At 64.1% G+C, this 91,443-nt stretch carries 88 protein-coding genes and 1 tRNA gene (1 of these 89 only partly in view); 36 read left to right on the top strand and 53 right to left on the bottom strand.

The genetic code is table 11. The annotated features are described in order from the left end of the window. Window positions 1-77: 77 nt before the first annotated feature. Window positions 78-836, top strand: coding sequence for an NAD kinase (locus tag HB634_RS10330; protein ID WP_063572055.1), 759 nt, complete (start codon window positions 78-80; stop codon window positions 834-836). A 156-nt stretch (window positions 837-992) separates the two neighbouring features. Continuing rightward, window positions 993-1,931 (top strand): 5'-nucleotidase, encoded by a 939-nt coding sequence (locus tag HB634_RS10325; protein ID WP_213948507.1) that lies wholly within the window; start codon window positions 993-995, stop codon window positions 1,929-1,931. Window positions 1,932-2,723: 792 nt separating this feature from the next. On the opposite strand, the gene HB634_RS10320 is transcribed toward HB634_RS10325, so the two are convergent. Further along, window positions 2,724-3,599 (bottom strand): DMT family transporter, encoded by an 876-nt coding sequence (locus HB634_RS10320; RefSeq protein ID WP_063573418.1) that lies wholly within the window; start codon window positions 3,597-3,599, stop codon window positions 2,724-2,726. Between the two features lie 137 nt (window positions 3,600-3,736). Here HB634_RS10320 and HB634_RS10315 point away from each other — a divergent pair, with 137 nt between their 5' ends. The 5 genes from HB634_RS10315 to HB634_RS10295 all read left to right on the top strand — a co-directional run bounded on the left by HB634_RS10315 (window position 3,737) and on the right by HB634_RS10295 (window position 10,808). After that, window positions 3,737-5,848, top strand: a complete 2,112-nt coding sequence (locus tag HB634_RS10315; RefSeq protein WP_213948506.1) for a TonB-dependent siderophore receptor — start codon at window positions 3,737-3,739, stop codon at window positions 5,846-5,848. Further along, window positions 5,845-6,690: a molybdate ABC transporter substrate-binding protein gene (gene modA / locus HB634_RS10310; RefSeq protein WP_213948505.1), complete on the top strand. Its 846-nt coding sequence runs from the start codon at window positions 5,845-5,847 to the stop codon at window positions 6,688-6,690. Before HB634_RS10315 ends, modA begins: the two co-directional genes overlap by 4 nt. 80 nt (window positions 6,691-6,770) lie before the next feature. After that, a complete protein-coding gene (locus HB634_RS10305) occupies window positions 6,771-7,940 on the top strand; it encodes an acyl-CoA dehydrogenase family protein (protein ID WP_213948504.1) in 1,170 nt (389 codons plus the stop codon). A 92-nt stretch (window positions 7,941-8,032) separates the two neighbouring features. Next, window positions 8,033-8,494, top strand: a complete 462-nt coding sequence (locus tag HB634_RS10300; protein WP_345777481.1) for a cupin domain-containing protein — start codon at window positions 8,033-8,035, stop codon at window positions 8,492-8,494. A 37-nt stretch (window positions 8,495-8,531) separates the two neighbouring features. Continuing rightward, window positions 8,532-10,808: a thiamine pyrophosphate-dependent enzyme gene (locus HB634_RS10295; protein ID WP_213948503.1), complete on the top strand. Its 2,277-nt coding sequence runs from the start codon at window positions 8,532-8,534 to the stop codon at window positions 10,806-10,808. On the opposite strand, the gene HB634_RS10290 is transcribed toward HB634_RS10295, so the two are convergent. The 6 genes from HB634_RS10290 to HB634_RS10265 form a co-directional block, all read right to left on the bottom strand. Further along, complete coding sequence (locus HB634_RS10290) at window positions 10,795-12,492, bottom strand: diguanylate cyclase (RefSeq protein WP_345777480.1); 1,698 nt, start codon at window positions 12,490-12,492, stop codon at window positions 10,795-10,797. The genes HB634_RS10295 and HB634_RS10290 overlap by 14 nt on opposite strands. Window positions 12,493-12,693: 201 nt before the next feature. Next, window positions 12,694-14,859 carry a polyphosphate kinase 1 gene (ppk1, locus tag HB634_RS10285; protein ID WP_213948502.1) on the bottom strand — a complete coding sequence of 722 codons (2,166 nt, stop codon included), beginning with the start codon at window positions 14,857-14,859 and terminating at the stop codon, window positions 12,694-12,696. 119 nt (window positions 14,860-14,978) lie between these two features. Further along, a complete protein-coding gene (gene murB / locus HB634_RS10280) occupies window positions 14,979-15,998 on the bottom strand; it encodes a UDP-N-acetylmuramate dehydrogenase (protein ID WP_063573508.1) in 1,020 nt (339 codons plus the stop codon). 20 nt (window positions 15,999-16,018) lie between these two features. Further along, window positions 16,019-17,047, bottom strand: a complete 1,029-nt coding sequence (locus HB634_RS10275; protein ID WP_213948501.1) for a quinone-dependent dihydroorotate dehydrogenase — start codon at window positions 17,045-17,047, stop codon at window positions 16,019-16,021. A 10-nt stretch (window positions 17,048-17,057) separates the two neighbouring features. Then, window positions 17,058-17,825: a class I SAM-dependent methyltransferase gene (locus tag HB634_RS10270; protein WP_063573507.1), complete on the bottom strand. Its 768-nt coding sequence runs from the start codon at window positions 17,823-17,825 to the stop codon at window positions 17,058-17,060. A gap of 15 nt (window positions 17,826-17,840) precedes the next feature. Further along, entirely contained in the window at window positions 17,841-19,376 is a 1,536-nt protein-coding gene (locus tag HB634_RS10265; RefSeq protein ID WP_213948500.1) for an aldehyde dehydrogenase family protein, read from the bottom strand. A 181-nt stretch (window positions 19,377-19,557) separates the two neighbouring features. On the opposite strand from HB634_RS10265, the gene HB634_RS10260 reads away from it, so the two are divergent. Then, a complete protein-coding gene (locus HB634_RS10260) occupies window positions 19,558-19,818 on the top strand; it encodes a DUF2188 domain-containing protein (protein ID WP_213948499.1) in 261 nt (86 codons plus the stop codon). Between the two features lie 63 nt (window positions 19,819-19,881). After that, window positions 19,882-20,313 carry a GFA family protein gene (locus tag HB634_RS10255; RefSeq protein WP_255548480.1) on the top strand — a complete coding sequence of 144 codons (432 nt, stop codon included), beginning with the start codon at window positions 19,882-19,884 and terminating at the stop codon, window positions 20,311-20,313. Here the strand turns inward: HB634_RS10255 and HB634_RS10250 are convergent. Next, complete coding sequence (locus HB634_RS10250) at window positions 20,292-20,897, bottom strand: hypothetical protein (RefSeq protein WP_213948497.1); 606 nt, start codon at window positions 20,895-20,897, stop codon at window positions 20,292-20,294. The two genes, HB634_RS10255 and HB634_RS10250, sit on opposite strands and share 22 nt — an antisense overlap. Before the next feature lie 670 nt (window positions 20,898-21,567). Here HB634_RS10250 and HB634_RS10245 point away from each other — a divergent pair. Both HB634_RS10245 and HB634_RS10240 read left to right on the top strand, forming a co-directional pair. Beyond that, window positions 21,568-21,777: a hypothetical protein gene (locus HB634_RS10245; RefSeq protein WP_213948496.1), complete on the top strand. Its 210-nt coding sequence runs from the start codon at window positions 21,568-21,570 to the stop codon at window positions 21,775-21,777. Window positions 21,778-21,829: 52 nt separating this feature from the next. Beyond that, window positions 21,830-22,273: an HIRAN domain-containing protein gene (locus tag HB634_RS10240; protein ID WP_213948495.1), complete on the top strand. Its 444-nt coding sequence runs from the start codon at window positions 21,830-21,832 to the stop codon at window positions 22,271-22,273. Window positions 22,274-22,277: 4 nt separating this feature from the next. Here HB634_RS10240 and HB634_RS10235 read toward each other — a convergent pair whose 3' ends face one another. Continuing rightward, the gene (locus HB634_RS10235) at window positions 22,278-22,511 is read right to left on the bottom strand and encodes a hypothetical protein (RefSeq protein ID WP_213948494.1); all 234 of its coding nucleotides are present in this window, start codon (window positions 22,509-22,511) and stop codon (window positions 22,278-22,280) included. A gap of 167 nt (window positions 22,512-22,678) precedes the next feature. Here HB634_RS10235 and HB634_RS10230 point away from each other — a divergent pair, with 167 nt between their 5' ends. Next, window positions 22,679-23,341, top strand: coding sequence for a hypothetical protein (locus tag HB634_RS10230; protein WP_213948493.1), 663 nt, complete (start codon window positions 22,679-22,681; stop codon window positions 23,339-23,341). A gap of 72 nt (window positions 23,342-23,413) precedes the next feature. Here the strand turns inward: HB634_RS10230 and HB634_RS10225 are convergent, their stop codons facing one another. Beyond that, window positions 23,414-23,941, bottom strand: coding sequence for a hypothetical protein (locus HB634_RS10225; RefSeq protein ID WP_213948492.1), 528 nt, complete (start codon window positions 23,939-23,941; stop codon window positions 23,414-23,416). A gap of 327 nt (window positions 23,942-24,268) precedes the next feature. Between HB634_RS10225 and HB634_RS10220 the strand changes: the two genes are divergently transcribed. Further along, the gene (locus HB634_RS10220; RefSeq protein WP_213948491.1) at window positions 24,269-24,565 is read left to right on the top strand and encodes a hypothetical protein; all 297 of its coding nucleotides are present in this window, start codon (window positions 24,269-24,271) and stop codon (window positions 24,563-24,565) included. A 7-nt stretch (window positions 24,566-24,572) separates the two neighbouring features. On the opposite strand, the gene mauJ is transcribed toward HB634_RS10220, so the two are convergent. From mauJ to HB634_RS10200, 4 genes are all read right to left on the bottom strand, one after another. Further along, complete coding sequence (gene mauJ / locus HB634_RS10215; RefSeq protein WP_213948490.1) at window positions 24,573-25,880, bottom strand: methylamine utilization protein MauJ; 1,308 nt, start codon at window positions 25,878-25,880, stop codon at window positions 24,573-24,575. Window positions 25,881-25,959: 79 nt separating this feature from the next. Continuing rightward, window positions 25,960-26,271, bottom strand: a complete 312-nt coding sequence (locus HB634_RS10210) for a hypothetical protein (protein WP_213948489.1) — start codon at window positions 26,269-26,271, stop codon at window positions 25,960-25,962. Between the two features lie 44 nt (window positions 26,272-26,315). Further along, the gene (locus HB634_RS10205; protein WP_213948488.1) at window positions 26,316-26,675 is read right to left on the bottom strand and encodes a hypothetical protein; all 360 of its coding nucleotides are present in this window, start codon (window positions 26,673-26,675) and stop codon (window positions 26,316-26,318) included. A gap of 72 nt (window positions 26,676-26,747) precedes the next feature. Next, the gene (locus HB634_RS10200) at window positions 26,748-27,344 is read right to left on the bottom strand and encodes a hypothetical protein (RefSeq protein ID WP_213948487.1); all 597 of its coding nucleotides are present in this window, start codon (window positions 27,342-27,344) and stop codon (window positions 26,748-26,750) included. A 145-nt stretch (window positions 27,345-27,489) separates the two neighbouring features. Here HB634_RS10200 and HB634_RS10195 point away from each other — a divergent pair, with 145 nt between their 5' ends. Continuing rightward, entirely contained in the window at window positions 27,490-28,539 is a 1,050-nt protein-coding gene (locus tag HB634_RS10195) for a hypothetical protein (RefSeq protein ID WP_213948486.1), read from the top strand. A gap of 478 nt (window positions 28,540-29,017) precedes the next feature. On the opposite strand, the gene HB634_RS10190 is transcribed toward HB634_RS10195, so the two are convergent. From HB634_RS10190 to HB634_RS10180, 3 genes are all read right to left on the bottom strand, one after another. After that, complete coding sequence (locus tag HB634_RS10190) at window positions 29,018-29,458, bottom strand: hypothetical protein (protein WP_213948485.1); 441 nt, start codon at window positions 29,456-29,458, stop codon at window positions 29,018-29,020. 458 nt (window positions 29,459-29,916) lie between these two features. After that, window positions 29,917-30,474: a hypothetical protein gene (locus tag HB634_RS10185; protein ID WP_213948484.1), complete on the bottom strand. Its 558-nt coding sequence runs from the start codon at window positions 30,472-30,474 to the stop codon at window positions 29,917-29,919. Window positions 30,475-30,530: 56 nt separating this feature from the next. Beyond that, window positions 30,531-31,127, bottom strand: a complete 597-nt coding sequence (locus HB634_RS10180; protein WP_213948483.1) for a hypothetical protein — start codon at window positions 31,125-31,127, stop codon at window positions 30,531-30,533. 449 nt (window positions 31,128-31,576) lie between these two features. On the opposite strand from HB634_RS10180, the gene HB634_RS10175 reads away from it, so the two are divergent. The 6 genes from HB634_RS10175 to HB634_RS10150 all read left to right on the top strand — a co-directional run bounded on the left by HB634_RS10175 (window position 31,577) and on the right by HB634_RS10150 (window position 36,714). Beyond that, on the top strand, window positions 31,577-32,395 hold the full coding sequence (locus HB634_RS10175) for a hypothetical protein (RefSeq protein WP_213948482.1): 819 nt from the start codon (window positions 31,577-31,579) through the stop codon (window positions 32,393-32,395). A gap of 40 nt (window positions 32,396-32,435) precedes the next feature. Beyond that, a complete protein-coding gene (locus HB634_RS10170; protein WP_213948481.1) occupies window positions 32,436-32,930 on the top strand; it encodes a hypothetical protein in 495 nt (164 codons plus the stop codon). Between the two features lie 827 nt (window positions 32,931-33,757). Beyond that, window positions 33,758-34,150: a hypothetical protein gene (locus HB634_RS10165; RefSeq protein WP_213948480.1), complete on the top strand. Its 393-nt coding sequence runs from the start codon at window positions 33,758-33,760 to the stop codon at window positions 34,148-34,150. After that, on the top strand, window positions 34,147-35,097 hold the full coding sequence (locus HB634_RS10160) for a hypothetical protein (protein WP_213948479.1): 951 nt from the start codon (window positions 34,147-34,149) through the stop codon (window positions 35,095-35,097). The genes HB634_RS10165 and HB634_RS10160 overlap by 4 nt, the downstream gene beginning before the upstream one ends. A gap of 150 nt (window positions 35,098-35,247) precedes the next feature. Further along, a complete protein-coding gene (locus HB634_RS10155) occupies window positions 35,248-36,294 on the top strand; it encodes a hypothetical protein (RefSeq protein ID WP_213948478.1) in 1,047 nt (348 codons plus the stop codon). A 15-nt stretch (window positions 36,295-36,309) separates the two neighbouring features. Then, entirely contained in the window at window positions 36,310-36,714 is a 405-nt protein-coding gene (locus HB634_RS10150) for a hypothetical protein (protein ID WP_213948477.1), read from the top strand. Between the two features lie 293 nt (window positions 36,715-37,007). Here HB634_RS10150 and HB634_RS10145 read toward each other — a convergent pair whose 3' ends face one another. The 4 genes from HB634_RS10145 to HB634_RS10130 all read right to left on the bottom strand — a co-directional run bounded on the left by HB634_RS10145 (window position 37,008) and on the right by HB634_RS10130 (window position 40,711). After that, a complete protein-coding gene (locus HB634_RS10145) occupies window positions 37,008-38,312 on the bottom strand; it encodes an XVIPCD domain-containing protein (protein WP_213948476.1) in 1,305 nt (434 codons plus the stop codon). 42 nt (window positions 38,313-38,354) lie between these two features. Continuing rightward, on the bottom strand, window positions 38,355-39,227 hold the full coding sequence (locus tag HB634_RS10140) for a DUF4189 domain-containing protein (RefSeq protein WP_213948475.1): 873 nt from the start codon (window positions 39,225-39,227) through the stop codon (window positions 38,355-38,357). Between the two features lie 260 nt (window positions 39,228-39,487). Then, window positions 39,488-40,300, bottom strand: a complete 813-nt coding sequence (locus HB634_RS10135; protein WP_213948474.1) for a tyrosine-type recombinase/integrase — start codon at window positions 40,298-40,300, stop codon at window positions 39,488-39,490. Between the two features lie 36 nt (window positions 40,301-40,336). Further along, window positions 40,337-40,711 (bottom strand): hypothetical protein, encoded by a 375-nt coding sequence (locus HB634_RS10130; RefSeq protein WP_213948473.1) that lies wholly within the window; start codon window positions 40,709-40,711, stop codon window positions 40,337-40,339. Window positions 40,712-40,733: 22 nt separating this feature from the next. Here HB634_RS10130 and HB634_RS10125 point away from each other — a divergent pair. Further along, a tRNA-Arg gene (locus HB634_RS10125) sits at window positions 40,734-40,810 on the top strand. 79 nt (window positions 40,811-40,889) lie between these two features. After that, the gene (locus HB634_RS10120; protein WP_213948472.1) at window positions 40,890-42,266 is read left to right on the top strand and encodes an FAD-containing oxidoreductase; all 1,377 of its coding nucleotides are present in this window, start codon (window positions 40,890-40,892) and stop codon (window positions 42,264-42,266) included. A gap of 109 nt (window positions 42,267-42,375) precedes the next feature. Here the strand turns inward: HB634_RS10120 and HB634_RS10115 are convergent, their stop codons facing one another. From HB634_RS10115 to HB634_RS10090, 6 genes are all read right to left on the bottom strand, one after another. Continuing rightward, on the bottom strand, window positions 42,376-43,806 hold the full coding sequence (locus tag HB634_RS10115; RefSeq protein WP_213948471.1) for a phospholipase: 1,431 nt from the start codon (window positions 43,804-43,806) through the stop codon (window positions 42,376-42,378). Window positions 43,807-43,866: 60 nt separating this feature from the next. After that, on the bottom strand, window positions 43,867-45,297 hold the full coding sequence (locus HB634_RS10110; RefSeq protein ID WP_213948470.1) for an aldehyde dehydrogenase family protein: 1,431 nt from the start codon (window positions 45,295-45,297) through the stop codon (window positions 43,867-43,869). Window positions 45,298-45,382: 85 nt separating this feature from the next. Further along, window positions 45,383-46,729, bottom strand: coding sequence for an exodeoxyribonuclease VII large subunit (xseA, locus tag HB634_RS10105; protein WP_063571331.1), 1,347 nt, complete (start codon window positions 46,727-46,729; stop codon window positions 45,383-45,385). A gap of 75 nt (window positions 46,730-46,804) precedes the next feature. Continuing rightward, on the bottom strand, window positions 46,805-48,412 hold the full coding sequence (locus HB634_RS10100; protein ID WP_213948469.1) for a carboxyl transferase domain-containing protein: 1,608 nt from the start codon (window positions 48,410-48,412) through the stop codon (window positions 46,805-46,807). 133 nt (window positions 48,413-48,545) lie between these two features. After that, window positions 48,546-48,935 (bottom strand): hypothetical protein, encoded by a 390-nt coding sequence (locus HB634_RS10095; protein WP_213948468.1) that lies wholly within the window; start codon window positions 48,933-48,935, stop codon window positions 48,546-48,548. Window positions 48,936-49,100: 165 nt separating this feature from the next. Next, window positions 49,101-50,276 (bottom strand): acetyl-CoA C-acyltransferase, encoded by a 1,176-nt coding sequence (locus HB634_RS10090; protein ID WP_213948467.1) that lies wholly within the window; start codon window positions 50,274-50,276, stop codon window positions 49,101-49,103. A gap of 208 nt (window positions 50,277-50,484) precedes the next feature. Between HB634_RS10090 and HB634_RS10085 the strand changes: the two genes are divergently transcribed. The 4 genes from HB634_RS10085 to HB634_RS10070 all read left to right on the top strand — a co-directional run bounded on the left by HB634_RS10085 (window position 50,485) and on the right by HB634_RS10070 (window position 56,442). Next, on the top strand, window positions 50,485-53,292 hold the full coding sequence (locus tag HB634_RS10085; RefSeq protein WP_345777479.1) for a S8 family serine peptidase: 2,808 nt from the start codon (window positions 50,485-50,487) through the stop codon (window positions 53,290-53,292). Between the two features lie 552 nt (window positions 53,293-53,844). Beyond that, complete coding sequence (locus tag HB634_RS10080; protein ID WP_213948466.1) at window positions 53,845-54,144, top strand: hypothetical protein; 300 nt, start codon at window positions 53,845-53,847, stop codon at window positions 54,142-54,144. A gap of 94 nt (window positions 54,145-54,238) precedes the next feature. After that, window positions 54,239-55,108: a DUF4189 domain-containing protein gene (locus HB634_RS10075; protein ID WP_213948465.1), complete on the top strand. Its 870-nt coding sequence runs from the start codon at window positions 54,239-54,241 to the stop codon at window positions 55,106-55,108. A gap of 29 nt (window positions 55,109-55,137) precedes the next feature. After that, on the top strand, window positions 55,138-56,442 hold the full coding sequence (locus HB634_RS10070; protein ID WP_213948464.1) for a peptidoglycan-binding protein: 1,305 nt from the start codon (window positions 55,138-55,140) through the stop codon (window positions 56,440-56,442). Between the two features lie 108 nt (window positions 56,443-56,550). On the opposite strand, the gene HB634_RS10065 is transcribed toward HB634_RS10070, so the two are convergent. From HB634_RS10065 to HB634_RS09980, 18 genes are all read right to left on the bottom strand, one after another. After that, a complete protein-coding gene (locus tag HB634_RS10065; RefSeq protein ID WP_063573496.1) occupies window positions 56,551-57,708 on the bottom strand; it encodes an isovaleryl-CoA dehydrogenase in 1,158 nt (385 codons plus the stop codon). Window positions 57,709-57,794: 86 nt separating this feature from the next. Then, on the bottom strand, window positions 57,795-59,906 hold the full coding sequence (gene yccS / locus HB634_RS10060) for a YccS family putative transporter (protein WP_213948463.1): 2,112 nt from the start codon (window positions 59,904-59,906) through the stop codon (window positions 57,795-57,797). Window positions 59,907-59,977: 71 nt separating this feature from the next. Next, window positions 59,978-60,706, bottom strand: a complete 729-nt coding sequence (gene fabG / locus HB634_RS10055; protein ID WP_213948462.1) for a 3-oxoacyl-ACP reductase FabG — start codon at window positions 60,704-60,706, stop codon at window positions 59,978-59,980. Next, window positions 60,703-61,176 carry a hotdog family protein gene (locus tag HB634_RS10050; RefSeq protein WP_063573232.1) on the bottom strand — a complete coding sequence of 158 codons (474 nt, stop codon included), beginning with the start codon at window positions 61,174-61,176 and terminating at the stop codon, window positions 60,703-60,705. The genes fabG and HB634_RS10050 overlap by 4 nt, the downstream gene beginning before the upstream one ends. After that, window positions 61,173-62,351, bottom strand: coding sequence for a beta-ketoacyl-ACP synthase (locus tag HB634_RS10045; RefSeq protein WP_213948461.1), 1,179 nt, complete (start codon window positions 62,349-62,351; stop codon window positions 61,173-61,175). Before HB634_RS10045 ends, HB634_RS10050 begins: the two co-directional genes overlap by 4 nt. A gap of 4 nt (window positions 62,352-62,355) precedes the next feature. Continuing rightward, window positions 62,356-63,084, bottom strand: coding sequence for a class I SAM-dependent methyltransferase (locus tag HB634_RS10040; RefSeq protein ID WP_255548479.1), 729 nt, complete (start codon window positions 63,082-63,084; stop codon window positions 62,356-62,358). 5 nt (window positions 63,085-63,089) lie between these two features. After that, window positions 63,090-63,530 (bottom strand): thioesterase family protein, encoded by a 441-nt coding sequence (locus HB634_RS10035; protein ID WP_213948460.1) that lies wholly within the window; start codon window positions 63,528-63,530, stop codon window positions 63,090-63,092. Further along, on the bottom strand, window positions 63,520-64,476 hold the full coding sequence (locus HB634_RS10030; protein ID WP_213948459.1) for a glycosyl transferase: 957 nt from the start codon (window positions 64,474-64,476) through the stop codon (window positions 63,520-63,522). Before HB634_RS10030 ends, HB634_RS10035 begins: the two co-directional genes overlap by 11 nt. Then, a complete protein-coding gene (locus tag HB634_RS22860) occupies window positions 64,469-65,641 on the bottom strand; it encodes a hypothetical protein (RefSeq protein ID WP_255548478.1) in 1,173 nt (390 codons plus the stop codon). The genes HB634_RS10030 and HB634_RS22860 overlap by 8 nt, the downstream gene beginning before the upstream one ends. After that, on the bottom strand, window positions 65,629-65,898 hold the full coding sequence (locus tag HB634_RS10020) for a phosphopantetheine-binding protein (RefSeq protein ID WP_063572726.1): 270 nt from the start codon (window positions 65,896-65,898) through the stop codon (window positions 65,629-65,631). Before HB634_RS10020 ends, HB634_RS22860 begins: the two co-directional genes overlap by 13 nt. Beyond that, complete coding sequence (locus HB634_RS10015) at window positions 65,895-66,683, bottom strand: lysophospholipid acyltransferase family protein (RefSeq protein ID WP_213948458.1); 789 nt, start codon at window positions 66,681-66,683, stop codon at window positions 65,895-65,897. The genes HB634_RS10020 and HB634_RS10015 overlap by 4 nt, the downstream gene beginning before the upstream one ends. Further along, window positions 66,659-67,393, bottom strand: coding sequence for a beta-ketoacyl synthase chain length factor (locus HB634_RS10010; RefSeq protein ID WP_213948457.1), 735 nt, complete (start codon window positions 67,391-67,393; stop codon window positions 66,659-66,661). Before HB634_RS10010 ends, HB634_RS10015 begins: the two co-directional genes overlap by 25 nt. Next, a complete protein-coding gene (locus HB634_RS10005) occupies window positions 67,390-68,616 on the bottom strand; it encodes a beta-ketoacyl-[acyl-carrier-protein] synthase family protein (RefSeq protein WP_213948456.1) in 1,227 nt (408 codons plus the stop codon). Before HB634_RS10005 ends, HB634_RS10010 begins: the two co-directional genes overlap by 4 nt. After that, window positions 68,616-69,842 (bottom strand): beta-ketoacyl-ACP synthase, encoded by a 1,227-nt coding sequence (locus tag HB634_RS10000; RefSeq protein ID WP_213948524.1) that lies wholly within the window; start codon window positions 69,840-69,842, stop codon window positions 68,616-68,618. Before HB634_RS10000 ends, HB634_RS10005 begins: the two co-directional genes overlap by 1 nt. 32 nt (window positions 69,843-69,874) lie before the next feature. Further along, window positions 69,875-72,229: an MMPL family transporter gene (locus HB634_RS09995; protein WP_213948455.1), complete on the bottom strand. Its 2,355-nt coding sequence runs from the start codon at window positions 72,227-72,229 to the stop codon at window positions 69,875-69,877. Further along, window positions 72,226-72,834 (bottom strand): outer membrane lipoprotein carrier protein LolA, encoded by a 609-nt coding sequence (locus tag HB634_RS09990; protein ID WP_213948454.1) that lies wholly within the window; start codon window positions 72,832-72,834, stop codon window positions 72,226-72,228. Before HB634_RS09990 ends, HB634_RS09995 begins: the two co-directional genes overlap by 4 nt. Beyond that, the gene (locus HB634_RS09985; protein WP_213948453.1) at window positions 72,834-73,619 is read right to left on the bottom strand and encodes a glycosyltransferase family 2 protein; all 786 of its coding nucleotides are present in this window, start codon (window positions 73,617-73,619) and stop codon (window positions 72,834-72,836) included. The genes HB634_RS09990 and HB634_RS09985 overlap by 1 nt, the downstream gene beginning before the upstream one ends. A 7-nt stretch (window positions 73,620-73,626) precedes the next feature. After that, the gene (locus tag HB634_RS09980; RefSeq protein ID WP_063572332.1) at window positions 73,627-73,896 is read right to left on the bottom strand and encodes an acyl carrier protein; all 270 of its coding nucleotides are present in this window, start codon (window positions 73,894-73,896) and stop codon (window positions 73,627-73,629) included. Between the two features lie 394 nt (window positions 73,897-74,290). Here HB634_RS09980 and HB634_RS22855 point away from each other — a divergent pair, with 394 nt between their 5' ends. Further along, window positions 74,291-74,425 (top strand): hypothetical protein, encoded by a 135-nt coding sequence (locus HB634_RS22855; protein ID WP_255548477.1) that lies wholly within the window; start codon window positions 74,291-74,293, stop codon window positions 74,423-74,425. A 19-nt stretch (window positions 74,426-74,444) separates the two neighbouring features. Here HB634_RS22855 and HB634_RS09975 read toward each other — a convergent pair whose 3' ends face one another. The 5 genes from HB634_RS09975 to HB634_RS09955 all read right to left on the bottom strand — a co-directional run bounded on the left by HB634_RS09975 (window position 74,445) and on the right by HB634_RS09955 (window position 77,351). Continuing rightward, window positions 74,445-74,669 carry a hypothetical protein gene (locus HB634_RS09975; RefSeq protein ID WP_157504066.1) on the bottom strand — a complete coding sequence of 75 codons (225 nt, stop codon included), beginning with the start codon at window positions 74,667-74,669 and terminating at the stop codon, window positions 74,445-74,447. Between the two features lie 67 nt (window positions 74,670-74,736). Continuing rightward, entirely contained in the window at window positions 74,737-74,946 is a 210-nt protein-coding gene (locus HB634_RS09970; RefSeq protein ID WP_063572335.1) for a cold-shock protein, read from the bottom strand. Between the two features lie 260 nt (window positions 74,947-75,206). Then, window positions 75,207-75,500: a hypothetical protein gene (locus tag HB634_RS09965; protein ID WP_213948452.1), complete on the bottom strand. Its 294-nt coding sequence runs from the start codon at window positions 75,498-75,500 to the stop codon at window positions 75,207-75,209. A gap of 212 nt (window positions 75,501-75,712) precedes the next feature. Continuing rightward, complete coding sequence (locus tag HB634_RS09960) at window positions 75,713-76,816, bottom strand: Glu/Leu/Phe/Val dehydrogenase dimerization domain-containing protein (protein ID WP_063572337.1); 1,104 nt, start codon at window positions 76,814-76,816, stop codon at window positions 75,713-75,715. 193 nt (window positions 76,817-77,009) lie between these two features. After that, window positions 77,010-77,351, bottom strand: a complete 342-nt coding sequence (locus tag HB634_RS09955) for a YXWGXW repeat-containing protein (RefSeq protein WP_063572338.1) — start codon at window positions 77,349-77,351, stop codon at window positions 77,010-77,012. 145 nt (window positions 77,352-77,496) lie between these two features. On the opposite strand from HB634_RS09955, the gene HB634_RS09950 reads away from it, so the two are divergent. From HB634_RS09950 to HB634_RS09930, 5 genes are all read left to right on the top strand, one after another. Continuing rightward, a complete protein-coding gene (locus HB634_RS09950) occupies window positions 77,497-78,375 on the top strand; it encodes an alpha/beta fold hydrolase (protein ID WP_213948451.1) in 879 nt (292 codons plus the stop codon). 34 nt (window positions 78,376-78,409) lie between these two features. Continuing rightward, window positions 78,410-78,901 (top strand): DUF2199 domain-containing protein, encoded by a 492-nt coding sequence (locus HB634_RS09945; RefSeq protein WP_063574113.1) that lies wholly within the window; start codon window positions 78,410-78,412, stop codon window positions 78,899-78,901. A 104-nt stretch (window positions 78,902-79,005) separates the two neighbouring features. Further along, window positions 79,006-82,458 (top strand): methylmalonyl-CoA mutase family protein, encoded by a 3,453-nt coding sequence (locus HB634_RS09940; RefSeq protein WP_213948450.1) that lies wholly within the window; start codon window positions 79,006-79,008, stop codon window positions 82,456-82,458. 41 nt (window positions 82,459-82,499) lie between these two features. Further along, window positions 82,500-84,038: an alpha/beta hydrolase-fold protein gene (locus tag HB634_RS09935; RefSeq protein ID WP_213948449.1), complete on the top strand. Its 1,539-nt coding sequence runs from the start codon at window positions 82,500-82,502 to the stop codon at window positions 84,036-84,038. Window positions 84,039-84,501: 463 nt separating this feature from the next. Then, entirely contained in the window at window positions 84,502-85,266 is a 765-nt protein-coding gene (locus HB634_RS09930; protein ID WP_213948448.1) for a hypothetical protein, read from the top strand. 10 nt (window positions 85,267-85,276) lie between these two features. Here HB634_RS09930 and HB634_RS09925 read toward each other — a convergent pair whose 3' ends face one another. Beyond that, entirely contained in the window at window positions 85,277-85,678 is a 402-nt protein-coding gene (locus tag HB634_RS09925) for a biopolymer transporter ExbD (protein ID WP_213948447.1), read from the bottom strand. Between the two features lie 144 nt (window positions 85,679-85,822). Between HB634_RS09925 and HB634_RS09920 the strand changes: the two genes are divergently transcribed. Together HB634_RS09920 and HB634_RS09915 are read left to right on the top strand one after the other, a co-directional pair. Continuing rightward, window positions 85,823-86,764 (top strand): RDD family protein, encoded by a 942-nt coding sequence (locus HB634_RS09920; protein WP_213948446.1) that lies wholly within the window; start codon window positions 85,823-85,825, stop codon window positions 86,762-86,764. Between the two features lie 55 nt (window positions 86,765-86,819). Continuing rightward, window positions 86,820-87,647 carry a DUF3014 domain-containing protein gene (locus HB634_RS09915; protein ID WP_213948445.1) on the top strand — a complete coding sequence of 276 codons (828 nt, stop codon included), beginning with the start codon at window positions 86,820-86,822 and terminating at the stop codon, window positions 87,645-87,647. A gap of 29 nt (window positions 87,648-87,676) precedes the next feature. Here HB634_RS09915 and HB634_RS09910 read toward each other — a convergent pair whose 3' ends face one another. After that, window positions 87,677-88,606 carry a peptidylprolyl isomerase gene (locus HB634_RS09910; RefSeq protein WP_063573742.1) on the bottom strand — a complete coding sequence of 310 codons (930 nt, stop codon included), beginning with the start codon at window positions 88,604-88,606 and terminating at the stop codon, window positions 87,677-87,679. Window positions 88,607-88,709: 103 nt separating this feature from the next. On the opposite strand from HB634_RS09910, the gene HB634_RS09905 reads away from it, so the two are divergent. After that, on the top strand, window positions 88,710-89,408 hold the full coding sequence (locus HB634_RS09905) for a GNAT family N-acetyltransferase (RefSeq protein ID WP_213948444.1): 699 nt from the start codon (window positions 88,710-88,712) through the stop codon (window positions 89,406-89,408). A 9-nt stretch (window positions 89,409-89,417) separates the two neighbouring features. Here the strand turns inward: HB634_RS09905 and HB634_RS09900 are convergent, their stop codons facing one another. Next, complete coding sequence (locus HB634_RS09900; RefSeq protein WP_213948443.1) at window positions 89,418-90,842, bottom strand: aldehyde dehydrogenase family protein; 1,425 nt, start codon at window positions 90,840-90,842, stop codon at window positions 89,418-89,420. Window positions 90,843-90,945: 103 nt separating this feature from the next. Here HB634_RS09900 and HB634_RS09895 point away from each other — a divergent pair, with 103 nt between their 5' ends. Then, a protein-coding gene (locus tag HB634_RS09895; protein ID WP_213948442.1) for a LysR family transcriptional regulator crosses the window boundary here: on the top strand, window positions 90,946-91,443 show its 5' portion. Its footprint extends 390 nt past the window's final position; the window shows 498 of its 888 coding nt (coding positions 1-498); its start codon is at window positions 90,946-90,948; the stop codon falls past the right edge of the window.

The following is a 91,443-nucleotide window of genomic DNA, read 5'->3' as shown; positions in this document are numbered from 1 at the left end:
AGCGACACCTCTTGCCACCTAGCCGTTCTCCCGCCCGAAGGACTAAGCTCCCCGCTGGTCCTTTCAAGCCGACATCCATGCGCCTAGCCTTTGTCGCCAGCGAAACCGACGTCGCCCAACGTGCGCGCACCGCCCTGGTGAAGCGTTACGGCAGTGTGGAACCCGGGGACGCCGAGATCATCGTGTCGCTCGGCGGCGACGGCTTCATGCTGCGCACGCTGCACACTTACCGAACGCTTGGCGTGCCGTTTTACGGCATGAAGCTGGGCCGGCTCGGTTTCCTCATGAATCAGCACGATCTCGACGCCCTTGCCGAGCGCATCGAGCGCGCGCATCCCGCTGTCTTGCACCCACTGGAGATGCACAGCACCTGCTGCGACGGCGCCGAACACCGTGCGCTTGCCTTCAACGAAGTAGCCATGTTGCGCCAGAGCAACCAGGCCGCGCACATGCGCGTGAGCCTCAACGGTGAGGTCAAGCTCGACGAGCTGGTCTGCGACGGCATCCTGGTCAGCACTCCCGCCGGTTCCACCGCGTACAACCTGTCCGCCCACGGCCCGATCCTGCCGCTCGACGCGAATGTGCTCGCGCTGACGCCGATCAGTCCCTTCCGCCCGCGCCGCTGGCGTGGCGCCATTCTCCCGCACGCCACTCGGGTAGGTTTCGAAACCAAGGATCCGAACAAGCGTCCGATCAGCGCCACGGCGGACTTCCACGAGGTGCGGGACGTTCGCAAGGTCGAGGTAAAGCAATCCCGCCGCAACGCCGTTCGTCTGCTCTTCGACCCCGAACACAACCTGCAGCAGCGTATCCTCGACGAGCAGTTCGCCCTATAGCCGGATACCCTGCGTTTGTAGGAGCCGATTCTTCGGCGATTGGGTGCTAGCCGTATCCTGGCCCGCTGCCGCGGGATCGCCGATGAATCGGCTCCTACAAGGAGCGGCCCGGTGCATTAGGATGGTGTCCAGACACGCAGCACGGACACCGCCCCGATGAACGCCCCCGACAACGAGACCCAGACCGCCCACGCCGATGCCTCTGTGCACGACAACCGCCTGGTCGTGGCCATTTCGTCGCGAGCGCTGTTCAACATGGAAGACGGCCACGAACTGTTCGAACGCGATGGCCTCGACGCTTATCGCTCATACCAGATTGAACGCGAGAATGAGCTCCTGACTCCCGGGGTGGCTTTCCCGCTGGTGCAGAAGCTGCTCGGTCTGAACGCCTTGTCCGGTGACGTGCCGCCGGTGGAGGTGATCCTGCTGTCGCGGAACTCCGGCGATACCGGTCTGCGCATCTTCAATGCCATCCAGCATTACAAACTCAACATTTCGCGTGCCGCTTTTACCAGCGGTGCGCCGACCTCCGACTACATCGCGCCGTTCCGTGCCGACCTGTTTCTTTCCGCCAACGCGGAAGACGTGGGTCGCGCCCTCCGCGCCGGTGTCGCCGCGGCGACCATCCTGCCGTCCACGGCACCGCAGCGTTCCAGTGAACAGCTGCGCATCGCCTTCGACGGCGACGCGGTGATCTTCGGCGACGAAGGTGAGCGGGTGTCGAAAGAACAGGGGCTCGATGCATTCCATCGCAGCGAATCCGAACTCTGGGCGGAGCCTCTCTCAGGTGGCCCGTTCCGCGGGTTCCTTTCGGCGCTGCACCGTTTGCAGGCGGCATTCCCGGCAGAAACCTCGCCCATCCGCACAGCCCTGGTGACCGCCCGCTCGGCGCCTGCGCATAAGCGCGTCATTCTTACGCTTCGCCGTTGGGGCGTACGCATCGACGAGGCGCTCTTCCTGGGTGGCCGCGACAAGGGCCCGTTCCTGGACGCCTTTGGCGCCGATATCTTCTTCGACGATTCCCCGGCTAACGTGGAGTCGGCGCGGCGGCACGTGGCTACCGGACACGTGCCGCACGGGGTTTCCAACAGCTAGTGTCGTCGTGATATCCTGCGTGGGACGCCACAGCCGGTGGCCTTTGGCCAGCGTCTCCTGCCACACGTGGTTCCGCCCAGCGCGGAGGCAACAGGATCCGGACTACGAAGCCCCGCTTGCGGGGCTTTCGCTTTTTCAAGCGGGCTGTTTTGGTTTGGTTCCCCGAAGCGTATGACCGAGCAGTGCGTTGAAGCCAATGGCTCCGCGTGCTGGCGTTGGCTTTCCGGCGTCAAGGCTGTAAGCGCTCTGGACCACCAAAAGCACTGCCCGATTGCCATGGCGTGTCCATCGCTTCAAATTGAAGAACACCCCGTAACGCACCGACACTCCCTGAGTGGAAAGAACGTCCAAGGTGAGGAAGTTCTCGTCGCGAGCGAATGCGCACCTGCGGCCTTGGAGCGTTCTTGCTATGTCCGGTAGAAGCATGGACAGGGCATGCCGATCGCGGTCGAACGTTCGAGCCTCCCGCTCATCCTCGTACCTGTCGTGGGGGCAGCAGCCGTCCTCGATACGTCGGGTAAAACAATGCATTCCGAAGCCGACGTGGACAGTAATGCACGTTTCAGGACGGCCGGGTTGGTCCGGCAGTGTGAGGTCGTACCGGAATGGATGAAGATGGTGAAGCGGGTACGTTCGGCCGTCCTTGTCCTTATGCGGCTTCCATCGCATAAGACCGGCATTCCAATGGATTCCCACGCGAGCTTCCTGCGATCTGGCCAGACGAACCAGAAGGGTGTCGGCAGATCACCGAAGCGTCATGAGAAAAATGACTGATTACCGAAAACGTTGCTCTTAGACGATATTCGTCCACCGCCACCAATCGGTCTTCTCCTTCTCGCGCACGAAGGTGAACAGGCCAGCACCAAGAATCAGCACGATGCCGATCAGCATGGGCCAATCCAGGTGGTCGTGGAAGATCAGGTAGCCAAACAGGATGGCCCAGAGCATCTGGCTGTACTGGGTGGGCGCGACGCGCGCGGCGGGTGCGTTCTGTGTAGCCAGCATGAGCAAGACGGCACCGGCGGCAGCGAGTAAGCCGTAGCCGAGCAGCAGGAACCACTGGTGGCCATCTGGCCACACGAAGTGCGGCAGCATCATCACGAAGCCAGCGATCATCGGACCGACCACGCCGGCGCCGTAGAGGGTGATCCTCTTCTCATGCGCCCCGGCCATACGCAGGGCGATGATCGACAAGGCGCCGGTGATGCCGCAGATGATCGCCGCCACGTGCCCTGTCGTGAGATGGCGAAAGCCCGGACGAAGGACGACCAGCACGCCGATGAACCCGACAATGACGGCGGACCAGCGTCGCCAGCCCACTTGCTCGCGCAGGAAAATCACCGAGAGGATGGTGACGAAGATCGGCAGCAGGAAGATCAGCGAGAAAGCTTCGGCCATCGGCAGGGCGGTAAAGGCCATCACGGCGGTGACATTGCCGATGGCGCCCGCCATCGCGCGCAATAGCCAAAGGCCCGGCATCTTCGATATGACAATCTCGCTCCAGCGGTCTTCCGGCTTCTTCAGGAAGGGAAAGGCCGTCATTGCCATGACAGCACCGAAGAACACCGCCTCATAAGGCGGTAGCGAGCCCTCGAGGGACTTTACGAAGGCGTCGCTCCACGCGTAAGCGGCGTAGCAAGCGAAGCCGAGAAGGACGCCTTTAAGCATGAGGAATCCAGCAGGCGGGGACAGCCCCATTATGCAAACGTTTGCATCTTCTGGCGCGTCAGGAGGTCACGAACGGTAAAGAATGGTTCGAGACTGCGATATAAAGTAGCGTATATATCGCTTTCTAGGGGTGAGACATGCGTTTCCGGCCGCGCCGCCTACTGTCGCTTTCGTTCCTCTGCGTGGCCTCGCCGGGGTTCGCCCAGGACGCGACGCCGAAAACGGACCTCGAGGGATACACGGTCGAGGCCGGCCAGGCCTCCTACAAGACCGAAAAGGTCGGTATGGGCCCGCTGGGCGACCGCGCTCCGCTGGATACGCCCTATTCGGTGCAGGCGGTGAATAACGACCTGGCCCGCAATCAGCAGTTGCAGAGCGTGCGCGAGGCCTTTCGCTTCCTGCCGACGGTGCAGGGCGAGAACGTGCGGCCTCAGAGCCGCGGGCTTCAGGCTGGCGTCGTCCAGAACACCCGTATCGATGGCCTGAACATCGCCGCCACGACGGATTACCCGATCGAACAGTTTGAGCAGATCGAGGTGCTGAATGGTCTTGCCGGCGCGCTGTACGGTCCCGCCAGTCCGGCAGGCACCTTCAACTACATCTTCAAGCGCCCCACCGACGCGCCCCTGCGAGAGTTCGACGTGCGTTACAACTCGCGCGGATCGGCGCTGGGGCATGCCGACCTAGGCGGCCGTTTCGGAGTGGACGACCGCTTCGGTTACCGGGTGAACGTGCTCGATCAGAACGGACCGGGCTACGTGGAGGGCAGTCGGCTCGCCCGTCGCCTGGGGAGCGTCGGTTTCGACGCCCGTCTCGGTGAGCACACGGTGCTCGAGAACGATGCGAGCTACTACCACTACACCTCGACCGGCTTCCCTGGCACGTTTGCGCTAGGGAAAGGCGTTGTCCTGCCTTCCGCACCAGACCCGAAGCGCGCCGGTTATGGCCAGACCTGGGGCGGTGACGACAACATCACCCGGATCGTCAGTTCGCGTCTGCGCACCGCCTTCAACGATCGCTGGACGTTTCGCGCCGGCGTATTGAAAGAGAGCAACGACCGGCGTTCAACGGTTCCTACCAATACGCTTACGGACAACGCGGGCGATTACACGACCACTGCGGCGACGACCACGTACAGCTACGACATGATCGTCAGCAACATGCTGGCGCTGAATGGTCGCGTGGATACCGGGCCGCTTACCCATGACCTTCTCATCGCGAACAACGGTTTCTACTGGAGCCGCTACACGCCGCTCACGACGGGCCCGGTGACGGTAGGTCGTGCCAGCCTCGACAGCCCGGTGTCTTTCGCGAAGCCCGGATTGCCGGACTTTTCGCAGCGCTACAAGTCGATGAACACGAAGCAGCAATCGGTCTCGATCGGCGACACCGTTGGCTTCAACGAGCACTGGTCGGCCCTGGTTGCCGCCAGCGACAGCTGGCTGTACGTGCGCAACTACAACCGCCAGGGGGCGACCACGAGTTCGTACGATGCCCACGGCATCAGCCCCACCGGCAGCGTGATGTTCAAGCCAGTGCCGACGCAGATGGCGTACGTCACGTATGCGGATAGCCTGCAGCAAGGCGATATCGCGCCCGCCGGTACGGCCAATGTCAATCAAAGCCTTTCGCCCTATCGCAGCAAGGAGTGGGAGGCGGGCTACAAGGCACGTGTCGGACCGATCGACCTGGGCGCGGCGCTGTATCGGATCGAACGCCCTTACGCCTACGTGGGTGCCGACAATGTTTTCGCCCAGCAGGGTCGACAGGTGAACCGTGGTATCGAACTGACGGCGAACGGCGATATCGGGCGCGACGTAACGGTTTTCACGGGTGTCTCGCTGCTTGATCCACGCCTCTATCGCACGGGTTCGACGACCACCAGTGACAAGCAGATCCTTGGTCTGGCGCGCGTCGTCTACAACTCGCTTATCGAGTACAGAATGCCTTGGGTTCCAGGCCTGACACTGACGCTCAACGTGAATCACGCCGGCCGCCGTGCCGGGGACTACCTCAATAGCTATTACGTAAAGGGATACACCGTGGCCGACATCGGCGGACGCTTCCAGACGCGCATCCACACGTACCCCGTGACGTTCCGGCTCGCGCTCGACAACGCGACCGACAGGCGTTACTGGGCCAACGTTACGCCTGCGGGACAGAACGGATACAACGCTGCCGGCAGTGCCACGGCGACGTTGGGCGCGCCGCGCACCGTGCGAGCGTCGGTGCAGGTGGACCTGCTATGAAGACGATGGCCTGGGTCGTCGTCACCTGTCTGGCCGCAGCCTTCCCGGCGCTCGCGGCGCCACCGTCTCCGGTCGCCGCGTCGACGACCTCACCGCTCACCGTCTACGCCGCTGGCAGCCTTACCGGTGCGCTGGCGGACATCGCGAAACAGTACACGGCGGCGACCGGCGAAGCGGTTCGTATCGTCAATGGTCCTGCCGGTCTCCTGCGCGAGCGCATCGAGAAGGGCGAGGCGGCCGATGTCTACATTTCCGCCAACATGGAGCACCCGGAAAAGCTCGCCGCCGAAGGCAAGGCCACCTCGCCTGTGGTCTTCGCGCGTAACGCGCTTTGCGTGCAGACGCTGCCGGATGCGGGTATGACCAGCGCGAACCTGCTCGACCGCCTGCTCGCCCCCGGTGTGCGCATCGGCACGTCCACCCCGGGGGCCGACCCCGGTGGGGACTACGCGTGGCAGTTCTTCGCCCGTGCGGAGACCGTGCGCGCCGGAGCACGCGCCAATCTGGAGGCGAAGGCGAAGAAGCTGGTAGGAGGCCCGGTCGCACCAACCATTCCCGGCAATGTCGGCGCGGCAAAGTATTTCCTGCAGCACCACGTCGTGGATGTGTTCTTCGGCTATTGCAGCTCACACGATGCCACGCCCGATCCGGACCTCAGCAAGGTCGAGGTGCCCGCCAACCTGTCTCTGCCAGTCGATTACGGCATGAGCGTGGTCCTGCGCGAGGGCGATCCCGCACGGCGCGCGGCCTCGTTCCGGTTCGCGCTCTACGCCATGTCGCCGGCGGCGCAGGAACGGCTACCGGCCTATGGGTTCCGCGCCGTGGCGGCGCCGGAACACTGAATGTTGCGGCCCGGCATGACCGGGAGAGGGGGCAGGGCTACAATCGAAGGCTTTCCCGTAGCCGACTTACGAGTACCCGCATGGCCCAGCGTCTCGACCCCCTCGATCTCTACGACGTCCGCTCCCTGCTCACCGATGAGGAGCGCATGGTCCAGGATACCGTCGGCCGTTTCGTGGACGAAAAGGTGCTGCCGATGATCGGCGACGCCTTCGACCAGGCGCGCTTCCCGGCTGAACTGGTGCCCGAGATCGCCTCACTCGGCCTGCTGGGCGCCACGCTACCCGAAGAATATGGTTGCGCCGGCATGAATGCCGTCAGCTATGGCCTGATCTGCCAGGAGCTCGAGCGCGGCGATTCCGGCCTGCGCAGCTTCGCCTCCGTGCAGAGCTCGCTGTGCATGTATCCGATCTTCGCCTACGGCTCGGAAGAACAGAAGCGCGAGTACCTGCCGCGCATGGCGGCCGGCGAAGTGATCGGCTGCTTCGGCCTGACCGAACCGCACGGCGGCTCCGATCCGGCCAACATGAAAACGGTGGCGCGCAAGGACGGCGGCGATTGGGTGATCAACGGCGCCAAGATGTGGATCACCAACGGCAACCTGGCGCACATCGCCATCGTCTGGGCACAGACCGACGACGGCATCCAGGGCTTTGTCGTGCCGACCGACACCAAGGGTTTCGCTGCGCAGGAAGTGCACAAAAAGATGAGCCTGCGCGCCTCGGTCACGTCCGCGCTGTTCTTCGACGACGTGCGCGTTCCCGATAGCGCACGCCTGCCGAACGTGAAGGGCCTGAAGGGCCCGCTCGGCTGCCTCAATCAGGCACGCTACGGCATCACCTGGGGTCCGATCGGCGCCGCGCAGGCCTGCCTGAAGGAAGTGCTCGACTATGCCGAACAGCGCATTCTGTTCGGTCGTCCGCTGGCGGCCAACCAGGCCGTGCAGATTCGTCTGGCCGACATGGCCCGTCGCATCACCACGGCACAGCTGCTGTCGCTTCAGCTCGGTCGCCTGAAGGATGCGGGTAAGCTCCAGCCGACCCAGGTCTCCCTGGCCAAGTGGAACAACGTGCGCATGGCGCTGGACATCGCACGCGACTGCCGCGACATTCTCGGCGGCGCGGGCATCACCACCGAGCATTCGGCTATCCGCCATGCGCTGAACCTGGAATCGGTCATCACCTACGAAGGCACGGAAACCGTGCATCAGCTGGTGGTGGGCCGCGAGCTGACTGGTATCAACGCGTTCTGAGGAGCGTCGTATGTCACCCATGCTGAGGGGTCAGCCTTTTCTCGACCACTTCTCGGACGACGGCAGGGTTTCCGAATCACCCGGACTTCCCCGTGCTCCACTACGTCGCCGTCATTCCCGACATCGACCTGGATGCGCACATGGTGGAAGCCGTGTTCGACATCTGCGAATGGGTCCCCCTCTGGCGGGGTGGCGTCTTCGACTATCACCATTACCATTCGACCGCGCACGAAGCATTGGGCGTCGCATCGGGCACTGCGACGCTGATGCTCGGTGGACCCGGCGGCCGCGAAGTTACCGTGGACAAGGGTGACGTTCTCGTGCTGCCTGCAGGTACGGCGCACTGCTGTCTCAAGGCCAGCGACGATTTCCTTGTCGTGGGTGCCTACCCGCCGGGACAGGAAAACTACGACATTCTTCGGGGCGAGGCGGATGAGCGGCCCGCCGCTCTCGAGCGCATTCTTAACCTGCCGACGCCGACCACCGATCCGGTCGGCGGCGACGATGGCTATCTCATGAACCTCTGGGTCAGGCCGTCAGCGCCGACGCGCTGACCCAGGAACGCTTCTTACCTCTTTTCGAGTCTCCCCCATGTCCGTCCCGCATCCCATCCCCGCCCGCCACAAGGGCTTCAACCGCGCCGAGATCGTCGACCAGAACTTCGTCGAGTTCGTGCAGTTCTGGCAGGGCGATGTGGGCCGGGCACCGGGGGATGACGAACCCGTGCTGCCGGGCAGCGCCCTCGACGCGCGCGGATTCCGCGAACTGTTCGAATCGCAGCTGATCAGCCGCCACCTGGATCTCATGGCGCGCGTGCTTCGCGTGCAGAACAAGGTCTTCTATACGATCGGTTCGTCGGGCCACGAGGGCAACGCCATGGTGGCGCGACTGACGCGCCATACCGATCCCGCCTTCCTGCACTACCGCAGCGGCGGTTTCATGGCCGAGCGCTTCCGCAAGCTACCGGGCATGGATCCGGTGATGGATTCCGCACTCTCGTTCGCTGCAAGCAAGGATGATCCGGCTTCTGGTGGGCGTCACAAAGTGTGGGGTAGTAAGCCGTTATGGGTGCTGCCGCAGACCTCGACGATTGCCTCGCATCTGCCCAAGGCGCTGGGCACGGCCGTCGCCATCGAGCAGGCGCGTCGCATCGCGCACACCCTTCCGATTCCTGCCGATTCGATCGCCATCTGTTCATTCGGCGACGCCTCGTCCAACCATGCCACGGCGCAGACTGCCTTTAACGCAGCCGCATGGACGGCGTACCAGAAGCTACCCGCGCCCGTGCTTTTTGTCTGCGAAGACAACGGCATCGGCATCTCGGTGAAGACGCCGGGCGGCTGGGTGGCGAACAACTTCCGTCACCGCCCGGACCTCGATTATTTCTACGCGGACGGCCTCGACCTCGCCGGCGGCTATGCCGACGTGCAGAAAGCCGTCGAACATTGCCGTCGCACGCGCCGCCCCACCTTCCTGCATCTGGGCACGACGCGCGTGATGGGTCACGCCGGTACCGACTTCGAGATCGAATGGCGTTCGATCGAGGAGCTGGTCGCGCTGGAATCTACCGATCCGCTGCTGCGTAGCGCGGCCATTGCGCTGGCCTCCGGCCTGTACGATCGCGATAGCCTGCTCAATCTTTATAACGACACGCGTAAGCGTTGCTTCGAAGCCGCCGAGGAGGCGGACCGCCGGCCGCGTATCACCACGCTCGCCGAGGTGATGCAACCGCTGGCGCCGTATACACCCGCTGCCGTTCGCGCGGAAGCCGAGCGTCCGGCCCCTGCCACCGAGCGCGAGCGTGTTTTCGGTGGCGTCGACAAGCTGCCCGAGAAGCAGCCGCCGCGGCACCTTGCCATCCAGATCGGTCAGGCACTGCACGACCTCATGGCGAAGTACCCGGAGAGCCTGCTCTTCGGTGAAGACGTCGCACAGAAGGGTGGCGTGTATACGGTGACGAAGGGCCTGCACAAGGCGTTCCGCAACGCGCGCGTCTTCAACACACTGCTCGATGAAACCATGATCCTCGGCCTTGCCCAGGGTTACGCGAACATGGGCATGCTGCCGTTGCCCGAGATCCAGTACCTCGCTTACTTCCACAACGCCTGTGACCAGATTCGTGGCGAAGCGGCATCGCTGCAGTTCTTCTCCAACGACCAGTACCGCAACCCGATGCTTATGCGCGTAGCCTCGCTCGGCTACCAGCGCGGCTTCGGTGGTCACTTCCACAACGACAACTCCATCGCCGCGCTGCGCGACATTCCCGGTCTTGTCGTCGGTTGCCCGAGCCGTGGCGACGATGCGGCGACCATGCTGCGCACGCTGTCGGCACTGGCCAAGGTGGATGGGCGCGTCACTGCGTTCTTCGAGCCGATCGCGCTCTACATGACCAAGGATCTGTACGAGCCTGGCGATGGTCAGTGGCAGTTTGCCTACCCTGCCGAGGGCGAAGCGATGCCGTTGGGCGAGGGACGCGTTTACAACGAAGGCGCCGACGACCTTGTCATTTTCACCTTCGGCAATGGTGTGCCGATGAGCCTGCGTGCAGCGAAGCGCATCGAGGCGGCGCATGGCTGGAAGGTGCGCGTTGTCGACCTGCGCTGGCTGGTGCCGCTTAACGATGGTTTTATCGCTGCGCAGGCGGCAGGTGCGAAGCGCGTCCTCGTTGTCGACGAGGGTCGTAAGAGCGCCGGTGTCGGGGAAGGCGTGATCACCGCCATTGTCGAGGGCGGTCTGGGACACCTGCCGCTGCGACGCGTGGTTGGAGCGGATACCTTTACGCCGCTCGCGGGTGCCGCCTTCCTGGTCCTGCCCGGCGACGACGATATCGCCGCCGCCGCCGCGGAACTGGCGCCTATCGCAACTTGACCTCGTTACGCCGGACCAGGGCGGGCCCTGAGGGCCCCGAGCAGACCACCTGGTTACGTCCGCTCAACTTGGCGGCGTACATCGCCGTGTCCGCCCGTTCGGTCAGCGACTGCACCGTGTCCGCCGGTGAGCGCATCGCCACGCCGATCGATACTGTCAGCAGGTCGTCGGCCTGTGCCTGTCCCGTATGGACGTCCAGACGATGCACGCGCCGGCACAGGCGCGTGGCGATCTGAACCGCATTCTCCTTTTCCACGCCCTGAAGCAAGGCGACGAATTCCTCGCCGCCGAAGCGCCCGAGGAGGTCGGTGGGCCGTAGCTCGTCACGCAGGGCGGCGGCCACCGCGACAAGCGCGCGGTCGCCCGTCGCGTGTCCGTAGCAGTCATTGAGCGACTTGAAGTGGTCGAGGTCGAGGAAGAGCAGGGCGATGGGACGCGACATGCCCTGCTCGAGCACCTGCAAGGCCGCATCGGTCCACGCGCGACGGTTGAGCACGCCGGTGAGAGGGTCACTATCGGCGAGCTGGCGCGCCCGGTCGCGATCGTGCCGAATGGTGAGCGCCCGGTCGGACAAGCCGATGGAGAGAACCACGGCTTCGAACGCACCGATCGCGATGGCCGCGTCCGGCAACCAGGGCGCGCCGGCAAGCATCCCCTGTTGTTGGGCGCCGCACAGCGCGGTGAGGATCAGGAGTGGGGTCCAGCCGATCAGGAAGAACCAGGCATGGCGTGACCCGCGCAGCGCGGCGGTGGCGCCGGTGACCAGCAGCACCAGTGCGCCCAGCAACAGGAGCGGCTGCAGCAGGAGTTGGGAGGTGTCGACCAAGACGCCAATGCCCGTGGCACGTAGCACCGTCAATACCGGCATGCCGATGGCAAAGGCGAGCACGGGAATGCGCATCAAGGGCACGTAGTCGTCGACCTTGGCGAAGCGCAGCATGAACAGCGCGGCGAAGGAGACCGAGAGGGCCGTTGCCGCTGCGCCCAGGGTATCGGCGAGCCCGGCCAGCGACTGGATCTCCAGGGGATGGAACACATACCCGGACTTCAGGCCCTGGATCAGCGCATAGCAGAGCAGGTAGGCCACGTACCAGCCGAAGGTCATGTCGCGAAGGATGAGCGCGAAACACAGTGCCATCAGCGCCATGGTCATCATGACGGCGAAGCAGGCCGTGGCGAAGACCACCCAGCCACCGTCCTCACGCAGGTAGTCGCGCCAGGGCTCGACGGTCATGGTCACTGCGCCCGGTGGCATCGTCGTCGGTTCGAACCGGAGCAGCAGGGGACGCGATGCGGGAGTCGAAGCGGGTATCTCGAAGATCAGCCGCCCGTGGCCATGCAAAGCCGGGCCGAAGTCCTCGAGCGAGGTGCCGGCGACCCGGCCGTGTTCGTCGTACAGCGTGACCGTGCCCAGGCCGGGCGTGCGGATACTCAGCACGCGGTTGCCGCTGGTCCAGGGAGGCAGCGTGCGCAGGATGACCCAGGTGCCGGAGGGCGAGTTCGGGAAGACCTGCATGCGCGACGGATCGAAGGCGGCCAGTGGGCGATTCTCCGCTTCGCGGAGTACCTCGGCGGGAACATCGTCCGGCCGGGCCTCACGCCAGTTGCCGGCGAGGGTGTCGGCGGAGGCCGTACCGGCCAGCAGCAGGCAAAAGAACAGGCTCGCCTTGAGAAGGCGATGCACGAGCGCGCGCTGTCTCCTGGCCGAAAAACCCATGCCGAGTCCCAAGAAAACGTGCTGCACATCGTTGCGGACGCGCGGCATGGATCCGGATGCGTTTCGATGGAAACCCCGTCTCCCCCTTTCCCGCCGCACGTTCGTCACGCCGCGGGTGCGCGAAGTGTGTCGCCTGGGCCGTTTGGGTAAGGTGAAGACGCCGGCGGGTCAGGCCGGCGTGGGCGCCACCACACCGCCGAATCGCTCGAGCAACTGCATCTGGGCGTCCCGGACCGGCTGGCCGGCGCCTGGCTGCGTCAGGACGTAGGTGCCGTCGGGCTGTTGGAGCCAGGCCGAGTGGTTGTCGGTGAGGTAGGCGTCCAGCTCCCGCCGGACGCGCTGCTTCAGCTTCTTGCCTTCGATGGGGAAGCAGGTTTCCACGCGGCGCTCGAGATTGCGCTCCATCAGGTCGGCGCTGGCCAGGAAGAGGTCCGGCTCGCCGTCGTTGTGGAACCAGTAGACGCGGCTGTGCTCCAGGAATCGACCGACCACGGAGCGAACGCGGATGTTCTGCGACACGCCCGGAATGCCCGAGCGCAGGCAGCACATGCCCCGTACGATCAGCTCTACCTTCACCCCGGCCTGGCTGGCCCGGTACAGGGCACGGATCACCTTGGCGTCGGTGATCGCGTTGATCTTGCAGACGATCTCGGCCTTCTTTCCCGCGGCCGCATTCGCCGCTTCCCGGGCGATGAGGTCGAGCAGGCCCTTTTTCAGGGTGAACGGTGCATACAGCATGCGCTTCATCTTCAGCGCCTTGCCCATGCCGGTCAGTAATCGGAACAGACGGTGTACGTCGTCACACAGTGCTTCGTCGGAAGTGAGCAGGCTGTAGTCGGTGTAGAGGCGCGCGTTACCGGAGTGATAGTTGCCCGTACCCAGATGGGCGTAGCTGACCAGCTTGCCGTTCTCACGACGCTGCACGAGCATCAGCTTTGCATGCGTCTTCACGCCGACCACGCCATAGGTGATCACGGCGCCGGCTTGCTGAAGGCGTGAGGCGAGGCTGAGGTTGGACTCCTCGTCAAAGCGCGCACGCAGCTCGACCACGGCGGTGACTTCCTTGCCGGAACGCGCGGCTTCGACCAAGGCATCGACGATTTCCGAGTTCGCGCCGCTGCGATAGAGGGTCTGCTTGATCGTCAGGACCTGGGGATCCTTCGCCGCCTGGCGCAGGAAGTCGACCACGGGCGAGAACGATTCGAACGGGTGGTAGAGCAGGACGTCCTGCTTGCCGATGACCGTGAACATGTCCTCGGCTTCGGCCAGCACCTTGGGCAGTGCAGGCACGAAGGTCGGGAACTGCAGGCGCGCGTACTGCGGCTGCAGGGTCATCTCGAACAGGCGCGCCAGGTTCACCGGGCCGTTCACTTCATAGAGTGCCGCCGGCTCCAGCGCGTACTGCTTCATCAGGTAGTCGACGAGCGGCTTGGGGCAGTTGTCCGCGACTTCCAGTCGAACAGCGTCGCCATACCGGCGCGAGAACAGCTCGCCGCGCAGGGTGCGCGCCAGGTCCTCGACGTCTTCGGGATCGATGGTCAGGTCGGCATTCCGGGTCAGCCGGAACTGGTATGAACCGAGCACGCGCATGCCGGGGAACAGGTCGTCCGCATGTGCATGGATGATCGATGAGAGAAGGACATAGTTATCGCCGCCTTCGCAGATGTCGTCCGGCATGCGGATGAGGCGCGGCAGGATACGCGGCGCCGGGACGATCGCAAGGCCGGAATCACGACCGAAGGCATCGGTGCCTTCGAGTTTCACGATGAAGTTCAGGCTCTTGTTGACCAGGCGCGGGAACGGGTGCGTCGGGTCGAGGCCGATCGGTGTGATCAACGGCGCCACTTCGTGACGGAAATAGCGGCGGATCCACAGCTTCTGCTTGTGCGACCACTGGTTGCGCCGGACGATCCGGATGCCTTCGTCGGCCAGGGCGGGAAGGATCTTTTCGTTGAGGATGGCGTATTGCCGTTCGATCTGCCGGTGGGCGATCTCGGCGATTTCGGCAAGCGCACGGCGCGGCGGAATGCCATCGGCGCCGATCATTTCATGGTCGAAGGCGATCTGCTGCTTCAGGCCGGCAACGCGGATCTCGAAGAACTCGTCCATGTTGGACGAGAAAATCAGCAGGAACTTGAGTCGTTCGATCAGCGGCTTGGATTCGTCCAGTGCCTGGTCGAGCACCCGGATGTTGAACTGCAACTGCGACAACTCGCGGTGGATGTAGAGGCTGCTGTCGTTGAGATCGATGGCAGGCAGCTCCGGCGGCGGCGCGTGGGGCGGCTTCGCGGCGGGCGCTTTGGGCAGGGCAGTCGACTCGTTGGGGGGCGTCATCGTATCCAGGGCGTCGTCCTCATCGCGGATCGCGACGCCTCATGGTACGCCGCCGGGTGAGCATATGACCGCGGTTTGACACGACCGTGACATCGCCGCCCGACCGCCCGAGCAGGCGTTCAGACCACCAGCGGTTCGGGCTCGAGGGTCACGCCGAACTTCGCCTCGACACCAGCAATCACTTTCTGCGCGAAGGCCCACAGCTGCGGGCCGGTGGCCTTGCCGTGGTTGACCAGGACCAGCGCATGGCGATTCGAAATACCGGCATCGCCCTCGCGTTCGCCCTTGAAACCCGCTGCCTCGATGAGCCAGCCGGCGGAGATCTTGGCGGTACCGCCGTCATGCGGCCACACGGGCAGTCCCGGATGGGCGAGCGCAAGCGCATCGGCTTTGTTCGTGCCGATGATGGGATTCTTGAAGAAACTACCGGCGTTACCGATCACGGCCGGGTCGGGCAGCTTACGCGAGCGAAGGCGTACGACGGCCTCGGCAACATGGTAAGGCGTAGCGCGTTCCACGCCCATCTTCGCTACTTCGTCGCGGATGCCGACATAGTCGAGCGACAGGGGACGCTCGCGCGGCAAGGCAAAGGTCACGGCCACGACGATCCAGCGACCGGCCTGCTGCTTGAACGTGGAATCGCGGTAGGAGAAGGCGCATGCCGCCTTGTCCAGCACCACGAATTCGCCCTTGTGCGTATCCCAGGCCTCCACGGTGTCGATGAATTCAGCCACCTCGACACCGTATGCGCCGATGTTCTGGATGGGCGAAGCGCCTACCGTACCCGGGATGAGGATCAGGTTCTCGAGCCCGGCGTAGCCCTGGCCAAGCGACCAGCGCACGAAGTCGTCCCAGCGCTCGCCGGCGGCGACACGGATCAGCACGCGATCGTCGCGCTGAAAGGTCTCGACGCCGCTCGTCGCCATGGCCAGCACGGTGCCGTCGAAGTCGCCTCCGATGAGCATGTTGCTGCCTTCGCCAAGCACCAGGACCTTGCCGCCCCGTATGGCGGGATAGGCGAGGATTTCCGGAAGCTTGGTCGGGTCGCGTACTTCGGCCAACAGCTTCGCCCGCGCATTCACGCGCAAGGTGTTGCGGCCGCCGAGGGGCGCATCGCTGGTCAGCGTGAAGCCGCCCATGTCGATCGGCGCGTTGTTGATCATGCGATCACTCCGCGGCGACGAATTTCGGTGACGGCCTCGGCAATCAGCTTCGGACCGCGGTAGACCAGCCCCGAATAGACCTGCACCAGCGAGGCACCGGCCTCGATCTTTTCCGCCGCCGTGTCGCCATCGAGAATGCCGCCGACACCGACGATCGGCAGTTTGCCGCCGAGCCGCGTCGCCATGCCGCGTAGCACGGTTGTCGACTTCTCGAACAAGGGCCGGCCCGAAAGCCCTCCGGTTTCGTGTGCGTTCGGATCACCTGCCACCGTGTCGCGGTCGATCGTCGTGTTGGTGCAGATCACGCCGTCGATGCTGGAGGCGAGCAGTACGTCGGCGATGGCGTCGAGCTCGGTCTCCGTGAGGTCCGGTGCGATTTTCAGCAGCATCGGCTTGCGCTTGCCATGCTGGCTGGCCAGGCGTTCCTGTGCATCGCGCAGTGTGCCGATGAATCGGCGCAGGGTCTCTTCTTCCTGCAGGTCACGCAGGCCCTGCGTGTTCGGCGAGGAGATGTTCACCGTGATGTACGTGGCCAAGGGATACGCGCGTTCGAGGCAGAACAGGTAGTCGTCGATGGCACGCTCGTTGGGCGTGTCCTTGTTCTTGCCGATGTTGATGCCGAGCACGCCGCGAAATGTAGCCTTTTCCACGTTGCGTACGAGGGCATCGATGCCACCGTTGTTGAAGCCGAGGCGATTGATGACCGCCTCGTGGTTTGGCAGGCGGAACATGCGCGGTTTGTCGTTGCCCGGCTGCGGCCGCGGCGTCACCGTACCGATTTCGACGAAGCCGAACCCGAGCGCGGCGAGGCCGTCGAGGTGTTCGCCATTCTTGTCGAGCCCTGCGGCGAGGCCGACCGGATTCGGGAAATCGATACCGAGCACGCGCACCGGCAAGGGCGCCGGTGGCGTCGCGATAAACCGGGACAAGCCGCTCCGCTGGGCCACGTCGGACGCGTACAGCGTAAGGCCATGCGCGGTCTCGGCGTCAAGGGCGAACAGGAGGGGGCGGAGCAACTCGTACATGGCGTGATCGTCAGGGCGTGGGGTGGCCCGCGAACACGCGGGTGTCGTAATCGTAAGCAACCGTGCCTTCGTCCTGTGTCGCGTTGAACAGCGAGCGCAGTGCGAACAGCAGCGGTTCGTGATTGGGGTGGCCGGCCTTGGGCATATAGGAGGACGACATGGTCCGGCCGAGCAGGCCATCGTAGTCGAGCTTCTGTTCGTGCGGGAACGATGCCATGCCGCGATAGCCATGACCGTACCAGCGTGCCATCGCCTCGTCGTCCGCGTAGCGCTCGGCGACGCTGACGTAGTCGATGCCGTATTCGTGGAGCAGTCGCTCGTAGCCTTCGAGGAATGGCGTGCCCTTCAGGCGACGCGTGTTCCAGAACACCACGGCGAGGCCACGCGGGCTGAGCACGCGGGCGAATTCGCGTTTCACCTTGTCCAGGTCGAACCAGTGAAACGCCTGGGCGACAGTGACAAGGTCCACGCTGCCATCGTCGAGGCCGGTGGCTTCGGCTGTGCCGTCCACGGCGTGAAAACGGCCTTCGCCGCCCAGCCACTGCACCGCTGCCGCGCGCATGGCGGCGTTGGGTTCGACAGCGGTCACGCGGTGACCGCTGTCGAGGAACAGCTTGCTGGAAATGCCTGTCCCGGCACCGATGTCGGCAACGGTCCAGCCTGGGGTCACCCCCAAACCGTGTAACCAGCCGATCAGCGCTTGCGGGTAATCCGGCCGGTAGCGGACATAGTCCTCGACGCGGTCGGAGAAACGATCCGTGGAGCGCAAATCGGTCATGGCTTCACCCGTTCGTCAGAAATCGAACTTGATGCCCTGGGCCAGCGGCAACGCGTCCGAATAGTTGATGGTGTTGGTCTGGCGACGCATGTACACCTTCCAGGCATCCGAGCCCGACTCGCGACCGCCGCCGGTTTCCTTCTCGCCACCGAAGGCGCCGCCAATTTCCGCGCCCGAGGTGCCGATGTTCACGTTGGCGATGCCGCAATCCGAACCGGCTGCCGACAGATACTGCTCGGCGGCCTTGAGATCCTGCGTGAAGATGGCCGAGGACAAACCCTGCGGCACGGCGTTCTGCTGGGTGATGGCGTCATCCAGCGTGTCGAACGGCATCACGTAGAGGATCGGGGCGAAGGTTTCGGTCTGGACCACGGTGTCGGTGTTCTTCAGGCCGGTGACGATCGTCGGCAGCACGAAGTTGCCCTTGCGGTCAGTCAACGCCTTGCCGCCCGTGCGCACGGTGCCGCCGGCGGCCTTGGCCTGCTCGATGGCTGCCAGGAAAGCCGTCACGGCTTCCGGGCTGTTCAACGGGCCCATCAGCGTCGTCGACAGGGTGGGATCGCCGATCTTCTGTTCCACCTGGCCATAGGCTTTGACCAACGTATCGACCACGGCGTCATGGATGGAGGAGTGCACGAGCACGCGGCGCGTGCTGGTGCAGCGCTGGCCGGCCGTACCGACGGCGCCGAAGACGATCGCCGGGATGGCCAGCTTCAGGTCGGCCGACTTGTCCAGGATGATGGCGTTGTTGCCGCCCAGCTCAAGCAGGCTGCGACCCATGCGGCGCGAGACGCGCTCGCCGACCATGCGGCCGACCTTGGTCGAGCCGGTGAAGCTGATCAGCGGGATGCGCTTGTCGTCCACGAAGGTCTGGGCCAGCTCGGTGCCGGCATCGTTGAAGAGGAAGAAGAGATCCGGGAAACCGGCATCCTTCAGGGCTTCGTTGCACATCTTCATGGTGGCGATGGCCGAGAGCGGCGTCTTCGGCGACGGCTTCCACAGGCAGATATCACCGCAGATGGTCGCCAGGAAGGCGTTCCAGGCCCACACGGCCACCGGGAAGTTGAATGCGCTGACGATGCCGACCAGACCGACCGGGTGCCACTGCTCGTACATGCGGTGGCCCGGGCGCTCCGAGTGCATGGTGTAGCCGTAGAGCATGCGGCTTTGGCCCACGGCGAAATCGGCGATGTCGATCATCTCCTGCACTTCGCCGTCGCCTTCCGGCTTGATCTTGCCCATTTCCAGGGCGACCAGTGAACCGAGGGCGTCCTTGTGCTTGCGCAGGGCCTCACCGCACAGGCGGACGGCTTCGCCGCGGCGCGGCGCGGGCGTGGTGCGCCACACCGCATAGGCTTCCTGCGCGCGCTGCACGATCGTCTCGTAATCGGCCGCGCTGGTGGCCTGCACCGTCGCGATCACCTCGCCCGTGGCCGGATTGACCGGGGACAGGGTGCCGGCGCCCGTGGTGGAAGCCCATTCGCTGCGGCCGAGGTACGTACCGGATTCGGTGGTGCTCAGGCCGAGCGCTGCGAGGATCTTGGCGGACATGAAGGTCTCCATGGAAGACGGGTAAAACCGGGATTCTAGCAAACGCACCCTTCACACCCCGTTGTGCGACGCGGGACGGATGTCTGCGAGGCGTCTTTTTCGGGGGAAGTTACGAAGACCGTGCGGTCACCGTCGCAAGTCCATGCTGGATTTGTGTTTCTTTCCAAGGCTGCCCGTGCCCATGTCCCGGATCTATGAGATTCCCTATCAACCCGATGACGGCCCCTCCTGGCCCCTCAGGGTGGAGGGTGAGGTGGTATCCCGGTTTGACAGCCGTTTCGAGGCCCTGCGCTCGGCCGTGAACCGGGCCGCCGCCGAAGGCGGCGATGTCAGTATCGGTATCGAAGGTGCCGACGGTGTCTGGCGGCCGTTCGGCAGCGACGCCAAACGCCCCGCGCGGGTGCCGCCGATGCCGGGGCGGCGATTGAGTGTTGTCCGCTAGCCTGCCGAGCGTCGGACGTCACCACGATTTATGATGCGTCGGCCTCCCCAACCGGCCCTATCGATGCTCCCTGACGTCACCGAGACCCGAGGCGCCTGCCACTGCGGCGCCGTTCGCTTCACCGTGAAGCTGTCCGATGGCCTGCGCACTGCGCGGCGCTGCAACTGCTCGTATTGCCGCATGCGTGGGGCTGTCGCCGTTTCGGCGGAACTCGACGGCATCACGATCGAGCAGGGTGAAGACGCGCTGACCACCTACCAGTTCAACACAGGCACGGCGAAGCACTATTTCTGCTCGGTGTGTGGCATTTACACGTTTCACCAGCGGCGCTCGAAGAACGCGCAGTACGGCGTGAATGTCGCCTGCCTCGAGGGGCTCAGCCCGTTCGACTTCGACGAAGTGCCGGTGCTGGACGGTACGAATCATCCGGCGGATACCGGGCGCAAGACTGGGGAACCGGTGGGCGTTTTGCGTTATGTGCCGCTGAACGTCTGACCGTCGCCTGCGTCGCGCGTTGGCCTGGCTCGCGCCAGCAAAGCCTGGACCAGGGGCGGCGGAACGGCATTCTCGGGAAGCGATTTCAGGTAGTCACATTCGATGTGCTGCATCGGCAAGCCGGCGCGGGGAGGTGTAGCCAGAAGACGCTTCATCGCATGGCTCATGACATCGAACCGGCATGCACGTCGTGCAATTCGGCACAGATGATTCAACGCGTAGATAGTCAGTTCTCCGTCTGACTCGGTCAGCAGCACGGCACGTTGCGCCAGTTCCACCGCAGTCTCGGGCGCCGCGATGTCGTAAGTGAAGAAGTTGCTCGCGTGCAACAGCGTCACGACCGAGTTTGGAAACAGCTCGAGGGACTGGTCGACAGTGGCACGGGCTTCGTCTTTCCTGTCGAGCAGGCTTTGCATCGAGGCGAATTCGCTCATGAGGTGGCCCCTGTCTCCCGGCGAGAGATCGCCGGAGAGATACCCGGTATACAGGGAGACCAGACGGCGATAGGCCTCATCGGGATCCTCCCTGCGCAGCGCAAGCACCTCGCGGGTCTGCTTCCAGACATCCATGACATCGATGTTCACGTCCCGACCCCTGTTCCCCGTCCCACGCGGAATCGTAAGCCTCGCACTCGGCGGTGTCTGTAGGAATGGCCTTACAGCGGGGCGGGCAGACGCGCCTCGCTTCGGTTCGCTATCCCCCCTCGGGTATCCTGGCGAATGTTGGCCCCCGTAGCTCAGCTGGATAGAGCGTCCCCCTCCTAAAGCCTCAAGCCGTTTTTTCGGCGGGGTCGGGAAGACGGGGTCTACAGCGGAAAGCGCGGGAAAAACAGGGGTTTTTGTGCCTCGCTCGACACTCTCGAAAATATCCGGAAACACCCCGATACACCTCCCGTTTGTCGCAGCTTTGTCCCAGCCGCATCCCCACCAAGCGCGAAGGATTGCCGATGTCGCCACGCACTCGAACACGGTTGCAGAAGAAATATCCAGACCAGTGGTGGCTCGGCGTCGACGAGGTTGCGAAGGAGTTGGGGAGGCCAGAAGGGCTGTAAAAATGTTATCCGTCGGCGTATGAAAGACGGCACTTATCCGGGCGCCCAAAAGCATGTGGGGCGCTGCAAACTGCCGATTGAAGAGGTCGCCGAAATCCTTGAACCGAAGCCGTCGGCGAGGCCCCCAGTCATCCCGCACATGTCATTACTGGCGGTGCTGGTAGAAAAAAACACAAGACGCAAACGGGGGGGGGGGGGCTCGCATGGCCGCCATCCGCAGTGCAGGGTTCTGGTCGCGGGTCGCCGAAGCCTTGGGCTGGGAGCAGGAAGCCCAATTGCTCGACAAGGCCGTCCGAGACATGCTGCAAGAGCTCGTTGACGAAGCTGCCCAGGCGCAGGCCGCGTGCTTTGGTTCCGGCTTTGCGCCGGCAACGAAACCAGGCGGTGGCCGGGGCCCGGACAACACGATTTAAGCCGTTCGGCTAGAGTGACCACGGGCGGATGGACCGCCAAGGAGGAGGGGTCATGGCAGGCATCTTTGACGCGTTTTTCAAGGGGCTGTTGAAGGGCGCGACCGGTGGCAAAAAACGGGCAAAGAGCCCAACGGCCAGGGTCAAAAGCGCGATTGGGAGGGCGGCGAAACCCGCGGCCACTGCAAAGCCCAAAGCCAGGGCAAAAGGCCACGGCGAGTACGCGCAGGAAGTCGTGGGGGAGTCGAATTACCAGCCGGCTTTGCGGGCCATCAAAACCAGTGGTGAAAAGCCCTTCCACCGTGCCCGCCTGGTCCCCGAGGACACGAATCCGTACGACGACCAGGCCGTGCGCGTCGACGTCGCAGGACACACGATTGGATACCTCCCGAGGGCCGATGCGCGCCGGTGGCGGCAGCGCCGCACACCCACGACGTGTGATTGCTACCTTGCCGATGCGGGCGGTGGGAAGGACATCGGGGTTTGGTTGAGGTTCTAGAGCCTCAGGCCTTTTTGCCCTTCGCGGCCTTTCGCGTAGCGTCCTTGTTTTCCTGTTCCCGCCGTTTGCCGTCCTTGATGAGGCCGGAAATCGTGGCATTGAGCTCGGCCTGTGCCGCCGCCCGTTTTGCTTCAGCTGCGCGGTGTGCAGCAGCACCGGCAGGGTCGAAGCGCCCGTTGACATAATTTGCCTGGTTCTCTTCTGGGAAGTCTTCGAAATAATCAGACCACTCGCCCATGTTCCTCTCCCTGATTCGTCGGCGGGGTTGTCCCCACGGGGAGAGCGTCTCTCAAGCCCTGTTGCATATCAAGAGCGGACGGGGTGACAACAATTGCGGCCCGCCATTACCCTCGTGAAAGACACGGCGGAATGCGCCTGGCGTCACCGACAAAAGGAAGGACCCCCATGCTGCGCGATGTCATCACCAGTTTGAAATTTGGCCGCGTTTCCAGCCTGTGGATGAAGGTCACCGGCCTCGTGCCGGACGATGGCGGGGCGATTGGACGGCGCGCGGCTCTGTCTGTTTCGAACCTCGGCTTGCCTGCAAATGACGCCTGGTTGTTGTCGCTCCTGTACTGGATAAATGAGCAACCTGAAAGCGAGCAGCTGATTGCTGCTCACGGCGTGGGCCGGTTTCTTCGGGCACACGAAGGGCGCGTTGACCTTCACCCGTCGACGCTCCAGTCGATGCGTGGCGTGGTCGCCGCGTGGTCCTCGCCTACTCCCGTCCAGGCTTCGACAGCTGGCCCGCTCGATGTCAGGTCCATTCCCAATCTTGCCGGCCGTGTCGCTTCCGTCATTGACGATGTTCTCAATACTTCCCGGTCGTACGGCCTGGCGCGCGGCTGTATGCGGCTCAACAAGGAAGGGGCAGTTTCGTTCTGGCCGGAGCAACAGAGCCCGCACGGGAGCATCGTGGCGTCCGTCAATCTTGCCGACATTGCTGCCGTGGCAGCCCTCAACGGCGCGCTCATGGAAGACCGGTACATGCGGGCCACGGCAGTGGACTCCATTGCACTGGAAGTCGTGCGACGGCTCGACAATCAGGTGCGCGTGCTGGGCCGCTGAGGAACGAGGCAGGTCTCAGCCGCTGCGCCGCACGCCAATCGCGTGTGATGTCTATCTTGCTAACGCGGCGCCCTACCAGCCGAAACTCAGACTCAGTTTCCAGATGCTCAGCCCTGCAATGGCGAGCAGAAGGGTGGCAGCGACGCATGCGAGCAGACGTGTCCATCTGTAGAGCGTCCCGCCATTTTGGGATTTTAGTGTGGGGAACGACGTATCCAGGGCTTCGCGTGTTGAAGCCAACCCCAGGACGACGTGTCCACCGACAAGCTCTCCTCGTTCCAGGCATGCCGCCACTTTCAGTGCGGTGTGGGCATGAAGGTCCAGGCGGCTGTAGAGCATGAAAAGGACGCCAATCAAGGCGGCGCCGAACAGCGGGACAAGGAACCGCCACTGCGTCGCGCACCCGAGGGTATGGAAAAGCGTACACGCTCCAGCAAAGGACACCGGGATTGCGCCGATAGCGCTCGCGGAAAGGGTGTCGTAGTGCCGGAACGTCATCATGGCCTCCCGGTGGACGTCCGCCTTGCCCATGAGCTCGGACGGGACCTTTGGTGCCGGAGTGGGTTCGTGTACGGGCTCAGGTGCGGGTTCGGGCGTCATGCCATGGTCCTGTGTCGTGCCAAGGCTGCACGTGGGGCAGGACTTTACCGCGTCACGGCCGCAGTAAGAAGAGCACCCCGATGCAGGCACAAAGCCCGCAAAGGCCGAGGCACACAGTGGCCCGCAGGGGTGCCATGGCACACGGCACGGGAAGCCACCTGGCCGCAGCAAGAAAGCCACTGCCGGCAATCAGCAGAATCCATCCGGCAATCATCATTCCATGGTCCCTTCTTGTCCGTTAAATGCTGGATTGCGCGACAGTCAGGAGGCCCTTTGCCTGCATCTTCTGGACCGTCTTGACCTGCTCGCGAAAAGGGGCACTTTCCCATGGTTGAGCAGATGCGCCATTTCCAGGGCCCGGTGCCCGACCTCGTTCGCACCGGCAATCTTCTGAACGACCAGTTTTCCTACAAGCTCACCATGGACGCGGATGGCGTGGTCATGGTGCTGCAAGTCCTCTTAGGGAAGGCCTTCGGGTTTGTCGTCTTTGCCGAGCCGGGAGCCGAAAAGCTGGAGGCCATGTACCGGTCTTTCGTCGATGGGTCACCCGACAAGCGGGACTTCCTTGAGGTGGTCCAATCCCAGGCGCTACCCCTGACATCGCCGTGGGAAACGACGGGCTGAGCGTTGGCTAGTCCTCGACAGCGTCCTGAAGCAGGGCACTCAGTCGGGCGACGGTCTCCTCATGCCATTGCGGGCTTGCCATGGCATTGACCGGAAAAAATACGGCGGTCTTGCCCAGGAGCTTCCCGGTGTCGGAGTCCCACACTTCGACAACGCCGTTGAGGAGATACGTCCAGACAAATTCATGGACGTGCAAAGCCTGCCCGATACTTGAGCGGCTTGCCGCATTGGTGAGGCATTCGATGTCCTCCGGCCCGAGATCCAATGTCCCATTGACGAGGTCGACCACAAAGGTTGCTTGCACGGTCTCTGTCGCATTCCGGAGCCACAGGGCGATGCCACCCCGCACCTGCTCGAGGCCCGACACTGCAAGGCCCTCCAAAGCAATCGTGGTAGGTCCCCGACGCACGACGATGTCAATGTCATCCGGGGTCTCGACAGTCAGACCCGTTATGTCGACGCCACCAAGGGTCTGCTGCACCACTTCATCGCCGAAGAGGTCCAGAAAGCCTGCGATGGGGGAGGGTTCGTGTCCTGCCCTGGACAACCGGTGGTGGATGCCAAACCGTTCCTGGATTGCCTGACGTGCAAGCGCCTGCATGATGGGAAGGTCGCGGGTAATACGCAGATGGTCAATGCCCCGGTCCGGATTCACAAACGGTCCCCGTTCGGCATGGGCAATGGCGTTTCGCCCTTCGTCCCGGAGATACATGGACGCGTTCGTTCCATCGGCAGCCAGTTCGGCAAGCCTGTCGACGGCCAGCGGGTCGGTCAGTGCAGGCAGGGCAGCATCGAACCACGCGGCACGCCGGTTGCCCTCAGGGTGGATGAAGCCGATGACTTTGTAGAGATTGAGGAACCCATAAAACGGGCTGTGTGCGGAAATGCCCTCCCGGAAAAACGCCAGTGCGGTTGCCGCGTCATCGTCGGTGATGGCAGATAGTTCCTCAACGTCAAAGAAATCCTGCGCCACGCCGCCCTGCATCCGACCGACGCCGAACGGGTGGCTTCCGCTCATCCACATCGTGGTTTCAAATCGCCAGTCCCCAGCCCACGCCATCGAGCTGCCGAAGCGGTGGATGGCATCCCGGGCTTGGTCGGCGGTGAAGCCATGCGCCCGTGCATTGAGGCAGACGGTCGGCGCGCGGTCCGGTGTGCCGGGCCGAAGGATGAAGTCATGGCCGAGGTATGGGACAACCTGGGCAGTGGTGGGCCATGGTGCCGACGTCTCGACACCGACAATCACCCAATTGCCGACTTCCCGTTGAAGAGTTTCCGCATCGGCCCGCAGGTCGCGAAGGTAGGGCTTTGGCATAGGGATGCTCCCTGTCAGACAACCGAACCGTACCACTACCGTCGGGATGTTCAAGGCCACCCGCCGGGCGGCCAGCGCGTCACTTTGCAGGAATGCCCTCACACGCCGAGCGGGCGGTGTTACCCACTTGCTCAGGTGTCAGGTCCCTGCGGGCATAAACCATCTTCACGATGCTCACGACCATTGCACGGTTTTCGTCACTCAAGCCGCCGGGCTTCGGTTCGCTCACTTGGGCCAGTAATACACTTTCGCTGACCCCGGCATCCCTTTTGTTCAAGGCAATGCCCCGGGCGGTGTCGCTCATTGTGTCGCACATGTCCGAAGCAAATGTAGCTGTCGGGCTCGATGCCAGCAGTGCTGCAAGAGCAAACTTTGAGGTATTCCGTTTCATCCGTAATCTCCTTTCCTGTGTCCGGCACAAATATATCGCGCTTCTCAATCCTCGCCGAAGAACCGAACATGCCAGCCCTGGATGCCGAGAGAGGCCAGTTCATCTTGTCCCCGGCGTAGTGCCGACTCGTGCCCGGCGATGGCGTCCATCGGGAACGGCATGCTTTCCAGCGCCTCCCCGGTCGGATTGGTCGAACCGGTTGTAGAACGCACGTACGCATCAGTGAACCGGTCCCGAGCCTCGTTAATCCGTTCGACCTCGGCACGGTAGTGCTGCTTGACGGCAGCGAGCTCGGCGGCTGTAGCCTCGGCTCTGTTTAGCCAAGCGTTCTTTGCCCCGCGTTCCTGCCAGAGCCAGACGGCAAGAAAAGCAATAGCAATCCACGCGAGGTATGGGTCGTTCATCTGTTGTCCCCCGACAAGGTTGGTCGGATGAAAGGTGCCAGGCCAGCGGACGACCCGCCCACGGCAGTTGTTTTACGGCGCTCTGGTGCTGAAGGTTCGGCCCCCGGATATGAAGGCATCGAGTCCCAGCCCGCTGGCTTCTACTTCATTCAAAAACACGACATGGCCGCCTTGTTCTGCCGCCAACTGTAATGGGCCTTTGCCGTTCTTTCGGACCCTCCTTTCATCCGTCAGGATAACCGCGTCGAACGCGCGGGCGCCTTGGGAGGCATCCGCCTGATTCGCTCCGAGGGGGCCTTTCTTGTTCTGGGACTTTGAGAGCATCGCCAGCACGGTGGCTTGTGACAGCCAGGCGCTCTCGTTCTCGGACACCCACGTGCCGACATCGAACCCCCCATAAGGCTGGTAGGGCGACACCGTGCCGTCGGGCTCGTGCATGGCAAAGCCGAACCACGACGAGGTTTTGACCTGTGCCGCCTCCAGCGCGTTGTCGATATAAGGCAGCACGTCGGATTCCGGTTTGGATTTCCGAAAAAGCTCGGTCTCGATTGCCACCTCCTGGGTGATGGCGACCTGATATCGGTCGGCCGGCAACTCAGCCGCGAGGTCGACGCCAAGGGTGTGCAGGCGATTCCACGCGCACGAGTCGATATAAACCCAGGTGACCATCCAGATTCCTTTGACTTTGGGTCAATGCCACGTCCGCGTTCATCATATCGAGGCCGTCGGCAGAGTGCGGTTACCGCAAGCGAGCGCGGCCGGTAGAATCACCAGAAAGTCCCAGTAGACTCGCCCAGAATCAAGGAAGAACCAGATGTTCGGCTCCTTTTTCAAGAGAAAAACCAAGCCTGCCGCGCTCGCACCGCAGGCCAAGGACTACCGGGCTGATTATCCCGGCGCAGTCGAGTTGGCCCGACAGCATCACGAAGCGAAAAGCGCGCCGACGCGATGGTTGGAGGACAAGTCAGTGCCGCCGCCCACAACAGCGGAGCTCGACTCCCTCCATGGCATTGAAGGGCGCCATAAGGCAGAACTGGCCGACGCGATATCCGGGATGTCGGACATGGGTCGGGTTCGGTTCGAGACGGTGTATTACACCGAACACACCCGGCTCATGCATGCCTCGATTGAGAAATCGAAGGCGAACATCGGGGGAGAGCAAATGCTCGCCCTTGAGAAGCTCAGGGCGGCAGCCCAGGCCATCCTGGCCGACCACCAGGCCGGTAATTCCCAGGCGCCTGACATCAAAGAAATCATTTCCAGGGGCATCGCCTACGGCGTCCGGGTTGCGTCGGCATCAGATGTGGCTCAGGCGAGGGCATCGAGGGATGGGATGCGGGAGTTCCGCGCATGGCTCGACGGCAAGGACATTCCGGATGACCTTGCACACGAGCTCTACAACGTCGCCGCAGACGCAGGCATGGACGATTACTACACCCAATTGCAGGTGGGCACACCGACGCAACCGGCACTCCCCACGTGGCTTCCGTTCCTCACCAAAGCCCCCTTTGGGGCCACCCGCGTGCACAAGTTGACCTTCATCGCCGGGCGTTTGGGGTCCGGCACCGGCCATATGCTCGCCAACGGACAGGTCCTGGTGCCCAGTGGTGAGTTCGTGTTTTCTCTCGCTTCCGTCCAGTCTGTCGAGCTCGCCACACAAGAGCGGGTCACAAAGTGGTCCAGCGCCTTGGGCTGGGGAATCGTGGGTGGGGTGTTGCTCGGCCCTGTCGGTGTCGCCGTCGGTGGCGTGCTAGGCGGCCAGAACGACCAGACGACGTTCCTCATTACCTTCAGTGAAGAGCACAGTTGCCTGATTACCGCGCGGACGTCCGTCTACGACCGGTTCCTCGGCGCGACCCTGTGAAGCGCGGGCTTGCTATAGACAATACTCAAGGTCACAGGTGTACCCCGTGGCGTAACCGCAGCCGGAGACGTGAGTGTTTGGGTTGTATACGCATTTCATGTCATACCAAGGGACCTTCGGAAAGGCATAACCGAGGGCTGTGTATAGCGTCACAAAGTCTGGGTATGAAAGGGAGGCCGCGACGTCCGCGTAGTAGGTCCCACAAAGGTGGCCCTCTTTGACTGTAAGTTGGGCTTCCCACGACTTCACCAAATCTGCGGGCAACTTCGCCAGGATTGCCAGTGCAGTCCGCTTGTCCGCATCCGACATTGAAGTCAACTGGTCGAACTTGTTAATGTGGGTGGCCATCATTACCTCCGACTGATGGGAGCGATTGCACGGAAACGCCACGTGCCTTGATGAGCGCGCACCATCACACAGCCCGAGCCTGGTGTCACTATAACGATTGGCCTGTTTCATCTCTGGTGCACCCCCGGGTCTAGGCCGCACCCGCAGTCTCGCTTCCCCTCGCTACTCGCATCAGAACATTCCGCTCCACCAGCGCGCGGGCAAACAAATCAAACGCGCCGGCGTCGACCGACAAGCCGACCCACCGCCGCTCTTGTATTTGCCCTGTCACGTGCGCCACTGACCGGATGACCATGCCCAGCACCCCGGCCGTGTAGGCCCGTTGGAAGCCCATCAGCCCCCTCCCTCCGTCGACATGCGCAACCGTGCGCGGCCATTCCCACCGGGCCCTCAAAACGGCTTCCCGGCCCTCGCGGTTGAACCGAGCGGGCACGGGCTGATTCATCGACCCCGACATGACCCCCTCGCGTCTCTCCAGCAACCGCGCCCTGAATTCCAGCGGCGCCGTCTCGATAAGGGGCAGGGCGTCGAGGTTGCGGGCCTTGTCCGCGCAACCGTGGCAAAGAGACATGGAATTTTCGAAGCCGGCGTGACCGCCAAGGGCAGGGGGAAGGAGCGGGGCGACCTCAAAACTTTACCGGGCCAAGAGCTCACCGCACAGCTCACACCGATTCCCCCGAAGCTTCGAAGCGACCTCTTTTCCGTTCCGCATCCGACTGCCGGCAGTTAGCTGATGGGCTGCACACGCTGCAAAGAAAGTCCGCCATTCGTCCGGCGTGGGTGGGTGGGCTGGAGAGGTCATTGGGGGGCCTTATGGGCTGGGGATGACTTCAGCTTGGCAAGGAAAGGATGGCTGTCAAGAGGGGACGGAAGAGGCGGAGGGGTGGGGGTAAAGGGGCTCGGGGGCAAACTAAAATCCGGAGCAAAAGAAACGGCGGCGAGGCAAAGTCAAAAGCGCGGGCGGCTGGAAGGGCGGGGTCAGCTGATGCGAAAGGCGGCCGGCAGTCGAGGGGGTAGCCTTACACGCGGCTACGTCGGGGCCGGTGACTCGTAACCGCAACCACACGCGCCGCAGTCACACAGTATCCACCCGCAAGCCTTGCACTGAAGGTCCTGCGCGCTGTTGAGGGAGGATTTGCAGGCATAGCAGTGGGTGGCGCGGTGGACGCGGCGTTCGCTGGTGACTGACTCCACGCCTTTGAATTCCTTGCCGAGCGTCTTGAGCCGTTCCGCGTGGCGTTCCTCGATGGACAGCTGCGCGAGTCTCTTCGCTTCCTGCCTGGCTTCTTGGGCTTTTCGCCGTTCCTCGGCACCGCGCGCCTGCTCCTCGTAGAACCGCGTTTCTTCGAGAAGCCAGCGCTCGCCGGTGGCCTCCCGCCATGCTTCGTAGAGCGCCTGGAGGGTGGCCGTCGCTGATTCATCCGGGACGCGCTTGACCTTTGACCGGATGACGTCGGCGAGGTATTTGCCCATGCCGTCCGCCTCAGTCCACAGGAAAAGGTGCGGACAGCCGGGCAGTTGAATGGTTGGGTCGTAAACCACGGTTTTTTGGCCGAGCTTTCCGGTCCACAGTGCGTCTTTGGTCATTCAACGTCTCCTTGCTCGCCGATGCTGGCGGGTGTCCCTCATGAACCCTAGAAGCCTCAATGAGCCTTCGGAAGAAATCCCAGTCCGTCACACGTGTGCGCGCGATGCCACGCGCTGCTTTTTGCATTGCAGCTGTCATTGCAGGTTTGATTCTCGGGCCCAGTCGCGGGACAGGACCGGTTGCACGTGAGGGCATCGATCACGCTTTGGTTGTAGTCCGCCTTGCCCTGGTTGAACGCCTGGGAAAGGGGGCCATTGTCGACATGCTCGCTGCGGGGGCGCATGTAGGCCGCCACACGCTCTTTCCTCGCGGTGCCCTCCTGCACCATCTGCTGGATGACCGCCTTTTCCATCTTCGATGTCTTGGGGTCAGCCATGGCCTTCCGGGAAGAAGGCATGCTGCGGTCGAGTTCGGCGGATATCTCGCTGTAGCAATACACGGATTTGATGAGCGCGCCATCGGGCTGGGGAAGGGCAGGGGCGGCTTCGGTTTGAACGTCCATAGCCGGCGCTTGTGGCTGTTGGACCTGCTGCCTTTGGCGCCTCTCATCTTCGAGCGCTTGCAAGCCGCCCGCGCCGAAGCCGGGCGTTGATGATTTCTGGAAGGAGGGCGCCTGGGGCATCGGAATTTGTGCAGCCCGGTAGTCCGGCATAGGCTGTGAAACCGGAGGGGGAGCAATGGGCTGGGGCCCTTGCGGTTGTGAGCATCGGACCATTCCGTTTGCCACTGTGCAGTTCGTCGACGGTGTCGGCCCCCCGAGGCCCTGGGGCTCAGTGCACCGCACGAGGCCGCCGGGGTAGACCAAACAATTGGTGGTCTGTGCCAGGGCCACAGGCGAGAGCAGGGCAAGCAGCGCCCCGAGCATGATGCGGTGATTCATCGGATTCCCCTTCAAAGTCCCTTTGCCGACGTGAGCATACGCTGGTGGTGTGTGAGGCACGCACAAAACTGGCCCATCAACGTTCTGCCGGCTTTCGAGTTCCGCGCTGCGGCCAGCATGCCACTGGCGTGTACTAGAATTCCGGGCATCGAGCCTGGACGAACGGCCTGCCCCTAGGCGGGACTTCCACCGCACAGGCGAATACACATCGAGGACATGTGATGCTGGAAAAGGATGAGGTCGGGCCGCTGATTGCCGTTGTCGATGACGCGACGGTGCACGCGGGAAAGCAGCCGACTGCGCCGCCGTCCGTCACCGACGACTGGGCGAAGGTCGCGCAAGTCGTGATGCTTGCATCGACCCGAATGAACTTTGTCTATCTTGGGGCAGGGCTGGCGTATGGCGTCTACAAGCATCTGACAAAGGACAAAGAGCTGGGCTCAGGCCTGGTGCCCGTGGGGCTGTCAAGCGCGAAGAAGCTCCTTCGGTTTCCTCCCGGACACCCGCTTGTCCGGGGCGTGTATGCAAGGCATCCCACTGAGGACGCCCTTTACTACCCCGCTGCCATCTTTCACCGCAAGGTGTTTGAGCACAAGCTCGCGGAGGTCTGCCTGCTTCTCGCTTCGCTCGGCGCACGGGAAATTCGTGCAGAGCACACGCGGGGTTGGGGCAAGGATTTCGCGGCGAATCTCTCAGTGCCACTGGAAGCGCCCGGTGCAAATGCGGGAGCGTCATTTTCATCGAAGGACAGCAAGACCGACCGGATTGTCCTCCACGTTCGGCTGAAGGGGCACGACACACCGACGTTGCCCGAAGACATGGTGTGGTACGAGCATGAATTCACGTGGAAGGCGGTCGCAAAGATGCGACTGAATAGTGAGGCGGTGGACTTTGCCCTGTCACTCTCTTATGAAGACGATTTCCAGGTTAATACGTCGCTGAAAGCGTCGGCGAAAGACGCAGGTCTGGACATCGGGGGCACGTTCGTAGACCACGTCTCCACCGTCTGGAACATCACTGGGACCTTCGGCCCCGTCTGAGTTGCCCTGTAAACATCGAGCTGGCTCATGAGGTATCGACGTGCACAAACTGTTCTCGTTTGGACTGAAGGGCAGGACCGCCGAGGTTATTCGGCGTGCCGCTCAGGCCCTTCTTCTCGGGGGCTTCGTCGATAAAACCACCATCGACGAGAGTGACTTGAACGACGAGGCCAAGGCTGGGTTGTATCTCTACGCCGCTGCCAATTGCCTCTACGACCTTTATTTGCAGATGAAGATGTCGACTTCCGGGAACGAGAAATGGGCCACAATAAATTTCTTCATGGAGAATGCTATTGAGGGGATTGACGCTTATGAGAAGTCGTTTTCAATGCCTCCGGGGATGATAGCGAGGCATCTCGTTCCCGTGCTCGCCAAGATTGGCGGCTATGCCACAGAGTCGGGGGCTTATCCCGACCTGATGTCCGCGAAGGAGGTCGAGAAACTCGACATGGAGGTCGATGTGGAAGAGGCGCGCAAGCTCATCGTGGAGGCGCAGGAGAAATTCCGGGCTGCCACTGCTCCTATGTTTCTCTAGGGCTATCGCCGGCGACGGTGCTTCCCGTTCCGTCGCCGGTAGAACGACGTCGGGATTGACGGCTTGTCCGGTTGCGGGTTGTCCCGCCGCTTCTTCTTATCATGTCTCTCAACGAGCTTCGCGATGAGCAAGACGGCAATGACGGCAGCAAAAAACCACGACATCCACGGCTGGTAGTGCCCATAACGGCCCCGGAAAAGCATTGCAATGACTGGCATGGCCTTCCCCTGGTTCCCGGTCCCTGTGTCGAAGAGCATACGCAAAAAAACAGGCTCCCGAATTGACTGACCCCCGCATCGCGGAAATCGAAAAAGCCCAGGATTGACAATCTGAAGTCAACCGCGCAATTGCCGAGGTACGGCAGCCCGTAGAGCCTCTGGCTTCAACGGAAGCCGCCGTCTCTCCTGCGCCTCCTGTGGCTGCGCGCCAGCCGTCAGCCGACGTTCCCACACCGGGCGCCACCCCACCGGTTGGTGCTGGTCCGGCCACACCCAAGCCTGTTGCCGCAGATGATGCGAGCGTTGCAGACGCCGCGCCGCAGGTGGACAACGACCCGGCCACCGGCGCGTGCGTCGATGGTTGGGTCGATGCTTTCCACAGGACGCAGGGCGCTGATACACCCATCGTGGCAGACGAGCTCCAGGAGTGGCAGGAGTGGTGCAAGGCTGGCAAGAAGGCACCCTGAGGTCGCTGGCGCTGCTCGCCCATATTCGGGCGGGCAGACGCCGCCATCACGTCGCCCGGTTAACGGGGCGGGGGCGATGGGCGGCAATTGATTACCCCTCGGTACCCGATGACAATGCCCGCTCTTCACAGGGGCATTGGACATGACCGAAAAAGAGCCGGATTGGGACCGCCTGATGGCGGGCATCACGCTGGGTAAGCTCCACGAGCATGCGCCGGCATTTGGGGCCTTTGAGCGGGTCCCGGTTTTCAGTCCAAAGCGGGAGTGGCTCCTGCTCGCGTCCCTAGACATTGCGGTCCGGACCGGCGACCTCGACGAGCTCAAATCCGTGCTCCCACAGTTGGCTGACAAATACAGTCGCTCTGCCCGGGAAGGTGGGCACCAGTACAAATATGCCTTCCAGGCATGGGTGGAATTCGTCGCTGTGTGCAGCCTTCTGTCCGGGCTCGATATGGACGTCGACGACTACCGCGACCCCGATGAACTCCTGGCGCGGCTGGTCGAGAGCGAACGTGTGCGGCGAGGGGATGCATGACCACCGTTGCCGATTCCGTAGGTCGGGAAGGAGACCGTATTCCGTTATCTGCCCGGGTGTACTTCATCAAACTCGGCGAGGGTGGCGCGTGGGAGAGTCTTTGTCTGGCAGGTGGAACAATCAAGTTTGGTTACCACGCTACACCCCATGACTTGTGCCTGGGCCGGAACTGGGAAGAGGTTAAGGCGTTTTGGACGCGCGAGCGAAAAAATGCCGGAACCGCGAGCAACGACACCCGCCAGATTCGCACCTACTACGAAGCTTCCGAGCAGGACATCTTCATTACGTTTTCGAAGGGTTACTTGTGGTGGTGCCGACCCAAGGGAGCGCCTGCTGTTCTAGCCGACGACGATGCCCGACTTCGAAAGACAGTCGACGGTTGGAGGAATACAAGCCTCGCTGGTGAACCGCTGCTGATTAGTCGCCTCTCAGGGAAGCTCACGAAGACGCAAATGTATCAAGGCACCATCTGCGAAGTTGAGGAGCGCTCTTACCTTCTGCGTCGCCTGAACGATGAGAAGACCCCGGAGCTTGCAGCAGTCGAGGCCACTGAACAGGTCTTGCTGGCACAGGTTCTTGCCATGGTCCGCTTGCTGACCCCGGTCGACTTTGAGTTGATGGTTGAGCTCATCTTTTCCACGAGCGGCTGGCGTCGTCAGGCACGGACGGGTGGGACCCAAAAGACCATCGATTTGGACTTGCTGCTGCCATCGACGCAGGAGCGGGCGTTTGTCCAGGTCAAATCACGGACGACAACCTCGCAATTCGACGGCTACGCCGACGAGTTTGCGGGAACGGATGCCCACGCCCGTATGTTCTACGTCTGGCATACCGGCACCGTCGACCGAACCCCGCCGCCCAGGGTTACGTTCTGGGGCCCCGATATCATCGCCGGCCGAGTGCTCGACGCCGGATTGCTCGGTTGGCTCAAGGACAGAATTTCCTGACGCCGGAGGGAGGTATCTTCAATCCGGGTAAGAACCACGGCTTTGTTTCGACTGGGTCGGTCTAGACGCCTCTCCCCTCGTGCGGAAGTCTCAGTCCGTGAAACAGTCGACCCGCACATTCCCCGCCTTCCCACATTCAGACCAGGCCACATGGAAAGTCCCAACGCCCACATCACCACGAAACTTGAAAGAGAAGTCCTGGAGCTCGTTCGCCCGCTCGAACCGGTGCCGCTTCTCGAAGTCCTGAAGCATGCTGAGCGGTTCGATTCGTGGGGCGTGTACATGCTCATTGAAGGAAAGCCGGACGGGCTCGATGTCGGGGCACTTCCCGTCAACGTCGTCTATATCGGCAAGGGCATCGGCGAAGGAATTGCGCGGCGGTCTGCCAAACACCTTGCGAACATGACCGGTGCCGTCAACGCGCAGGGTAGCTTCAAAATCAGGACAAGCCGTGCAATCCAGGCTTATCGCGAGCGCGTCGGGCACGACCCGCAAAATCTCTGGTTCGTTGCGGCGCCCATGGACGGTGTCAACGGGTCGGTGGTGTCTTTTGCGGAAGAGGTTTTGTTGGAGCAATACGTCCGCGCACACGGCAGGCTTCCGGTTTGCAACACGGCGGGCGGCCACCTCTGGAAACCCGTGGAACCGCGCGCGACGAAGCCGGCGGGCAAGAAGGTGACGAAAGGTCCAAAGCGCGCGCCCGTGGCTGAAGACGCAGTACTGGAAGCCCTGTGCAGGTCGATTGCCGCGGGGCACGGCCTGGCTTGCAACATCATTCCGATGAGCGGCCCGGAGCCGAGAATTGCGCTGGGATGGCAGGGGCGCGGTCGCCTTTCGGAAGTTGTCTTCCGAGCGATGTTCAAGCCCGGCGCGCGGGAAGTAGCGGTTGTGTCCAAGCTCCACCCGGCAGCAGTAAAGCCGTGGGCAGAAGCACAGGCCCATCCCCAGCCGAGCGCGTTGAAGTCCGCATTTCGCCTGCCATGGCCGGTGAATGCGGAAGCATTCGAGGAAATGGTTCTGGCGTCCGTTGAAGAAGCACGGGCCACATCAAACAAAGCCAAACAACGAGGGGCACGGCCGGTGTGCCCGAGGCCGATGGTCCAAACGGCCTTGATGTCCTTGTATGCTACGAACCGTTCACCCTCGACCTTCAGTAGGAAGTTGAAGAGGGCAGGGGACGGAGTTGTGCCTATCTAGGGATTCCTCATTGACATGAAAGTTTTTCTTACTGCGACGCTGATGGCGGTGTGCGGAGCGGCTACGGCGCAGGGCGTCGACCCAAAGAATACGGTGCAGGCCATCTACCCGGACCTCGTGCGCGCGAATGACACGTTTGCCCAAAGGGCTACCGTGCCTAATCCGCTCGCTGACAATCGCGCCATGTATATCGTGGGGTACGTGCGGGGCTCCCTTGCGTCACTTCAGGTCTCTCGCCAAGAAGAGGGGGCAGACGTCTCATGCTCTTTCGTGAGCGCCTCGGCCGTAGTGGCCAAGTTGATACTGACTATCGACGACAAGCCTGGAACACGGGGCATGGAATACGCATCAGTGATTCCGGTCTTGCTCCAGTACACGTATCCGTGTCTAAAACCGGCCGGCTTCAAGCCGCCGCTCTAGCCCTCAACGTGAGCGCCCCTGTTAATTCCAAAGAGGCCCCCCTTGCGGTGATGTCAGGGGTGCTCGCGTATTGCCCTAAGCATCAGGCGTACTACAGGGGCGTGGTGATGCCTCAGGACGCCATGCCCATCTATGACCGGCACCTTGAAGAGGTGAGGAAGTTCTTTCCTTCGCCGGTCGCCTTCTACACCGCGTTGAATTGCGCGCGGTCGATACACCCCGAGCAGTTCTGCCGGGCGTGCACGAGTGCCGTGGGCTTCGTCTAGCCGGCATGTGCGGCACCGGTCCTGTCGTTACCGGGTCATGGCCGGCCCAGCGGCCTGCTGCTGGACAGGGTCGGGCGCCATCTGCTGAACCTGCTGCTGTGCTTGCTGTTGCTGGACGTTGTTTTGCACGTTGACCGCCGCCTCCTGGCTGCTCTGTGCAATCGGAGCCTGGACGGCTTGCATGACATCGACTTCCACATACTTCTTGAACGGGGAGTTGAGGTCGCCCTGGATGGCATAGCCCCGGTTCGCATCGTCCGAGAGGGCCACATGGTCAATTCGGCTGAAGCCGGCAGCCGTGGCGGCTGACGTCAGGGAACCGGCGAAGTTCTGAGTATGCGGGCCGGGAGTACGGCCCTGCTCCTGGTCAATGCGGGCAACACAGCTGTGGGCCTGCTCATAAATGCCGTTGGCGGGATGACGGGCATCGAGCAGGGTAGGGACGCTTTGCTGGCTGGTTACCCGCGCGTGGTTCTTCGCCTCACCGATGGCGGCCATCGTTGCCGGCCCTGCAACACCATCGGCATGGAGTCCGCGCGCCGTCTGGAATGCCTCGACGGCTTCTTTCGTGTGAGGCCCAAAGTGCTGGTCGGGATGGATGGCACTGTCATCGCGCGCTGTCATGCCCAGGGCGGCGAGGTCGCTTTGGAGCGCGCCAACTGCCGCGCCGTGGTCGCCCTGCTTGTAGGCGTGGGTGTGGCCGCCAGCAACGTGAGCGGCTGGGGCACGGTGGGCGACGGGATGCGAAGCCTTGAGGGCTGTGACCTGTTCTTCCGTCATGACCTGCGTCGGCGTGACGGTTCCTGCTTTCCAGTATTCGAAATGGGAGATTCCGTCGAGCAAGGCGCCTTTTTCGGCGACCGTCATATCCCGGACCTTCTTGCCATGCAAGTCCTGGCCTTCGGTCGCAGCGACAGCATGGATGTCCTTTGCCTGCGCATCGTAATGAACGGTGCCGCTGTAGTCAGGCTTCGAGTAATCCTTGATGAGCTCTTCAACGGTATGGTCCGCATGACGAAGCTCGACGTATTTCTGTTGTGCGGCGCGGCCAGCCTCATAACTTTCAAACACGATGTTGCCATGCTGGTCCAGGTCGATGACGCCGTCGTAGCTGTGCTTGGCGCTCTCCAGAGCACGTTCCTTCGTACGGTGCACCGAAGAATTCTGTTCGCTGCCGGCAAACTCCAGCTTGAGATTGCCGGGATTGTTGTGTCGCCATGCTGCTGTACCGTCCTGAGCCGTCACCCACGATTTGTCATCGAGCTCGTAGATGCGCGTCATGCCATACGCGGCGACGAGCCTGTCTACCTTCTTGTCTGAAACAACGTCCATATCCATTCCCTTTCAAAGGCCTCTGAGGCCGACAAAACAGCTTCAAAAAATTCCGGTATTACAGTCCGTGTTGGCTTCCTTGCACATTGTCCCTCCCGCCGCAGTGCATGCGTCCATGGCCTTGGCGAGAGCAGCCTTCTTGTCCTTGGGATTCGGGGTTCCCGCCCCGAACGGGCGGCCCGTCGAATCCCGCACGAGGGAAATGCAGCCGTCCTGCTGCTGCACGAGGACGTCGCAATCTTCCTTGTTGCAGTCGCCCTTGGCGGCTGCCCAGACAGCGTCCGGCGTGCTGTTCTGGTGCATGAACATGAACTTTCCATTGCGCCGGTTGAACAGGACTGTGTTGTAGAAAACCGGAACGGTCCACTTCGCATCCATGTCCTTGGCAAGTCCGGATGGCGGTAACGGGAGGGCAGCGGATGTGTCCGCGCCGTAGCCGGCCACGACCGTTCGACGGGTCGCTTTGGTCACATGCCAGCCGTCTTTTTTCCGGACAAAATCCAGCGCTGTCTCCGACGGTTTTTCGCCCGCGTCGGATTGGTCGATATGGATGTGTCCCGGGGTCACCTTGACGCCACCCGCATAGAACTGGTCATCGTGAAATTGGCTGCACAGCGAGCAGGCGATGACCTTGTCGTTGGAAAAATCCGGCACAAACTTGCCGTCTTTCTTGCCGAAAAGCACAAGCGTGCGATAGCGCACACTGTCTCTGTCGGGCGCAGTTTGAAACACCGCCACTGCGTCCGCATCGGGCTGTTCGCCACTTGCCGAAAATGCGAGAAGGGTCGTTCCGGGCGGAGCAGCTGCCGTGACCTCGGCCGGCGCGGTTGGCAGAGCTTTTGCAGACGGCGCGGCGAATGCGGGTGCCATGGTCAGCATCAAGGTCGCAAGCGCCAATCGGGAGGTCCGTGTCATCGCCAACTCCAGGTGGGAAAGTCCCGAGGATAACCCAGCGCCTGGAGTGCGACCGCGAACCAGCTCTCGCCCCGTGTCTCAGTTCCTGCCTGCCGCCACGCTGAGGGCACCGAGGATTTGCTCCAATGTAAGGCCCTTGAGGGCCTCGAGTGCGTCAGGCGCGAGCGTTGCCGTTCTGGACGCGCCGGACTTCTTCTTCTCTAGCTCTCCCTTCGCCAAGGCCTCGCTGAGCTCTTGGGCGCTGGGGTCGAAGTAGTGGATCAGTGTGCGGTGGTCCTCGTGACCGGTGATGGCAGCAACCTGAAGGGGATTGCCAAGGACGTTGTCGATTTCAGTAATGCGGGTGTGGCGGAGGTCATGCAATCGCGCACCCTTGGCACGGGCTTTTCGCATCCCTTTACCCAGGTGTTTGTCACGGGGTCTAGGGAAATGCGCCGACCGTTCCACTGGAAAACTGCACCCTTCACTGGGACGTGGTTGGCTTCCATCCGGCGCTTCAGCCACGCCAGGCGCCGGACGACCTCAGCCGGGAGGGGAATGGTTCGCGACCGGGCTGTGTGCCCTTTTTTGTTTTTGTTCTTGCTCTTCGTGTCGCGCAGGTGCGCGGTGCCGGCGACGAGGTCGACGTCCTTCCAATCGAGCTTGACGACCTCCGCGCGGCGGGCAGCGGTGAAGCGCCCGGTGTAAATGGCAAGGCGGACAGCCATGGACGTCCGCAGCTGCCTGGACTTGCCCCGTTCGCCAAGGATTGCAGCCCGGACCCACTTCCATTCCGTGTCCGACAAGACACGCTCCCGGCCCGGACTCGCCGGTGGGAGGTCCAGGTCTTTCCAGCGCTGGAGGGGGTCGATGATTTCGATGCGACACTCAGTCCGTGCACGGCCAAACAGAGGGCCGAAAAACATCAGGCGGCGGACGGAACCGCCAAGTGCGGGCCCAACACCCCGGGCAAACAGACGGGAGGCAAGGGAGTGCAGGGCGCCGGAAAAATGCTCCGGTTTGAGCGAGGCCAGAGGACGTGCGTTGAGGTCCGGAAAACCCGCGTGGTTCGCCGTGTCCGTGGGCTTGCTCATGCCGAGCAGCATCCGGCAGATTGCCGCGTTTTTTGGTCAGCCTTGGGGGGCGGGAAGGCCCCTGGCCCTGGCTTCCTCGATGGATGTCACCGCCTCGCCCAGGAGGCGCTCAAGCAACTGGCCGAGCGTCCAGCCGTCGGCCAGCTCGGCATGCGGCTTGTCATAAAAGCGGATGGCGGCCCATTGCTGAATCGCATAGGCATTGGCGTTCGCCAGGGCAGCAGCCTCGCAGGACGGGCCCGATTTGGCCCTGGGGTCGAAGGGGTAAATGACCGTCGGCAGATGCCGTTTGCTTGTCTTTTCGTCACCGCCCCGGCAGGTCCAGCGGATGCGAACCTCATACCCGGGCCTGCCGTCCACGCGCTTGTAGACGCCCGGTTCGGTTCGCTTCTTTGTCTTGGCCTTCGTCATTCCGGTATCCTTTGAGGCTGTTGCCCCTGTAGCTCAGCTGGATAGAGCGCGCCCCTCCTAAGGGCGAGGTCGCCCGTTCGAATCGGGCCGGGGGCACCACTTCAGGTTTTTCGTGCAAGGCGGTTGCCAGCGGCTCGGGGTACCCTCCAAGGGTCATCCACCCGACGGAGCCCCGCCCATGACCCGCACTTTCGACGCCATCATCGTGGGGGCCGGACAGGCCGGCCCGGCGCTCGCCGGGCGATTGACCGGCCTGGGCAAGACGGTCGCCATTATCGAGCGGCATCTGGTGGGCGGCACCTGCGTCAATACCGGCTGCAAACCCACCAAGACCCTTGTGGCCAGCGCGTGCGCCGCCCGCTTCGCGCAGCGCGGGGCCGAGTACGGTATTGGCGTTGGCCCCATCAGCATCGACATGCCGGTCGTCGCGGCGCGGGCCCAGAAGGTCATCCTGGATTCGCGCAAGGGCAACGAGGACTGGCTGGCGTCGATGCCGGGGCTCACGCTCATTCGCGGACACGCGCGGTTTACCGGACCGCGGCAGATCGAGGTGAACGGGGAGATGCTCGAAGCGCCCCAGGTCTTCCTCAATGTGGGCGGCCGCGCCAACATCCCGGACTTTCCGGGCGTCGACGACGTCGACTATCTGACCAACAGCACGATCATTCCGCTGCAGACCGTGCCCGAGCATCTCGTGGTGGTGGGCGGTAGCTACATCGGTCTCGAATTCGCGCAGATGTTCCGGCGCTTCGGTGCCGAGGTGACCGTCGTGGAGAAGAACGCCAGGCTGGTCAGCCACGAAGACGAAGACGTCTCCGCCGAGATCCGTGCATTTCTCGAAGCGGAGGGCATCGCTGTGCGAACGGATGCCTGCTGCATCACCTTGGGCAAGCACGAGCGTGGCGTGAAGGTCGGCGTGGATTGCAACGAGGGCGCGCCCGAAGTCGTCGGAACGCATGTGTTGCTCGCGGTCGGTCGTCGCCCGAATACGGATGACCTTGGCCTGGACAAGGCGGGGGTCGAGATGGACGAGAAGGGCTACATCAAGGTCGACGATCATCTCAAGACCACCGCCGAAGGCGTCTGGGCGATGGGCGATTGCAATGGCAAGGGTGCGTTCACGCACACGGCCTGGAATGACTACGAAATCGTGGCCGCGAACCTGCTCGACGGCGAGGAACGCAAGGTCAGCGATCGCATTCTTGGTTACGCGCTTTATGTGGATCCGCCGCTGGGTCGCGTCGGTATGACTGAAGCACAGGCCCGTAAGTCGGGTCGCTCCCTGCTGGTATCGAAGCGTCCGATGACGCGGGTCGGGCGTGCCGTCGAGAAGGCCGAGACCTGGGGCTTCATGAAGATAGTGGCCGATGCGCAGACGAAGAAGATTCTCGGCGCGGCTATCCTGGGCACGGGTGGTGACGAAGCGATCCACGGCATTCTCGACATGATGAATGCGGACGCATCGATCGGGACGTTGCAGTGGTCGGTGCCGATTCATCCGACGGTGTCGGAACTGATTCCCACGCTGGTCGGCGATCTCGCGCCCGCCAACTGACGGCTGTTTGTGGGAGCCGCTTCAGCGGCGATAGGTGCTCGCGACAATCTGGCCCGCTGCGCGGGATCGCCGATGAATCGGCTCCTACAACAGCGCGTTTCGCAGCGGGCTAGGCCAGGTCGGCGCCGGGGACCGGCTTGTGGAAATCCTCGGCAACGAGATTCTGCGTCAGGCGGAAGACGCCTTCGGCGACGCGGCGGGAAAGAACCACATCGACGATCGTCGTTTCGTGCGGCCCGAGTGCGTCGAGCAGATCGTCGGCGTGTGCGGTGTTGGCCACCACGTGGCGGATCAGGCCCGTCACGTCGATCGGCTCGATGCGCACGCCATAGGGACGGTGCGGCTGCAGCGGATCACGCAGCGTTTTGTGCGGATCGCGCGGATCCAGGATCGCCGCTTCACCGGCGAGCACCGCACGATTAAGGAACATCGCCACCGTCGCCGGGCTACGCGAATTGGCCTGCCGGTCCAGCATGAAACCTTGCGGCAGGTGATCGGTCGATGCGTCGGGACCGGCGGTCAGCTGGAACTGCGCCGTGACCAACGGTTCGCCGCGATCGTCCACGAGGCGAAAGATCATCAGGCTGCGCGGATCGTGGATGTGTACGCGTGGCGAGAACAAGGCAGGCTCGAATTCCACGCGGTTAGCATCGCGCTGAGCGTTCTCGCTGGCGAATGCCTGGCAAAGCGCCGTGTAGGCCGCCGCTGAATTCACGGCAAGACACCGCAGGACGGCGTCGATGGTAAGCGGCGAGGGAGGCTCTGAGCCCATGATGCCCTGCGTGCTCCCCGAGTGCGAAAGCCCCGCGAGCAATTTGAAGGCTGTGCGCGGCGCGCGTGTCAGCGTCATCGACAGCGTGGCCGACGCCCCCGGTTGTGCGAGCACGCAATGCGTGGCATTGAGATTGGCGGCGGCCAGGCGGACGACACCATCCGAACCATCTTCGCCGGTATACGAATTGACCACATCGTAGAGGCGGCGATCGGGCCGGTCGCCGATCAGCGAGAAAAGGTAGGTGCCGCTGAGCGCCGTGTCCTTGCCATGGATGGCGTCGAGATTCTGCGCGATGGACTCGGGGCTACCCAGCTCGAGCCAGTTGAGGATGCGTTGGCCCGGCTCTACGCCGTCGAACCAGGCCTTCAGACGGCCCACGACACTCTTGCCCAACGTCGCCAGCGCGGAGCCGAAGTGCGCAGGCGCGAGCATGACCACTCGCTCCAGATGGATCGGTGCGTATAACGTCGGGTGTTCCCGCTGGGCCCGAAGCCAGGCCATGACGACAGGGCCGCCGGTCGAGTGGGTGATGCAGTCGAAGCGCGCATCCGGGAGGGCGAGTCCGCGTAGGGCATGATCGAACGCGCGGACGATATCGTCCATGCCCACGGCGTCGTCGAAGGTGACGTACTCGGAGAGGTGAATGTCGAGCACCCGAAGAGTCGAGCCCGCTTGTGCGGCGCGATCGCGCAGCGCCTCGGGCAGGCTGCCGTAGGTCGACGTGTTGGTGACGCTCCAGCCGTGCACGAAGACCAGGGTGGACATACGACGTTACCTTGCGCGTGAGTCGGCCGAGCATACGCCGGGCCGGAAGGGCGGGACGTGTCACATGTCGCGAATCACCATCAGCCGGATCTCGCTCAGGTCGTCGATGGCGTACTTCACGCCCTCGCGGCCGACGCCCGACGATTTGACACCCCCGTACGGCATGTTGTCCACGCGGAAACTGGGCACGTCGTTGACGATGACGCCACCCTGTTCGAGCTCATCCCACGCGCGCATGGCGTGACGCAGGTCGTTGGTGAAGACGCCGGCCTGGAGGCCGAAGTCCGAATCGTTCACGGTGGCGATGGCCTCGTCGAAGCTACCCACGCGCTGGAGCAGGGCGACCGGACCGAAGGCTTCCATGCGCTGCAGTTTCGCGTCATGCGGTACGTTCTCAAGCACGGTGGCCTCGAGCATCGCGCCCTTGCGGCCGCCACCGCACAGGATTTTCGCGCCGGCTTTCTTGGCGTCGCGTATCCATGATTCCAGGCGCTCGGCAGCGGCTTCGTCGATCATCGGGCCGAGAAAAGTGTCCTTCTTCTTCGGGTCGCCGGCCTTGAGTGCCTTCACCCTGGCGACGAGTTTGCGCTTCAGGGCGTCGTAAATACTGTCATGTGCAAGGATGCGCTGCACGCTGATGCAACTCTGTCCCGACTGGTAGAACGCGCCGAAGACCAGGCGCTCGACGACCACGTCGAGTCGATCGCCCTGATCGCCGTCGACGATGCAGGCGGCATTGCCGCCGAGTTCGAGGGTAACCTTCTTGTGCCCGGCTTTCGCCTTGAGGTCCCAGCCGATCAGGCCGCCGGTGAACGACAACAACTTGAAGCGCGGATCGGTGACGAGGGGCTCGGCATGCTTGCCGTCCAGCGGAAGGATCGAGAACGCGCCCTTGGGCAGGTCCGTCTCCGCAAGGATCTCACCCATGATCAGGGCGCCGAGCGGCGTGCGCTCGGACGGCTTAAGCACGAAGGGGCAGCCCGCGGCGATGGCCGGTGCGACTTTGTGCGCGACGAGGTTCAAGGGAAAGTTGAAGGGTGTAATGAACGACACGGGTCCCAGGGGCACGCGCCGCGTATAGCCGTGGTATCCCTCGCTGCGCGCCGAGATCTCCAGATTGATGGTTTCGCCGTTGATCCGTACCGCTTCCTCAGCGGCGATCTTGAACGTTTCGATGAGCCGGGTGACTTCGCCGATGGAATCGTTGATCGGCTTGCCCGCTTCGACGCAAAGCGCGTAGGCCAGTTCGTCCTTGCGTTCGCGAAAGCGCGAAACGCAATGCTCCAGCACCGCCTGGCGTTCGTAGGGGCGGAAGCGTTTCATCGGCAGCGTGGCGTCGTGGGCCGCGGTGATGGCTTCTTCCAGCGCAGCCTCGTCGGGCAAGGCGGCGCGCGTGGCGACCTTGCCGGTGTACTTGTCGATGACGTCGAAGGTCTTGCGCGATTTCCGCGCCTTGTTGGCGACGTAGTACGGGTAGCTCGACTCGAGCATGGTCTGGTCTCGTGGCGGCAATGGCGGGAATGATCGCGGGTGTGGCGTTCAGTGATCGTGTACGCGACGCGCCTTGCGTACCTGGTCAGTCGTCGCGGCGGACGTTGAGCTCGCCATCACCCAGCATCACGCGCAGGCGGTCGCCCACCGCGACGTTGTCGGCGTGTTTGACCACCGCATTGCGCTGGTCGAAGACGATGGCGTAGCCGCGCTCGAGCGTCGCTAACGGGCTCACTGCGTGCAGCGTGCGTGCCTGCTCGGTAAGACGAAGGCGGTCTCGCTCCAGCCGACGCGACATCGCAGTCGCCATGCGCTGGCGCAGTCGCGCGACGCTCAGGCTCGAAGCAGCCAGACGGCCCTTCGGATGCTGCGCGGTGAGGCGCACGTGCAGCCGATCGAGACGGGCCTGGCGCAGCGTGTTGGTCTGGCTGACTGAGACGAGTATTCGTCGGCGTAGCCCTTCGAGGCGCTCAGCATCGCGGGCAAGACGCGCCTGCGGCCGCTGGGCGTTGAGACGGGCTTGCCAATGGTCGGCGCGCTGCGCAGCGGCCTGAAGACGACGCGTCATCAGGGTGGACATGCGCTGGCGAAGCCGGTCGAGCTGGCGTGCGAGATCGGCCCCATCCGGCACCAGAAGCTCGGCAGCGGCCGAGGGTGTGGCCGCACGCAGGTCGGCCACGAAATCGGCGATCGTGAAGTCCACCTCGTGGCCCACGGCGGAGACGACCGGCACCGCGCTGGCGTGGATCGCCCGCGCGACGGCTTCGTCGTTGAACGCCCAGAGGTCTTCGAGCGAGCCACCACCGCGGGTGATAAGGATCACGTCATAGCGACCGCTGTCCGACGCGCGCCGCAGCATGGCGGCGATCGCCGGTGGGGCCTCGCGACCCTGCACGGGTACGGGCAACACATCCACCTCGGCAAGACCGAGGCGACGTCCCAGCACGCTCAGCACATCGCGGATGGCCGCGCCCGAGGGTGACGTGATGACACCGATGCGGCGCGGGAACGACGGCAACTCACGCTTGCGCTCCTGGTCGAACAGGCCTTCCGCGCCGAGTCGCGCTTTGAGCTGCTCGAACTCACGCTGCAGGGCGCCCTCGCCGGCCGGCTCCATATGGTCGGCGACCAGCTGAAACTCGCCCCGGGCTTCATAAAGCCCGACCTTGGCCCGCATGAGCACATGCATGCCGTCGACAGGGCGAAAGCGCAGGCGCGACGCGGCCATGCGGAACATCGCACAGCGCACCTGGGCGCTGGCATCTTTCAGCGTGAAGTAGACATGCCCTGATGCGGGCCGCGACACGTTGGACAGCTCGCCTTCGATCCAAACGCCCATGGGCAGGGCGTCTTCCAGCAGATCGCGCACCAGCCGGTTCAGGCCGGACGGCGTGAAGATCTCAGGGGCAGGGCGGTTGTCGAAGTCGGACATGGACCGGAGAGGTTATCACGCTGCCCTGTAGTGTCGACAGGGCAGTGACTTACCGTCTCTTTCTCAACGAACGGTTTACATGCGAAATACACCGAAGCGGCCTTGCTCGATCGGCGCATTCATCGAAGCCGAGATCGCCAGCCCCAGCACGCGCCGCGTATCTGCCGGATCGATGATGCCGTCGTCCCACAGACGCGCGCTGGCGTAGTACGGGTGGCCCTGGCGTTCGTACTGGTCGCGCACGGGCGCCTTGAAAGCCTCTTCGTCCTCGGCGCTCCAGGTGCCGCCGCCCGCCTCGATGCCGTCGCGCCGTACCGTGGCGAGTACGGAGGCAGCCTGTTCGCCACCCATCACGCTGATGCGCGCGTTCGGCCACATCCACAGGAAGCGTGCGCCATAGGCGCGGCCGCACATCGCATAGTTACCCGCGCCGAAGCTTCCGCCGATGACCACGGTGAACTTCGGTACATGCGAGCAGGCAACCGCGGTGACCATTTTCGCGCCATCTTTCGCGATACCGGCATTCTCGTACTTGCGACCGACCATGAAGCCGGTGATGTTCTGCAGGAACACCAGCGGGACGTTGCGCTGGTTGCACAGTTCGATGAAGTGCGCGCCCTTCTGTGCGGACTCGCCGAACAGGATGCCGTTGTTCGCCACGATACCCACGGGGTAGCCGTGGATGTGGGCGAAGCCGGTGACCAGCGTCTTGCCGTAGCGTGCCTTGAATTCGTGGAACTCGGAATCGTCGACCACACGCGCGATGACTTCGCGGATATCGAAGGGGCGGCGCGTGTCCTCGGGAATCACGCCGTAGAGTTCTTCGGCGGAAAAGCGCGGTTCCAGCGGTGGGCGCACGGCGAGCGGCATTTTCTTGATGCGATTGAGCGAGCCGACGATATCGCGGGCGATGGCCAGCGCATGTGTATCGTTCTCGGCGAAATGATCGGCCACCCCGGAGATGGACGTATGCACATCCGCTCCGCCGAGGGCTTCGGCGTCGACGACTTCGCCCGTCGCCGCCTTCACCAAGGGCGGGCCGCCGAGGAAGATCGTGCCCTGTTCGCGCACGATGATGGTTTCGTCACTCATGGCAGGCACGTAGGCGCCGCCGGCGGTGCACGAGCCCATCACCACGGCGATCTGCGCGATGCCCTGCGCGCTCATGCGTGCCTGGTTGTAGAAAATGCGGCCGAAGTGCTCGCGATCCGGGAAAACTTCGTCCTGCAAGGGCAAGAAGGCGCCACCGGAATCCACCAGATACACGCAGGGAAGGCGATTCTCCATCGCGACTTCCTGTGCACGCAGGTGCTTCTTCACCGTCATCGGGAAATACGTGCCACCTTTTACCGTCGCATCGTTGGCGAGCACCACGACTTCCTGCCCCATGACGCGACCGATGCCCGCGATCACGCCCGCGGAAGGCGCAGCATCGTCGTACATGCCGTGCGCGGCGAGCGGTGCGATTTCGAGGAAGGGCGAGCCGGGATCGAGCAGGGCGCGGATGCGCTCCCGCGGCAGCAGCTTGCCGCGTGCGACATGCTTCTCGCGTGCCTTGGCGCCGCCACCTTCTGCCGTTTGCCGGAGTGTTTCGCGCAGGTCGTCAGTCAATGCGCGCAGCTTCAGGCTGGCAGCCTGGAAGTCGGCGGAGCGGGGGTCGATCTGCGATTCGAGAATGGGCATGGGGGCGTTCGCGCGGGGACGAAACGACCATGATAGCGGGGTGTCGCCATCCGAAAACGCTGCGGCGCGCCAATCGCTAAAAAGAAACGGCCACCCGAAGGTGGCCGTCGTCCCAGCAAATAAACCCGAGGGCTTACTTCTTGGTGGAGCTGTCGTCCTTCGCGCTCTTGGCGTTGGAAGCGGCATCCTTGGCCTGGTCAGCCGACTTGTCGGCCTGGTCGGCAGCATTGGACGCAGCGTCCTTCGCGGCTTCCGGCGTACCGCCGGCGGTCGAAGCAGAAGCGGCGGCCTGCGCCTGGCCGGCAGCGTCCTTAGCCTGATCGGCGGACTGCTGAGCCTGATCGGCGGCCTGCGTGGTCGCGGCGTTCTGCGACTGGTCGGCGGCCTGCTGTGCCTTGTCAGCCTGCTGCTGTGCATCCGCAGCCGACTTCTGGGCGTCCTGCGCGGAATCCGTCGCGCCGTTGCTGCAAGCTGCCAAAAGCGCGACGAGCGCAGAGGCGAGAAGGGTACGCGTCAAATTCATTGTGTTTCTCCTTAGCCGTAGAATGCCGTTAGGCGGGCTCATTAATAGCTTAGTTGTCATGACTTAGCTACAGATCGAAGGGGCATGCTTCAGGGCGCATTAAAACCTATGGAAAGGGCGTGATCGTTACAAGAAAACGCCCATCCGGTTTCATCGACGTCAGGTTCACACCAATTCGATGGCGATCGCCGTGGCCTCGCCGCCGCCGATACAAAGGGCTGCGACACCCCTTTTTGCCCCACGGGCTGTCAACGCATTGAGAAGAGTCACGACGATACGCGCACCGCTGGCGCCGATCGGATGGCCCAGCGCACACGCGCCGCCGTTGACGTTGATCTTCTCGTGCGGCACGCCGAGCTCACGCATGACCGCCATCGGCACGACGGCAAAGGCTTCGTTGATCTCGAAGAGGTCCACGTCTTCGGCCCTCCAGCCCGCCTTTTCAAGCACTTTCGAAATGGCGCCCACCGGTGCGGTGGTGAACCACTCCGGTTCCTGCGAATGCGTGGCGTGCGCAACGATACGTGCCAGTGCGGTAATGCCGCGGGCCTTCGCATCGTCGGCGTCGAGTAGCACCAGCGCGGCGGCACCATCGGAGATGCTGGACGAGCTGGCTGCCGTAATCGTGCCGTTTTCCTTGCGGAATGCAGCGCGCAGGGTCGGGATCTTCGCGGTGTCCGAACGGCCCGGCTGTTCGTCTTCGGCAAAGTCCTGCGGGCCCTTGCGACCCTGGACGGTCACCGGGACGATCTCGTTGGCGAACGCATTCGCCTTCTGTGCGGCCTGCGCGCGCTCCACCGAGGCGATCGCGTACGCGTCCTGCTCTTCGCGGGTGAAGGTGTATTTATCCGCGCACTTCTCGCCGAACACGCCCATGGACTGGCCATCGTACGGATTGGTCAAGCCGTCCCAGGCCATGTGGTCGACCAGCTGGCCGTCGCCGTAACGGATGCCGGTGCGCGCGTTGACCATGTGCGGCGCGTTGGTCATCGACTCCATGCCGCCGGCAACGACGACCCTCGCCGAGCCGACCTTGATCAGGTCGTGGGCGAGCATGAGTGCCTTCATGCCGGAGCCGCAGACCTTGTTGATGGTCGTGCAGCCGGCCGAAACGGGCAGGCCGGCTTCGAGCGACGCCTGGCGAGCCGGGGCCTGGCCGAGATTGGCGGGCAGCACGCAGCCCATGATCACTTCGCTCACGTCGGCCGGCGCGATGCCGGACTGCTCAAGGGCGGCGCGGATGGCGGTGGCACCGAGCTTCGGCGTGGGGACGCCGGTGAACTGGCCAAGGAAGGAACCGATGGCGGTGCGCTTGGCGCCCGCGATGACGATCTCAGACATGGGAACTCCGTGGGACTCGCATGGCCGCCCGGGAGGGCGGAAAACCTGTCGAGTATCGCAGCGGGGGGCGTGGCGGGGCAATCTGCGCCGCGGCATGGGGTGTGCGCTGCAGCACGGCAAGGGCCTGGCAGGTGTGCGAATATCCGGTCCAGGTGCGCCGCCAGGGGACTTGGCCGCGCGACATTGATGTCGAACCGAGGGGCCAAACGTGAATCAGCGGAACTTCCCGCGCCAGCGCGAGCTGGCGTTTGCCGTGTGCATGAGCCTGGGCCTGGTGGCCTGTGGGGGCGGTGGTGGGTCGAAGACCAGCGGGGCTGGGGTGGTCGTCGCGCCTCCTCCCCCCGTTACGCCGCCCCCTACGCAGCCGACCCAGCCCGATCCGCCCATCGACGCGCAGCTTTCACTGACCGGCGCCGACGTGGCGCACACGGCCGGTTTCACCGGCAAGGGCGTGATCATCGCCGTGATCGACAGCGGCGTCACCTCCGCGAATCCGGCACTCGCCGGGCGGGTGCTGGATAAGATCAGCTACGTCGACCCCGGCGCCAACAACCTGACCGTCGACGACGTTGTCGGCCACGGCACCGCCGTGGCACAGATCGCCGCAGGGCGCCCTTTCGGCGTCTTTGCCGGGGGTGTCGCCCCGGACGCCACGATCGTTTCGGCGCGGATCATCAACGACAAGGCGCCGACGGACGATGGTTCCGGCCAGGGCAACCAGGCGACCAGCGCCGACCCGCTGGGCTCGGTCAATGCCGGCGTCATTGCCGATGGCGCGAAGGTGCTGAACAACTCTTGGGGCGGGGTCTACTGGGACGCCTCCGACACAGCGGCGACGAAGAGCTTCCACGACGCGTATGCCCCTTTCACGGTCGGTCACCTGTTCGTGTTCGCCGCAGGGAACGACAGCAAGGCCGATCCCTCCACCGTGGCTGCGCTGCCGTCGCGCGCACCGGACCTGGAGGCGGGCTGGCTCACGGTCGTCGCGCTGGATAGCAACAACCCGACCCAGATCGCCTCGTACTCGAACCGTTGCGGCATCGCGAAGAGCTATTGCCTCGCCGCCCCCGGCGAGGTCATCACCACCTCGGCGACGTCGACCGCGGCGAACGTTTCCTACCAGGTCTGGACCGGCACCTCGCTGGCCGCGCCGCAGGTTTCCGGCGCCGCTGCGGTGGTGATGCAGGCGTTCCCCAATCTGGGCCCCAATGGGATCCGCCAGATCATCCTCGGTACGGCCGACGATCTCGGCGACCCGGGCCCGGATGCCATCTACGGCTACGGGCGGCTCAATGTCGGCCGCGCGATCCGTGGCCCGGCGACGTTCGACTGGGGCAACTTCGAGGCGGTCACCGCCGCCGGGCACGATGCCGCCTTCCTCAACGACATCAAGGGTGCCGGTGGCCTGAATGTGTCGGGCAGCGGCAAGCTGACGTTGTCGGGCACGAATACGTACGCCGGTGCCACGAATATCAGCGACTTCGCCACGCTCGAATCGATGTTGGCTGTTCCCGGAGCCGTCGGCATCGGCTCCAACGCCACGCTTATCGCACACGGGAACATCGGTGGGAGCGTCAGCAACGCAGGCCAGCTGGCCACGCTGGATACCGCCACGCACATCAATGGCAACTTCACGCAGACGTCCAGCGGCCGCCTGTCCCAGAAGCTGGGGGCACCACTCATCGTCAGCGGCACGGCGACGCTCGGCGGCGACTTCTATATCGCGGGTGCCGTGTCCGGTTACACCGTGACCTCGCACCAGCAGGTGCTCATGGCCAACGCGATCTCGGGCGCCTTCGCCACGACAACGAAGGCCTCCGGCGTCTTCCTCAGTTCCACGCTGCAGTACCTGCCGAAGGAAGTCTGGGTCGACACGACGCAGCTGAGCGTCACCCAGGTAGCGACCACGAGCATGTCGCAGTCGGTAGCCGCGGTGAACTCGGCGCAGCGACTCGACGGCGCGTTCGCGCAGATCAATGCAAGCCTCGCCACTGTGTCGCCGACGGCTGCCGCGATGGACGAGCGTACGTTGCTTGCGGCCGGCAGCATCCAGCAGTCGTCCACGCCGCAGGTGGCGCAGGCCTCGCTGGAGTCGCTCTCGGGCCAGCTGTACGCAGCGAGCACGGCGGTGACGCTGGCCGGTATCGATGCAGGTAACGATGCGCTGATCAACCATCTCGACCAGCAGGGCCCCACGGGTGCGTGGACGCAGTCGCTGGGCTCACAGGGTGGCCTGAGCCGCGCCGGCTTCGGCAACGTCGGCTTCAATCTCGACGGCGCGCTTATCGGTAACGATGTGAAGCTCGGCAACAACGGCTTCGCCGGCGTCGCCGTCAGCCAGATGCGCAGCACGGGACAGTTGTCCGGCAGCCTGGATCGCCAGACCAATCGCGCCACGGAAGGCATGCTGTATGCCGGCTCGCGTGGCGCGAATTGGTACGGCGTGGGCCGCTTCGGCTTCGGCAGCTTCCATGGCGATACCCAGCGCCTCCTTCGTCTGGGCGACCAGGGCACCTTCGCCGGTGCGGACAATACCGGCCACTACAACGTGGCCTATGGCGAATTCGGCTACCGCACGAACGTCGGCGCCTTCACGCTCACGCCGTACGCGAACGCGCAGTTCGCCAGCATCCGTCGCGATGGATTCGATGAAGCGGGTGGCGACGGTTTCGGCCTTGCAGCCAACGGCCAGACCACTTCGCGTTGGCAGGCCGGCTTCGGCCTGCGTGCGGGCAGCTCGTGGCTCACCTCGTACGGCAAGCTGCGTATCGACGCCAAGCTCGGCTGGCAGAACGCGTTCGCGACGAAGGGCGAAGTGTTCTCGGCCCGCTACAACGGCATCGCGCAGTGGGCACCCGTGGAAGGCATCGGCCTGTCGCGTCGAGCCGGCACGGCGGGCTTCACGATGGGCCTGGACTTGAGCGAACGCTCACAGTTCGGCATGGATGTGGAGCAGCGCTTCGCCGATCGCGACCACTCGCATTCGGCAACGCTAAGCTACCGCCTCGCCTGGTAACCGCCCGCTATCTGTAGGCGCCGATTCATCGGCGATGCACCAAGGCATCGCCGCCTACAGACAACCCAATGTTGTTTTGCTACGGTCATCCCGTTGCCTGCGTCCGCGCTCGTCGTGCCGCGCAGGCAACCATCGCTTCATGCGGTGAGAAGCGCGGCCCGAGGGTGCTTAGAACACCCTCGAACCGCTGGCCACAAACAACTAGTCAGGAGTCATTCGTGATTGCCATCGATCATACGGCACTCGGTCGCCCGCCGGTTCCCCCCGGCGACACCCTCAGCGGTTACCGGGACGTCTGCATACGCCGCAGACACGGTTGAGGGACAACGGCGTCAGCCAATTCTGAGATGTTTCTTGGCCGTGCAACCCGGCGCTTGCACTAGCGCCGCCGCGAAGCGGGCTGACGCCCTCTCACTTCATCAATCAAGCCACCCGGCGCCCGGCCACGGGCAGCCGTGAAACTGCGAGTCCGCCTGATCCGTTAGAACCGCGGCACGTTGCTTCGTGCGCGTGCCGCACCTGGAGCAGCGGTCGTTTTATCAAGGAGCAGTGATGCCTGTTACGAATGAACACGGCACGGCTCGCCGTGCGCGCTACTACGCCGATCCCGATGCTTCGGCGCATGAGCTTCTCAACAACGCGGCGGAGCTGCTGCAGTACGCGCGGGGGCTTACAGAGTTGCTCGCGGAATTCGTGCATGAGTCGGATACCGTCGATTGCCGGCGCATGGCGTTGTCGCTGGATGCGGTCGCGGCGCTTACGCAGATGGGGGCGCATTGCGCGGCCGAGGCGCATGCGCGGCTTGCGTGGGAGAGCGGGCAGGTATCGGGGAACGCATCTGGGGCGCATTGATGCTTGCCTCAAAGAAGCCCGGAGTTCGTCTCACCGATGAGGGGGTGATGAGGATAGACTCGGCCCCGAATTCAAGGACAGGAAGAAATAAGACATGGTGAGCCTGCGCATATTCTCCCTGGGCATCCTTGCCACGGTCATCGGATCGCCGGCGATGTCGATGCCGCTGGTCCATCCGCCGACCGCTCCCGTGGAGGTAGTTGCCTCCGCGCCACAGGGGACGCATTTGCTCGCCTTCAAGACCAGTGGCGTTCAAGCTGATGCAAACGGGGTTGCCGTGTTTGAGGGGGCGCCGGATAAGGAAGGCGTGGCGCACCGCGACCTCATCATTTTCGGCAAGAAGAACGGCAGGTTCGTCCCTGAAATGACAAGCGATAAGCTAATCGCCTGCTCGAAATGCACTCAGTTTCACGACGACGCGTTTGACATCAACGATGTAAAGGTCAGTCCGGGTCAAGTCCGCATCGTGCAGATGGACGGTGGCGAGAAGCCAACCACCACAATTGTTGAATTAGCGAAGGAGTCCGGCGTATGGCACGTCCGCTCGGCGAGTCGGCATGTTGTCGATATGGGGAGGTTTGAAGAACGTACAGTTCTTCTTACTTTGCCAAAATCCGGGCTCGCGGCAGACATGGATGCGCAATGGAGTGTTCCGGTATATCTGAATACGCTGATGGTTAATAAAAACAGCGGCAAGTTCTGGTTCTTGCATGATGGCGGGTCGCCCGAGGCCGTGTGGAAGAGCATGGACGGTCGTTGCGGCAAGCAGGACTGCACGATTCTCGTCCAGCAGCAGGACGGCTGCATCTCCCTCGTTCGCGATGAGTCGTCTCGATGGTTCAGTGGCGCGAACGCGAATCACAAAGATAAAAAACAAGCAGTATTCGAGGCGATGAACGCCTGCAATGCAGCCGGCGCAATGAACTGCAAGGAAGTCGAGACTCAGTGTAGGCGTGGAATCTAACGGCCTGGCCGCCAAATCAAGGAAGATATATGGATGTTCTGTCGGATAAGAAAGTGACGCGTCTCGTTGCAAGCCAAGGTAAGACACGCGTTTATGAGATGGAGGACAGTACCTGGGTGACGGCGCAGGAAGGGACTGTTTCGTGGCGGAACAATAATCCTGGCAATCTCAAATTTGAGTTCAGTGGAAGTGCGGACTCTACAGTGCATAACGGCCGCACGAAGGAAAAGGCGCTGGAAAGAGCGCAGGAACGTTACGACGGCGTCGTTGACCTTGATCATTGGGGTAATGCTGTTTTTGAGAGTTACGAAGCTGGTCGCGAGGCCCAAAAGCAGCTTATCTCCGACCGGTTCGCCGACAACACAGTCGATGAACTAGTGAAAGGTTATTCAAAAGCGGACTACAGTGGCGCGACGCATCACGCCAGCCAGGCGAATACCATTTATGCCACGGCGGCGGCCGAAGGCTATCACCTTCACGGCAAGAAGGTTGTTGATATGACCCCAGAAGAGCGCAATGCCTTAGTTGACGGTATCGCGCGTGCCGAGGCCTGGAAGCGGGGCACTACGAATCAAACCCCGCCACTCACCAACGAGCAGTTGACGGAAGCATTGCACGCACGTCCCCAGCAGGCGGCAGCAGCCCAATCGCCCGCTCATCCGAATGTGCACCGCCAGGGCGATCGAGGTGAGGCAGTCGGTGCATTGCAGTCGGACCTGGCTGCCCTCGGCTATACCGGCCGCGACGGCGGTCCCATCCACGCCGACCAGCGCTTCGGTCCGCACACCCGGGAAGCGGTCGAGGCTTTCCAGCAAGCCCGCGGCCTGCGAGCGGATGGTGTGGTGGGTCCAGCGACGCTCGCTGCGCTTTCGGAAGCAAGGTCGCAGGCTCAGGCGGCAGCCCTTCAGGCGCCGGTGCCCGACATGCTCGATGCACGCCATCCCGCCCATGGCATCTACGTCCAGGCTTATTCCTGCGTCGCGAAGATCGACGAGGATCTGGGGCGCGCGCCGGGTCCTCATACGCAGGCGTTTGCCGGCAGTCTGACGTCGGCAGCCACGATGGCAGGGTTCAATCGCATCGACCACGTTGCCTTATCGGACGACGCCAACCGCGGGTACGCCATTAAGGGCGATCTGAATTCACCCTTCAAGCGCTACGTCGAGGTTGACGTGATGCAGGCCGTCCAGACACCGCTGGCGCAAAGCAGCCAGGAAGCCGCGTTAAACGTGCAGAAGAACGAACAACAACAGGCTCACGTTCAGCAGCAGGCGCAGGCCCAGCAGCAGGCGCCCGAGCCGGTTCAGTCGGCTGGGCCTTCGATGGTGCGGTGATTGGGGTGTCGCCGCTGAAGCGGCTCCCACAATGAGCCGCACAAAAAAAAGGCCGCCCCACACCTTCGTGTGGGAGCGGCCCATGTCGCAAAACGGGAGCTGTGCCTGTTAAGACTTGCCGTGGAACAGCTCGCGTCCGATGAGCATGCGACGAATTTCGTTGGTGCCCGCACCGATTTCGTAGAGCTTCGCATCGCGCAACAGGCGTCCTGCGGGGAACTCGTTGATGTAACCGTTTCCGCCCAGGGACTGGATCGCTTCCAGGGCCACCTTCACCGCATTGGTCGACGCATTGAGCAGGCACGCGGCCGGATCGATGCGCGACTTCACGCCGTTGTCGAACTGCTGGGCCACCATATACGCGAAGCCGCGTGAAGATTGCAGTGCGGTGTACATGTCGGCCACCTTGGCCTGCATCATGCCGAACGTGCCGATGGGCGCGTTGAACTGCTTGCGCTCGCGCACGTAGGGCAGAACAAGGTCCACGGCAGCCTGCATGATGCCGATCGGGCCGCCGGAAAGCACGAGGCGCTCGGTATCCAGCCCGCCCATCAGCACGCGTACACCTTCGTTCACTTCGCCCACGATGTTCTCAGCGGGGATTTCGCAGTTGTCGAAGACCAGCTCGCAGGTGTTCGAGCCGCGCATGCCGAGCTTGTCGAGCTTCTGCGCGGTGGAGAAACCCTTCATGCCCTTCTCGATGATGAAGGCGGTCATGCAGCGGCTGCCGGCGGGACGCGGCGCCGTGCGCATGTAAACCAGCAGCACGTCGGCATCGGGGCCGTTGGTGATCCACATCTTCGTGCCGTTGGCGACCCATACGTCGCCGACCAGTTCGGCGCGGCAGCTCATCGAGCCGACCACGTCGGAGCCGGCGCCCGGCTCGCTCATCGCCAGCGCGCCCACCCACTCACCGCTCGTGAGTTTTGGCAGGTACTTGCGGCGCTGCGCGTCGTTGCCGTTGTGGTAGATGTTCTGCACGCACAGGTTGGAGTGCGCGCCATAGGAAAGACCGACCGATGCCGAGGCACGGGAAATCTCTTCCATCGCGACCATATGGGCGAGGAAGCCGAGGCCGGAGCCGCCGAATTCCTCAGGCACGGTCACGCCGAGCAGGCCCATCTCGCCGAACTTCAGCCAGAGGTCTTCCGGGAAGACGTTTTCGCGGTCGATACGATCGGCGCGGGGGGCGATTTCCTTCTCGGCGAAGGCGTGGACGCTTTCGCGCAGGAGGTCGAGGTCTTCACCGAGGGAAAACGGGCGCATGCGTGCAACTCCGGGGGGGGGGTACGGGGGAAAAAGCATCCCATCGTAACGCGCCGGGCGCTCCAGTCCACGGCGCGACGCAGCAATCAGGCCGGCGGAAGGGCCGCGATACGGTCGTGAACGCGGATCAGCAGTAGGCACTGGCGGTCCACCAGACGCACGGCTTCAGGGGCCCCCGCGACTCGTAGCGATGTCCCCACGAGCAGGGCCGGGGTGCCCAGCGGCGACGCCGGGGAGCCTGCGCGCACGTGTTCGGCCAGGGCGTCGAGGCCGTGAGCGATGCGTTGGGCCAGTTCCTCGACGGCGGCGGCATCGGCCGGCACCAGGGCCTGCCGATGCACGCCCAGCGTCGACAGGTGGGCGAGCCCAGCCTGCAGGGCGGTGAGCAGGCGAAGCGCGCGTTCGCCGCGTTCTTGCGGATGACCGGGTTCGGCAAGCAACTCGGCCACGTTGCCGGCCACCGCCGCCTGGGCGGCGTGCGCGTCGCGACGGGCGACGCGATAGGGCAGGTCGTCGGACTTGCCGTTGCGGTATTGCGTGGCGATGCGCTGCAGGTAGCGCCCGTAGGCCAGCAAGGCGTCGGCCACCACCTCTTCAAGGCGGCGTACGCGCCAGTCGGGCAGGACGAAGCGGATGGCCACGGCGGCGACGATAGCGCCCAGCAGGGTATCCAGCAGGCGCGGGCCGATGGCGTCGTAGCCCGCGCCGACGCGATCGAAGCAGAGCAGGACGAACAGCGTAATCACGGCGGTGGCCAGGGCGTAACGTCGCAAGCGGAAGGCGAAGAAGCCGGCACCGGTCGCGACGAGTACCGGCAGGCGCCAGTCGCCCCCGGGCAGCAGGCGAAGCATGGCCCAGCCGGCCACAAGCCCCACGGTGGTGCCGATCACGCGCTGGACGAGTCGACGGCGGGTGCTGCCGTAGCTGGGTTGGCAGACGAAGAGTGTGGTCAGCAGGATCCAGTAACCGTGGGTGGGGTGCAGCGCGAGCATGAGCAGGTAGCCACCGAGCATTCCGGCGCCAAGGCGTACGGCATGACGGAAGTGCATCGAGCGCCGGTTGAGCCGGATGCGCACGCGGGCGATGGCGTCTTTCAATGACGACGGCTCGTTGCTTTGCAGCGAGGTGTCCATGTCCTGCGGCAGGTTGCCTTCGTCTTCGATGGCCGCTTGCAAGCGTTCCATGTTGTCCATCAAGGCGGAGAGCGCGTCGTCGACGGCCTCATCGGGCGGATCGCTGCGGCGGCGGTAGGCGATGGCTTCGCGGAGGTCGTCGAGTGCGGCTCGTGGTAGCGCGATGGAGCCGAGCGGCGCGATACGTCTTATGGCGTCGGCTCGCTCGCGACAGGCAATGGCCTGCAGTCGCAGCAGGCGGCCGAATCGAAACATCAGGTCGCTGTGGTAGAGCGCGTCCGCGAGTTCATCATAGGGATAGTGCGAGGAGCTGATGCGTTCGTGGATGTCCTGGGCGACGAAGAACATCGCCAGTCGTGCCGCGCTGCGTCCCCGCGGTTGGCGCCGGCCGATACGGTCGATCAAGGCGGTGCGTGCACCGGTCAGGGCTTCGACGGTGCGCAGGTTGCGTTTTGAAAACGCGATGTCGAGTGCGTCGCGGTCGAGGCCGTGCACCGGTTCGAACAGCGCCGCCTTGGCTTCGACGAGCGCGGCGAGCGACTCGAACAGGCGCGCCAGTGAGTGGCGCACGGCACGTTGTGGCGCGAGCGCGCTCCATATCAGCGAGAGCAAGCCGTACCACGCGGCACCGGCGAGGATCGCCAGCGTGCCTTCGTTGCCTGTGCCGGCCGCGGCGGCATCGGAGGCGATCATGGTGTAGACCGAAAGGATGAGCGTCGCCGTCGCGATCGTGGCGTAGCGCCCGCTGGCGGCGCCAAGCATCACGAGGATGAAGGTACCCAGTGGCAGGGCGATGGCGAAGAGGACGGGTTGGCCGATCAGGGCCTTTACCCCGGCGGCGGCAGCGGCGAAGCAGAGCAGGGTGACCACGAGGCCGCGCAGCCGACCGCGCCAGGCGTCGTCGGTCTCGGCAAGGGCGCAGGCGATGGCGCCCAGCAGGGCGGGGACGATGGCGCTGGCGGGGCCGATGAGGGTGCACCAGGCGGTGATGCCCGATAGCGCGAGGAAGGTGCGCAGGACGTCGGCGAAGCGGTCGGATTCGGCGAGGTGGCGTAGGGAGGGCATGGCCTTACTTTAGCGTTACCGCGTCGTCGCGCTGTAGCGATCGCCGATGAATCGGCTCCTACACGAGCATGTCAACAAAGGCCGCCGTTCACCGCAAGCACCTGCCGCGTGATGTAACCCGCCTCAGGACTGACCAGAAACCGCACGGCCGCCGCCACTTCTTCCGGCGTGCCAGTGCGTTCCATCGGGATGACTTTCAGGATCTGTTCGACCGGCACATCGGGGTCGAGCATGTCCGTGTCGATCAGCCCCGGTGCCACGCAGTTCACCGTGATCTTGCGCTTGGCCAGCTCCACGGCGAGTGCCTTGGCAGCGCCGATGACGCCGGCCTTCGACGCGCTGTAATTCACCTGCCCGCGGTTACCGATCATGCCGGAGACCGACGTGATGCAGACGATGCGTCCCGCTTTGCGGCGGCGGATCATCGGCATCACCAGGGGGTGAAGCACGTTGTAAAACCCGTCGAGGTTGGTTCGCAGTACCTGATCCCAATCCTCGGAGGTGAGGCCCGGAAAGGCGCCGTCGCGCGTGAGGCCCGCATTGCAGACCACACCGTAGTACGCGCCGTGCTCTGCAACATCGGCCTCGAGCGCAGCGGCCGACGCGGCGCGGTCGGCGATATCGAACTGGATAACGCGCGCCGTGCGACCTTTGGCGACAATCTCGGCAAGGACAGCCTCGGCTTCGTCGCGGCGAGAGCGGCAGTGGACGACGATGTCATAGCCGGCGTCGGCGAGATTCAGCGCGATGGCGCGGCCGATGCCGCGGCTGGAGCCGGTGACGAGGACGGTATCGTTCATGGCGCGGTTCCCTTGGAGTCGAGAGTGTTGCGTGGATCGAGGAAAGGCGTCGGGTCGGGCGGACTGAACACCGTCAGGCGTGCCTCGGCGTGCACGCCCGTCGTATCGATGCGACAGCTGAAGGCGGCCATGCCGTCGTCGTCATGGAAGGTTCGGACAGCTTCGATGAGAAGCTTGGCTCCCGGCGGAAACATGTCGGCATCGACCCTGTAACTGCGTGTGCCCAGCAGGAAGCCCGGGCGGATCTCACCCCCCGCGGCGAGCACCTGGCAGCCGTTCCACGCCGCGATAGCCTGCGCCATCAGCTCGATGCCGGCCCAGCCGGGCAGACCACCGGATTCGATGAAGGCATCGCCGCGGCGGATGGCACGCTCGCAGACGATGCGTTCGGGATCCCATTCCACCACGCGATCGAGCAGGATCATGCGACCCGCGTGTGTGAGCAGTTGTTCGATGGGCCACAGGGTCATGGTGCGTTCGCCAGGATCAGGCTCGCGTTGTTTCCGCCGAACGCGAAGGAGTTGCTCATGAGGTAACGGCGGCCGGGTGGGAGGCGACTGTCGCCATCGGTAAAGGCCAGCGGCGGCAGCGACGGGTCGGCCTCGCTATCCCACACGTGCGGTGGCAGGCGCCGCTGCGGGTCGGTGAGGGCCAGCCAGCAGAAGGCGGCCTCGAGCGCGCCGGCAGCACCCAGCGTGTGGCCGGTGAGTGCCTTGGTCGACGAGCAGGGTACGGGGCGGCCGAACGTCGCCGCGACCGCGCGGCTCTCCATTGCGTCGTTGTGTTCGGTGGCCGTGCCGTGCAGGTTCACGTAGTCGATCATGCCCGGCGCCAGACCGGCTGACGACAAGGCCCTTGTCATGGCGTCGCTGGCACCGCGACCTTCCGGGTCCGGCGAGGACATGTGGTAGGCGTCCGAGCTTGCGCCGCCGCCGAGAAAGGCGACGGGCGCATGGTCGCGCGTCATCAGGAAGAGAGCGGCTGCCTCACCGATGTTGATGCCATCGCGACGCCGCGAGAACGGCTGGCAACGGGCCGCGGCCATGGCTTCGAGCGAATGGAAGCCATTCGTCGCCAGGCGGCACAGCGTGTCCGCGCCGCCGCAGATCACGGCATCGCACAGGCCTGTCTTCAGCAGGCGTGCCGCGCTGAGCAGGGCGCGGGCACCCGAGGTGCATGCGGTGGAAATGCCGTAGGCAGGGCCGGCAATACCCAGCCACTCGGCAAGAAAGGCGGCCGGCGCACCGAGTTCCTGATCCGCATACTGGTAATGCGCCGGCCAGCTGCCGGTCTGGCCGAGCGCGGCAATGCTGCCCGTCGCCTCCTCGATGCCGGTCGTGCTGGTACCAATGACGATACCGACCCTTTCGGCACCGAAGCGCAGGACGGCAGCGCGGAGCTCCGCTTCGATTTCCTGCGCGGCGAGCATCAGCAGGCGGTTGTTACGCGTATCCCGGTGTAAGAGTTCGGCGGAAAGCGCAGGCAATGCCGCGGAGACAGGGCCGAGGCGTAGCGTGTGTTCGGGTACCCATCCGCCCAGGTCTTGCAGTCCATGCCCGGCAGCGTCGAACATCGCTTCGGCCACCGCCTGCTTTCCCACACCGAGCGAGCACACGACGCCGAGGGCATTCAGGTAGGTCGTCATGTCGTCAGCCCGGCTTGCGCGCGGCGACGTTGACCAGGGTTTCCTCGCGCTTGCCCACCGGCGGGGCGGCCTTGAGGCCCCAACGTTCCAGCAGGCCGAAATCCTTCGCACGGCTCCACCACAAGTAGGGCAGGGATACCTGTGCCTGGGTGAATACGAAACCGCGCCCACGAAGCATGGCCAGATATTCGTCGGCGCTCTTCTGGACATGCATCGGATGACGGAAGAACCAGCGGATCACCCAGGAATCGATGTACGCCTTGGTGGACTCGGCGAACAGCAGCAGTCCGCCCGGCTTGAGCACGCGCCAGAACTCGTCCAGAGCGCGTTCCTGTTCGACCAGGTGATGGAATGTCTGGTGGCAGAACACGGTATCTACGCTGGCGTCGGCCAGGTCGATACGCGCGCAATCGCTCGTGAACAGTTCCACGTCGATGCCCTCACGTGCCGCTTCCGCACGCGACAGCTCGATACTGTGGGGATCCGCGTCCAGGCCGAGCATGCGCGCCGGGGCGAAGACGTCGCGCAGATAGCGAAACGAACGCCCCTGGCCGCAGCCGACATCGAGCAAGGTGCCACCCTGCGGCAGGGGTTCACCCGCCAATCGCTTGAGATCGTTTATGGCCACGCGCAGGACGTGGTGCTGCCAGGTATGGGTGCGCAGGAAGACGAAACCGATCCGGGTTTCCTCCACGTAGGTGGCGCTGGCGTACTTCATCAGTGAGGCGTCCATGGCAATCAGGGCAACGACTGTCGCGCCAGGTGGCGCTCGACATCGTCGATGAAAACGGAAGGTGAGACCAGCTGCATCTCGCCATCGGTGAGCCTGACCGCGACCTGGATCGTGCTGGCGCGGGTCAGTCGCTCGTGGGTGGCGGCGTCGCTGAGGGTGTAGTGGATCTTCAGGCGGTTCTGCCATTCGACCAGCTCGGCACGTACGACCAGCTTCTGGCCGAAACGTGCGGCGCGCGCGTAACGCAGCTGCATGTCGATGATCGGCCACGCATAGCCGGTGTCTTTCATGCGCACATAGTCGTGGCCGAGGGCTTCGAGCAGGGCACAGCGTGCGATCTCGAGGTACTTGACGTAATGGCCGTGCCAGACGACTTCCATCGAATCGACATCGAAGAAGGGAACGGTCAACTCCGTGTCGACGGCGAATACACCGTTAGCGCGCATCGTGGGCTCCGTTCGTACCGTGCCAGTACGGGTGGAAGTTGAACCATTGCAAAGGGGCGGCGAGGCAGTGCTGCGCGAGCCATTCGGCGTAACGTGAGACGGCGCCGGCGATCGCGGCACCGCGAGTGGAACGTTCCCACGTGGACGCATCGTCGAAGCGACGCAGGTGGATGGTGTAACGCCCTGCATGCTTGATGCAGCAGACCAGGTTGACCGGGCAGCGCAGCATCGCGGCCATCAACCAGGGGCCCTGAGGAAACGCAGCCGGGGCACCGAGGAAGTCGACGTTCACGCTGCGGCCGCCATGCTCCGGGACACGATCACCGGCGATGGCGACCCATTCGCCGCGCTCGAGGCGTTGCGACAAATCCATCATCGCCACCGTATCGAGGTCACCCACATGCATCAGGCGGAGGCGACGGTCACCGGATTCGCCAAGCAGGCGATTGAAATGCGCCGCATGGGGAAGATGCATCAGCACGTTCAGTGCCACGCCTTCGCCGATCTCGGCCATGGCGCGGCAAACATCGAGATTGCCCAGGTGCGTGCAGACGAGCAGTTGCCCCCGCCCGCCGGAACGAAGCGAGTCGCGCACGCCGTCGGGGTCGTCCATGTCTACCGAGGACAAGCGCAGCTTGCCGCGCCAGACGTCGAAACGATCGAGCATGCAGTCGCCGAAGGCGAGGTATTGCGCGAGCACCGGACGCTGACGGGGAAACAGGTCGGCGCGACCGCTCCAGGCAGCCAGTCGCCGTTGGTAGTCGCCCACGATGCGCCGCGTAGCGCGACCGGTAACGAAGAAATACAGCACGATGAGGTAAATGACCGGAGCAACGGGCCGCCGCCCGAGCAGGCGCACGGCGACGGACGTGAGCTTCATGCCGAGGAAGCTTCCACGTTCTTTTCGTGACGCCCAATGCGTCGTCGCGTCTGCGGACTCAGGCATGGGTGCCTTCCAGGCGCAGGTGCGCGGACGAGTAATACGCATCACCGGTGCGATAGGCGAAATGCAGGCGTCCGCGCGCGGCGTCGTAGCGCAGCGTCAGTTCCACGCGATCGCCGGGACGCAGCAGGCGCTGGAATTTCAGTGCATCCATGCCGCGACACGTGGTCGGCGTGCCGAGCCGGGGCGCGGCGAGCTTGAGCGCCCAGCCGATCTGGACGACGCCCGGCAGGACCGGCGCATCCGGAAAGTGATCGGCGAAGCAGGCAAGGTCCAACGGCAGCTCCAGTTCGATGACATGCGCGTCGCCATCGAGGCGTTCGCCCATCACGCGTGGCGCCGTCGGCAACGCGGCCTGCAGGAGCGCATCCACCCGCGCGGATTCCGGCAAGACGTCGACGAAGCGCCAGACCATGGGCGTCGACAGCGCGTCATCGCCTGCCGCTTGCTGCCCGAGTTCATTGATGAGGCCCGCCCGCCCATGACGCAGCAGCGCCGTGCGTCCGGCAGGTGTGAACGCCACGACCATGCCCGGGCCGAGCTTGCCGGCGTAGCCGCCCGCGGCCGCCGCGACCCAGGGGTGCGAGAGCAGGCGCCCGGCCGCACCGTCCATCGGTGCCTTGTTGATCCGGCGACGCAGGCGCTGGCGCAGCAGCCACTCGCCGAGAAAGAGCACGCCCATCACGGAGTAGGCCAGAATGCCGTTGTAGAACGTCCACCATGAGAGCGGGCCCCACTTGGCCAGCAGGCCGGAGGCAGTGCCGTTGAGCAGGAAAAACACCACCCACACCCAGGTTACCTTGCGCGTGTAGCGCACGGCGACAGGTGGCAGGTCGGGCTCGGTGACACGCGCGATGCGCTCGATCATCGGTGGCCCGAATTTCAGGCTGAGACCGAACGCGGCCAGGAGTAACGCGCAGATCAGGCTGGGGTACCAGCGCAGCAGATCGTCTTCGCCGCCGAATGCGAGCACCGCGCAGTAGATCAGCGTCACGCCGAGCATCCAGCGGCCGCCGGGCTGGCGCCACAGGGCGGGTGCGCGCACCAGCCACAGGCCACCGAGGATCAACCCGAAGATCGGCGTGGACACGTGGTCCATGCCGAAGTAGACGATGAAGGGATAGAGCACGCCGACCAGCAGCAGTGCCGCGTCGCTCAGTTTGCGCATGGGGCGCCGTTCGCTTCGACGTAGTGGGCGAGGCTTCGTACCGTCTCGAAGTGGCGTCGGGCGTCACGTGAATCCGAGGCGATCTTCAACCCGTAGCGGTTCTGCAGCGCAAGCGCGAGCTCGAGGGCATCGACCGAATCCAGGCCGAGCCCCTGGCCGAAGAGCGGCTGGTCGACGGCAATGTCGTCCACCTTGAGGTGTTCGAGGGCGAGCGTCTCGATGATGAGTCCGGCGATGTTCCGTTCGAGGTCATTCATGCCTTGAGTTCCCTGGCGTAGAGGTGGTGGAGGTGGGCATTGAGCCGACGCGAGGCTATCGGCGCGGGAGCGGCTTCACTGAAGGCCGCGACGGGAATATCGTCGCCGACCCGGATATGCACGTGCACGCGGCGCTTCGGCACGCTGTACCACGGTTCGGCCTTGGTCAACGTGGTCGGCACGACCGTGATGAAAACCGGGGTGACCGTACGTGCGCCGCGCACGGCAATGGCGGCAGCGCCCCGATGGAAGACGGGATCCTGGCCGGGCGTCGTGCGCGTACCTTCCGGAAAGATGATCAGGGTCTGGCCGTCGCGGAGGACGTCGGCCGCCCGGTCGAGCATCTCGGCGCTGCCGTCGTTACTGATGTAGCCGGCGGCCATCACCGGCCCACGCATGCACGGGTTCTTCCACAGGCTGTGCTTGACCACGCAGTTGGCCTCGGGAACGTGGCCGATCAGGTAGACCACGTCGATTAACGAGGGGTGGTTGGCGACGATCATCTGGCCGGGTTGACCAAGGCGCTCCACGCCGTCGAAGCGAAACGCGACGGTGCCGGTGCGGTACATGAACTGCGAGTGCAGCCAGAACGCGCGCCCGACCGTTCGCCGGGCGCGGCGACGGCGCACCGCTTCGGGTCCAGGCCACACCAGCACCATAGGGAGTACGACCACGCGCAGCACGATGCCGCCGATGCCGAACAAAGCGAAGCTCAGGGCGGTGCAGACGAAGCGCCAGGCCCAGAAGTCGCCTCGGCGGATCACGGTACCGGTTGCCAGGTCCATCGACGCGTCTTCCACGGGTGGTCCAGGATCGCGCCATCGTGCAGTGCGCGGACGAATTGCAGGGCGTGCGGGCCAGGGGCCGACGGTGCGGCCTCTGTATTACCACGAAGCGACAGCCTCCAGCGCGGACCGGCCGCCGTGCCATCGGCCCGTGAGACGCGCAGCGCGACGGCATAGGAAAAGGGGACGTCGTCGATCCAACCGTCATAGGCCACGGCGGGACGCTCTTCGGCGAGCACGACGATCACCGCGGCGGCACCCTCGCCCAGCAGGGCGGCGGCTTCGACGATGGCATGCTCGAACGTGTCGGCTTCCCCCGCGATCGCCACGGATTCGCCGCGCTGCTCGCGCAGGATGGACCACTGCCCGGCAATCGCGTTATGGACCGAAAGGCCGAACTGCGTGGGCGACAGGGGTGCTTCGCGGCCAATGTCATCCAGCATGGCGAAGGTGCGGGTGGTCTCGCCGTGTCGCGAAGCATAAACGAAGGGCAGTTGCTCGTCGTCGCTACACATCGGCCACGCGGTGTGCATGACGATGCGCGCCAGGCGGCTGAGGCGGCGGCGTTGCATCGGCGGCACGAAGTCGCAGGAGGGCTGCTCACCGCTATCGACGAGAGGGCGAGGTGCCGCCGACCATGCGGCCCACGCGGCCGGTTCCTCGATGCCAGGCGCCCACGCGCGCCAGCGTTCGATAGCCAGCTCGATCACGTGACTGCCCCGGCATGGCGGCGAAAGACCAGGGCGGCGCAGCTGCCACCGAAGCCAAACGTATTCGACATCACGCTATCCACCGGGATCGCGAGTTCCCCCTCGATCAATGGTGCATCCGCAAAGGCGGCATCACGTCTTGGCGGTGTCGCGCCGCCGAGCAGCACGCCGTTCTCCATCATGGCGATCGACGCGATGGCGTCGAGGGCGCCCGCCGCCGCCGGCGCGTGACCGGTCAGGCCCTTGATCGACGACATGGGTGGCACGGCATGCCCGCGTTCGCCGAATACCCGGCTCAGTGCATGCCATTCGGCAAGGTCGCCGTGGATGGTCGCGCACGCGTGCGTGTTGATGTAATCGGGCAGGACGCCGGCCAGATCGATAGCCTGGTGCATGGCTTCGGCCATGCCACCCGCCTCGGGACTCACCATGCCGTTGGGATCCGACGCCGCGCCGTAACCCACGAGTTCGGCGAGGATGCGTGCGCCGCGCGCGTTCGCATGGTCGAGCGACTCGAGCACCAGCACGCCGGCGCCACCGCCTAGCACGATGCCGTCGCGATCGGCATCGTAAGGGCAGGCCACGCGCTCACCCGCCACGCTTGTCGTCGACAAGGCATTCATCACGTCGAAGCACATCGCGGCCTTGTCGTGCAGCTCCTCGGCGCCGCCGCAGACGACGATTTCCTGCCGCCCGAGCTGGATCAGTTCCATCGCCTGGCCGATAGCGTGCGTCGCACTCGTGCAGGCCGAGCTGATGGTGAAGGCGCGGCCGCCGAAGCCGAAGGCGTGGGTAAGTGTCGCCGCCACCGCACTGCCCATGCTCCGCGGCACGATGAACGGCGACAGTCGCGAGATACCGCGAGCGTGGAACATGTCCAGGCCCGCTTCGTATTCAGAGAGGGCGGCTGAAGCGCCCATGAGGATGCCGACATCGCGCTCGCCGATACGCGCCTCATCGAGTCCGGCTTCCTGCAGCGCTTCGCGGGTAGCGTGCCACGCGTACTCCGCCGCCTGCGGCAGGTAGCGACGCAGCTTGCGGTGCGGCGGCTCGAGCGTGTCGGTATCGGCGGGCGCCGCAACACGGCAGCGCATGCCCAGCGCGGCGAAATCCGGCATGTCGCGAAAGCCTGCACGGCCAGCGCGCAGGCCGTCGAACAGGGCATGGCGGTCCGGCCCGAGGCAGGACACAGCGCCCATGCCGGTGACCACGACGCGCCTCATCAGCCGACTGCCTTGAAGATCAACGACGTATTGATGCCACCGAAGGCAAAGTTGTTGTTCATGACGTAGCGGGTACGGATATCGCGGCCCTCGCCGGTGAGATAGTCCAGCGCGGCGCATTCCGGATCCGGCGTCTCGAGGTTTATCGTCGGCGCGAACCAGCCACCGCGCATCATTTCGATCGCCCACCAGGCTTCGAGCGCACCACAGGCGCCGAGCGTGTGGCCCACGTAGCTCTTCATCGAGCTGATGGGAACGCCAGTGCCCAGCACGTCCGCCGTGGCGTGGCTTTCCGCCACATCACCGCGATCGGTCGCGGTGCCGTGCGCGCTGACGTAGCCGATGGCGTCGGGCGCCAGGTCGGCGTCGGCAAGGGCCATGCGCATGGCGGCGGCCATGGTCCCGCGCGTGGGTTGGGTGATGTGCTGGCCGTCCGAGTTGGTACCGAAGCCGACGATCTCCGCGTAGATGCGCGCGCCTCGGGCCACCGCGTGCTCGTACTCCTCGAGGATCAGCGTCGTCGCCCCTTCGCCGACGACGAGGCCGTCGCGCTTGGCGTCGAACGGGCGCGGCGTCACCTGGGGTGTGTCGTTGCGGGTGCTCGTCGCGAACAGCGTGTCGAACACGGCGGCGCCGGGGCCGGACAGCTCTTCGGCTCCGCCGCACACCATCAGCGTCTGCTTGCCCTGCTGGATCGCTTCGTAGCCGTAACCGATGGCCTGGCTGCCGGAGGTGCACGCGCTGGATGTGGTGATGATGCGGCCCTTCAACCCGAAGAACACGCCGACGTTCACCGCCGTCGTGTGCGCCATCATCTGGATGTAGCTGGTCGCGGTTACGCCCTGCATGGAACCGGTTTCGAGCATGCGCCCGATGGTCTTCGCCGGCTCGATGCTGCCGCCCGACGACCCATAGGCGACGCCCATGCGCCCGTCAGTGATCTCGGTGTTGCCGAGCAGGCCGGCGTCGTCGAGGGCGCGCTCGCTCGCGGCAACGGCGAGCTGGGCCACGCGTCCCATCGAGCGCACGTGCTTGCGCGACCACGTCGACGGGATCCTGAAATCGTCGACGGGGCAACCGAGGCGTCCGTTCAGCGCATCGAAGTAATCCCACTCGTGCATGCGACGCACGGCATTGCGGAACTGGCGCAGGCGCGCCTCGATGGTGGCCCAGTCGTCGCCGAGTGGCGTGATGCCGCCCATGCCCGTGACAACGACGCGCTTCATCGCGCGACCTCCGGTAACGTGTTCTGCGTTGTTCATGCGGTTCGATTCTTCGGTGCGGGGACGCTCACCGGCGCGAGTAGCGCGGTGAAGCCGATCCCGAGGAGCAGGGTAAGGCCAAAATGTCGCAGGGCCGGCATCGTGCTGAGCGCGAGCAGGCCGAAGGAGAGCAGGGCGGTGACCGCCGAGAGCAGCACGCCGGCGTAAGCCGCGCCCGGGAGGTGGGCGACGTGTGGTTCGCCTTCGCGCAGGAAGACCGCGTAGTTGGCGCCGACGCCGAGCACCAGCATCAGTGCCATGACGTGGAACAGCGTAAGCGGTTCGCCGAGGTAGCCGAGTGCGGCCACGCTGAGCACGATGCCGGCGGCTGGCGGCAACAGGACGCGCCACGCGGAGCGCAGACCGTAGCGCCAGACGAAGGCGAGGCCGACCAGGGCCAGTGCGCCGCCGAGCCAGACATCCGCATAGCCACGATAACGGCCGAACAGCGCCGTGATGCTCGCCGGCTTGTCGACCAGCGAAACGCCTGGCAAACCATCGGACGCGGTGCGGAGCAGGTCCGCATCGTCCTGGCCCTGGGGCACGACGATGCTGCCGACGCCGTGTTTGCCGCCACTCATCCACAGGTAACGGAACGGCGTATAGGCGGGCATGGCCAGCCAGTCGTCGATCGTGAAGGCACGGCCAGGATAAGCGGCTACGAAGCCGGCGCTGCCTTCGGCGCGGAATCCCGCCTGACCCAGCCATTCACTCATGCGTTCGCGTGGTGTAAACAGCGGCTCGAGTGCCGCGATGTTCGCCGCCTGCCGATGTGCCGAAGGCAGCATGGCGCTGATGCCGGTCCAGCCGCCGAGCTTGCCGTCCGCCACCCAGGTCTGGAGCCGGTCGGTGAGCGCTTCCTCGCGCTGGAGCACTTCTTCCGCGTTGGCACCCTCGACCAGCCAGAACTGACTGCCGCCGCCAAAGCCGGCGACTTCGCGGATCGTCGCCGTTTGGGCCTCAAGCGCCTTGGGCGGCGAGATGAGCAGGTGAATATCGTCATCGTGGCCCAGGCGCAGCCAGCCTGGAACGGCGACGACACACAGCACCGCGACGCCGAGCAGCGCGCGACGCCCCGAGGCAATGCGCTGCCAGCCGAGTGCGAGCCGAACGAGGGAGGGCGAGAGCGGCGCACGGGCAGGCTTCTGGGCCAGCGCCGGCAGCAACCAGAACACGCTGGCGCAGGCGATGGCCATGCCGGCGATGGCGAAGACAGCCATCTGGCGCAGGAACGGGAACGGGACGACGGCCAGCAGTGAATAGCCAAGCAGGGACGTGGCCAGCGCGAGCAATAGCGCCGGGCGCACCTGTCGCACGCCGCGCTCGGCATGCCAGTCGGCGCCGGCATTCGCACGGGCGCAGAGGTACTGGATCGAATAATCCACCGCTTCGCCGAGCAGCGCTGCCCCGAACACCAGGGTCAGCAGGTGCAGCTGGCCGAACACCAGCACGGTAGTGGCGATGGCGCCGATCACGCCGAGCGCCGTGGAGACAAAGGCGATCAACAGCGGTCGGAGCGATCGGAAAACCAGCAGCAACAGCAGCGCGATGCCGACGGTGGAAGCGATGCCGACGACATGCGTATCGTGCTCGGCGCCTGCGCGGGCAGACGCCGCATAGAAGATGGCGCCGGTGCGCAGGAGCGCAGTACCCGGATGCCTGGCGACCATCGCGGTCTCCGCACGTTCCAGTGTTGCCAGCGCCTGGCGCTGAACGACGTCGTCGTACGACGAGCCCTTCAGCGTGGCGATGACCAGCACGTAGCTGCCATCGTCGCGATGGGCGGTGAGCATATCGTCCTCGGGTACGAGGGCGGAGCGGTTCCACGGCTGGCGGTCGAGCCAGTGCTGCATCCAGCCGAACGGATCGTCGGTGAGCTTCGCGCCGACATTGGCGCCGAACGGCTGGTTGAGACGGCGTTTCAGGGCGTCCACCGGGTCGAAGCCCGATGTCGTGAGCGCGGCCCGGTCTTCCGGCGTCAGCAAGTGGAAGCGGAACGGCAGGAAAGGCGTGACCAGTTGGTCGAGGTCGAACGGCGGCAGCTCCGCGATCACGGAGGCGAACACGGGATCCGCGGCCAACGCAGCGCCGAGCTCACGCGCGGCGTCCTTGGCCGCGTCGTCGTCCTTGTGGTGGACGAGCAGCACCATGCGATCGCCGCTGGCCCGGGCCAGCCGCTCCACGGCGTCCTCGGCAAGGGGGTGGCGTTCCGTCGCGGGAAGCAACGTGAGTACATCGGTCTGTAAGGGCGACGTGCCCCGGCCGAACAGCAGCCACGCACAAAGCAGGCAGACGACCAGCGACGCGAATGCGAACAGGCCAGCGCGCTGCGTGGTCGAAAGCGACTTCATGGAATGCCGAGCACCGTGGATTCGACCGGCGTGAGCGAGCCCGCATCGCGCGTATTGGCGAAGGTGATGAGCGTGCGCTCGCCACTGGCGAGGTTTACTTCGATCGACTGCAGGAACGCGTCGCCCTTGAGGGTGATGCCGGCAAGCACTTTCGCCACGCGCGCCTGGCGTGGCACGAAGTGCAGCGTCCAGTGCTCGGGTGTGCCATCCGCACTGATGGTGAACTGACGGGCGGCATCGTCGGACTTGCCCGCGAGCAGCGACTGCAGCATGCCGGAGACCTGGCTCACGCCACGATTGCCGTCACGGACGCGCTCGAGCTTGCCCTGCGCGTTCAACCGCGACGTATCGCCCGAGGTGAAGACCAGTGTGTCCTCGAACGGATCGCGGGTATGCCAGACCATGCCGTGGCCGATGACGAAGATCAGGTCGCCGTGGCTGAGTTGCGGTTCGGCGAGCGCCGGGTTCTCGCGGCTCTGGGTGAATTCGGCGCGTACCTGTGGGTGCTTTGCCAGATGGCCCAGCACGTCGTCGGTCAGGGCAGGCGATTGTGCGTGCGCGGCGAACGCGCAAAGCAGGGCGAAAAAAGTGATAAGTCGACGCATCAGTGGGTCTCGCTCTTGAGCTTGCGAAGAATGAGGCGCGGCGCACGGGGCAGCATGCCCAGAAGCAGGCGCGTATGCATCGCGGTAATCCGCGCGTTGTCGCGCCACATACGGAAATGCGAGAGGCCGTTTTCCGGGTAGATCACGCGTGTGGGCAGGTTACGCACGGGTACGCCCCGCCAGAAAAGGCGCACGGCGATTTCGGTGTCGAAGTCCATGCGGGTCGGCAGCGGCTTTCGCGCGATCTCGGCGCGCGTGGCATCCAGGGGGTAGAGCCGGTAGCCGCACATCGAATCCTGAATGTCGAACGACAGCGTCTCGACCCATACGCAGGCATGCGTCAGGTATCGGCCGTAGAGGCGGGCACGGGGTACGGAGTCGTCATAGATGGGACGGCCGCAGACCATGGCGTCCGGCGCGGCTTTCGCTTCGGCGAGAAAGCGCGGCACGTCGGCGGTGTCGTGCTGCCCGTCGGCATCGATCTGCAGGACGTGGCTGTAACCGGCCTCGTGGGCGGCAAGGAAGCCGGCGCTAAGGGCCGCACCCTTGCCACCGTTGGCGGCCAGGCGGATCAGCCGCAGGTCGTCGCGGCCGGCCACCAGGGCGTCGAGGATGTCGCGCGTCGCCGTGTCGGAGCCGTCGTCGACGATCAGAACGGGCAAGCCATGCCCGGCAAGCGCGTTGGCGGTCGCCGCAATGGTCTTGCCATGGTTGTAGATCGGGACAACCGCGCAAGGCGCGAAGGATCGCGCCGCGGAGTCGCGCGGTCCGGGCCTGCCCGCCATCGGTGCCTCAGCGGGCGACGAGGGTCTGCACGGTGGCGACCACGTCGCCCACGGTGCGAACGCTCTTGAAGTCCTCGGGCTTGATCCGGGTGCCGGTCATGTCCTGCACCTGGATCGCCAGATCGATGGCGTCGATGCTGTCCAGTTCGAGGTCGGTGAACAGATTGGCCTCGGGAGTGACCTTTGCGGGGTCGATCTCGAAGGTCTCGTGCAGCACGGACCGCAAACGCGCGAGCACGTCGTCGAAGGTGAAGGTTTCGGCTGGGATCGCGCTCATAAGCTCGGTAAGTCCATTTCATCCTCGAATCGTGGGTGTCACCCTTACAGGCACAAGAGTGACTACCCCGTCATCGAGGCGACGAAAGTCGTGATCGGAAAGTCTGGTTTGTCGCCGCCGCGAACGGCGTCCCCCTTGACCCAAAAGCTCCATGTAGGCAAAGCCTTACAAGACAGCCCGGGGTGACCGAAGTGTAGCAGATCGTCGCAGGGCTGCGCCGGCTGGCGGACACCCTTCCGGACGCCCGAGCTGGCGTCCGCGGACAGGGATGCGGCTTGGATGTGTGCGGCGAAAACCGCACAGGAATGCGCCCTGCGGGCCATTCCGGCCATTGGCACGCCCGATGCATCGGTAATTACGACCCCGCCTCATTCATCGTCCAAGGAGAACGACCATGAAATTCGAAACCGCCATGCTGAAGACCTTCTTCGTCGCCGGTGCCCTGACCTGCCTGCTGATGCTCGGCGCCTTCGTCGCTTCGCCGGCGAACCACGTCGCGCAGCCGGTGCTGGTGGCCGCCGCTCGCTAAGGTCGGATCGGGGCCGGCATCAGTCTGGCTCGATCACACGCACGTTAGTCGCGTACGGCGGCCCATCCACGCCGTCTCCGATATCGAATGACACCCGGTCGGCTGCCTTGAGCCCGACCCGTAGGCGAGGCCGCCGTTGCTTCTCACGAGCAGCGACCCTGGCCTCTGCTTCGAAGTAGAAAAGTGGCCACAAGGCAACACCGCCAATGCCGGCTTCGGACTCGCGTTGTTCGTCCTTCTTCATGATTCGCATCCTCCAACGATCCTGTGATGGATGAGAAGCGGAGCGCACGGATGCGTGCCCTCCCTGTTCAGATCTTCTGGACTTCCTCCGCCTGCAGGCCCTTCTGACCCTGTTTGACCTTGAATGAGACCTTTTCGCCCTCGGCCAGGGACTTGAATCCGCTCCCCAGAATGTCCTTGAAATGAACGAATACATCGGAGCCGCTTTCGCGCTCGATGAAACCGAATCCCTTGGCGTCGTTGAACCACTTGACCTTCCCGTTCTCGCGATCCGACATGACACTTACCTCAGCATGTTCTCTGCGGCGATCGCGCATCCATGGCGTCGAAAGCCGCCGGACGTATCGCCGGTTTCATCGTACGCCGGCGTGTCGTCGTCTGGCTGCGGGGCAGGTCGGCCGAACGTTGTAGGCATGCCATCTAAAAAAACCGCTGAATCACGCCGATGATCCTTCCGTTGCCTGTTTTGCGTAGTGCTTGTCGAGTGAGCGAGAGAAGGTAGCTCGTTCGTGCTGCCTTCTCTCGCAACGACGGGTGCTTAGTAGTTATCTGTCACGCGGCACACGGCGGTTGCCTTTACGCGCGTGAGCGGATGCGAGCCGCCCCACAGGTCGGTGAACTCGTACTGGATGCTTTCGATGGAACCGCCCTTTGCACTACAGGTTTCCGAAAGCTCCGCGTAGATGGGCTCAATGGCGACGAAACGGCTGGAGCCGCCTTTCTCGACCACGAGGTTGTGATCGGTGTATGACGCGACTGCATCGGATGCGGCAAACGATGCGACAGGGATGAGCGCGAGCAGCAGGGCGGCGCAGGGGATGAAACACTTCATGGGTAATCCTTTACGTCGGGAGGTGGTGCCCTAACGGGCGTGCCCAGTCTCCGTTCCGCCCCCATGACGTGCTGTCGGAGCTTCTCCCCACCTGCCGTCGGCGAACCCCTCGCCGCTCCGTGGTTATTCCTGAGGGGTGCGGGTGTTCCAAATCGAAAAAAAAGCCGCCGGATCACTCCGGCGGCTTTCTTGTTGCCCATTACGCGTAGCGATTACTGCCCGCGCATACGACCCTGGAAGCGCGGCGCGCCGTTGCCCATGTGCGGCAGGCGGATCTTGCCGATCGCGCTGATACGCTCTTCCGCCATGCGATCCGCGGCCTTGTAGGTCGGGATGTTGTCGCGGGCGGAGATCTCGAAGATGCGACCGACGTTGTAGTAGATCGTGCGCATCATGCGCATGGCGCGCTCGCGGTTGTAGCCGTCGATTTCCAGCGAGACGTTCATCACGCCGCCGGCGTTGACGGCATAGTCCGGTGCGTAGATCACGCCGCGGCGGGCGAGTTCGTCGCCGATCGCGTCGGTGGCCAGCTGGTTGTTGGCCGCACCGCAGATGATCTTCGCCTTGATGCGATCGATGGTCTGCTCGTTGATCGTGCCGCCCAGAGCGCAGGGGCTGTAGACGTCGGCATCGACGTCGTAGATTTCGTCGAGGCCGACGGCTTCGCAGCCGAGTTCGTCGACGCAGCGCTGGACAGCGTCCTTGTTGATGTCGGTGACGAACACCTTGGCGCCCTGCTCGCGAAGCAGCTTGATGAACTCGCTGCCCACGTGGCCACAGCCCTGCACAGCGTAGCTGTACTTGCCCACGTCTTCGTTGCCGTACTTGGTCTGCAGCGCGGCCATCAGACCCTGCAGCGTACCGAACGCGGTGAACGGCGAGGGATCGCCCGAACCGCCGTGGACCTGGTGCACGCCGGTGACGTACTCGGTTTCACGGTAGACGTATTCCATGTCGTTGACGTCGATACCGACGTCTTCAGCCGTGATGTAACGGCCGTTGAGCGAATTGACGAAACGGCCGAAGGCGCGGAACAGCGCTTCGGACTTGTCCTTGGAGGGATCGCCGATGATCACGGCCTTGCCGCCACCCAGGTTCAGGCCGGCCACCGCATTCTTGTAGGTCATGCCGCGCGACAGGCGGAGCACGTCGTTGACCGCATCCTGCTCGGTCTTGTACGGCCACATGCGCAGGCCGCCCAGCGACGGGCCGAGCACCGTATTGTGGATCGCGATGATGGCCTTCAGGCCGGCGTCTTTGTTATGGCAGAAGACGACTTCTTCGTGGCCCGTGTTGGCGATGGTTTCGAAAATCATCGAACGCAAACTCCAGTTACAAGCGGCAGCAGCACCGCGCTTCTAGGTGAAGACCCGTGATGGGGATCACGAGTCGATAAGGACCGTCCAAAAAAATCGCCCCGGCCGGTGGGCGGGGGCGAGATGTCGTGTCAGCTACCTAGTTTAAACCGTTGTTGGCGTCCGTGTAGGTGCGGCGCAGCAACCGGGCGTTTCAGCGGTGCCAATGCGGGTCCCGGACCCAGGTCTCACGCTGGATGCGATAGCCCCGGCCATAAGGACGCCAGACCGGCGGGCGGTAGACGTAACCCGGGCGGTAGGCGTTCCAGCGGCCACCGACCCAGACGTAGCGGCCGCCGTACCAGTTCCAGTAACCGGGTGCCCAGGCGTATCCGGCGCGCGGCGGCGGGACGCGCTCGAAGCGCGGCGGTGGCGGACGGGTGCCGACGGTGACCTCTACGTATTCCCTTGCGGCGGCGGGCGGGGTGTAACTTGCGGCACCCGCGGCCAGGCCAAGGGCCGCCAGGGCAACGAGTTTGCGGGTCAGGGTCGTCATATGCGATCTCTCCTCGGGACGTCCGCGAATGCGGATTCGTGCGCCAGAACGCGGTTTCCTTGCGACGGGTTGACCGGCCCCGCGCGGTAGTATTCAGCTTCGCGAAAGCTTACCCCTCTCCTCAAGCTATCTGGTCCCCCTGCCCATGAAGCCACCCCGCCGTTTCGGCGTGCGCACTGTCGCCACCCTGCTGGGCATCCGTGTGGCCTACCGTTTCGGTAGCCGCGTGGCGCCGGTCCGCACGGTGGCTCACGCCGCCCGGGTTTTCCAGACACCGCTGCTGAGCAGTCGCCAGCGGGCCGCGCATGCGGTGGTCTCGATGTCGGCTCGACAGGAGAGCGTCGAGGTTGCTGGCCACTCCATTGCCACTTACGTCTGGGGAGACCCGTCCACCCAGCCTTATGTGCTGCTGGCGCATGGTTGGTCGAGCCTGGGCCTGCGTTGGGAGAACTGGGCGCCGCAGCTTCTTGCCCGGGGCTGGGCGGCGGTTTCCTTCGACCAACCGGGGCACGGACAGAGCGGCGGGACACTGTGCACCCTGCCGGACTTTGCCCGCACCGTGGCGGCGATCGGCCGCCACTATGGGGATGCGGAAGGGGTGGTCGCGCATTCACTGGGTGGGGCGGCGGTCACCCTGGCACTGGGCGAGGGCTGGAGCGCGAAGCGCGTGGTGCTGATCGCGCCGGCGGCGGACCCGATGGCGGCAACACGTCGCTTCGCCCGCTTCGTGCGCCTCGCGGAGCATCTTCGCGAACCGCTGCATCGTGTGCTGGCGGCGCGCACGGGGATAACCATCGAGGCCCTGCACGTGGGCAGGCACGCGCCGCAACGCACGCAACCCGCGCTGATCATTCATGACATGGCGGACCGCGACGTACCGGTGGAGGAGGGTGAACTGTATGCTCGCCTGTGGCCGGGAGCCGTTTTGCTGAAGACGCGGCGGCTGGGGCATCGCCGTATCGTCGACGATGAAGGTGTCATGACGGCGGCGCTCGCCTTTCTCGGTGGCGCCGCGGTCAGCTGAGCTACCATCGGCGTCTACCTCACGGAGCGGTCCCATGACAGCTACCTGCGCGATCTGTGGAGCGACGCACGAGGAAGACGAGCTGGAACTCAGCTACGGCCGGCCCGATGCCATTTTCGACATGCCCAACGACGAACGCTCGCTCGATGTCTACGAGAGCGACGATGCCTGCGTGATCGACGACGAACGCTTCTTCCTGAGGGCGACCCTGCCGTTACCCGTGCAGGGGCGCAAGGACGACTATCACATCGGTGTGTGGGTCGAGATCGACCAGGAGCATTTCCATCGCGTCGGCGATCTGTGGGACGACCCTGAACAAGCGGCCGAGCCGCCGATGTCGGCCACGCTGGCCAACGAAATCCGGCATCACGAGGGCAGTCTCGGCGAACGGGTGCTGATGCAGCTCACCGGCCCCAATACGCGGCCGCAGGTGTTTATCGTGAACTCGGAACTTCCGCTCGGGCACGAGCAGCGGGCGGGCATCACGACGCACCGTGCGAGCACGTACTCCGCCGGACTGGCGTGAGCTGACAAGCGGGCGGGTTCGCTGCACTGCAGCAGGGCCCGCGTCGCCCCCGGCGTTAGAATTGGGCGGTTCCCCACCGCATTCGATCTTCCCCCGGAGTTTCCATGAGCTCGCAGCCCAAGCACATTCCCGCCAGCCATACCGACGCGGAGGGGACGCCGTTGCGCTTCGTCACAGCGGCGAGCCTGTTCGACGGACACGACGCAGCGATCAACATCATGCGTCGCATCATCCAGAGCCAGGGCGCCGAGGTGATTCACCTGGGGCATAACCGCTCGGTGGAAGACGTGGTGCGTGCGGCCCTGCAGGAGGATGCCGACGCCATCGCCTTGTCGTCCTACCAGGGCGGCCACGTGGAGTACTTCAAGTACATGGTCGACATGCTGCGCGAGCGTGGCGCCGGCCATATTCGTGTGTTCGGCGGCGGCGGCGGCACGATCACGCCGGAAGAAATCCGCGAACTCCAGGCCTATGGCGTGGAGCGTATCTACCATCCGAACGACGGCATGAAGCTCGGCCTGACCGAGATGATCGAAGACGTGATGTCGCGCACGCGTGCCGCGACCAGCCAGCGCGTGGAAGCGGTGCCGGTATCAGCGTCCGTCGAGGATGAAATCTCCATTGGCGCCATGCTCTCGGCGATCGAGGAGGACCTCCTCCCGGAAACCGAGCTCGCCCGCCTGCGCAAGGAATGGCAGCTGGCTGGCAATAAGACACCCGTCCTTGGCCTGACCGGCACCGGCGGCGCCGGCAAATCCAGCGTGGTCGACGAGCTGCTGCTGCGTTTCCTGCACGCGTTTCCGCAGATCCGCATTGCCGTGCTTGCCGTGGATCCGACGCGTCGCCGTAGCGGCGGTGCCTTGCTGGGCGATCGCATCCGCATGAATTCGCTGCGCAGCCCGCGCGTGTACATGCGCTCCATGGCCACCCGCCGCCAGCACGCGGCGACGTCCATCGTCCTGCACGACTGCATCGACTTCCTGAAGTCGCAGGCGTACGACCTGGTGATCGTCGAGACCGCCGGTATCGGCCAGAGCGACTCGGAGATCGTCGACCTCGTCGATTTCCCGGTCTATGTGATGACCAGCGAATACGGCGCGGCGAGCCAGCTCGAGAAGATCGACATGCTCGACTTCGCCGAGCTCGTGGTGCTCAACAAGTTCGACAAGCGCGGCGCCGAAGATGCGCTGCGCGACGTACGCAAACAGTGGAAGCGCAACCGTGTCGCGTTCCAGCTGGCCGATGAGAACGTTCCGGTCTATCCGACCATCGCCAGCCAGTTCAACGATCCGGGTGTCACCTGGATGTTCGCCAATCTCTGTCGCCTGATGCGCGGCAAGCTCTCGCTGCCCGAGGCTGCGTGGACGCCGGATATCGACACGACGCTGCGCGAGCCGCGCGCCACCGTGCTGATTCCCGGTAACCGCGTGCGTTATCTCGCCGAGATCGCCGAGCAGGGCCGTGGCGTAAACAGCGGCATTGCGAAGCAGGCCGAGGCGGCGAGCAAGGCCCAGCATTACTTTGAATCGTTGAAGGACATCGGCGACGCAGCCTTGCCGCGTGCGTTCGATCTTTACGACCACGATGCGTTGAGCGTGGAGGGTGACCGCTCCTTGTCGACCCTCCGCCAGCGCTACAACGAAGCCGTGCGCGAGCTGACCAGCGAAGCCATCGCCCTGCTGCGCGAGTGGCCGTCACGCTACGCCTCGGTCACTGACGAGTTCACCGAATACCAGGTGCGCGATAAGGTCATCCGCGTCGAAAACTACCGTACCTCGCTTAGCCATCAGAAGATTCCCAAGGTGTCGCCGCCGAAGACGAAGGACTGGGGCGAGCTGCTCTCCTTCCTCATGCGCGAGAACCTTCCGGGCTACTACCCGTACACCGGCGGCGTGTTCCCGTATCGCCGCGCAGGCGAGGACCCCACCCGCATGTTCGCGGGCGAGGGCACTCCGGAACGTACTAACCGTCGTTTTCATTACCTCTCGCTGGGTGGTGCCGCCGCACGCCTGTCCACGGCGTTCGACTCGGTCACGCTGTACGGCGAAGATCCGGCACCGCGCCCGGATATCTACGGCAAGATCGGTAATTCAGGCGTTTCCATCGCCACGCTCGACGACATGAAGAAGCTGTATTCCGGCTTCGACCTGTCGGCACCGTCCACGTCCGTGTCCATGACGATCAACGGCCCCGCGCCGATCATCCTCGCCATGTTCATGAACACGGCGATCGACCAGAACGTCGAGAAGTACCTCAACGAGGAGCCATCCCGTTGGGATGCCGCCAAGGCACGTATCGCGCAGCTGTATCCGGACGGCAACCGCCCGACGTATACCGGCGGCTTGCCCGAGGGCAACAACGGTCTCGGCCTCGGCCTGCTCGGTATCTCGGGTGAGGAAGTGGTCGACGCGGAAACCTACGCGCGTATCAAGACGTTCACCCTGGCCAACGTGCGCGGCACCGTACAGGCGGACATCCTCAAGGAAGACCAGGCGCAGAACACCTGCATCTTCAGCACGGAATTCGCCCTGCGCATGATGGGCGACATCCAGCAGTACTTCGTCGACCACAAGGTGCGCAACTTCTACTCGGTGTCGATCTCCGGGTATCACATCGCCGAAGCCGGTGCGAACCCGATCAGCCAGCTCGCCTTCACGCTGTCGAACGGCTTCACCATTGTCGAGTACTACCTCGCACGCGGCATGAAGGTCGACGACTTCGCGGCGAACCTGTCGTTCTTCTTCTCCAACGGCATGGACCCGGAATACACGGTGATCGGTCGCGTGGCCCGTCGCATCTGGGCCCGCGCCATGCGCGAGCGCTACGGTGCCAGCGCACGCAGCCAGATGCTGAAGTATCACATTCAGACCTCCGGCCGCTCGCTGCACGCGCAGGAAATCCAGTTCAACGACATCCGCACCACGTTGCAGGCGCTGTACGCGCTGTTCGACAACTGCAACAGCCTGCACACCAACGCGTACGACGAGGCGATCACCACGCCGACGGAAGAGAGCGTGCGTCGTGCCGTTGCCATCCAGCTCATCATCAACCGTGAGCTCGGCCTCAATTTCAATGAGAACCCCTGGCAGGGTAGCTACGTGGTCGACGAGCTGACCGACCTGGTCGAAGAAGCGGTCTACAAGGAATTCGAGGCGATCAGCGAGCGCGGTGGCGTGCTCGGCGCCATGGACACCATGTACCAGCGCGGCAAGATCCAGGAAGAGTCGATGTACTACGAGCACAAGAAACACGACGGCTCGCTTCCACTCATCGGCGTCAACACCTTCCTGCCCAAGGATCACGGCGGCGAGATCTCCACCGAGATCGAACTCATCCGTTCCACGGAAGAAGAGAAGGGCCAGCAGATCGACAACGTGCTGCTCTACGGCCGCGCCCGCAACAGCCTCGCCCCGGAAAGCCTGCGCACCCTGCAGAAAACCGCGCGCGAGCGTCGCAACGTGTTCGAACAGCTGATGGACGCGGTGAAGAACAACTCCCTCGGGCAGATCAGCCACGCCCTCTACGACGTCGGCGGCGAATACCGCCGCAACATGTAAGGCGGATGGTGCGATCATCTGTAGGAGCCGATTCATCGGCGATGGGTGCTCGCGCCAGGGCCACGCTTCTGGCCCTGGCGCTTTCCATCGCGTCGCTGACCGCCCGCGCCCAAACCCCGCCCCACGACACCTTCACCCTAACCACCACAGCCCCCGCCGAAACCCGCCACCTCAACGTCTACAAACCCCCCGGCTACGACACATCGACCGACCGCTACCCCGTCCTCTACATGCCCGACGGTGGCCTTCAGGAAGACTTCCCGCATGTGGCGAAAGCGCTCGACGAGGGAATCCGCGCCGGCGAAATCCAGCCACTGATCCTTGTCGGCATCGAGAACACCGAACGGCGGCGTGACATGACGGGGCCGACGACGGTCGCCTCCGACAAGGCCATCGCGCCGCGCGTCGGGGGCTCGTCGGTCTTTCGTGCGTTCATCGCGAAGCAGCTCATTCCGGAGATCGGCCGCCGCTACAGGGTCAATGCCCATCGCGGCATCATTGGCGAATCGCTCGCGGGGCTGTTCTCAGTAGAGAGCTTCCTGCGTGAACCTGATTTGTTCGATACGGTCATCGCGATCAGTCCCAGCCTCTGGTGGAATGACGGCTCGCTGGTTCGAGAGGCGCCCGCCCTTCTCAAGAACCAACCGCAGGGCGAACGGCATCTTTTCCTGACCTCGGCGGACGAAGACAACATTGCGCCGAACGTGGCGAAGCTCGCCGATGTGCTGAAGGCCGACGCGCCGAAGGGCCTCGACTGGATCGACGTGCCGCGCCCCGAACAACACCATGACACCATTTACCTCGCATCCGAGAAGTTCGCCCTGCGTCGTGCCTATTCGCCGAAGAAGCCTGCGGTTGCGGTTGCGGCTCCAGCAGGCGGGCATCGCGTGCTCTTCATTGGCAACAGCCTGACCTACGTCAATAACCTGCCTTCGGCCTTTGGGTCGCTCGCTTCCGCCAGCGTGCACGTGGGCGTCGACATGATCGCCCGCGCCGGCGCCTCGCTCGAGGACTACGACCACGACCCCGTGGTCATGCATGCGCTGGCAACGGGGGGCTACACGGACGTGATTCTGCAAGAGCGTGGCGGCAACGCGACATGTACGCCGGGATGCGAAAAGCGAATGGCGGCATTTGAACTTACGGATCGGGCCACGGTTGCTCTGGCAAACGACGCACGGGCGGCCGGGGCCCGCGTGTATTACCTCGGTACGTGGCAGCGAGCGAGCCGCGAGATAAGCGAGGGGGAGGTAAGGGGAGAGCGTCGCATCGCTGCGCTTGCGGGCATCCCGCTCATTGAACTCAGCGAGACACGCAGGCTACTCATGGAGACCTATCCAGACGCCGCCTGGACGCATGCGGATGGTGAACACCCCGGCCAGGCGATGACGGCCCTGATGGCCTTGCGGACGTGGCGAGCCGTTATGGGTGAAGTGCCGACGCGGACGCCGTGCGTGGCCGGTGCGCTGTGGTACCACGCGCCGAATCCAGAGGGTGTCTTGCATATCGACATGGAAGCGACGCCGTCGACCTGCCTGATCGACGCGCCCATGGCTGCCAGACTCTCCGCCGCCCCATGAGAGGTTGACGTGAGTTGTGTCCTCGTACGAAGCTTCGTAGGAGGCGCTGATGCGGAGCCAGGGGAGGCGAAACATGGACGGAAACGATCGAGAGGGCAATGAGCCCCGTACGGAATGGTCGCCGTCACCGGCATGGCTTCGCTTTGGCGCTAGCGCGGGGCGTGTCGTGGCATGTGTGCTATTCAGTGCAGGCTATCTGTGCGATGTCGCGGCCGTAGGTGGCGTGGCGTGGGTCTATTTTTTCCCGACACTGATGGTCGCAATTCCTATCGGTCGGATAGCTTACGAGTCGGGCCGCTATGTGGCCGCACGCCGATCGGGAATGGTCGTCGCCGTCATGCGGATTGGCCCCGTGGACGTAGTGCCGCGGAGGAAAGGTTGGCACGTTCGGTGGAAACACTATATCCACCCGCTTCCGGCCGGCTATGTGCACGCACTGCCCGACCCATCCCGGCCTCTTCGCATGCCGATGATCCGCTTCGCCCTGGGAGGTGCCGTGGCGACGGTCGCCCTTGCCACTCTCGTGGCGTCGACCATTCCGCTGCTTCACACGTATGTCGAACGCTGGTCCATGGCCGGGCTTGCTGCCGCGCTCCTGATCCCGGTGTCGAGCCTGTTCCCGAATTCCTTGATCCCGGCCAGTCCGGTCCTCGAGTCTGGCGGCGTCATGGCATGGCGCTGGTGGAAGCATCCGCCAGCGGAAGCGTGGATGGCTCGACCGCTTGCATTGTCCCGCGTGCTGCGCGGCACACCGATCTCGGCATTAGGTCCGGAGGACCTCGACATCCTTCTGGACGAATCGGTAAGCGGCACCTGGTATGCGTTGAAGCGGCACCAACAACGCGGTGAGTGGACGCGGGTGACCGACCTCGGGCACCGGATCGACACGTTGATTCCCGAGCACCGATACGCGAAGTCTGCGTTTGCCGAGTTGGTCGACGTGACGCGTTCCGAGATCGCGTTCGCGGCGGCTGTCACGGATCGCGACGCTACCCGGCTGCCGACCCCCGATGCGCTTCGGCTCTCGCGGTGGGGCGACTCACCATTAGCCGCCAGGTGCGCTGCGTGGCGCGCGCATCTGGCCGGAGATGGCGAAGCATGGCGACGCGCAATGGATGAATGCATTCGCATCGCGGAGAATTCGGTGGATCGCTCGCTGGCAGCCAGCGAGCGATTGATTGCGGGGCAGCTGTACGGCGACGTCGAAGCTTCGCCGGGCCGACAATAGCCGAGTGCCGTCAACGGTTCACGAAGTCGATCTTCGCGAGCCCGTTGACCTTCGCCTCGGCGAGTACCTTCGCCACGTCCTCGTAAGAAGCATCGTCCGACGCGGCGATGTGGATCGCCGGCTTCTCGCCTTCCCGCGAGCCGAGGATCTGCATCTGCGTCGCCAGCGCAGCATCCGTGACCAATACGTGGTTCCAGAACGTCATGCTGTTGGGTTCGATGGTGATGTCGATGGGTTCCTGCATCGCCGCGGGCGGTTGCGAGCCTGCCGATGGCAGGTCCACGCGCGCCTTATGGGCGATCACCGGTGCCGAGATCATGAAGATGACCAACAGGACCAGAAGGACGTCGACGAGCGGGGTGACATTGATGCCCGCGATCGGGGCAGCGTCTTGCCGTGCAGAGAAAGCCATGGTTCCTCCTACAGACGTTATCGATGGGGTGGTGCCCTGGTGCCGGACCATGGGGGGATGCCCGGCGAGACCAGCCTAGGTGCCGGGTGGCCCTTCCCGCAAGCGGTCGGTCCAGTGCATCATGGGTGGATACAAGGGGGTGGTATGGACGATGTTTCAGGGGCACCGCAGCGACGGGTGCCGCTGGCGGGGTTCTGGCGGCGGCTAGCTGCTTTTGCCGTGGACTGGGTGATCCTGGCGCTAGGCGGCTACATCCTTGGCCAGCTCCTGTTCGACCAGCTGGCGTGGCTCGGCCTTTGGGATCGACTGATCGGGTTCGTGGTTGCCACCCTCTATTTCGGCTTGCTCGACAGCGGCAGCTTTGGCGCATCCACGCCGGGAAAACGAGCGCTCGGGCTTCGAGTGGTCGACATGGCCGGCCGCGTCGTGCCGTTACCCAAATCGTTCCTTCGTGCCGCCGTTCTCGTGGCGCCGATCATGTTCAGCGGCACCATCGTCGTCATGAGCGATGCTTCCTATGACGAGCGTGCAGCCAGCGGTCTCATGGGCGGGCTGGCGATAGCGTCGTTCTACGTGCTCGCTTTCAATCGCTCGACCCGTCAGGGTCTGCATGACCTGGCGTCGGGTGCATTCGTCGTGCGAGGCCGGGCGTCGCGCCAGGCGTTGAGCGGCCTGACGTTGTGGCGACCGCACCTCGCCATCGCGGCAATCTTCGTGGTAATCGGCGTACCCATCAGCGTGGCGGGATATCCTGTCTACGTTGCTTTTGCGCCGAGCTCGTCGGCACCGGCGACGCTGCTGCCTACGCTGGGTCCGCCGTTGGTGCGCGCTGCGTGGATTCGCTGGACACCTGTCGAAGGCACGCCTCGCACCTGCACCAGCGCCACGGTGTCATTACGCGGTACCGGGCTCGATGATGAGAATCTCGCGCGGAATGTGGCTCGAAACCTGGTCTCGCGCGTTCATTGCCACGTGGATACGAACCTCGCGGTACGTCTGGTCTACGGTTTCGACCTCGGCTTCGTCGGCGGTCGTCGATTCCGTGACTACGTGATCGATGAGGACCAGTTTCCCGGTCAACCTTGAACCAAACCTGCCGTTCGTAGTCCCATGGGGCTAGGTTTTGGCAGGAGCGAGTGCGTTGAGCAGTCAGTCATCGGGTTCGAAGTGGGTTGCGGGTTTGCTGATCGTGGCGATTCTGGTCGTGGTCGGCATCTTCATCTACCGTGAAAAGCAGGCGCGCGATGCGATAACCGCACCGGCCTTCTCCAACGGTCCGGTGGCGTCCGCAACGTCGACCACCGTGCACGATGCGCCGCTCGTGCAGCATCCCATCGGCCCTGCCGGCGGATCCACCGCCGCGCTGCCGCCATTGGACCAGAGCGACGACGATGTCCTCGCCGGGCTGATGGCCCTGACCAGCGACGGCGCGTTGAAGTCGCTGCTGCGTCCGGAAGCGATCATCTCGCGCATGGTTTCCACCATCGACGCGCTGCCGAAGCAGAGCGTCGGCATGAACGTCGTGCCCTTGCGTACGCCGACGGGTCGTCTCCAGGTGGTATCCGACGACGGCAACTTCGTTGCGTCGAAGAAGAACATCGACCGGTACGCTACGTATATGTACGTGGCCGATCGTATGAATACCAAGGCGGCGGCTACCTGGTACAAACGCAACTATCCGTTGTTCCAGCAGGCGTACCGTGACCTTGGTACGAATGGCTATTTCAACGATCGCCTCATCGAGGTGATCGACCACCTGCTTGCCGCACCGGAGCCGAAAGGCAACCAACAGCTGCTTCCGGAGAAAGTCGGCTACGTTTACGCCAACCAGTCACTCGAGCAGTTGTCGGTCGGGCAGAAGTTCATGATCCGCTTGGGGCCAGAGAACGAGGCGACGTTGAAGGCGAAGCTGCGTGCGTTACGCGAGGAGATTGTGAGCGAGAAGGCGGCGGGTTCGGACGCTGATTGATATCTGGCCCGCTGACGCGGGATCGCCGATCAGGGTGCGACAGGCTTCGAAGGATCACGCACCGGCACGCTGATATTGCACAGGTCGATCTTCCCGGCGGGACGCGTATAGAAATCGTCCTTGCGATTGCGCTTGGCTTCGATCACGGCGGCGAAGGTCTTGCTGTCGGTGCGCAGTACCTGGATCGGCGTACGCTGGGCTTCCGGAACATCCGCAGCGAGACGCACGCTCTTGATCGTCACGCGCTGCTCGGGCTTGTCGTAGAAACCCATAGGCTCACCACCGCGCGGGTAGGCGGCGAGGAATTCCATGCCCTTGATGACCTTGCCGGCGACGGCGAGGTTGCGGTCGAGGTTACGCGGGGCCTGGCCGATGATGGCGTAGAGTGAACTGCCGTTGCCGGTCTCGGCGCCGACGTCGCGAGCCACGCCCACGGTGCCGTAGCAATGGGTGATCCACGCTTCGCCGGCCTTGGCGTCACGGGCCACGGGGAAGCCGTCGGAGAAGCCGACTTCCGGCGCGTAGACATCCCCATCCGGCAGCTTGGTGAAGGGGATGGCCTTGCCGCCCAGCTTGCGGGTGAACTCGGGAGTCAGGGTCTCTTTCGCGGTGCCCAGGCTCTTGGCCTTCTTCTTGTCGTCGCCGTCGGGGTCGCCCCACTGGGTGACGAAGTTATCCTGGACGCGGATGACCTGGGTCCCGTCGAAGTAATGCTCGCGGATCAGCGTGCGGATGTTCGCCGCATGTTCCGGCGACCAGTCCTGTGCGAGTTCGATGATGACCTGGCCCTGGGGCAGGTCCATGTAGACGAGGTTCTGCGGGTCCGGGGTGCGCCATTCGGCGGCGGTCGACTTGGCCAGCAGCTCCTTGGCCGTTGGCGTATGTGCCTTCTTCGCCTCCTCGGCGACGGCGGGCAGGGCGACGGCGAGGGCGAGAACAAGGCAGGTACGAGCGAGCATGGGATCCCCGGATTGAGTGCGAACCAGAGGAAAAGTAGCAGAGCCGGTTGTGATGCGCTTGGGTTGACCCCCATGATGTGTCATTCGTCATCGGAAGGCAGGCATGGATCCCTCCGTACTCGATAACCCGCTGTGGTACTCGCTGACCGGTGAGCACGCAGCGCTGGCCCGGCGATCGGGCGATGCGCTCTGGTATGGCGATGCCTATGCACCCTTCGTGGCGGTGGCGAGCCCGGCTGCGCATGTGGCTGATGATCCGCGGCTGGTGGGCCGGCGTTACTTCCTTGGCGTGGCGCCAGCGGTCCTTCCGGAGCGCTGGATACCCGCACCGGTCGATGCCGGGCACGCGGTCCCCGATACCCTCCAGCTCGTGCGTCCGCTGGATGCTCCCGACCTGGAGACGGAGGAGACCGTGTCCGTGCTCGGCAACGAGCACCGCGAACGCATGCGTGCACTGACCTCGTTGGTCTACCCGGAATTCTTCCGCGAGCACTCGGCGGCACTGGGTACTTATGTGGGCGTGCTGCAGGAGAGCCGGCTCATCGCGATGGCCGGCGAGCGGATGGCGGTCCCGGGTGCCCGCGAAATCAGCGCCGTGTGCACGCATCCGGAGTTCGCCGGACGTGGCCTGGCACGCGCCCTCCTTGTGGCATTAGTGAACCGGCATCGCGCGCAGGGACTGGTTTCCTTCCTGCACGTTTCCGCAGGCAACGAAGGTGCCACGCGGCTTTACGAGAAGCTGGGGTTCGTCCACCGCGCGACGCTGACGCTTACCGCGGTGGACATCGCCAAGTCGCATTGACCGTCGATATCAGGCGTCCACACCCAGCAAGGCCTTCGGTTCAAGATACGCCTCGAGACCGAAGCTGCCATATTCGCGTCCCAGTCCGGATTGCTTGAAGCCACCGAACGGAGCCTTCGGCTCGTGCGCAATCGTGTTGACCAGCACGCGGCCGGCATCGATGCGCGAGGCGACGCGACGTGCGCGGGCCGCATCCGAGGACAGCACATAGGCCTGCAGTCCGTACGGCGTATCGTTGGCGATCGCGATGGCGTCCTCCTCGTCGTCGTAGGCAATGATCGACAGCACCGGTCCGAAGATTTCCTCACGCGCGATGACCATGTCGTTGCGCACATCGGTGAAGACGGTGGGACGGACCAGCCAGCCACGTGAATGACCGTCCGGACGACCTTCACCGCCGGCGATCAGGCGCGCGCCTTCCGCGATGCCCTTGCTGATGTAACCCTGGACACGCTCCCACTGCTTGAGGCTGACCATGGGGCCGACGTCCGTGGCGTGGTCGGCGGGGTCGCCCGAAACGACGGCATTCGCGGCTGCGGCCATGCGTGCTTCGAAGTCCGCAAGGCGCGTGCGCGGCACGAGCAGGCGCGTCCCGGCAATGCAGGCCTGGCCGCTGTTCGCGAAACCGGCCATGACGGCAAGCGGTACCGCAGCATCGAAGTCGGCGTCGTCGAGGATGACCACGGGGGACTTGCCACCGAGCTCCAGGGTGACGCGCTTGAGCGTATCGGCGGCCGCGCGGACGATGCCCTTGCCGACAGCGGTCGAGCCGGTGAACGAGATCTTGGCGATGTCCGGGCTGCTGACGATGGCCGCGCCGACCACGTCGCCACGACCGGTAATGATGTTGAACACACCGGCCGGTGCGCCCGCCGCGTGCAGTGCCTCGGTGACGACACGCGTCTGCAGGGCGCTCATCTCGCTCGGCTTGATCACCGCGGTGCAGCCGGCGGCGATGGCCGTGGCGAGCTTGCCGCAGATAAAGCCGGCATCGCTGTTCCAAGGCGTGATGAGGCCGACCACGCCGACCGGCTGCATGACCACGGTGGCCGTGCCCATGCGACGCTCGAAGGCAAAGTGCTCGAGCGTCTCGATGGCGTCGAGGAACACGCTCGACGCGTGCCCGACCATCCAGCGGCCGCGATTGACCGGCGCACCGTACTCCTCGAGCACGGCGGCGAAGAGGTCGTCGCCACGTGCCTCGACAGCCGCATGCATGCGGCGGAGCAGGGCGATGCGCTCGGCAACCGTGGTGCGGGAGAAAGCCGGGAGGGCGCGCTTGGCGGCAGCGATGGCGCGGTGGGCGTCTTCCTGGTCGGCGAGGCGGACGGTGCCGATGACTTCTTCGGTGGCGGGGTTGAACAGCTCGAAGCGCTCTTCGCCGTGCGGTGTAACGAACGCGCCGTCGATGTAGATCTGGTCGATCGTGTGCATGAGATTCTCGGGAAGGGGAGGGGGTTCGATGGAAAGGATGGGCGCAAAGGATTAGCCTGATAAGCCGGACAAATCCGGATGGGCCATGAAGGTGGAGCGGACAATGCGTTCAGGACTGACGGAATTCGAGGCGGTGCTGGCGGTGGCCCGGCTGGGAAGCTTCCGCGCCGCGGCGGCCGAGATGGAGATGTCGACCTCGGCACTCAGCCAGTCGGTGGCTTCCCTGGAAGCCCGATTGGGAGCGCGGCTATTCCATCGGACGACACGCAGCGTTCGCCTTACCGACGCTGGCGAACGGTTCGTGGCCGACCTCGCGCCGGCCGTCGCGGGCATCCGCGACGCCATCGACCGCGCAGGCGAAGAGGCGGCGACACCCAGCGGTACCTTGCGCCTCAACTCCTCCACCGGCGCCGCACGTTGGCTGATGCTGCCGTTCCTCATCCCCTATCTGCAGCGCTATCCGCACGTCCATCTCGATCTGGTCACCGAAGAACGCATGATCGACATCGTTCGAGAGGGCTTCGACGCCGGCTTCCGTACCGTCGACACGGTGCCCGGCGACATGATCGCCGTGCCGATGGGGCCGCCTATCCGTTTTGCC

The organism is Luteibacter sp. dw_328, assembly GCF_018449605.1.
GTDB lineage: Bacteria > Pseudomonadota > Gammaproteobacteria > Xanthomonadales > Rhodanobacteraceae > Luteibacter.
The sequence above is the reverse complement of the archived record's forward strand: the minus strand, read 5'-3'. Positions and strand labels throughout refer to the sequence as shown.

What these genes read in the sequence shown, in the direction of transcription:
- HB634_RS10320 (WP_063573418.1), bottom strand. Translation starts at nt 3,599, where the DNA reads ATGCTTAAAGGCGTCCTTCTCGGCTTCGCTTGCTACGCCGCTTACGCG.
- HB634_RS10195 (WP_213948486.1), top strand. Translation starts at nt 27,490, where the DNA reads ATGTTCGGCTCCTTTTTCAAGAGAAAAACCAAGCCTGCCGCGCTCGCA.
- HB634_RS10135 (WP_213948474.1), bottom strand. Translation starts at nt 40,300, where the DNA reads ATGAGCAAGCCCACGGACACGGCGAACCACGCGGGTTTTCCGGACCTC.
- HB634_RS10150 (WP_213948477.1), top strand. Translation starts at nt 36,310, where the DNA reads ATGAAAGTTTTTCTTACTGCGACGCTGATGGCGGTGTGCGGAGCGGCT.
- HB634_RS09995 (WP_213948455.1), bottom strand. Translation starts at nt 72,229, where the DNA reads ATGAAGTCGCTTTCGACCACGCAGCGCGCTGGCCTGTTCGCATTCGCG.
- HB634_RS09940 (WP_213948450.1), top strand. Translation starts at nt 79,006, where the DNA reads ATGAGCTCGCAGCCCAAGCACATTCCCGCCAGCCATACCGACGCGGAG.
- HB634_RS10185 (WP_213948484.1), bottom strand. Translation starts at nt 30,474, where the DNA reads ATGACCAAAGACGCACTGTGGACCGGAAAGCTCGGCCAAAAAACCGTG.
- HB634_RS10115 (WP_213948471.1), bottom strand. Translation starts at nt 43,806, where the DNA reads ATGTCCACCCTGGTCTTCGTGCACGGCTGGAGCGTCACCAACACGTCG.
- HB634_RS10180 (WP_213948483.1), bottom strand. Translation starts at nt 31,127, where the DNA reads ATGCCGGACTACCGGGCTGCACAAATTCCGATGCCCCAGGCGCCCTCC.
- HB634_RS09930 (WP_213948448.1), top strand. Translation starts at nt 84,502, where the DNA reads ATGCCGATGATCCGCTTCGCCCTGGGAGGTGCCGTGGCGACGGTCGCC.
- HB634_RS10080 (WP_213948466.1), top strand. Translation starts at nt 53,845, where the DNA reads ATGCCTGTTACGAATGAACACGGCACGGCTCGCCGTGCGCGCTACTAC.
- HB634_RS10245 (WP_213948496.1), top strand. Translation starts at nt 21,568, where the DNA reads ATGGCCGCCATCCGCAGTGCAGGGTTCTGGTCGCGGGTCGCCGAAGCC.
- HB634_RS10220 (WP_213948491.1), top strand. Translation starts at nt 24,269, where the DNA reads ATGGTTGAGCAGATGCGCCATTTCCAGGGCCCGGTGCCCGACCTCGTT.
- xseA (WP_063571331.1), bottom strand. Translation starts at nt 46,729, where the DNA reads ATGTCCGACTTCGACAACCGCCCTGCCCCTGAGATCTTCACGCCGTCC.
- HB634_RS10095 (WP_213948468.1), bottom strand. Translation starts at nt 48,935, where the DNA reads ATGAATTTGACGCGTACCCTTCTCGCCTCTGCGCTCGTCGCGCTTTTG.
- HB634_RS10235 (WP_213948494.1), bottom strand. Translation starts at nt 22,511, where the DNA reads ATGGGCGAGTGGTCTGATTATTTCGAAGACTTCCCAGAAGAGAACCAG.
- HB634_RS10175 (WP_213948482.1), top strand. Translation starts at nt 31,577, where the DNA reads ATGCTGGAAAAGGATGAGGTCGGGCCGCTGATTGCCGTTGTCGATGAC.
- HB634_RS10190 (WP_213948485.1), bottom strand. Translation starts at nt 29,458, where the DNA reads ATGTCTCTTTGCCACGGTTGCGCGGACAAGGCCCGCAACCTCGACGCC.
- HB634_RS09990 (WP_213948454.1), bottom strand. Translation starts at nt 72,834, where the DNA reads ATGCGTCGACTTATCACTTTTTTCGCCCTGCTTTGCGCGTTCGCCGCG.
- HB634_RS10240 (WP_213948495.1), top strand. Translation starts at nt 21,830, where the DNA reads ATGGCAGGCATCTTTGACGCGTTTTTCAAGGGGCTGTTGAAGGGCGCG.
- ppk1 (WP_213948502.1), bottom strand. Translation starts at nt 14,859, where the DNA reads ATGACGCCCCCCAACGAGTCGACTGCCCTGCCCAAAGCGCCCGCCGCG.
- HB634_RS10330 (WP_063572055.1), top strand. Translation starts at nt 78, where the DNA reads ATGCGCCTAGCCTTTGTCGCCAGCGAAACCGACGTCGCCCAACGTGCG.
- HB634_RS10275 (WP_213948501.1), bottom strand. Translation starts at nt 17,047, where the DNA reads ATGTACGAGTTGCTCCGCCCCCTCCTGTTCGCCCTTGACGCCGAGACC.
- HB634_RS09920 (WP_213948446.1), top strand. Translation starts at nt 85,823, where the DNA reads ATGGACGATGTTTCAGGGGCACCGCAGCGACGGGTGCCGCTGGCGGGG.
- HB634_RS10090 (WP_213948467.1), bottom strand. Translation starts at nt 50,276, where the DNA reads ATGTCTGAGATCGTCATCGCGGGCGCCAAGCGCACCGCCATCGGTTCC.
- HB634_RS10070 (WP_213948464.1), top strand. Translation starts at nt 55,138, where the DNA reads ATGGATGTTCTGTCGGATAAGAAAGTGACGCGTCTCGTTGCAAGCCAA.
- HB634_RS10120 (WP_213948472.1), top strand. Translation starts at nt 40,890, where the DNA reads ATGACCCGCACTTTCGACGCCATCATCGTGGGGGCCGGACAGGCCGGC.
- HB634_RS10140 (WP_213948475.1), bottom strand. Translation starts at nt 39,227, where the DNA reads ATGACACGGACCTCCCGATTGGCGCTTGCGACCTTGATGCTGACCATG.
- HB634_RS09905 (WP_213948444.1), top strand. Translation starts at nt 88,710, where the DNA reads ATGGATCCCTCCGTACTCGATAACCCGCTGTGGTACTCGCTGACCGGT.
- murB (WP_063573508.1), bottom strand. Translation starts at nt 15,998, where the DNA reads ATGGGCGGCTTCACGCTGACCAGCGATGCGCCCCTCGGCGGCCGCAAC.
- HB634_RS10260 (WP_213948499.1), top strand. Translation starts at nt 19,558, where the DNA reads ATGTCCCGGATCTATGAGATTCCCTATCAACCCGATGACGGCCCCTCC.
- HB634_RS10075 (WP_213948465.1), top strand. Translation starts at nt 54,239, where the DNA reads ATGGTGAGCCTGCGCATATTCTCCCTGGGCATCCTTGCCACGGTCATC.
- HB634_RS10145 (WP_213948476.1), bottom strand. Translation starts at nt 38,312, where the DNA reads ATGGACGTTGTTTCAGACAAGAAGGTAGACAGGCTCGTCGCCGCGTAT.
- HB634_RS09965 (WP_213948452.1), bottom strand. Translation starts at nt 75,500, where the DNA reads ATGAAGTGTTTCATCCCCTGCGCCGCCCTGCTGCTCGCGCTCATCCCT.
- HB634_RS09985 (WP_213948453.1), bottom strand. Translation starts at nt 73,619, where the DNA reads ATGGCGGGCAGGCCCGGACCGCGCGACTCCGCGGCGCGATCCTTCGCG.
- HB634_RS09955 (WP_063572338.1), bottom strand. Translation starts at nt 77,351, where the DNA reads ATGACGACCCTGACCCGCAAACTCGTTGCCCTGGCGGCCCTTGGCCTG.
- HB634_RS22855 (WP_255548477.1), top strand. Translation starts at nt 74,291, where the DNA reads ATGAAATTCGAAACCGCCATGCTGAAGACCTTCTTCGTCGCCGGTGCC.
- HB634_RS10065 (WP_063573496.1), bottom strand. Translation starts at nt 57,708, where the DNA reads ATGCGCCCGTTTTCCCTCGGTGAAGACCTCGACCTCCTGCGCGAAAGC.
- HB634_RS22860 (WP_255548478.1), bottom strand. Translation starts at nt 65,641, where the DNA reads ATGCGCAAACTGAGCGACGCGGCACTGCTGCTGGTCGGCGTGCTCTAT.
- HB634_RS09970 (WP_063572335.1), bottom strand. Translation starts at nt 74,946, where the DNA reads ATGTCGGATCGCGAGAACGGGAAGGTCAAGTGGTTCAACGACGCCAAG.
- yccS (WP_213948463.1), bottom strand. Translation starts at nt 59,906, where the DNA reads ATGCCCTCCCTACGCCACCTCGCCGAATCCGACCGCTTCGCCGACGTC.
- mauJ (WP_213948490.1), bottom strand. Translation starts at nt 25,880, where the DNA reads ATGCCAAAGCCCTACCTTCGCGACCTGCGGGCCGATGCGGAAACTCTT.
- HB634_RS10270 (WP_063573507.1), bottom strand. Translation starts at nt 17,825, where the DNA reads ATGACCGATTTGCGCTCCACGGATCGTTTCTCCGACCGCGTCGAGGAC.
- HB634_RS10165 (WP_213948480.1), top strand. Translation starts at nt 33,758, where the DNA reads ATGACCGAAAAAGAGCCGGATTGGGACCGCCTGATGGCGGGCATCACG.
- HB634_RS10015 (WP_213948458.1), bottom strand. Translation starts at nt 66,683, where the DNA reads ATGGACCTGGCAACCGGTACCGTGATCCGCCGAGGCGACTTCTGGGCC.
- HB634_RS10035 (WP_213948460.1), bottom strand. Translation starts at nt 63,530, where the DNA reads ATGCGCGCTAACGGTGTATTCGCCGTCGACACGGAGTTGACCGTTCCC.
- HB634_RS10045 (WP_213948461.1), bottom strand. Translation starts at nt 62,351, where the DNA reads ATGACGACCTACCTGAATGCCCTCGGCGTCGTGTGCTCGCTCGGTGTG.
- HB634_RS09945 (WP_063574113.1), top strand. Translation starts at nt 78,410, where the DNA reads ATGACAGCTACCTGCGCGATCTGTGGAGCGACGCACGAGGAAGACGAG.
- HB634_RS10265 (WP_213948500.1), bottom strand. Translation starts at nt 19,376, where the DNA reads ATGTCCGCCAAGATCCTCGCAGCGCTCGGCCTGAGCACCACCGAATCC.
- HB634_RS09935 (WP_213948449.1), top strand. Translation starts at nt 82,500, where the DNA reads ATGGGTGCTCGCGCCAGGGCCACGCTTCTGGCCCTGGCGCTTTCCATC.
- HB634_RS09960 (WP_063572337.1), bottom strand. Translation starts at nt 76,816, where the DNA reads ATGATTTTCGAAACCATCGCCAACACGGGCCACGAAGAAGTCGTCTTC.
- HB634_RS10020 (WP_063572726.1), bottom strand. Translation starts at nt 65,898, where the DNA reads ATGAATGACCTCGAACGGAACATCGCCGGACTCATCATCGAGACGCTC.
- HB634_RS10040 (WP_255548479.1), bottom strand. Translation starts at nt 63,084, where the DNA reads ATGGACGCCTCACTGATGAAGTACGCCAGCGCCACCTACGTGGAGGAA.
- HB634_RS09925 (WP_213948447.1), bottom strand. Translation starts at nt 85,678, where the DNA reads ATGGCTTTCTCTGCACGGCAAGACGCTGCCCCGATCGCGGGCATCAAT.
- HB634_RS09980 (WP_063572332.1), bottom strand. Translation starts at nt 73,896, where the DNA reads ATGAGCGCGATCCCAGCCGAAACCTTCACCTTCGACGACGTGCTCGCG.
- HB634_RS10325 (WP_213948507.1), top strand. Translation starts at nt 993, where the DNA reads ATGAACGCCCCCGACAACGAGACCCAGACCGCCCACGCCGATGCCTCT.
- HB634_RS09975 (WP_157504066.1), bottom strand. Translation starts at nt 74,669, where the DNA reads ATGAAGAAGGACGAACAACGCGAGTCCGAAGCCGGCATTGGCGGTGTT.
- HB634_RS10315 (WP_213948506.1), top strand. Translation starts at nt 3,737, where the DNA reads ATGCGTTTCCGGCCGCGCCGCCTACTGTCGCTTTCGTTCCTCTGCGTG.
- HB634_RS10110 (WP_213948470.1), bottom strand. Translation starts at nt 45,297, where the DNA reads ATGCTCGAGTCGAGCTACCCGTACTACGTCGCCAACAAGGCGCGGAAA.
- HB634_RS09950 (WP_213948451.1), top strand. Translation starts at nt 77,497, where the DNA reads ATGAAGCCACCCCGCCGTTTCGGCGTGCGCACTGTCGCCACCCTGCTG.
- HB634_RS10100 (WP_213948469.1), bottom strand. Translation starts at nt 48,412, where the DNA reads ATGCCCATTCTCGAATCGCAGATCGACCCCCGCTCCGCCGACTTCCAG.
- HB634_RS10000 (WP_213948524.1), bottom strand. Translation starts at nt 69,842, where the DNA reads ATGAAGCGCGTCGTTGTCACGGGCATGGGCGGCATCACGCCACTCGGC.
- HB634_RS10160 (WP_213948479.1), top strand. Translation starts at nt 34,147, where the DNA reads ATGACCACCGTTGCCGATTCCGTAGGTCGGGAAGGAGACCGTATTCCG.
- modA (WP_213948505.1), top strand. Translation starts at nt 5,845, where the DNA reads ATGAAGACGATGGCCTGGGTCGTCGTCACCTGTCTGGCCGCAGCCTTC.
- HB634_RS09900 (WP_213948443.1), bottom strand. Translation starts at nt 90,842, where the DNA reads ATGCACACGATCGACCAGATCTACATCGACGGCGCGTTCGTTACACCG.
- HB634_RS10205 (WP_213948488.1), bottom strand. Translation starts at nt 26,675, where the DNA reads ATGAACGACCCATACCTCGCGTGGATTGCTATTGCTTTTCTTGCCGTC.
- HB634_RS10155 (WP_213948478.1), top strand. Translation starts at nt 35,248, where the DNA reads ATGGAAAGTCCCAACGCCCACATCACCACGAAACTTGAAAGAGAAGTC.
- HB634_RS10225 (WP_213948492.1), bottom strand. Translation starts at nt 23,941, where the DNA reads ATGACGCCCGAACCCGCACCTGAGCCCGTACACGAACCCACTCCGGCA.
- HB634_RS10130 (WP_213948473.1), bottom strand. Translation starts at nt 40,711, where the DNA reads ATGACGAAGGCCAAGACAAAGAAGCGAACCGAACCGGGCGTCTACAAG.
- HB634_RS10005 (WP_213948456.1), bottom strand. Translation starts at nt 68,616, where the DNA reads ATGAGGCGCGTCGTGGTCACCGGCATGGGCGCTGTGTCCTGCCTCGGG.
- HB634_RS10295 (WP_213948503.1), top strand. Translation starts at nt 8,532, where the DNA reads ATGTCCGTCCCGCATCCCATCCCCGCCCGCCACAAGGGCTTCAACCGC.
- fabG (WP_213948462.1), bottom strand. Translation starts at nt 60,706, where the DNA reads ATGAACGATACCGTCCTCGTCACCGGCTCCAGCCGCGGCATCGGCCGC.
- HB634_RS10210 (WP_213948489.1), bottom strand. Translation starts at nt 26,271, where the DNA reads ATGAAACGGAATACCTCAAAGTTTGCTCTTGCAGCACTGCTGGCATCG.
- HB634_RS10030 (WP_213948459.1), bottom strand. Translation starts at nt 64,476, where the DNA reads ATGCCTGAGTCCGCAGACGCGACGACGCATTGGGCGTCACGAAAAGAA.
- HB634_RS10255 (WP_255548480.1), top strand. Translation starts at nt 19,882, where the DNA reads ATGCTCCCTGACGTCACCGAGACCCGAGGCGCCTGCCACTGCGGCGCC.
- HB634_RS09910 (WP_063573742.1), bottom strand. Translation starts at nt 88,606, where the DNA reads ATGCTCGCTCGTACCTGCCTTGTTCTCGCCCTCGCCGTCGCCCTGCCC.
- HB634_RS10230 (WP_213948493.1), top strand. Translation starts at nt 22,679, where the DNA reads ATGCTGCGCGATGTCATCACCAGTTTGAAATTTGGCCGCGTTTCCAGC.
- HB634_RS10200 (WP_213948487.1), bottom strand. Translation starts at nt 27,344, where the DNA reads ATGGTCACCTGGGTTTATATCGACTCGTGCGCGTGGAATCGCCTGCAC.
- HB634_RS10050 (WP_063573232.1), bottom strand. Translation starts at nt 61,176, where the DNA reads ATGACCCTGTGGCCCATCGAACAACTGCTCACACACGCGGGTCGCATG.
- HB634_RS10305 (WP_213948504.1), top strand. Translation starts at nt 6,771, where the DNA reads ATGGCCCAGCGTCTCGACCCCCTCGATCTCTACGACGTCCGCTCCCTG.